Source organism: Flavobacterium sp. CG_23.5 (assembly GCF_017875765.1).
In the GTDB taxonomy this organism is placed as follows: Bacteria; Bacteroidota; Bacteroidia; order Flavobacteriales; family Flavobacteriaceae; genus Flavobacterium.
Genome location: NZ_JAGGNA010000001.1, coordinates 971,713 through 1,087,055, shown reverse-complemented (window position 1 = coordinate 1,087,055; position 115,343 = coordinate 971,713). Strand labels below are relative to the sequence as shown.

The window sequence follows — 115,343 nt, the reverse complement described above, 5'->3', positions numbered from 1 at the left end:
TAGATCTAGATGGTGAATAATTTTGGTTATTGGAACGGTTGTAGTTTTGTTGACCGTTTGTGTTTGATCTTCTGCTAGGATTGTTATAATTATTATTTTGTTGTTGTGTACCATTTCCTCTTGAAAAGGTAGGACTGGTTCTTGTACCGTTATAATAAGTTGAGTTTCTTCTAGAATCAGAATAATTTGATCCTCTGGTAGAATTGGACTGATTTTGAGAATAATTTCTTGAACTGTAATTTCTAGTACCTTTCACTGAATTTTGATAAGAAGAACCTCTTCTGCTTGGATTATTGGAATAATTATTATTGTTGTAATAACCATAATTTGAATAACCATAGTAAGGATAGTTCCATCCATAACTTGCGTATCCACCCCATCCGTAGTAGTACGGATTGTTCCAACCCCAATTGTTTCCATACCAATTGTTTCCATACCAGTTGTTCCAGCCCCAATTATTCCAGCCAAAACCAACATTCATTCCCCAGCCATATCCGCCATTCCAACCCCAATTGTTTCCGTACCAGTTATTCATTGCCCATCCGGTATCATAAACATTGATGCTTACGCTTTGAGGATTGCTGCCCCATCCAGGATAGTTTGCGCTATTGTTTTGCTGGTTGTCGTTATCTAAACTATAATTATTGTACTTATCTACATCGGTAAAAATTTCAGTAGATTGATTGTCGTCTTGTAAAGAACTAAAGTAATCCTTGTATCGATTATTTGAACTAACTTGGGACGCTCTTTCAATATTTCTATTGTCTTTGTTTCCATATATACCATCGCTATCATAATAGGAACTATTTTGATACGAGCCACATGAAGTTAACAAAATGCTCAAAAATGCAACAATATAAAATATTGGAGCATTTGAGAAAGAAAAAGTATTAGTTTTCATATCTAGGGTGTTTTTTATTGTTGCACATTACAAAAATAGTTAGTTTTGCGGAACTATTTAGTTAAAAATAATTAAAACAAAATTTATGCCAAACTATTCAATATGAGTAAGAACTTAACTACAAGATCAGAAGATTATTCAAAATGGTATAACGAACTGGTTGTCAAGGCTGATTTAGCCGAAAATTCAGGAGTTAGAGGCTGTATGGTTATCAAACCTTACGGCTATGCAATTTGGGAAAAAATGCAAGCGGAATTGGATCGAATGTTTAAAGAAACGGGACATCAAAACGCCTATTTTCCATTGTTTGTTCCAAAAAGTATGTTTGAAGCAGAAGAGAAAAATGCAGAAGGATTTGCAAAGGAATGTGCGATTGTAACACACTATAGATTAAAAAATGATCCCGATAGACCAGGGAAGCTTATGGTTGACCCAAATGCAAAACTAGAGGAAGAATTAATTGTTCGTCCAACAAGTGAAGCCATTATTTGGTCAACCTACAAAGGATGGGTTCAATCCTATAGAGATTTACCGTTGCTTATTAATCAATGGGCGAATGTTGTGAGATGGGAAATGAGAACAAGATTGTTTTTGCGTACCGCGGAATTTTTATGGCAAGAAGGACATACTGCTCATGCCACCAAAAAAGAAGCTATTGAAGAATCAGAGAAAATGATGCATGTATATGCTGAATTTGCTGAAAACTTTATGGCAATTCCAGTTATAAAAGGTTTCAAAACCGAAACGGAACGATTTGCTGGTGCAGAGGAAACCTATTGTATCGAAGCCTTGATGCAAGATGGGAAAGCATTGCAAGCAGGGACTTCGCACTTTTTAGGGCAAAATTTTGCCAAAGCTTTTGACGTTAAATTTGCCAATGCAGAAGGGAAGCAAGAACATGTTTGGGGAACTTCTTGGGGGGTTTCCACTCGATTGATGGGAGCGTTGGTAATGACACATTCTGATGATAAAGGATTGGTTCTGCCTCCTAATTTAGCACCGATTCAAGTTGTTATTGTTCCAATTCACAAAACAGATGAGCAATTAGAGGAAATCACTTCAGTTGTTAATGTGTTAGTGTCAGAATTGAAGAAATTGAAAATTGCTGTCAAATATGATGATCGAACGACTCAAAAACCAGGATTCAAGTTTGCTGAATGGGAATTGAAAGGTGTTCCGGTTCGAATTGCTGTAGGGCCAAAAGATTTAGAAAATGGAACTTTTGAAGTAGCAAGAAGAGATACATTGACAAAAGAAACTATTTCAAAAGACGGAATTGTAACTTATATCAATGATTTATTGGCTCAAATTCAAATTGATTTGTTCGAAAAGGCATTAAATTATCGTGATACACATATTACCGAAGTAAATAGTTTTGATGAATTTAAACAAGTTTTAGACAATAAAGGAGGCTTTGTATCAGCTCATTGGGATGGAACTGCAGCTACTGAAGAAAAGATTAAAGACCTCACTAAAGCGACCATTAGATGTATCCCTTTAGACCGAGTAGAAGAGGCGGGAAGCTGCGTTTTTACTGGGGAACCATCAGTTGGAAGAGTGTTATTTGCGAAGGCATATTAAAAAAAAATAATTTTTTTTGCATCAGCTATTGTGCGTCTCAAAAATAGTTGTATTTTTGCATCCGCATTAGAGAAGCAGGGCCCGTTCGTCTATCGGTTAGGACGCATGGTTTTCATCCATGTAAGAGCGGTTCGATTCCGCTACGGGCTACTATTTTTTTTGCAGATTAAAGTCATCCCGAACTTAGAGGGAAAATGGCCCGTTCGTCTATCGGTTAGGACGCATGGTTTTCATCCATGTAAGAGCGGTTCGATTCCGCTACGGGCTACAAGTTCAATTTAGATTGACAAATAACTTAGGAGGATAAGGTCCGTTCGTCTAGGGGTTAGGACGCCAAGATTTCGTCTTGGTAACAGGGGTTCGATTCCCTTACGGACTACAAAAAAAAATAGTAAAAGATAAAAAAGCAATAAAATGGCAAATCATAAATCAGCTCTAAAGAGAATTAGAAGTAACGAAAAGAGAAGAGTATTAAACAGATACCAACACAAAACTACTCGTAATGCAATCAAAGCATTAAGAATAGCTACTGATAAAGTTGATGCTACATCTAAATTGTCAAATGTAATATCTATGATTGATAAATTAGCTAAGAAGAATATCATTCATGATAACAAAGCTTCTAATTTGAAATCTAAGTTAACGAAACACGTTGCTAAATTGTAATTAATATAATTTACCTACTTATAAAAAAAGCTCCCAATCACATTGGGAGCTTTTTTTATATACGCTATTTTTATTAAATTTTATTTTTTAAGTATTCAAGCATAGCTAGGGTAATAGGTTTTGATAAAAAATCAATTACCATAGGATACTTTTTAGATTTTTCCAGATCTTCAGGGTCTATGGTTGAGGAAAGTACTATAATCTTTATATTCTTAAATTCAGAAAATGCTTCGGTATTAAATTGCTCTAAGAATTCCCAACCTCCCATTACGGGCATGTTTAAATCTAAAAAAATTAATTGCGGATGTTTTTTTAATTCACTTTCTGTGTTGGTGTATTTTAAAGTATTGAAGTAACAAAGTGCTTCTTCTCCGTTTTGCGATGTGATAATTTCATTTGAAAAAGATGCTTTGATAAGTACCTTTTTGCATAACATAAGTGTTATGGGGTCGTCATCAATACATAAAATCTGATCTAACATTATTCTTTGTTTTTGAATGTTAATGTAAAAGTTGTGCCTTTGTTTACTTCGCTTTCAATGCTAATAGTTCCTCCCATCGTTTCAACTTGTGATTTGACTAAATATAATCCCAGTCCTTTGCTGTCAGGATAATTATGAAATCTTTGATAGAGCCCAAAGACTTTGTCTCTATTTCTTTCTAAATCGATCCCTATTCCATTATCCTTGAATATTAAATAAACGGTATCATCGGTTTCGTTAGCTGTAATGGTTATTTTAAGTTTTCTATTTTCTGATTTATATTTTAGTGCATTAGTCAGTAGATTTAATAATATACTTTCGAAGTAGGCTTTGTTCGTATTTAAAACAGAAATTTTTTCGAAATTAAGTTTTATTATTGGTTTGAATAATTCAATTTGAAAGCTTAGCTGACTAAAAACATTTTCAAAGATTTCTTTTAGAAATACATCTTCTTTCTGGATAGAAGCATTGTCTTTTATAATAATAACTTTAACTAAATCATTTATGGTGTCATTTAATAAATGAGTGGATTTACTAAAACCGTTTAAAATTTCTTTTAATTCTTGGTCTTCAATAGGAATGTCTTCGATTAAGTTTAAAAGTCCGGTCAGATTGGATAATGGCGCTCTAAGGTTGTGCGATGTAATATAGGAAAACTGCTTTAAATCTTTGTTGTTTTGTGTTAATTCGCGGATCAATTGTTCTTTTTCTTTTTCTTGTTTTTTTTCCTCCGTGACATCTCTTTGGATTGATATCCAATGTGAATGCTCATTTTCTGTATCGTAAATTGGAATCATAGAGAAACGAACCCAATATTCCTCTTTATTTTTTTTATAGCTTATAGTTTCAATCAGACATTCTTGTTTCTTTTTTAAGGCAGTAATTAATTTTTTATATTCTTGTTTATCAGAATTGGGACCTTTAAAAATATTTGGTGTTTTTCCGATGATTTCATCAGTATGGTATCCTGACATAATGGAGAAAGCAGGATTTACATAGATTATTTTTGGAATCCGGGTGTTTTTAGAATCCGCTTCTGTGATAATTATTGAATCTCTGGATTGAGTAATAACTGTTTCTAATAATTTAAGCCGTTGCTCTTCCTCTTTTTGTTTTGTAATATCCTGGATTGCACCTATCATTCGTGTGGCTTTTCCTTCCTCATCTTTTAAAAGGAAACCTCTGTCTAAAACGTATTTATAGGAACCATCGGCACATTTAAAACGGTATTGATCTTGCCAGTTTTCCGTTTTTTGTTCTATAAAGGAATATAGTTTAATTGACATTTTGATACTGTCTTCTGGATGGATTTTTTCAAACCACCATTTGGAACTAGAGCCAACTTCATTTTGGGTGTATCCAAAAATCACTTCTATTCCTTTGTTCCAGGATAAGCTATCTTCCTGTATTTTCCAATCCCAAATAGTGTCGCTTGTTGCTTTTGCTACAATGTCATATTTTTCATTTGACTCTTTAATTTCATCATTTGTATTCTTGAGTTTTTCAAAAATTGCAGAGTTCCTATTGTCATTTTTTGATAAAATTAATTTGTAAGCAATCCCTGTAAAAGTTATAAACAACAAATCTTTAACGAAATTATAGTTTTGAAAGTTAGCAGTGTAGATAAATTTTTGGAATAATTTGTGGCAAAGGATTGCCACAAATAGAGAGATGAGGATATAGGTTATAATTATTTGATTGGTTTTGTTTTTCATTACTCAAATATAAATAAATAATGTTAAAATACTAAGTATCGTCTGAAACTTATTTTGCTCTTATTGCGTAATAGTTTTTTAGGTCTAATACGTTAACAATATGTAAACTATTGCATAAATATTTTTTATATCAAAATAAAGTGTACCTTTGCACCCATTAAAAATCACAGATGGAATCTATTAGAAACATTGCAATTATTGCCCACGTCGATCACGGTAAAACAACTTTGGTTGATAAAATTATGTATCACTGTCAGTTATTTCGTGACAACGAAAACACAGGTGACTTAATCCTTGATAACAACGACTTAGAGCGTGAAAGAGGTATTACTATTACTTCAAAAAATGTTTCTGTAGTATACAAAGGAACAAAAATCAACATTATTGATACTCCTGGTCACGCCGATTTTGGTGGTGAGGTAGAACGTGTATTGAACATGGCTGATGGAGTTTGTCTACTTGTAGATGCTTTTGAAGGACCAATGCCACAAACGCGTTTTGTATTACAAAAAGCACTAGACCTTGGTTTAAAACCATGCGTTGTAATCAATAAAGTTGATAAAGAAAACTGTACTCCTGAAGAAGTTCATGAAAAAGTTTTTGACTTAATGTTTGAATTAGGTGCAGAAGAGTGGCAGTTAGATTTCCCTACTGTTTACGGTTCAGCTAAAAATAACTGGATGTCTGACCATTGGGAAAACGTAACTGATAATGTTGAAGCATTGTTAGATATGGTTATAGAAAATGTACCAGCTCCTAAAGTATCGGAAGGAACTCCTCAAATGTTAATTACATCTTTAGATTTCTCCGCTTTTACAGGTCGTATCGCTATTGGTCGCTTGGAAAGAGGTATATTGAGAGAAGGTATGCCAATCTCATTAGTAAAAAGAGACGGTACAACAACTAAATCTAGAATTAAAGAACTTCATACTTTTGAAGGTCTTGGTCGTAAGAAAGTTCAAGAAGTAATTGCTGGAGATATTTGTGCGATTATTGGAGTAGAAGGTTTTGAAATTGGAGATACTATCGCTGATTTTGAAAATCCGGAAGCTTTGAAATCAATTGCTATTGATGAGCCTACAATGAGTATGTTGTTTACTATTAATGACTCTCCTTTCTTCGGTAAAGAAGGAAAATTTGTAACTTCTCGTCATATTAGAGATAGATTGACAAAAGAATTAGAGAAAAATTTAGCCATGAAAATGGGTGAAACTGATTCTGCTGATAAATTTATGGTTTTTGGTCGTGGAGTATTGCACTTATCTGTTCTTATTGAAACTATGAGAAGAGAAGGATATGAATTACAAATTGGTCAACCACAAGTTATTATCAAGGAAATTGATGGTAAAAAATGTGAGCCGATTGAAGAGCTAACAATCGACTTACCTGAGAATCTTTCTGGTAGAGCTGTAGAGTTTGTTACTATGCGTAAAGGTGAAATGTTAAGCATGGAAACGAAAGGGGAGCGTATGATTGTAAAATTTAATATTCCATCTCGTGGAATTATTGGATTGCGTAATCAATTACTTACTGCAACAGCTGGTGAAGCTATTATGGCACACCGTTTCATAGGATATGAGCCTTACAAAGGAGAGATAGCAGGACGTAACAAAGGGTCATTAATTTCTATGGAAAAAGGAAAAGCTATTCCTTATTCTATCGATAAATTACAAGATCGTGGTAAGTTTTTTGTTGAACCAAATACTGAAATCTATGAAGGTCAGGTAATTGGCGAAAACTCTCGTGCTGATGATATGTGTGTAAACGTAACTAAAGAGAAAAAACAATCTAATGTACGTTCATCAGGAAATGATGAGAAAGCAAGAATTATCCCTCCGATTATTTTCTCTCTTGAAGAAGCTTTAGAGTACATTCAAAAAGATGAATATGTAGAGGTAACTCCAAAATCTATTCGTTTGCGTAAAATTTATTTGACTGAAACAGATAGAAAAAGATTTAAAATCTAATTTTATATTTTTATTATAGGAAAGCCATTCGAAAGAATGGCTTTTTTTTGTGGTTGTTTTGTTGGTATTTCGTCGAATTTTTATAAAATATCTATGTGAATTATTCTCGAATATGGACTTACTTAATTTTTATAGGGAGAATGGTTATTCATTGTAAGTCTTTTTAACATTTTATCTTTTCAAACTAAAATGTCCCTTAGCTTCTCTTCCATCTTCAAGTTTAATGGTAAACCAGTAATCATCAGATGGTAATTGTTCTTTATTATAATTTCCATCCCAGCCTAGGCTTGAAGGGGACAATTGTTTAAGAAGTTTACCATAGCGATCAAAAATAAAAATAATGGCATTTTTATAAAAAGGAGAATTTATTCCTTTTAAGTTCCAATAATCGTTGTAGCCATCACTATTAGGCGTGAAGAATTTCGGTGCATCTAAAACAGCAATATTTTTCAGTATGCGACCACATCCATCATTGTTTTCAATAATTAATTCATGAAACCCGCCGGGTACATTTTCGAAAATCGGTGTACTTTGAAATGGGGTAGAAGTCCCATTTTGAAAATGAATCATGTACCTATAATCATTGGGATTGCTAAGCTCAATTATAACTTCATTTAATTGCTGTAAATCATGAATGATTATGTTGTTTACTTTTGCTAAATAGGATATACTTACACTGCATTTTCGAGATACTTCGCAATCTGATTTATTTTTTACAATAACCGTATAATCCCCCTCTCTATTTATTTTAATGGTGGGTGTTATTTCCCCTGTTGACCATTTGTAGGTATAATCAGTAAGAAGTGCTGGAAAGATAATACCAGCATCTAATACAATTGAAGTGCTATTGCCTTCACATAGTATTCTTTTTACTAAGGTATTTATTTTTGGGGTTGATACTACTATAATTTCAAAATTTCCTGTTCCATAACATCCCTCATTATTTTCAGCTCGAATGTATATTATTTTAGAAATCGATGTGTACTGATCTTCTAATTCATTTACACCTAATGAAGCATCATCTTCATTAGAATAGAAATACAAACGAACATCTGATGGTAAATTCAACTCAGTTTTTATTAATTCCTTCTTTTGTTTTAAATTAAAAAGTCCTTTACCATTACCAAGATCACATTCACGCATTGCCTGAGGTAAAATTAATATGTTTTTATTAGCATGTAAAATAACAGTAGCGATACTATAACAGGAAGAATTCGGTGGTGTAACTTTTGCATATAGAATTTCATCTGGGATGGTGTTGCGATAATTAGTGGGAATAGAGTTAGAATTATTAAGATCGTTTTCTGCTTCAAGGATACTGTGATAATAAAATACTTGAAAATCTTTTTTACCTAAGCTAATTGGTTCATTAGCCAGCGCTAAATTGAAAGAGGCTAATCCATCTGTCGGTAAATTATCTTGTGTATCACATTGGATTAATTTATATGGTGTTGAAATTATTTTGGGAATTTCATATATAGTTATTGTTTTTTCGAGTGGTTCTCTATTTTCTCCGTTGATGGTTTTTATCAAAGTTACTTTGTAATCACCTATGTTTTGATATGTATGATAAGCATTTATGTCTGTAGAGGTGGTTCCGTCTCCAAAATCCCAAAGCACAGAGTCTATTTTTTCAACAGAATTGATATAAAAATGTGTAGCTTGTCCCAAACAATTAAATTCATAGCTAAAGGCATATAAAAATAATGAAGTTATAAATGGCGGTAAACCCAATTTTGCAAAACCGCCCTTTAAATCGATTTCATTTTGTAAAAAATTACAAGAAGTACCATTTAATTCTGGATTGTTTATTACAGACAATTTATTTGAGCTATCGGTTAAAATAGGGTAACCAGACCGATATATTTTTTCGTCGAGACCTAATTGTAAAGCTCCGGCTACATAAGCGGAGGTTATTATTGTTGTATTTGAACCAATGATATTTGAACTTTTAAGATCAAATTGAATTAAGGAACTACCTAATGTAATTCCATCGGGATTAAAACGGTTTACAGTTACATAAAGTTTTTTTGATTTTGCGGAAAACTCTAATCCGTAGGGATTTGTTCCACTCATTATTGAAAATCCATTACTTACTTTTCCAGACCCTGTATCAAAATCATAGAGCCAGACATTTCCTGTATTTCTTATTACATTGCCTTTGGGGTCTAATTCGTCATTTAGTTTCATTGATGAATTAGCTATAGCAATTTTTTTACCATTTGGTGATGTTTTTAAATAGCCTATTGCATTGGAAATATAACCACCCAGCGGAACATTTAAATTTGTAGATGTAGGGATTGGTTTTTTATCCACTCCAAGTGTACTTATTTTAAAGGAATAAAATGTGTCTTTAAAATGAGTTATTATCCAAAACGAAACTCCATCAGCATGCTGTACAGCTGTTATTTTTTCAGAACATTTATATTTTACATCCTCCGTGTTATTTTTATCGTAAGTTATTAAGTGAATGTTTTTTTCGGATATAACAATATCACCCAAGCCATTATTTAATCTTAGATCCACTAAGGAATAATTTAATCCGTTATTTGGAGGGTCTTCATTATTATATGGATCATCATCTACATTTTTTGGATTGGGTTGGTCAACTATGAATATATAATACAAATTTGGATTGTTCGGTTTAGGAACAATAATGGCCGATTGCGTACTTGAGTTATGACCCAATAGACCAAATCCATTAGGCATAACCTGATGAGATTTGTCGTAAACTATTGAACCATCAGTGTAAAAAAGTAAATTTCCATCTTTATCGGCAATGCTGGTACAACCTTCAGCTGTATTTAATTGACCATTCGACAAAGTTATAGGGCTTCCTGAATTAAAATCAAGCCCGGCAGTATTTCCAAAGTACCATATAGCCGCTTCTTTTTGGGCAAAAGCAGGAGCTACATAAAAAAGTAGAAAAAAGACAAATAATATTTTAAAGTTCATTTTAATTTCAATAAAACAATAATTTTATCAGTTAAAATTAAAACAATAAATGACAGTAAGTAATTGTTTTGTTTAATATTTTTTATCTTTTCAAACTAAAATGTCCTTTCGTTTCTCTTCCATCTTCTAATTTAATGGTAAACCAATAATCATCCCCTGGCAATGGAGTTCCATTAAAAGTTCCATCCCAACCTTGACTTGTCGGAATTACTTGTTTGAGAAGCTTTCCATAACGATCATAGATGTAAATAGTTGAATTTGAATTAAAATTCGTATTTATGCCTTTTACATTCCAGTAATCATTATACCCGTCACCGTTTGGGGTAAAATATTTTGGAACACCAATTACCGAAATAGTTTTACTAACGGTACCACATCCATTGATATCATTAATAAATACTTCGTGAATTCCGGAAGGTACACTAGTAAAAAAATTGGATAGTTGGAAAGGCCCAGATGATTCGTCTAAACTATATTCATATTGTCCTTGCCCGGTTACGTTTACCGTTACTGTATTTGTTTCTGATAAATCAACAATTTCAATACTTGCAATTTTTGCAATATCTGATGCAGTAACTTTAATCTTTCGAGTTCTACTGCAACCTAAAAGTGTGGCTACTTCAACCGTATAATTACCTGCAGCATTTACATCTAATGTCGGACCAGATTCGCTAACCAAAACTTTATTGTCTTTTGTCCAAATATAAGTGTAATCACTTGTAAGGGAACCATCTTGTATTCCTGCATTCAGTTTCACGAAAAATGTTGGCTGATTAGAACAAACTAATTCGTCTTCATTTCCGTTTGAATTTAAATTTATTTTGGGTTGTGGATTGACAATAAAAGGTATAATCACGGAAGCACTACAATTTGGATTAATAGGGTTTTCTACTACGGCTGTAATGTTTTGTGTAGTGCTTATAAATGGATTGGGTAATGGACTTGGTAATAAAGTTCCTTTCTTGTCAAAATATTTGACTATCATTCCTGTTTGACCCGCCAAAATTGTATTTTCAAAAGTGCTGGTGTCAAAACCAAATTTCCCGTCTTGAAATAAAGGATCTGCTTCATCATCGCAAACGGTTGTCATAGATGTTGCTATTGGAAAAGCTTCTGGTAAATCATCTACGACAAAAACGATGGAAGTTTCATCAGAGCAGCTTAAAGATGTCGTGTTAGTTACAACCGCTTTTATGGTTTGAGATTTAGTAGAAAACGTAGCCGGAAATGGACTTGGCAACGGTTTATTACTCTGATCAAAATAAGTGACTTTCACATTTGTTTGCCCTTTTAATACATCTGATTCTAAGGTTGAAGTGTTAAAAGTAAATTTTCCATCTTGATCATCGTCGCACTGTCTAGGGATTATTACTGTATTTGCAAACGGTAGTTTTTCTACGGTTAAGGATACATATGGTCCCAGCCCATAGCAGGCGTTATCCACATCGCTATCCACACGTCCCCAAATTTGTTGCGTATTTGGATAACCAATATTTCTATAATTTGTTACATCAGTTATAACGTTTACTTGCGATAGTGCATCGGTTTTATTACGGTAATAGCTTACCGTATAATTTCCTGGTGGAAGCATCGCCTTTATATTTGCGGTAACGCTACTGAAATTGAATGTCGAAATCCCATCTCTTTTATTGTTATTTATGGTGTTATTTCCATCAATATCTAAGAAATCGTCACAGGCTTCAAATGATTTTTTGAAGGTTTTTGGAATTTGAGTAGCAAGTACTTTTAGGGTTATTTGGGCAACGCTATAACATCCGTTTGCATTTTGAACTCGAGTCCAAATCGTCATTGTGCTAGGTGTAGTATTTACAAAAGCTAATGGAGTTGTGATCAATTGCGATGCATCCGGATTATTTGCTCCTGCTAAAGTCTTATAATAAGTAAAAGATTCATTGTTGAAATTGCTGGAAATTTCATCGTTTTTTATAGTTAAATTAAAAGTTGTAATGGCATCTAAGTCATCATCACATTGAATAATTGTCACATTAGTAACGACAGGTAAAGCATAAACGGTTAATGTGGCGTCGGTTGAAAGTAAACCGCAGCTATTTCCAACTTTATTTAGTTGAACACGATATTTATATCCATTCATTGTGTTTTTTACACTTGTTATTGTTAGGTTATTTGTTAAAGCTCCAGAATAGGTGCTATTATTTGTAATGTTATTCCAAGTTGCGCCATTAGTTGAAAATTGCCATTGATAAGTGTTCCCTCCATTATCAGTTACTGAAATTGTGGCATTTTGTAATTCACAAGTAGGAGCAACTGCAGGTTGTTTTGAAATTATGATTGGCGCCGAAATTAAATAATTGGGATTTGGAACGCTGTAAGGCGCACCATTAACAAGTCCAGTCGAGTTGACTGTTAGGGGTGAATTTCCAAATTTTCCATCACCATCGCCATCAGTAAATCCAGCTTCGACAACATCTGAACACAAATCTTTATCGCTGTCTAAATCGCGATAATTTCTTATTCCATCAGCGTCAGTATCGATTCCTGTTTCTACTGAATCTAGAATTCCATCATTATCGCTATCTAAATCTAAATAATCTGGAACGCTATCATTGTCTGTGTCAATTGGAGTAAATCCGGGCTCAAAATTAGTATCAAGACCATTATTGTTAGTGTCAGAATTTGATAATATTACCGAAACGTTTTTTTGTGACTCGGTTGTATCAGGAATTCCATCATTATCACTATCAGAATCTAAATCATCTGTGATGCCGTCGCCATCAGAATCTTTTGGTACACAAACAGCAAAAAACTTCAAAGTTGATTTATTTGCATTGGCATCAGATAAATTTTTATGAGTAAAACTGATGGAGTTTGCCAAATTGAAATTTTATCCGTAACAATTTCCGGTTTAGTATCAAAACCAGAATAGTAACCTCCGTAAGTTGCAGCTCCACTGTTACCTGAATAGGAAACATAAACTTGTTTGGTGGATTTTACACTTACATTTCCTGACAATCCATTAACAGTATAATAAACAAAACCTGGGTTTGCATTTATGGTTGTCGGACTGGAGGTAATTGGATTATCATTAATTAAAACAGTGGCACCGGATTCAGTAACAACATTTATACTTCCAACATAAGATACATCCCCTATTGCATTTATCATGGGAATGTTATCAACTATACTTGGAGTAGAACAATTGATAGGTGGAACAAAAAATAAATTTTGATTTGCAGGTGAGTTGGTTCCGCCAATACTTTGATACGCAAAGACATTCTCTGAACTTGTAACGTAAAGATTATTATTGCTATAACTGCTTCCGTCTAGTATTAGATATTCACCTGCGTTTTTTGTAATTGGAGTCGGATTTCCATTTGTATAAATTTTGGTATTGTCCTTATGCGCAATTAGCAACACACGTTCCAAAACATCACTTCCTAATCCTTTGATGAAAATATATTCTTTTCCAGTTTTTTCAAAAGAAACTATTTGATCAAAGCCAAGATCTCTTCCAGAGGAATTGTTAGTGTTTGGGCCTTCATAGTTACTGCCTCCAAAAGAACCTGCATTCACAACAATATCTTTGTCAGAACTTATTAAACCACCTATGATATTTGTGCTTTTAAAATTACTTCCATTATTTTCTATTGCTAAAACGTAACTTTCATTTTTATTTAAAGAAATAGTTAGAGGACCGGTAATAGTAACTCCATTAGTTAATATTGTACCAACAGGAATATTGGAAATCGTTATATTAGTACCATTTTCAACAGACAGAATGGATGCAAAATTCATTAAGCCAGTAGTGTTAAATTTGTTTAACATCGCTCCAATTCTAAATTCCTTCCCCAAGGCGCTATTTCCCTTAGATACTAATCCTCCCGCTTGATTATGTAATCCTGCATTTGTTCGTAAGCTGGTATAAATTAAATCCTCGGCTTCTACAATATATCCTTTATTATTTAATATTCCAATACTTGTATTTGGTGTGAAAATTTGTGTGTTGTTACCGTTACCAATAAAGTAAATCCAAGGATTGTTTTTGTTGATTGTATTAGTAAATACGTTTCCGCCAATTTCAATTACTTTTACTTTCACATCACTAATGCTGGGGGTAGAAATGTATAAATAATGTTCCTCTGGAGTAACACCTCCTGTAGTTCCTGAGGTTAATGGCGGAATATAATGTGTTTTACTAAATTGGGCAAAGCAGCTTATTGATAAAAAAGTAAAGAAAATAAGTAAAGTTTTTTTCATGCGATAAAAATAGGAAAATAACTATCATCTTTTTAATGAAAAATGACCTTTTATTATTTTATTGTCTGCAAAAGTTACGTTAAACCAATAATCATCAGCGGGTAATGAATATCCATTGAACGTGCCATTCCATCCAGAGCCAGCTGATTGCAACTGCTGTAATAATTTACCATAGCGATTAAAAATGGTTAGTGTAGAATTTGGCAAAAGGTCTAAGTTTTGAATTTTCCAAAAATCATTGTATCCATCACCGTTTGGAGTGAAATAACGGGGATAATCCAACACGTATATTTTGAAAGGAATAGACAAACCACAACCATTTTTATCTCGGGCATAAACCAGATATTCTCCGGGAGCCACGCCATTAAATAACGGATTATCTTGAAAAAATGATCCATCAAGTGAAAATTCATAATTGCCTATTCCCGTATATTCAATTAAAACGGAGTTTTCGTTTCCTGCAAAATCATTTATAATTGCTCCTGTGATAATTGCAACTCCAGAAGCAGTAACCGTATAATTTTTAGTACCGCTACATCCATTTATATTGGTAACTTTTACAGAATAAGCGCCAGGCAAAGTAACATTAATTGTATTTGAAGTCTCTCCGGTATTCCATAAATAACTCGAAAATCCAGCGTTGACTATTAAGTTGATGGAAGCGCCAGAACACAAAGAAGCTGTTTCGTTTTGAAAATTTGGCGGATTAAATGGATTCACTTTAAGTGTTACGGGAGTAATCGCGTAACAATCTGGACCATTTACGATTCGGGCATAGATGATTTGTTGGTTTGGGATAGTATTATTGAAATTAGTGCCCAAAGGATTTTTTTGGGAAAGCGCATCATTCGAATTTAAATAATATTGGACAATTAATCCAGATGGCAACCCACTTATTAGCTGGGGTGTTACTTCAGATTGAAAATCAAATTGATATAGTCCATCTTGCACTGTATCTCCGTCACAAACTACAATTGGATTTTGCGGTGAAATACTGTTGTTTGCAATCAGTAGTTTAACTTCGGCATAATTAACACAACCAAACGAATTTGTAACTCTGGCAAAAACAATTTGGTTAGGTATTTTATTTTTATAAGTTATTGGATTTGTAATTGGATTCATCTGCCCTTTTGCTTCTATCAAAGATTCATAGTAGGTAACAGTACTTAAAGTTGTATCATTGTTTTTTACTACTGCATCAACTCGAGTTAAATCGAAAACAGTAATTCCATCCCCATTATCATCACATTGTGAAAGTACAGTATCTTTCAAATCGACTTTTGGCGCAAATTCAACCTTTATTTCATCGGTAGCTGTGCAAGTGGTAGGTGATAAAGTGACTTCAACTTTGTAATTTCCAGTATTAGTAACAGTAAGAGCTGGATTTGTTTCGCCTGCTAATTCATTACCATCTTTAAACCATTTATAAGTGTAAGTTGACGGTAATTTTGTGTCTATGATATAGCTTTCGCCAAAACAAATTGCATTGTTTGTTGTCAGTGAGCGATTGGCGCCTAAGTCTATTTTTGGTGAAAAACTACCCGCCTGCAGAAAAACGGCGGAGTCATAATATTGATTACTATCATCAGCAATTACCAATTTTATATGATAAGTTGTTCCTGCAATTACATTTGTTTGAGCATTCATTACTGCGGTTTGTGCACTGTAGTTTGTTGGACTATTAGTGGAGCTAAATCCTCCAAAATAGTTTTCGTTTTTTGCAGGACATCCACCAAATACGCCAAATGGTGCTATTAATGGATGGATGCTTGTTGACGAAACAGGAGTGGTGGTACCTGGAATTACTGCTAAATTTTTATAATTGCTTGTACTGCCTTTTTCTTTTATAAGAAATGCAAAACCATCTGAATAACGACAAGGAAAGTCATCTTGGTATTCATTAGAAGCGAATAGATAGTTAAAGCTAATAAAATTTGTTAAAGGAGTAAAATCAAATTCTAAAACCGTTGCATTTATAGTTTTTGTTACAGCTAACGCTTTTTCTAAATCTGTATCACCGAGCCAAGAAGTATCTCCTCCTCCCAAATTTCGTATAAAAGGTCCAACTGAATTTGTACTGCTCCACGTACTTAAAAGAACACCTTCTGTAAAAGGGAAACTACTTGTGCCAGAATTAAAATACGCATAACTATTTTTTCCCGGATTAAAATTATCTCCAGTTGCCATTGGATTAGAAGTGGAAGCACAAGAACTATTTACCAAAATATTTCCAACAAGTTGTTGTGCGGTGAAAGAATCGTTTACTGATATAGATTGTGCAGTTGCTATAAAACTAGAGCAACAGATGAAAATATAAAATAATTTATTTTTTATAGATTCCATAGCTCAGTAAAGATACTACAAATCTCTATTTTTCAATAATCTATAGGATAAGAAATTGAAAATCAAGGTCCAAGATAAAACAATTAAGATCGATATAAAATGTACGCTGTAATCTTTGCTGTTGTCCATTCCTATTTGAGTCCCAATAGATTTGATTACTGATAATCTGGAGAATGGTTCTACAATTAAATTAGACATGGATTCTAACGGAAAAAATTGCATAATATAGGAGGCTATTTTACTATCCGGAAAAATTTTAAAAGTCAATATTCCTTTTGCAATCCCTTCAATAATATTCCAAACTAAAAGAAATCCTAATGCGAATGCAGAACGTTTTACCAATATTCCTAAAAATAAACAGAAAGAGAAAAATCCAACCAGTTTTATAAAATAGGCTAAAAGATATTCTAAATCGGAGAAAACAATTCCAATTTCTGTGTATGAAGAAAAGCTAAATCCTAAGATTAACGATAAAATGAAAATAAAGACTGTTGATGCTACAGCAAATAATAGGATTGTCAAAAATTTAGAAAGAATAAATTCTTTTTTACTCATCCCGTCAATTAAATTCTGTTTTAAAGTGCCATAACTATATTCATTAGCCATCATGGAAACAATAACAATAGCGAGGAACAACTTTAATATGGCGGCAATATAAGTGTTGAAATGCCAAATAAATGGAAAGTTGAATATTCCCATTTCAGCGAGATGAAGTTTAAAAATCCCCAGATCAAATTTTATCGAAGCGATTAATGCTATAAAAGTTAAGAGAATAAAATAAGTGGAAGTCAAAACACGACTGGCTTTATTTTTCCATATTTTTTGTAATTCTATTGAGAGAAGTCGTTTCATTTTTGAAGGGTTTAGGAATTGTGATTTTAGATTTTAGAATTGAATTGTGTACTTGCTTTTGAAATTGAGTTGTATCACTGTTATTTTTTTCCTGTCAATTCCAAAAATTGTTCTTCCAAACTATTTTTGCGTTTTACAAGATGACTTAGGACAACATTTTTTTCAAAAAGAAATTGATTCAATTCCTTTGCCTCCAGTTTATCTTTTAAATAAACCAGTACTTTCCCTTCTTCATTTCTACTGTTTTTTACCGCGGGATGCGTTTCTAAAACAGCGATTAAATTTTCGACATCTTCAGCTTGAAGCTCAAAAAAACCTTCGTTTGTGGACATTCCATCAACCAATCCGGAGTACAAAACTTCTCCTTTTCTTAAAACTAACGCGTGTGTGCATACTTTTTCGACTTCGTCCAATAAATGGGAAGCCAGTAAAATGGTAGTCCCTAGAGCAGCGATTTGCTTGATTATATCACGAATTTGATGAATACCTTGTGGATCTAAACCATTTGTGGGTTCGTCCAGAATTAAAATTTCTGGATCATTTAGCAGCGCTGATGCAATGGCTAGTCGTTGTTTCATTCCAAGAGAAAAAGTGCTGAATTTGCTGTTCTGCCTGTCCACTAAACCTACTAATTCAAGCTTTTCGCTTACTTTAGCATAGTTAATGTCTTTGATTTTACAAACCAATTCTAAGTTTTCTTTTGCCGTCATGTAGGGATAGAAATTAGGTCTTTCTATAATGGCTCCTACTTTTTTAAGCGCTTCATGAGTTTGCATTGTACCGCCAAACCAGATGTATTCACCGGAGGTTTTATTGACTACATTTAAAATAATTCCTAAAGTAGTCGATTTACCGCTTCCATTTGGTCCAAGAATGCCGTAAACATTGCCTTTATGTATTTCGAAAGAAACGTTTTTCAAGGCCTGTAAATTGCCATAACGTTTGTTGAGATTTTTAATTGAGAGTATGATTTCCAAAGCGTTCGTTTTATATTTTCTATAGGACGAACAAAATAAGAATTTGTTACTAGTAAACTAAAATTAGTTTATTTACTAAATCAATTTGCAAAGTGCTGTTAATTTTTCGGCCGTAATGGGTTTGTTAATATAATTTTTTACTACAGTATAATTTTTTGCCATTTCAATATCGGCAGGGTCAATTGAGGACGTGATAATAAAAATTGGAATTTCTTTTTTTAGAGTCAAATGATTAAACTCATCCAGAAATTGCCATCCGTCCATGACAGGCATATTCAAATCGAGTAAAATCGCATCAGGTAGATTTTTGTTTTCGTTACAATTCTTTTTTAATTCGTCTAACGCAGCTTGAGGATTAAAAAAAGAGCGAATATCATCACAAAACTCATTTTTAGCGATGAGTATCGTCAATAATTTTAACGATAACTTATCATCATCGATTATGTAGGTTAACTTATTTTTCATTCAAATATATTTTAAATGTAGAACCGTGATCTACTTCACTTTCTACTTCAATTTTTCCATCCATTGCCTCAAGTTGATTTTTGGTCATATATAATCCAATTCCTTTTGCATCTTCGTTACCGTGAAATGTTTTGTACATGCCAAAAATTTTATGGCCATTTTTCACTAAATTTAATCCTAAACCGTTGTCTTTAAAGTTTAGAACGGTGTATGTTTCATTTATTTCATAACCAATTTCTAGAAAAGCCTTACGTTTTCGAGATTTATATTTTATGGCATTTGTAAAAAGATTAAGTAATATGCTATCTAAATAAGCAGGGATTACATATACAAATAAATCTTCCGGAATAGTGTGACTTATTGCTATTTGACTTTCTTTGATAACCAGACTTAGTGCACTTTTTGTTTTTTCAATTTCGTCTTTTAAATTAATTTTCTTTTTTGCAATATTCGTTTTTTTCTGAATAGTGATAATTTCATTTAAATACTCAATTGTTTCCGAAAGCTTTTCAGTTCCTTCTTTAAACAAATCAAAGTAGGATAGTTTTTCAGCAATGTCGTCAGTATTCTCGATAACATCAACAATCATAGCTAAATTGCTAGTATGCGAGCGAATGTTATGGGAAACTATATGAGTAAAATTATAGAGCTTATCGTTTTGCTGACTTGTTACTTCTAATAGCTGCTTCAGTTCAATCTCTTTTTCAATTCTTAAAGTCACATCCCGACCTACACCAATAAAATTGATTAAATTATTATCACTATCAAATGCTGTGGTAATATTTAATTCAAACCAATATTTTTCTTTTTGTTTGTTATAATTCAATATTGTAATTTTAATACTCTTTTTATCCTGTATTGCTTTTTTCATTAGCAATGTTGATTGCAAATCAGTTTCTGGACCTCTGGATAAATAACATGGCTTTTGGCCTATTACTTCTTCTATACTTAAACCTGTCAATTCTAAATAGGCATTATTCGCCCATATTGCCTCGCCTTGTGGGTTGGCTATTACAATCGTGTCAGTGGTTTCGGAGGCAGCAAGCGAGAGCAAATTTAATTTTTCTTCCACATTTTTTCTTTCGCTAATATCTCTAAAATAGCAAACCAAATAAGTTATACGGTTTACTTGAAATCTTTTTCCAGATGCTATTTCCACGGGAATTGATTCTCCGGATTTGGTCTTTATGCATGCTTCATTTACTGTGAATTCATCGTTTGTTCGATTTTGAGTAAGAAAATATCGAACTTGTTTTTGGTATTCGATTGGAAATAATGTCGAATTATGCAAACCTATTAGTTCGTCGCTATTATATTCTGTAAGTTCAGCAGCTCTGGGGTTATAATCTGTAATAATTCCATTAGAAGCATCAATAATAAAAATAGCATCGTTTGCGCTCGAAAAAACAGAGGAAAATTTTTCAACACTCAATTGAAGTTCATTTATAAGATTCTGCTCCTTTGTTATGTCTTGAAATGTTCCTAATAATTGAGTTGGAATTCCATCAACAATCTCTACCTGACAAATGCATTCAATATATCTAATGTTGTTTTTACCGGTTGTAATTTGGAATTTATCCTCAAATGAAATTCCGTCAGTAATAGCGCTGTTAATAAGCCTCATCATCTTATCTCTATTTTCACCTTCTGTGTAAAAATTAATTCCACTGCCATTAACGGGGTTAAAATCCTCGGGAACTTCAAGAATGTGTTTTGTAACGGCATCCCAAAAGACATCTTCGGTTTGAAGATTCATTTTCCAAATGCCAATTTTAGCTGATTGTGCAGCCTTGAAATAGAGTTCAAGCTTATCGATCATAGTAGGTTAAAATTATTTTAGATGTCTTGGGGACAACCAAAAGTAAAGTAAATACGACCGTTTTAATTTTTTTTAACATAAAAAGATAAGGTTCCTAATTAATCTATAGCCCCGTTTTTTTTAAATGTCTTCAAACTAGTTAATTACGTAATAATTTATTTTTTAAATTGAGATTTTATTTGAAAGATTTACTTTATTTAATAATTAAGTAGCTAAAAATCAAGCGGTTTTTTGAAAAAGTAGATTCGGTTTTTGTTTTTAAGAAAATGACGTAAAAAAATGTAAACAGCAGCATCTTTAATATGATAAGAGAAAGAAGATAAAGGGTTTATCATAATTTACTGTAATCGTGCCCCACGGGTTAATTTATTGTAATTTTGCATTAAATTATATTTGAAATGAGTGAGCCAGTAATGCTTTTTAAAAAACCAACTTATCCTATTAATAATTCGTTATTGGATTATTTGGAACGGTTTGATCGTATCTCTAAAGTTCCCATTTCCTATGATGATTTGATGCGTTTTTCTGGTTCCATAAATGTTTTTGATAAAAACAATCAGGATACATTATGGATTCGCGTATATTATAATGAATTTGAAAGAGCTGAAATTGATTTGACTTTAAAGAAAATCTATTCGCTTTTACATTCTGATGGTAACTTAGGGATTATTAAATTTTTGAACGTAGATTCAATTGACTATTGCACTTTTGGAAATTCGAAACCTTTTCGAATAAAAGTCAGAAATATTTTAAATGATAATTACACTCATTTTTATATCAAAAAAGCAGATGCTTCGCGCGTATATGGATTAGAATTGGAACATATTTTATCTCCGGACAAAATCAATTTTTTGGTTTATAAAGATACTTTAATCGAAGAACACATCATGGGAATTGCAGGTGATGTGTTTATAAAATCGCTTTTGGGAGAATGTTCTGAAACAGAAAAATCTCAAATAGCGAAAGAATTTGTGAAGTTTAATGAGCGTTGTATGATTCGATTGCTGGGTGATATGCGTTCTTATAATTATGTAATTATTCCCATTCATGATTTTGATCAGGTCGTTTATAGGATTCGAGCTATCGATTTTGATCAACAGTGTTTCGAAGGAAATTTTAAAGTATATCGTCCGCAGTTTTTTAAAGAAAATTATCCAATGGTAAAATTGGTTAAGGAAAAACTTCAGGATAGTTCGATTGAACAATATAAAGATGAAGAACGTTCCGTATTGGCCAAAAGAATCCATTCTGCCGAAAATAGGATTAAAAGATTACTCCAAATCATGGGCGATGACACCATTTCTACAGATGGACATTTGCAACAATTGAAATTAGAATTATACAGATATACCAATGATTTGAATTTTAAAAAAGCAAAATCGATGGGAAATATCATGAGCGCTGCCTTCGAATTTATAACCAGAAATTTTAAAAAAACTGATTTATTTAATACTGGATTTTAAACTTTATTTTATTGGAAGTCAAATTTTGAATCTTTAAACTTGGATAAGAATTGTAAATTATAAAAAAAATGTTTTGATTATGAGAAACTATTTATCACTGTTGCTTGTGTTTTTGTTATTGGCTTGCCAGCAAAATTCCGATTCATTAACAATACTTTATTCTTTGCCCCATAAGTTAAAAGAAGTTTCAGGCATTACGTATTCGGCTCAAACGAATTTAATTTGGACATTAGAAGATAGCGGTAATTCAAATACAATTTATGGTTTGAATTCTAATGGAACAATAGCAAAAGCAATTACTATCGAGAATACAGAAAATATCGACTGGGAGGACATTACACAAGATAAGGAAGGAAATTTATATATTGGTGATTTTGGCAACAATGACAATGCTAGAAAGGATTTGTGTATTTATAAAATTGATAAAAATGCATTAAGCAGCAATAGCGCAGTTCCTGCCATCAAAATCTCATTTGCTTATCCTGAACAGTTGGATTTCCCACCTAAGAAGAAAGATTTATTTTATGATGTAGAAGGTTTTTTCGAATTTAAAAACAATTTTTATTTGTTTACCAAAAATAGAAGTAAAGGATTTGACGGAACTGCTATTTTATATAAAATTCCCAATGCATCAGGCTTTCATCAAGCTATATTTATGGGCGAATTTAAAACTTGTGAGGATTATAATTTTTGCGCGATTACTAGCGCGTCCATAAGTCCTGATGAGTCTAAAATTGTTATTCTGAACCATGATAAAATTTGGCTACTTGAAAATTTTGAAGGCGATAATTTTTTCAATGGGACAAAAACAGAACTCGCTTTAAATCATTTTTCTCAGAAAGAAGCAGTTTGTTTCGGTGATAATGACAAGTTGTTCATTGCCGATGAAAGAAATAAAACAGAAGGAGGGAACATGTACAATGTTAGTCTTAAAAAACTAAAATCCAAATCCTAGACCAAAAGCAATTCTGGCTTGTTCTTCTACACTTTTGAAATAAGTGATTTTAGCAGTAATTACATTTAATCCATTGAGCCAAAAACCGCCACCAATTGATTTATGCCATTTGTTAGAATCTTCTCCCATAGCCCATACTCTGCCGTAATCAAATCCGCCTAAAATCCCGTAAGACATCGGAATTAAACTTCTTTTTATTTTTCCTAAATTCAAGCGCAAATCACTGCTTTGATAAAAAGATTTATTGCCTAAAAAACGTTCGTTTCTAAAACCTCGTAAATCGAAATCACCACCTAAAGTTGCGCCTTGATAAAATTCGTAATTGTTGTTTGAAATTATTTTAGCTTTTAAATTGGTAGCCAAAACTATTTTTCCATTAGAATCAATTCTGTGATTTAAATTGAGTTGACTTTCTAGGGTCGAAAAATTTCTTTTAATGTCATTTAAATTCATTTTCCAACTTCCAGCTATCGAAAAACCTATTCCCAAGGTGGGTAGCGAACGATTATCATAATTCTCAAAATTATATTTAAGTGTTGCTCCCGCAAATTGTTGACTTTGAAAAACCGTGTTGTCTACAATTCCTGGAATGTTTATGAAGCGATTATTAGTGACTTCTACTGTAATTTTCTCGATAGTGGTTAAGAAATTAATTTCACTTCCATATCTGCCAATTTTTTTTAGAGAAGGTGCAAACTTGAGCATTCTTAAGCGGACCCGATTGTAATTCATGGCAAATAAATCATCATTATTAACGGTTTCATTACCGGTACCAAAATAATTAATGGTAAAATTTGGACTGGTAATTTGGGCTTGCAAATCCAAATCCCATTTGCCTATAATTTTCGGAAAACTACCTTTATAATTTAATTCATACCCATTTGTTGCAAAATAATAATTGGTCTGAAAACTATGTTTTTGTGTGTAAGGATTTTGATTGAAATTATTAACTGTGTAAATGGAATTCAAAACTAATTTTATACCATCATCAGGATTATAACTTAAATGAGGTAGTTTTGAGAATGTATTGTACTTTGCTTTTTTAAAATCGTAAAGATTAGTTTCATAACTATCGGTTAAATTGATTTTAGTTTTTCGATCTATAACGAAAGTATTCTTTTTCGATTTAAAGTCATAGATTTTTATGTTTTTTCCGTTTTCTATAGCATAGGAATCATTATTTTGTCCTCCAATCAATAGAATTTTAGTTTTAGATTTTTCGTTTCCTTTTACTTCAAAAATATCGTCATCATCTAAGCCATAAATCCAAATGTTTTTGGTTTTAGATGCTAAATATTCTCTGGTATACAACAATTCATCACCTTCCTTTTTCACCCGATATACTTGGATTTCAAGTTTTTGATTTCCAGTATGATTAATCACAAATTTGTCTTTTTTAGAAGTTCCAACAATTATAATTGTTTTCTGCAGCACAGAATAATATTCCAAAGCATATTTTTGCAGTTGGTTTCTTCTAATCTTTAATTTTTGCTTAATACTTTCAATAGTTTCATCTTGTACTTCTTTTGGTAAACTTTTAAAAGCATTATCTATATCAGCGTCGGTAAGGTTTTCCTGAATATATTTGGCTTGTGCAATCCATTCTTTTTCGGTTGCAGTTTTAAGTAGGGCAAGATCTAATGGATAGGGTTCTCTATTCAGCCATTTTACATTTTTTATTTCTTCCTTGAAAGTTTGCATATGACGCAAGGCGGGATTTGTCATTAATATTGCAAGCAATACTCCGTCATATTTCGGAAATGCCTGATCTCTGTCTCGTGGAATCGGCTTATAGGTGGTTTTGTTACCTATTTTGTATTCCCCCCAGCGCCACTGGTCTTGATGTCTGTCCCAATCGCCAATAAGCATATCAAATAATCGGGCTTTGATATAAGAATTTTCATCAACAGAATATTTTTCGTCTTTGTGCAGATTTTTTAGTAAATCATCTGTACTTAGTATTGCATTTGGTTTGCCAAAACTTTTTAAGTCTTTTTGGCTGTCATCTGATCGCTCTTCAATAAAGTATAATTCATCACCAAAAAAGGCGTTGAATTTTTTCAATGCCTTATGTTTTGGAATATAATAAAGCAAAGAATTTGGATGTGAAATACCAATTTTTTCCGCTAAATTCCCAACTGCAAGAGGCGTATAAGGATGCGCGGTAGTATAAAAATCATATAAAAAATCTTCGGCATACGTGTTTTCAAATTCGGTTGCTAAAAACTGATTTTTGAATGCTACCGATTGAATAAAATTTGAAGTACTTTTTTTTAAGGAACGCAAAACGTACACTTTTCCATTTTTATCTTCGATTTGTGAGGATTTTGTTTGATGTCCGCCGCCGGCACGTTTTGGCTTTAAACCACCAAAAAGCGTGTCAATCGTCGCGTTTTTTACTTCTATAGATGTGCCGTAATATTTTCTGTAATGCTTTCCAAAGATAAATTTATAAAACCTGCTTTTTTTGGTTTGTTTTTTTGAATAAATACTTGTGGTTGTCGTTTCAGGAAATGAAATCGCTAAATTTTGTATTTCTTTTTCTTTTACCTCCAATATAATTTTTTCATAAATCAGTTTTTCTCTATTATTTTCAGTTGAATAATAAGAAATTTTCGAATTTCCATTTTCATAAATTGATAATTCAGAGTAACCATTTCCACCATATGAAAAGTCCTCGGGAAATACCGCTCTCGCAGCTTCTGATTTTGAACCGGCCCCGCTAATGATTTGTTTGATATTGTCTCGTTCAATGTATTGCAAATTATGATCATGTCCTGAAACTACAATAACATTATTTTGACTTTGTAAGAGTGTTTTTACCCTCTTTATGAAAATTGTATATTGCTTGTTCTGAATGTCTGCTGGACTTAAGCCGGAAGTTTTCCGAAATAAGTTGATGAGCGAACCTAGTACTGGAAGTGGTATTTTGTTTTCAAATGGGAAAATTTGTTTTTCTAATGAAAATTGTCCTCCAGTTGCGCCATTACTCATCAACGGATGATGTAGGGCTACAACCACTGTTTTGTCGTGGTTTTTATTAAGAAGAGACATTAATTCCGCAAAAAAATCTTCCCGATTTTTGATATCACAATCATTATTCATTGTTGGATAATTATCCCAATCTTCCATGAACCATTGACTGTCGATGGTAATTAAAGTCACATTTTTATTGATTTTTACATCGTCGATAGCACAGCTTTTTCTAGGTAAAAATGATTTTTTGTCTTTGAGATATTCAGTAACAAATTTTGCTTGGCGTTCTAAACCTTGGATTCCACTGTCCCAATCATGATTGCCAGGAATAAAAACGGTTCTTCCGTTAAAACCGTCGGACAATTTTAATTGATTAGTTAACTTTTTTTCGGCTACAATTCGTTTACTTGGATCATCATTATTTGGTAGTCCTTTTGGATAAATATTATCACCAAGAAACAAAAGGGTAGAATTCTCATCTGATTTTTTTATTCTGTCGTGAAACAAACTAAGAGTTTCTTGAGTTTTACTTTCATATGTATTTCCGGCATCACCAATCAAATAAAAAGTATGAGAAATTTTAGAAGTGTCCGCTGTGTTAATAGATGTTTTCTTTGCGATGTTTTTCCCGTATTGTGCATGATTTGTTGCGCAAGAATGAAAAACAATTCCCAAAAAAATTAAAATTAATGAGGTTTTATTTGTACTTATAAAACGATTTTCCCAAAACAATTTCATAATTTAGTAGTATAAAAATAGTATATGACTATAATTGAACAAACCGAAGATTTTGTTAGTAGGTTATTCAAAGATAAACTTTCTGCGATATATACCTATCATAATTTTAATCATACAATTGATGTCGTTTTTGCTGCCAAAAAATTAGCAGAATCTGAAAATTTAACTCCTTCCGACAAAGAAATTTTGTTAATTGCCGCTTGGTTTCACGATGCGGGATATATTAACGGCAGTATTAATCACGAAGATTCCAGTATTATTATTGCATCTACTTTCTTAAAAGAACAATCTGCTGATTTTATTGCAAAAGTTTCAAATTTAATTAAAGCAACAAAATATGATTATGAACCCCAAACTATTTTGGAAAAAATAATTAAAGATGCTGATTTTTTTCATCTTACTAGCATCAACTATATTTCATCCCTTGATGACTTAAGAATGGAGTGGCAAAATGCTGATCATAAATTTTGTACAAATGAGCAATGGATTAAAGAAAATAAAAATTTTTTAGCCAATAGGCATCGATTTTACACCGATTTTGCTTTAGAGAATTGGCAACCTTTAAAAGAAAAGAATATAAAAATCATTCAAAAAGAAGTCGATAGAATCGAATTAAAAAATAAAAAAAAGAAAAAGAAAACAAACAAAGCCGAAAAGCCAGATCGCGGGATAGACACTTTATTTAAAATAACATTAGTAAATCATACCCGGTTAAGCGGGATTGCAGACAATAAAGCGAACATACTACTTTCTGTTAATGCGATTATAATTTCAATTGCGCTTTCCTCATTAATTCCTAAATTAATTAGCCCCAAAAATGCTAATCTGATTATTCCAACTTTTATCTTGATCATGTTTAGTGTAATCACAATTATTTTTGCAATTCTTTCCACTCGGCCAAAAGTGACGAAAAGTTTTTTTACGAAACAAGATATTGCTGATAGAAAAGTTAATTTACTTTTCTTTGGAAATTTTTATAAAATGCCTTTAGAAGAGTATCAAGAAGCGGTTAATAAGATGTTTAAAGACAGAGATTATCTATATAATTCAATGATTAAAGATTTGTATTTTTTAGGATTGGTTTTAGAGAAAAAATATAGATTATTACGAATTGCATATAATTTTTTTATGTTAGGAATTATAATGTCAGTAATTTCGTTTGTAATTGCCTTCAAAATTATAGGAGTCTAGCTTAATTTAATTCGTCTTGTAAATCTTGATATTTAGAGCTGTTTGTCTCCACTTGTTTGTTGTCATTAATAATTTTCACTCTAATAGCTCTTAAGCCGGAAACTCCCTGTAATTCTTCGACCTCAAATTGCTCTACAGTTGGCTCTAATACCTTTTTGAATTGCAAGAACTTGATATAATTCAAATATTCGGTTTCTTCACTATCATGAGAATATACGATAGTAATTTTTTCTTTTTCGGTAATTCGTTCTTTAGTTCCTTTTATGTTGGCTTTGTCGATGCGTTTTTTAATCACTTCATAACGGGCATTATACGTTCCATCTACATCAAATCGTTTTTCATCCATTCTAAATCGAATCGAAATAGGAGAGCTAAATACTAAAATTAAAGAAGTCACCTCGAGTTCATAAGGCAATGATGACTTGAGTTGATGGTGTTTCATTTCCATAGCGCACAAAGTTTGTAATTGCCATAACCTCAAATTATTTAGATACATGGTATCAAAAGTTTGGGTAGGATCTATTGATGCGCCAATATACAGATAGTGTTCGACGCCATCTGTTTTAAATCTTTCGTAATAATGCGGATAAATAATTTGAGCTTCTATTTGTTTTTTATCGAGAATGGCAGCTAATTTTTTATTAATAATAGACAATGCATTATCGAATTTTTTTCTGGACTGATAGAACATTCCTGTTTTTTCATCTAAACTCTCAAAGTAATTATGAAGTAATAATTCGCCCTTTTCATCCATTTCAATATTTTTTAAAATAGGATGAATTTCATTCTCAATATAAAACTGGATTTGTTGTTCTGTATCGGCTTTTAGCTGATCTTCCAGTTGATCAAACAAAGACTGCAATTCAAATTTTCGTTGTTCTAATAAAATAAGATTGGAATTTAATTTTTGATTTTCAAAGATTTCCAGTAGACTGTTTAATTGATTTTTTAAATCGTCTTTTACCGTTTCATTTCTATTTTCCGATGAACCTTTAATATCGATTTGTCCATACAATGGATAGACTTCCTTAAATACAATTTCCTTAAAAATATAGTCTTTATTAAGCTTGCTAGTTTGAAAGTATTTCAACGCTTCTTTTTGGAATTTCCAGTAAACACTTGGATGAATTGCGGTATATTCTCTTTGAATAATCGCCTCCAGTTGATTTTGCATGTCCTTGTTGTATCGTTGAATAGTGTTAACCAAATAAGGTAAAATTAAATCAAGTTTACTTATATTAATGCTACTCAGCACTCTTTTGCTTGCAGAAACCAATTCTACAATACCTAAAAGTGTATTGTTTTTTAAAATGGGAACAAAAATGCAACTTCTAATATCTTGCTTTAATAAATGTTGTCCCAATGTTTCATTTCCATATTGCAATGCATATTTTTCAACATTTGAAATCGCAAGTAATTTATTGTTTTTCAATAAGTTATTAAATGAATCTCCTAACAGTATATTTTTGCAATCTACTTCTTGTTCAGAAATACTAAGAATAAAACTACCTAAACTTTCGTCGTTGAAAATCGGTTTTAAAAGTTTATCTTCTTCAGAATTGTAAAAAGTCAAACCAACTCTTAAATCAGCTATTTTGAAAATGGACCGAAAAATAGCCTCAAAATTTTCATTCGATATTATTTGTTCCTTTTCTGGTTTTAAAAGATTGCTTTTTAAGTTAGAAACCGCACTCTCAGTAGTGACATCAAAAAGCGTAATAATTCCAAAACCTTTTAATATCCAACTTTCAAAGGGAATTTTTTCTTTCCATAAATTAATGTTGTCATAATTATCCATTAATAAATCAATGTCATCTTGCGTAATTTCGGGCGCTTTATTGGTTGGTGTTATTTCAAGAAAATCGACATTATACAAAATACGATATTTATTCATTATACCATTAGCGTAGGGTATATCGTAAAATAAAGGGATGTCAAAATCAATTTTTTGATTATAAAAGGTATTCAGAATCAAGATACAACTCATGATGTAAAATTGATTTTCATCCAAATCAGGAATGTCCAAATCAAAATTTTGACCGGCATTTTCAACTATTTTTTTGAATCGCACACTATAATTAAACGTAAAATTCTGAAAAGGAATTGTAACCGCTTTTATTTCGTTATTTGTTAACGCAATAGGAAATAAATCGGTAAATAATTGTTTAATTAATACCTCATTTTTTTCTATTAAACTCAAATCTTCAATTCCAGTTCTAAATTCTGGAAAAGGCACTAACTGCTCAAGTAAATTTTTAGCATAAGTAGAGCGTAAGTCTACATTTGTTTCTACCATTTCTTCCAAGCTTTCAATCAGCTTATGAAACGAGATCAAAATTTTGAAGGGACTGTATTTAAAATAAGTATTGTTCATTTTCGTTTACTTAGCTTGAAATACAAATTTACTAAATAGCTGATTGTGAGATACTTATTTTTAATGTTATTTTAAAAAATCTAATCAATGGCATTTGCCTTTTTTTGATTTATTTTTTGTTTCAACATGATAATAGATTGGATTAATAGTAGAATAAGCATCTTTTGAAGGTTTTTAATAGATTGGGAATAAAGTGAATGTAATTTTGGAACTCTTAATTAAAAAAAATTAAATGAGATGAAGCTTTTTATTATGAAAACCAATCAAGGTTTCATTTATTTCTTTTAATTCTGGTGTGAGAAATGTTTTTTCACCTTTATCATCGTTAGTTAATTCTAATTGACAAACCGTACATTTAAATTCCTTGAAGTGGTTCGTTATAATTCTAGTTACAATATATTTATGTCCAAATAACGAACACATAATTTTTTTGGTTAGAAATTTTTCTTTGATTTCAGTTAGGTTCATAATAGGTTGTTAAGGTTGAGGAAATTAAATGTAATCAAATAGCAGTCTAAGTGACTAATAAATCCGATTAAGTACATCATTTTATTAATAAAATATAAAAAATATTACAAAATTAGTTTTTAACCAAACAATTTCTGTTTCGTTTTCTAAATGAAAAATCCCCAATCACATACGTAATTGGGGATTGAAAGAATATTTGAATAGATCTTTGTACTGACAAGTCGCGACTTGTCTTTACTCTATGATTTTTCTTCTTTATTGAAATAAACTAAATAATAATACATCTGTTTTTCTTCGTCCCAACCTTTTTCTACGTATTTCTCGGCACTTTCAGGGTTAATGAAATCCATTTTTATTTGGATATGTGTATCTAAATTAATTACGTTTTTTATGGATTTTCGGGCATCGGAAACTGCAGCATTTGCGATAGGAAATGAAGTAACATCTTCAATACTATATTTTTCTCCTTTGTCTATTTTGTAATTTTTAAATTCAGGTATCAAATCAGGATTGTCTAATACTTCGTTCAAGAAATTAGTTTCTTCAAATTGGTCGTTTTTAGCAAAATAATTTACGGAACGATTCATAAACATAACTTCTTCCTTCTTGTCTTCTGCCGGAAATACCACGTCTTTGGCAAAATTCTGGCAAAATTTTAAGTACTTTTTTGTTATGAAATTTTCATCCTCAAATGCATCAACTGAAAGAAAATGTTCTAGCCAATATCTGGCATCATATCGGTTGCTGTCAACGGTAAGTATTTTATAACCTTCTTCTTTTTTATAGTTAAAAATCAAACACCCCTTGTCAAGTTTGCTTAAGTTTATTCCTTGTTGCAAAATCATTTCCAAGTTGGTCCCTTTTTCTTCAAATTGTAAAAAATCCGATTGCAATTCGCTTTTGAAAATCCCAATAGCATCAACAACATTATTATCAATATTAACATTCGTTAAGTACGTAACATAAACTTCACCATTTTTAATATGCGGATGGTTTGACTGCTCGAATAAGTGCGTCGTTATTTGTTTAGAAACTTCATGTAAACTACTTGGGTTTTCAAAAATTTGAGTTGCAAATTTAAACATGTCATTGTAATCCAAATCAATTTCATGAGCAAACTGAAAATAGTTTTCTTCTTTTTCTCTAAAAGGTCTAAAGAAATATTCTTTCATCAGCGGTACAATTTCATCATTTAATGAAAAGGATTGGTCTGATAAAAATAAGGCTTCATTGCGGCTTTTATTTCCTACACGATGTATAGAAAGAGTTTCAATGTGTGTGTTATATAAGTTGATCATTTTTTTATGTTTAGTTGCTCTCCCCTCCCGAAGCCTCGGGACTCTCCAAAGGAGAGGGAGACCAGGTAAAACACTTTTAAAACTTTGAAAAGTAAAATTTTAGTCTTTTTTTAAAACCGTTAAGAAATTAAGTTTCATTAAGCCTTAATTCTCTTAATTTCTTAATGGTTTAATTTTTTTTAAGTCTAAAAATGTCAAAAGCGTTTGCCCTGAGAGGGAGACGAGACGTGAATATTATTGTGTGCTATTTTTTATGTGATTTTATCGCCCTTTCCTTTGGAGAGTTTCGATGGTTCGTGAGTGGAGAGGATTAATTCCAATTTTCTTCAAATCCATAATCTTCAAAACTATCGTCTCCTTCAAACATGTCCAGGTCATCTTGATCTAAATCATCTTCAAATTCACTGGCAAAGTCATCCGCATTATCCGCTTCAAAGTTTTTTTCCATTGCTTCATCTGGCATTTCGCCATGAGAAAAGAGTGTAGCAGGATAAGTAGCACCTAATTCAATTTCTTCAACAGCAGCAAGTTCAATAAGAAAGGTCCACATGTTTATGAAATCATAAACATAAATGATTTTCGTGTTTTGTTTATCTAAAATATCCGATAATTGATAATCACTCATGATTTTTTGCTCGCCAAGTACATCTCCTGTATCAAACATAGAAATCTCCTCTTCTTGATTCCAAGTTTCATCACAAGTATAGAATGAAGCCACTTCCATTCCGTCAAACCCAAAGGAGTTGAAGATGGCATTATGGAAATCTTCCAGCGTGTCATCTTCCAGTATTGCAATATCTCTAAAAATATCTTCTTCGGTATCTAATATTACTCTGAATTTGTAAACCATAATCTTTGTTTTTATTGAAAGGTCAAAGGTAAAATATAATTTTAGATTTCGTCCCGAAGTTTTGCGACAGATTTCAGATTTGTTGATAATATTTTTGCGTATGCATTTTTAAAGAAAAGAATCAATTGACGGTCAAGCGAGGCATTATAGTAATATAAAATAGGATGAGATTATTAAAGTAAAAAGGAATTATTTTGCTTAAAGACCTTTAGGAATTGCGATTACTAATTTTGAATTTACCAGCAATTCGAGTCCTAAACTGATGGTATTTTTTATGATTTGGATAAGATCTGTTTGGAGTTAAATTGTTAAAAATTAATGCCACAGCAAGTAGAATTAGAACACCACTCAAGACCGGATAAAGTACATACCAATAGCCAAGATTTTTAATCTCTGAAGAACCAGTTACCGCAATAAGCGCAGTTGCACCTCCTGGGGGATGCAATGTTTTAGTCACTTGCATTAAAACTATGGAAAGAGAAACGGCAAGTGGGGCGGTTATCCAGAGAATATCAGGAGCAAATTGTTGAACTGTTACACCGATAATTGCCGAAACAACATGACCGCCAATGAGATTTCTAGGTTGTGCCAGTGGACTTTGAATTACGCCATAAACTAAAACACTCGATGCTCCAAATGAGCCAATAAGATAAACAACATCAGAATGAGGCAGTTCTTTAGATTGCAAATAAGCAATTATTCCAATACCTATAATTGAACCTAAAAAAGCCCAGAAATGTTCCTTATAATCGACCAAAGTTTCTTTGTAAAGAATGTATTTGGTTTTGCGGTAATTCCGTTTAATTTTTTGAATAGGCATGGGAAACTATTTTGATAAACTTGGGGAATAAGTGTACACTGTAAATGGATATATCATTTTCGCAGTATATTTTGATATAAGACAAACCACTAAAATGGGAAGAAATAAAGTATAATCATTCGTTAATCCACAAACTAGGAAAATTGCTGTAAATGGCGCGTGAATACTGGCACTTAAAACTGCAGCCATACCAATAACCATGAAATTTAACGGAATCACATTTACATTAAAAAAAGTATTTAAAGTGGAAGCAACAAGTAATCCTAAAAAAGCTCCAATGAAAAGACTCGGTGCAAAAACACCTCCGTCACCTCCAGAAGCCAAAGTCGCTGAAGTTACAATAGGTTTTAATATCAATATTCCAAGAAATGTAAGGGCTAATGAAAATGTCATTGGCATATCATTCGAATGAATAAAAATAGTTTTGATCGCATGATAGCCTTCACCATAAAGTTGCGGGAACACTAATAAGGAAACACTTAAAATGACAGAACCCAAAATAATTTTGAAATAATGAACTTTTATTTTTAAAAATTGAGACTTGAAAAACAATACACATCGTGTGAGATAAACCGAATTTAATCCTGCTAAAATTCCTAAAAGTATAAAATAGGGAATAGCTTTTAAATGCCAAGTGGTAATGGTTAAGGCAAATAAAGGTTTTTCATCCAACAAAAACAGCAGTCCAAATGCAACAGCTACCGAAATCAAATTGCTTATTAAAAATGCTCGGGTTACTTTTCTAGATATAACTTCTAATGCAAAAAGGATTCCGGCAACAGGACTGCTAAATAAAGCGGTAATTCCAGCCGCAACTCCGGCACAGATTAATTCGGTTTTGTATTGTCTAAATACGTTTTGTTTTCTTTGGGCAACAGCGCCAATCGTTGCCGAAGCGACTACAGTAGACACTTCAATTCCGGTTGATCCACCAAAAACGACCGTCAGTAATCCATTAATGAAATGGGATGGAATTTTATAATTGGGTAAGTTTTTTGATTTGGAATTTGTACTCTCAAAAATTTCTTTAATCCCTTTATTTTCTTTTTTTCTAAAAAGATATTCTCGAAGAAAATAGATGATAGACAAACCGAAAATTGGAAAGAAAACAAAGAATATTGGATTGATTGAAGCTTGATGAAAAAAGATTTCCTCGTAATATTCGGTTATTTTTTTAAGCGAAATTCCTAAAAAGGCCGAAAGAAAGCCGATTAAAATGGAAACAATAACTAATTTTTGAAATTTGATTAATTGGTAATTTTTTTTAATTCGAGCGGTAGAATTCATCTAAAAATTATTTTGCAGTCATTGATTTTCAAGTAAAAAAAATATTTATTTTGAAAAAAAAACATTTATTAACGAATTACAAATTTAAAAAAAGAAAATTAGACTTGAATTAAAATATAAATATAATTGTTGTTTTTTATGATTCCTTTATGAATTTCACTTTTTTGATAAGTGAAAAGGTCCTTATTTTTCATAAAACTCAATGGGAAGATTATCTGGATCCGCGATGAAAGTAAAACGCTTATTAGTGTTGGCATCAATTCTGATTGGTTCAGATAAAATATTTTTCAAAGATAAAAAATGGATGGTTTGTTCTAAATCATTTACTTCAAATGCTAAATGTCGCAATCCTGCCGCCTCTGGTCTCGATGTGCGTTGCGGTGGATTAGGAAAGGAAAAAAGTTCAATTACATAAGTGCCATTTAGTGCCAAATCGAGTTTGTAGGATTGTCTTTCCGCACGATATATTTCCCGAATAACCGTCAGACCTAAAACATCGGTATAGAACTTTTTTGATTGATCATAATCGGAGCAAATAATAGCGGTGTGATGTACTTTGTGAATTAAAGCTTTTGTGTGGTCAATATCATTTATTCGGAAAAGAAAAAGCACTTATTTTTGATCATCACTGTTTTGCCAAATTTGTTCCAAATACATTCCTTGCGAGGCATGAAACGCTTTGTCTTTTTCTAAAATTCCTTTGATGATTTCCAAAGGAACATTTTTGAGTGTTGCTAAAACGTGTGGCATAATTTGAATTTATTGATTTAATTTCCGAATTACTTTCGCTGGATTTCCCACCGCCAATGAATTATCAGGAATGTCTTTTGTAACCACAGAACCTGCACCAATAACACAACCATTTCCTATTGTAATTCCGGGACATATTACGGAATTCCCGCCAATCCAGCAATCATCACCAATAGTTATGGGCAAAGCACTTTCAAGTGTTTTTCTCAATTCCGCATCAAGGGGATGTGTTGCGGTGTACAATTGAACTCCTGGTGCAAAAAAAACATTGGATCCAATAGTTACTTTGGCACAGTCCAAAACAACACAATTTACATTAAAATAAACATTTTCACCGCAAGTAATATTGTATCCATAATCACAAAAAAATGGAGGCTCAATATATAGATTTGCTCCAGCATTGGGAATCAACTCTTTTATAATTTCTCGTGCTTTTTTGGTTATTCTATATTCGGTAACATTTAATCTGTGAAGCAAATTTTTAGATTTTCGTCTGTCTTTTACTAAAACAGAATCACCGGCCAAATAATATTCTCCGGCAATCATTTTTTCTTTTTCAGTTTTCATAAATGCATTTGGGTTTTACTGTAAATGTATAAGAAAATCGACAGTGATGCAACATGTTACTGGAAATATGAATTTTTCCATGGATACCATTTCTTTAAATTTCGTTAGTAATTACCTACAAATAATTCTTGCCAAATAACTTTTGTAAATTCTAAAATGAAGTCCAAAGAAATGATGACTTTTAAAAAAAAAGATAAGTATTCAATTGCAAACGAGGCTATCAATAATTATTAGATAGCCTCGTCCCATTTTTTATCACCGTCAAAGTTGCTGCGTTTTGTGAGTAGTTTATTTCTTCATTATTTTAATCGATTGTTTGGGTTGCTCATTCATTCGAAAAAAATACATTCCCGAACATAATTTGCTGAGATTAACAATTGTAGTTGCAGAATTTAATGTTCCGGTTTGAATTATTTTGCCATTTTGATCAGATATCAAATAAGATTTCTCATAAAGGTCACTATTTGATTTTACAGTTATGATATCGACTGCGGGATTTGGATACAAAGTCAAGTTTATTCCTTTTGCCAAATCAGATAGCCCTAAAGTATAATTAAAAGTTATTCGGTGTGAATTATTCCAATTGTTTGTTCGAGTATCCCAAGATTGCATTATAATTTGGATTAGATTACCATTACCATCATTGGAATAATCTGATTTGAAATTGTTTATCCATGAACTTGAAGCGGCATCCCAGATTTGCGACAACGAATTTGTAATATGATTACTTCCATCATAAGAAGTGGATACTCTTATGTTATTGTGCCAAATGTCATCATAATCCCATGGTTGTTGGATAAGGGTAATGGTTTGATGTAATGTTCCGTTTGCATTATAAATGAAATTGGTTTGGCTTGAGTTTTCCCAGATGTCTAAATATCGATTTTGGGTAATGCTTTGGTTTATTGTTCCGTCTGCATTATTAATGAAATTGGTCTGGACATAGTTTTTCCATCTGCTGTTGGTTAGGTCCCAAGTTTGGGAAAGGGTGTGAATGAGGAAGTTATTACTGTCATAAGTATTTGTTTCTAGTTGGGAGTTTTGCCAAGTTCCAGCCCATATTTCTGAAAGAAAAGTAAGTATTTTCATTGCTGGATTATAGATATAACTTGACCTTACGGTATCATTCCATAAACTTGTCCCCATATCCCAAGTTTGCCCTGTAGCCTGGTTTAGAGATCCATCAGAATTGTTATTGAGTTTCTGTTGGTAAGCATTTATCCATGTTCCTGAGGAAGCGGACCAGGACTGGCTAAGGGAATTGATTAAAAAATTGTTGCCATCATAAGTATTAGATGTACTAAGAGCATTCTGCCAGTTTCCGTTTATCCAGTTTTCATTAAGAACGGACTCGACTTTTTGAGCTGAGGAAATTACGGCGAATAGGAAACAAATCCACACTATTACGGATTTGAAGAGATTAATTTTCCTCCCTTGTAAAGTAGTTTGTGTTTTCATTTTGATAATTTTAATTTTTCACGATTTAGGCTTTTGAAGTAACCATGTGTATATTAATTATCTAGCATCAATTTTTAATGACACCATCTCTACAGTTGCGGTGAGAAATCGTACTGTACCATCTTTTGTTGATCGATATCGCGAAATTTGCGTTTTATTGACCAAAAATCTAACTAAAGCTCTGATGTGTTGGGGTTACATGTAAACACTTTTTTAGATTACACAAATTTAACAAAATTGATTCATAAGTAATTGATTTATAGACTTTTATTTAATTTATTTTTTTTATTTTCCAGTTTATAAAGGTTGTCCGCTACTAGGGGAATTTAAATACAACTCATCCTCTAATTTTGACAGTTCAGTTAACTAATATTTTATAATTTCGATCTCCGAAATATATTTGTATCATCAAAATTAAATAACATGAAAGCCATAATTACTCTTACCCTCTTTTTATTTGCAACTACCCTTTTCTCACAAACGATACTTTCAGGAAAAGTGGTAGATGAAAAAGGAAATCCAGTTTCTGGTGCCAATATTTTTATCGAAGGGACCTATGATGGTACTTCCAGTTCTGATACAGGAGATTTTACTTTTGAAACAAGTACGAAAGGAAATCAGACTTTGGTTGTGAGTTTTCTTGTTTTCGAAACTTCAAAAACACTGATTGACGTTTCAAATTTTAAAAACAAAACAATAAAATTGAGAGATAACGTTAATGCGCTGGATGCAGTAGTTATTACCGCAGGAAATCTGGAAGCTGGCGACAAAGCGAGAGTTTCCGTATTGAAACCACTTGATATTGTAACCACAGCTGGCTCTGCAGGAAATATTATTGCGGCTTTGCAAACGTTACCGGGTACACAAAATGTAGGCGAGGATGGAAGATTGTTTGTTCGCGGTGGCGAGGCTAATGAAACCCAAACTTTTGTAGATGGAATTCGGGTGGCACAGCCTTACGGAGCTTCAGCTCAAAATTTACCAACGAGAGGCCGGTTTTCTCCATTTTTGTTTAGTGGAATAGCCTTTTCAACAGGCGGTTATTCTGCTGAATATGGAGAAGCATTGTCCAGTGTGTTACTATTGAATACGCAAGACGAACCAGATCAAAACAAAACTGAAATTGCTCTGATGACCGTTGGTTTAGGTCTTGGGAATACTCAGAAATGGAAAAAAAGTTCGCTAAGTGTAAATACTTCGTATATTAATTTGGCGCCATATCAAGCTGCCATTAGACAAAATGTAGATTGGAACAGTCCTTTCCAGTCTTTAGCTGGCGAAACGGTATATCGTTATAATTTCAATAACGGAATTCTGAAATTATATGCTGCTTTTGATGGCTCGAAATTCGATATTAATCAAGAAAATATCAACGCTCCACAAAAAATTAGAGTCGATTTAAACAATAATAATTTCTATTTTAATAGTTCATATAAAGGAGGATTTGGTAATAACTGGCAAATAACATCGGGTTTAAGTTATGGTTATAGTAAAAATAAAATAAATCTGGATTTAGATAAAGTTGCGAATGACGAGAATGCCGCACATTTGAAATTAAAATTAAAAAAGAGTTTTTCGGATCGAGTGAAATTGTCTTTTGGAGCGGATTATTTCATCACCAAATTTAATGAAGATTTCAGGCAAGATTCTGGAACGACAAATAATAATGGTTACAATTCTAATATAGCTGCTGTATTCACCGAAGCGGATATATTCTTCTCTACAAAGTTTGCTGCCAAAGTTGGTTTGAGAGTTTCCAGTAATGATTTGTTAAATGAAACCGCCGTTTCTCCTAGAGTTTCTTTGGCTTACAAAATGGCTAAAAATAGTCAGCTTTCTATGGCTTACGGGGATTTTACTCAGACTCCAAACGTAGATTATATCAAGTACTCTAACTTTCATCAATTCGAAAGTGAGAAAGCGTCTCACTATATTTTGAATTATCAATATAATAAAGAAGGGAAGACCTTCAGAGCAGAAGCCTATTATAAAGACTACAGTAATTTGGTGAAATACGATACTCCATCGATACAATACAATTCGGTTTTTAGTAATAATGGTTCGGGTTATGCCAAAGGATTGGATTTGTTTTGGAGAGACGGAAAATCATTCAAAAATTTAGAATATTGGGTTTCCTATTCTTACATCGATACAGAACGGGACTATAAAAACTTTCCAACTCAGGTCACGCCTAATTTTGTTGCAGATCATAGTTTGTCCATTGTTGCCAAATATTGGATTAATGATTGGAAATCGCAAATAGGTTTCACCAATTTATACAGTTCTGGAAGACCATATAATAATCCAAATGAAACACAATTCATGAATGGAAAAACAAAATCATACAACAGTTTGAGTTTCAATTGGGCGTATTTATTGACTACTCAGAAGATTTTATACTTCTCCGTTTCCAATATTTTAGGAAGCCAAAATGTTTTTGGCTACGATTATGCAAAAAATCCGGATACAAATGGTATTTATAATCGAAAAGAAGTCACGCCTACAGCAGATCGATTTTTCTTTGTTGGATTCTTTTGGACCATTAGTAATGACAAAAAGGACAATCAGTTGAAGAATCTATAAGTAAGGTTAGAATGGTTATTGTGTTTTGCCTATTAATTTTGGCTTAAAAAAGTAAATTTTCAGGATTTTGGCGAGTATCGTATAATCTCAAAATTTCAATTCTTGTTTCAGTTTCTCTATAATAAAGTGAATTTTGTTTCGTAACAACGCACTTTCTTATTTGAAGTTCGTTATTAATAATGGGGAATAGTTTAGGGTTTTGTTGGATAAAAGACGAACAAGAATCTAATTTGCCTATGAATTTTAAACAAACTGACGTATTCCATTTTGAATCAAGATATTCCAAAAGTTTTGATAGATCTTCATCTGCTAAAGAAGACCACCTCATTGGTTTAAGCATATTTTTGCTTGTATTTTTCAAGTATAGATTTGTGGTCAATGCCTTCTGACGAATTCATTTCTTCAATAGCATCAATTAATCCTTTTTGTTGCGCTTTAGGAAGAGAATGCCATTCTTCAGTATTATTTTCGTTATTGATAAAATTTGTTAAAATTCCATAGACTTGCTCTAATTTGGATTTATCAAGAGTATCAATTTCACGAAATAATTTTAATTTTAATTCAGCAGTACTCATAATTAAATGTTTTTATCAAAATTACAAAAAAATAGATTCACATAACAACTCATCCTCAAAAATCAACAATTCAGTAAGTTAAAGTTTTAAAAAGCCTAAAACTGAAATACTTTTGAATAATAATTAAACAAGTTTCAATCATCAATAAAATCATTAACAACTAAAATTTACTATCATGATCAAAATTATCACAATTACCGCTTTATTTGTTTGTAGCTTATTATCAGCACAAGGACAATTTGAACAAGGAATGGGAAAAGCTTTTGGGCTTTGGGCAGCAGGAAAAAATACGGAAGCCTCAGATCAATTTGAAAGAATTGCATCGGCAGAAAAAACAAGCTGGTTGCCAAATTATTACGTAGCTTTAGTAAATACCACAGCAGCTTTTGGAACACAGGATAAAGACAAAATGAATTTGTTACTTGCCAAAGCACAAAATGCATTGGATATTGAAATGATAAAAGATCAAAATAATGCTGAATTATATGTAATGCAAGCCATGATAAATACTGCCTGGATTGTTTTTGATCCAATGACGAACGGAATGAAATTATCCGGAAAAACGATGGAAATGTATGCCAAAGCGGAAGCATTGGCACCAAATAATCCGAGAGTGGTATTTGGTAAAGCGGAGTTTGAAATAGGAGGGGCGAAATGGACGGGAGTCGATACTAAACCATTATGCGGGCAAATTGAAAAAGCTATTGGACTTTTTGCTACTTTTAAACCTGAAACACCTTTTTCTCCAAAATGGGGATTAGACAGAGCTACAGAAGCATTAAAAAATTGCAAATAATATAGAATAACAATGGAAAATCAAAGGATAAAAATGTTGGCAGAGTTTAAGAAAAGTTCAATACTTTGTTTGAAAATAACTTTGATTTTCACATTGGTATTTTCCTTTGTGCAACGAAATTTTGAATTGAAAAGTGTGTTAATTACTTTTCTCATAAGCGCCATGTATTCTTTCGGAATTGGTTTTGGAAATGGATTCATTAATGCTTTTTTAGATAAAAAATGGGATTGGCTGGAACAAACTAATTTAAGAGTGTATTTTGGTATAATTGCCACTATTTTATACACGATACCAGTTGTTTTAGGAATTGATTATCTCACTTTTGTGGTTTTTCAAAAGCTGGATCCTTCGGAATTTTTTAATGAAAGAATGTTGTGGGTGCATCTTTTTTATATCATTTTATCTCTGGGTGTCTCCACCTTCATGCATGCCAGAAGTTTTATGGCTAAATGGAAAAATGCATCCAAAAAGGAAGTAACACAGCAAAAAATAATTGCAGGAACGGCTTCGGCAAAGTTTGAAAGTTTAAAAAACCAAATTGATCCTCATTTCCTTTTTAATAGTTTGAATGTGTTAAGTTCTCTAATCGAAGAAAATCCTGAAAATGCACAACGTTTTACGACTTCATTGTCAAAAATCTATCGTTATGTTTTGGAACAAAAAGATAAAGAATTAGTTTCAGTTGAAGAAGAGCTGGCTTTCGCCAAAACCTATATGAACCTGCTTAAGATGAGGTTTGAAAACAGTTTGTTTTACGAATTGCCGTCGCAAGAGGATTGGATTGCTTCGTCCCTCGCAATGACGGAAGCCAAAGTGGTGCCACTTTCCTTGCAGCTTTTATTGGAGAATACAGTAAAACACAATGTAGTTAGTGAACAGCGACCGTTGCATATTCGAATTTTTATCGAAGGAGATTATCTGGTTGTTGAAAACGATTATCAAAAAAAAGAAGTATTGCAAGATCGTCAAGGTGTAGGATTGCAAAACATCATCGATCGATATGGAATTATTACCAATAGAAAGGTATTGATTGCCCAAAATGAGAAAACGTTTTCAGTCAAAATACCAATTTTAACGAAACAAATTGCCGTCATGGAAACAACTGATTATAGCGAAAACACCGCTTATTATAGAGCTAAAAAGAGAGTGGAACAGCTCAAAGGATTCTACGGAAGTTTAATTTCGTACTGTATCGTAATTCCAATATTAGTATTTATTAATTTAAGATATTCTCCACAATTTCATTGGTTTTGGTTTTCAGCTGGAGGATGGGGATTTGGATTAGTGATGCATGCTTTAAAAGTTTATGGATATAGTTCTAATTGGGAGGAGCGCAAAATTCAAGAAATCCTAAGAAAAGAAGAAAACAAACAAGCATGGAAGTGATTTTAGTTTCCGGTTGCCATTTTTGGTGATTTAGCGAAATGTTAAACGTGAAATAAATTTTTAAACAAAATTACAATGGAAAATAATAATAAAGACGAAGAACGCTATTTTAAAGCTAAAAAAAGGATGGAAGAGATTAAAGGGTTTTATGGAAACCTGGCTGCCTACCTAGTTGTAAATACGGGCTTACTAGTGATTAATTTGCTAACGTCGCCTAATCATTTATGGTTTTTCTGGCCTATGATTTTTTGGGGAATTGGAATCGTAATTCACGGAATGAAAGTCTTTAATTATATGCCATTTCTTGGTCAAGATTGGGAAGAGAAAAAGATTAAGGAATTTATGGATAAGGAAAAGGAAAATAATAGTAATTGGGAGTAATTTAAAAATAGTATCATGGGACGATTAAAAAGACAATTGCAAAACGAATATCAAACGGATGATTTTAATCCTGATTTGCGTTATGATTTAGCTTATAAAAGAGTAAAAAGGATTAAAGGATTCTATGTTCATGCATTAGTATATGTTCTTGTAAACTTATTTATTATTATTTCTTTTGTGAATGGAAACTCAGATGAGGAAGGAGATTTAAGGAATTGGGAGACCTATTCAACTGCTTTGTTCTGGGGAATAGGACTTCTTGCACATGGATTATCTGTTTTTGGAAGAAATATATTTTTTGGACCAAACTGGGAAGAAAATAAAATAAAAGAATTGATGGAAAAAGAGAAAAAAGAGAAATGGCAATAGCGTTTCTACTCATTTTTTCAAAAGCTATTTATAATAATTTAAACACACTTAAAATCTTAGTCTCGATAACTATCGGGATTGTATAAATAAAACAACAACTTTGAGAAAATACTACCCTATCATTGCATTTCTTTCAATAATAAAATTAATAATTCATCTCATTGGAAATCAAAATTATGGTTTTCAGCGGGATGAATTACTGCATTTATCTGTAAGTGAGCACTTAGATTGGGGCTATTTTGAGTTTCCGCCTTTTATTGCGTTTGTGGGTAAAGTTGCTCATTTTATTTTTGGATACTCGTTATCTGGTATTCGTCTTTTCTCCACATTGGCTGGTGTTGGAATTCTTATAATTTGTTGTTTAATTGCCAAGGAATTGGGTGGAAAAAAGAAAGCGGTTTTGTTAGCTGGAGTTTCTGTTTTGGCATTCTTGCCTTTTTATCGCAATCAGACTCTTTTTCAGCCGGTAGCTTTCGATCAGTTATTTTGGACACTAGGTTTCTACTTTTTGATCAAATATTTTAATACTAAAAACGTAAAATTCCTGGTTTTGCTTGGTATTGCCGCAGGAATGGGCTTGATGAATAAATATACCATTTTGGTCTGGGGATTGGGAGTTGTAGTTGGTTTGTTATTTTATGATAATGGCGCGCTTTTCAAAAATAAGTGGCTTTATACTTCAGGATGCATCACTTTTCTACTTTTTCTACCAAATATTATTTGGCAATTTCAGCACGATTTGCCGGTTCTTATGCATTTGCAAAAATTAAAAGAAAGCCAGCTGGACGAAATCGGCCCTTTTGATTTTACATTGGAGCAATTAAAACATCCATTTACGTTGGCAATTAGTTTGATGGGGCTTTTTGCTTACTTTTTTGACAAGGATTTAAAGAAATATAAAGCTATAGGGATTACTGCTTTATTCATATTTGCAACAATGTGGTTGATGCAATCTAAGGCGTACTATTTCTTCGCCATTTACCCTGTATTATTCGCTAGTGGAGCTGTAAAAATCGAAAAGTTACTTCACAAAAAACCAAATTGGAATTATGCTGTGGCTGCCGTTTTATTGCTTCCAATGATTCCTTTCTTGCCACTCGCAATACCAGTTTTACCAATTGATACTTATGTTAATTATTTAAATTTAAAACCCGAAAAAGATGGACGTATAATAATAACAGATGATTATGCTGATATGTTTGGCTGGGAAGAACAAGTGAAATTAGTCGATAGTACCTATCAATCGTTGCCACCGCAAGAGAAAATAAACTGTGTTATTTGGGCTGAAAATTACGGAGAAGCCGGTGCAATTGAAATCATTGGAAAAAAATACCAGCTGCCAAATCCAATTTGTAGCAACGGAAGTTTTTGGCTTTGGGGAAGCGGTACAACCAGCGGGGAAGTTTGTATCAGTATTGGAAATGAAAAAAAAGTTGTAGAAAGCATATTTAAAGATTGCACATTAATAAAAATGGTAAAACACAAATATGCAATTGACGAGGAAAATAATATTCCAGTGTATCTTTGTCGAAATCCAAAAATAAATAGGAAACAAAATTGGGCGTCATTAGAAAAACATGTGTTCGATTAACGAATTAAATTGAGATTTTCCAAAACCAAAAGTTTTAACTTTAAATTAAACCATGACCACAATAATTATTGAAGACGAAAAACCTGCTGCTAGATTGCTGCAAAGAAAACTCGAAAAATTAAATATCGAAGTGGGAGTGATGCTACATTCCGTGGAAGAATCAATTGAGTGGTTTGCTAAAAACGAACAACCTGATTTGATCTTTCTAGATATTCAATTATCCGATGGTTTATCATTTGAAATATTCGAACATTTCGTCTCCGAGCAGCGTGCCATAAAAAGCGCTATAATTTTCACGACCGCTTATGATGAATATGCGTTGCGAGCATTTAAATTGAATAGCATTGATTATCTTTTAAAACCTATTGATGAAGATGATTTAGAGATTGCGGTTTCCAAATTTAAGGCGCGTTTGCCAAAACAAGAATCGTTGCAACTCGACTTTGAGCAAATCAAAAAAATGCTTTCTAATCCATTTGATAAAAATTACAAAAAAAGGTTTACCGTAAAAATAGGACAACATCTAAAAGTGATAGCTACCGATGAAATTGAGTGTTTTTTTAGTGAAAATAAAGGAACATACATTCATACTTTCGACAATAGAAATTATTTAATCGAAACTACTCTGGAATTTTTAGAACAGGAATTGGATCCTGCTGATTTCTTTCGTGTAAGCAGAAAATTTATAATTCCATTGAAAGCAATCAAAGAAATTGTCGTTTACAGTAACTCTCGTTTGAAGGTGATTTTGCCATCTTATAAAGAGGATGAGGTTATTGTAAGCAGAGAAAAAGTATCTGATTTTAGAACCTGGATTGGTTAATTATTTACATAAAAAAACTGTTTCAATGTTATATCTAGAAGCCCTTAAAAAAGGAAATTTTGATAGTTGACAATGAAACAGTTTTAGTACTATTATAACGTTGAAATTATTCAAATAATGATTTAATCTCTTTTTCAGTTTTACCTAATTTCTGTTGTAATTTACCCCAAGTTTCATCTTCTTTTCCTTCTTCAAATAATACATCGTCATCTGTTAGCTCAGCAAATTTTTGTTTAAGCTTACCTTTTAACTCATTATAATTTCCTTTAATCTCTGTTGAATTCGGCATAATGTTATAGTTTTAAATTGTTACTTATTGTTTAACAAAGTTGAGAATTTAAAGCTAAAAAAGTGTTATATAATTAGACTGAATTGTTGTATAATTCATAGTTGCCGATAATGGATTCAAGTGAAATTAGTATTAAACTAAAAAAGAATATGATGTTACGTAAATAATTAGTTTTTAAATAATTGAATGTTGTGTATAGATTATTTCTATAGTGGTTTTATACCTTGAAAAGTGCTTTTCTTATTCCAATTAAAACAAAAACAAACAAAGTATAACCGATAAAAAACGGGACGATGTAGTCGATTAAATTCATAGGTAACATGATGGCAATAATCAGTAATTGAAAGCCTAAACCATAAACACTAACTAGCGTCATAAACCAATTTGGAAAAGTTTTTACCTTGTAAGCATCCTTGTCCCAGGTGTGAATAATCTTGTCAAAAACGCCGTAAACTATAGTGTAAATTTGGAACAAAATATCAACTGATTTTTGACTTTCGCCTGGTAATGCTCTAGGAGATTTATATTCAAAAATTTTACTTGTTGTATCTCCACCCACCGATTTGTTTCTCAAAATCACATAATAGTAATTGTATAATGTTCCTTGCAATTGAATACAAAAAAAAGCAATCACCGTTAACCAAAAAGAGGTATTGGAAACATAACAAATGGACATTAAAAATAAAAAATTAAGGATGATGTCAAACACACTATCGAGATATCTTCCGGTGTAAGAAGGTGTGTTTTTTATCCGTGCCAATTCGCCGTCAGCGGCATCGATAATCGATTTTAGAATGATAAAAAAAGCCGCTAAAAAATAATGATTTTCCAGAATGCAGTAAATTGCAATCAGACCGGAAACTCCAAAAAGGAGCGTCACGTGAATGGGAGTAAACCGCGTATTTTTTAATTGAGTGGCAAAGAATGTTCCAATTGGTCTTCCGTAATCGGATAAATCAAGAAATTTATCTTGAGCTGCAAGTTTAGACATTTAAGTTGATGAACAAAGAAATACGACAATATAGTCAGATATAAAAGGTATGAAAATTATTTGGATAATCGATGCAAAGTATAAGTCATAGCTGTAAGCAAGAAAAATGCACTTACCTGATGCGTTAATCCTAACCACAGTGGAACTCCATACAATAGGGTTAGTACCCCTAATCCAAACTGAACAAAAACCAATAGTAGAAGTGATTTTATTCCGTTTGTTTGCCTTTTATCTAAAGTGAAATTTTTGCTTTTGAAATATAGTAAAACAATTATCCCAACGACAAAATACGCAAGAGTTCTGTGTACAAATTGTACGCCGCTTTTACCTTCCGTAAAACTCAAAAATACATTTTTTTGTTCTAAGAAAACACTGTCGTGAATAAATTGACCGTCACTCATCAATGGCCAATGATTGTGGATTAAACCGGCGTTTAAGCCCGCAACAAATCCTCCATAAATAATTTGCAACAATAAGAAAACTAGAGCGACACGGGCAATGGTGCGCAAGGATTTCTCTATGTTTTTCTTTTCAGGATAAATTAAATCCAATGCTACCCAAAACGTATATGCAAAAGTGATAAAGGCTGTTGTAAGATGAAGCGCCAATCTAAAATGGCTTACATCTGGATCGTTAATCAATCCGCTTCGTACCATAAACCATCCAAAAAAACCTTGTAATCCACCTAATCCTAAAAGAATTATACTTTTTTTAATAGTGCTTTTATCTAATTTTTTTCTGATTAGAAAATAGATAAAAGGAATAATAAAAACCATTCCGATGGCACGTCCTATAAAACGGTGAAACCATTCCCAGAAATAGATGAATTTATAATCAGCTAATGTAAAATCATTGTGAATATTGATTTTCTGGTATTCAGGAAATTGCTTGTATTGTTCGAAAGCTTCCTGCCATTTTGCCTCAGAAAGAGGCGGTAAAGTATCCGTGATTAAATGCCAGTCGGTCATGGAAAGACCAGAATTAGTTAATCGTGTAATTCCGCCTACGACAACCATTATAAAAATTAAAATACAACCCGATAACAACCAAACAATAACCGATTTATTCCCTTTTTTCATGTTATGAAACTAATTTTTTAGTAGGATTATGTATTTCTTTTTAAAGAAATAATTAGCACAAAGTTATTTTAAAAAAAGTTAAATTTTAATTCAACAAGCGTTAATTTTTAAGCCTAATTTTTCGGCTCTTTTTAACATAAGTCCATAGGCAGCTTGATATTCGTTCGGGATTTCCCCTTCCAGAATGGCTTCTTTTATGGCTTCTTTAAGCATTCCAATTTCTTTAGATGGCTGTAAATTGAAGATTTCCATAATTTCTTCTCCTGAAATAGGAGGCTGGAAATTCCGAACATGGTCGCGTTCCTCTACTTCCACAATTTTCTTTCGAACAATTTCAAAATTGTTGTGGTATTTTTTGAATTTACTTGCGTTTTTGGTGGTGATATCCGCTTCACATAAAGTCATTAGATTTTCCACATCTTCACCCGCATCGAAAACTAATCGGCGAACTGCCGAATCAGTAACGGTGTCTTGTGACAAAACAATAGGTCGTGAACTCATCATGACCATTTTTTGTACAAACTTCATCTTTTGGTTCAAAGGCATGTGTAAACGTTCGAAGATTTTTTTCGCCATTTTCCCACCTAAAAATTCGTGTCCATGAAATGTCCAACCTTGTTTTTTGTTAAAACGTTTGGTTGGTGCTTTGCCGATATCATGTAATAAAGCGGCCCATCGCAGCCATACATCGTCTGTATTGGGGCATATATTATCAACAACTTCCAGTGTATGATAAAAATTATTTTTGTGGGTATGGCCTTCAATTTCTTCTACCTGATTTAAAGCAGTCAATTCCGGAAGAATGATATCTAAAAGTCCAGTTTTGAATAATAACAAAAAGCCAATAGAAGGTTTATCAGTCGAAAGAATTTTATTAAGCTCATCAACGATGCGCTCTCCTGAAATAATTTTAATTCTTTCCTTGTTTTTTTCGATTGATTCCAAAGAAGCTTCATCGATTTCAAATCCCAATTGATTCGCAAAACGAATACCTCTCAGCATACGCAAAGGATCATCTGAAAAAGTAATATCTGGGTCTAAGGGAGTTTTTATTATTTTATTTTCTAAATCAACTAAACCATTAAAAGGATCCGATAATTCTCCGAAATTTTCAGCATTCAATGATAAGGCTAATGCATTTATCGTAAAATCACGTCGGTTTTGATCGTCTTCAAGCGTTCCGTTTTCTACAACTGGATTCCTGCTTTCAAAGTGATACGATTCTTTTCTGGCGCCTACAAACTCGATTTCCGTATCTTCAAAACGCAACATGGCGGTGCCATACGTTTTGAAAACTTGTACTTTTGGTTTTTTTGGAAGTAATTGAGAAACTTTTAAAGCTAATTCTATTCCGCTGCCCACAGCAACAATATCGATATCTTTTTTGAAGTCTCTTTTTAAAATCAAATCCCTGACGAAACCGCCAATTACATAACTTTTTATGTTAAGTTCTTGGGAAGCTTGAGAAATGACTTCGAATATTTTATTGTTTAAGGCTTGTTTGTATTTCATTATTTTAGTTCCATTTTGTCATTCCGAGAAACGAGGAATCTCTTTAGTTGCTCTAGCATTGAGATTCCTCGTTCCTGGGAATGACAAACGATAGTGATAAACTTTATTTTCGAATAATTTTAACCTGACTATCAGCACTCAATTTTATAATTGTAGACGGTTTTCCTGCTATTTTTTCGCGATGCAAATTTACAACATAGTCCACGCCTTTTATAATTTCGGGGCTAATTTCTTTGAAACTTTTTGGAGTTGGTTGTCCTGATATATTCGCCGATGTTGAAACTAATGGTTTTTTCAACTTTTCCAATAATTTAAAACAGAAAGGCTCTTTTACGATTCTGATGCCCAATGTGTTATCTGTAGCAATTAGATTTGGTGCCACATTTCTTGGTTTGTCGAGAACTAATGTAGTTGGATTTTCGGATAAATCCATGATCTGCCACGCTACTTCAGGGATATCCTTGAAAACGTTGTACATCATTTTTTCACCATTCATTAAAACAATCATGCTTTGTGTTTCAGCTCTTTTCTTGAGTTTGTAGATTTTGGCAACTGCTTCTGGGTTTGTAGCATCACAGCCAATTCCCCAAACGGTGTCCGTAGGATAAAGGATGATGCCGCCTTGTTGTATAATTTCGAATGCATTATGTACCTCTTGATTGATGTCCATTTTTTTTAGGTTTATTGGTGTAAAGATATTTAAAAATAATTTGAGGTAATTTCAAAGGTTTGCTTGATTTTATAGAAAATTTAAATCATTTAAATATTAAAAAGAGTTTAGATTTCTTTTAAATTTTATTTTTACAAATGAATCAGGATTCAATTTTTCCCATTTTGTTGTTTTTAAAATCACTCTTGGCCTTAAATATAAATTTATAAAGAGCAAATGGATTTTTTGAATACAACAAATTTGAATTTATTTGGCTTGAATAGCGTTTTTTCATTTTTAGGATTAATTCAGGAAACAACGCAGCATATTTTTTTTCTAAATATAACAAGTTTCTTGTTATATAATATATTCTTATAGGAGAATGTAATTGCTTCTCTTTCTTAATTAAATAGAGCGTTTTTATGGAAGCGTTTTTTGTTTTTTCACCAATTGAATGATTGAAAAAATTATTCTTAAAAAGAATGCATTTAAAACCCATTTTTAATGTGGCAAAACAAAAATCATAATCAACGCCATCAATAAATAGATTTTCATCAAATCCTCCTATCTTTTTATAATTACTTAAATTTAGTACTGAACCTGAAGTTATTAAGAATTCAACTTCTTTATGGAAAATATTTTTTGGAATAGCAATTTTAGAATCGCTACTATATTCTAAACCAAAAATACCAACTTTGTCGTTATTGGAATAATTTTTAATATCATCAAAATATTGGATTAAGTTTTCATTCAGAAAGTAAGAATCCTGATCCATTGTCAATAGAAATTCAAAGCCATCAGCAATAGCTAAGATGCAAGCTTGATTTAATTGGAACGATAATCCTTTGTTTTCAGAGTCAGAAATATAAATGATTTTATCATGATCTTCAAAAGGAATATTTGTTTTTATGTTTTCAGAATTATCATAGATATACAATTTATCGACCAAAGGTAAATAACTCAATATGTTATTTAAGTCCTTTTTTTTAGGATGGTATAATACGACACATGCTGCAATTTTCATTTATTATTTTTGGTTTTAATTTATGTTTTTGGTGTTTTGCAAAATTATATGTTTTTTATTTAATGTTTAGAAAAAAGAATCTAACAGTGGAAAATGAATTTAAAAAAGATTAGATGTTTACTCCTAATATTAATTAAGATTCTATTTTTGTGACAAATAACTTAAGCAAATGATTTAAATATGACAAAAATTAAAAAAATCGCAATCATAAGTACACATTCTTTTGGCTATGTTGATTTTATAGTAGAAAAATTGAATTTGATGGAAAGTGTTGATTTGACCTATGTTAATATTGATTCCATTTCGTTTTCTTATAAAAATATTTTTTCAAGAGTTAATAATTTTTTTTCTAAATTATTTTTGTCCCAAGGCTTAAAAGAGAAAAACAGAACAAATTTCATTAAAAAATTATTAGAAGACAAAGGTATATTTGATCAAGTATTGATTATTCGGCCAGACAAACTTCAAAAGGAAGCGCTGATTTGTTTAAGAGAGAATTCTATCGAGATGACTAGTTATTTATTTGACGGAATTGAAAATTATAAAGAACAGAAAAAAACATTGCATTTTTTTGACACCGTTTACAGCTATGACAAGAAAGATGTTGAGAAGTATAATTTCCAGTTTTTACCCAATTATATATATGACGATGAAATTTTAGAAGTAAAACCTAGCCAAACCGTATTTAATATTTCTTCCTTCGATAAAAGGTTTCTATTTTTAGAAAAAATCGCAAATTATTTAGAAGCCAAAAATATTTCTTTCCATTTTATAGTTAGAAAGAGCAAAAAATTCGACCATCACAATATAGAAATTATTGAGGACTATTTATCATTACAAGAAGTGAAAAAATTAATAGCGAAAAGTAAGATTTTGGTTGATATTCAAAGGGAAAATCAATATGGTTTGAGTTTTCGTGTGTTTGAAGCTTTGGGATACCGAAGAAAATTAATCACAAACAATCATGATATTGTAAATTATGATTTTTATGATAAAAATAACATTTGGGTTATTTCAGAAACGAATTATGAAATACCAACTGCCTTTTTTGAAACGGATTACAATGAGATTAAACTTGAAATTTTAAATAAATACATGTTAAGTAATTGGATATCAGTGGTTTTTAATGTGGATTAAATAGCAGTTTTAGCTTGGGTTTTTAAGTGCTTTTTAAGTTGCTTTGTATTCCTAAAAGTGTATTTTTACAGCGAAAATAAAAGGTAATAAAAAGCAAATGAGACTAATACATTTTACTGCTTCAAAAGTTTGGAGAGGTCACGAACAAATGATAATTGACATTTGCGAATCGTTTAGAGATAATAATTTTGCTGAAAGTCAATTAATTGTTTGTCCGAATGATTCTGAAATATTCAAAATTGCCACGGAAAGGAATTTAAGCGTTCAAGGATTTGATTATAAATCAGAATATGACCTTAAATTTGCTAAAAAATTCAAACAAATTGCCATAGAGTTTCAAGCTAATGCTATACTACTGCATAATAGTAAATCACATACAATAGCAGTTTTATCCTCTATTTTTTTTAGTTTAGATATCCCTTTAGTGTTGTTTCGAACTTTAATTAAAAACGTAGGAACCAACTTTTTCAGGAAATATAAATACAATTATAAGGGCATAAAAAGGATTATTTGTATTTCTGAACCAGTGGTTGAAATTCTTAAATTATCCATTAAAGACCATTCTAGATTAACAATTATAGGAAGTGTAGTTGATACCGCTAATTTTAGTCATAATGTAAAAACAGGTTATCTTCACAAAGAATTTAATATCCCTTCAGATTTTAAAATAGTAGGAAATGTGTCGGCATTTTGCAAAGTAAAAGATCATTATACTTGGGTTAATACTGCCGAAGAACTTTTTAAAAGAGGATTGAAAGCAAAATATTTTTTGATTGGCGATGGTTCTATGGAGCCAGAAATTAAAGAATATGTAAAGTCAAAAGGTCTAGAAAATGAAGTTATATTTGCCGGTTTTAGAAATGATATAAACAGATGTCTCCCGGAATTTGATTTGTTTTTATTCACGTCAAATAATGAAGCAACTGGAGGAGTTATTCTCGAAAGTTACGCCTGTAATGTGCCGGTTGTCGCTTCCAGAGCTGGTGGTATTCCTACGGTATTAATTGATAATGAAACAGGTTTATTAGCAGAAGTTGGAAATTCAATGGATTTTGCTAATAAATCAGAAGCTTTAATTCATGATAAAGTAATGCAAGAAAGATTTGTCAAAGCTGGTTCTGAATTTTTATTGTCCACTTCTACAAGGCTAATTATCGGGACAAAAATATTGAATGTATTGAATGAAGTTTTAGTAAATTAATAAATACATTTCGCTCAAATAAAATAAATTATGATTTACGTTATTTCCATATTGGTTTTAATTGGATTAGCCTTTTTGGCTTTTTTGAACTTTCAATTTAAATTACTTTCTCCTGCCTCAAAAAAATTAAGAATTCTAGAATATCATTCCGTTTCCGTAAATGGTTTTGAAGATCAGATTACGATTAGCAAAGAGAAAATAAAAGAACAATTTGAATATTTAAAAAATAACAATTACAAGACACTTTCATTATCTGAAGTGGAAGAATTAAAGAATAAAAAACAGCCATTGCCACCTAAATCGGTTGTTCTTACTTTTGACGATGGTTTTTTAGATAATCATACGGAGTTATATCCTTTGCTACAGCAATATAATTTCAAGGCAGTTTGTTTTATTGTTCTAGGAAGAATAGGGCAAAAAGCAGATTGGAATGGAGAATTCGTCAGTGATAATATGATTATGATGAATAAGCAGCAGTTATTTGAAGTAAGTTCTCATATTGAATTGGGATATCATACTTTTAAACATGACAATTATGCTGGATTATCGCTGGATGAAATAGAAAAAGATCTTCAATTGTGCCAAGAAGTGATTAAAAAGGAGGCATTAAATGTTTACCCAGCATTGGCATACACTTATGGCGGATATTATAGAAAGAAGGGAGTTAAACAAGATGAGTTCTTTAAATTACTCGAGAAATACGGCATAAAATATGGTCTTAGAATAGGCAATAGGATAAATGTTTTCCCTTTTAAAAATAATTACCTAATTCAGCGCATAGACATAAGAGGTAGAGATACAATGGAAGATTTTAAAAAGAAAGTAGTTTTTGGAAGGAAGAAAGTTTTTTAATTGACGTCTAAATTTCAAAACAGATGCTTTTCATACACTTTCAAATATTCAGCAGCCGCAACTTTCCAATCGAAACTTGCGGCTCTTTTTTTCATTAGCATTTCCATTTCATTTTGATGATTATAGAAATGATTTAAACCATTTATCAATGTGTTTTTCATGTATTCAGGATCAAAATTATCCCAATAGTAAGCATGTTCTCCGCCTATTTCCGGCAATGAAGTTTTATTGGATAAAAAGATAGGTTTGCCAAAATGCATTGCTTCGATAGGAGGAAGGCCAAACCCTTCGCGAATAGATGGAAATACAAAAGCATGGCACTTCGATAAATAAAATTGTTTAGCAACTTCATCCACTTTACCAGTCAAAAAAATACGGTTTTGTAAATTATTTGACTGTATAAAATCTTCTATTTCTTTGCCATAAGCTTTGTTTTTATTTCCAGATAATATTAGATTATAATCCGTAATATGAAGCATCATTTTCACTAGAGAAAGGAAATTTTTTCGTTCTAGAAAATCACCTATGGAATATAAAAAAGGTTTGTCAAGCGGGATTGGTGAAATAAAACTGGAAGTATCTAATATGGTCGAAATAGGGTTTCCATTATGAATTACATATTCCGGTATATTAGGAACTTTAAAGTACTGATGGGTTTGTTTTTTTGCAAATTCCGAGACATAAGTTATCGCATTAGCTTTCTCCAGCTTTTTAAGAAAGAGTTTATTTACTTTGTGATTCATATCGGATGAAATTTCCTTTACAAAATTTACATCATGGATGGTTAGTAAATATTTATTGACGTGATAAGGTTCAACTTTAGAATTCTGATTCATGGAATGCCATAAATCATATTTTTTTCGGGTTCTAAAAATACTATATCGGGATAAATCAGTATATTTTTTATATTTAAATTTGTCGCCAAATTCAGATTTTAGTAGTTCCGGATTTTTAGCGTTTAGTAATAAGTCTAAATTATTAAATTCTAATTGTGACAATCCCTTTATCAACTCATAATTAAAAGTCCCTAATCCAGTTGCTTTATTTTTAAGATTATGTGATTCTAGAAATACAGTTTTTGTCATATTTAATAGTGTAATTCGCTAGTAATTGCCATTTTTTAGCTTCATTCATACTCAAATGAAAAATGCATATTTAAAATTTAGACTAAGAAAAATTAAGAAGGTTTAATGTCTGAAACGTTTTTTTATACATTTTATTTAAAAACTTTAATTAAATATAATATTCCGTCATCATTATAAAATAGGACGGTTTATTTGGAGACTCAAAAATCATTTCGTTATTTTTGTAGATTAACAACTTAGTTTGCAATCCATGTTAATAACGGTCAATACAGTTTTCATTTCTAAAGAAAAAGAGATCAAAAAGAATATTACGGATTTTAGTTCCACTGGTGTTCTCTTTGGTGATGGTAAAAGGAATACGATCAAACTCTTTGATTTAGACGGTAAGACGATTAACATCAAATCGTTTAAAATTCCTAACATTATTAATCAGGTAGCGTATAAATATTTTCGGAAATCAAAAGCTAGACGATCTTATGAATATGCAAATAAGTTGTTACAAAAGGGAATTGGTACGCCACAGCCTATTGCTTACGCTGAAAATTTTAAAGTTACAGGATTAGAAAAGAGTTTTTATATCAGTGAACATTTACAAGCAGATTTGACTTTCCGGGAATTAGTTGAAAACCCGGATTATCCAGATCATGAAAATATACTAAGACAGTTTGCGAAATTTACTTATGATTTGCATGAAAAAGGAATTGAATTTCTAGATCATTCACCAGGAAATACGTTGATTAAAAAAGTTTCCGAAAACCATTATGAGTTCTACTTGGTTGATTTAAACAGAATGAATTTTCACGAAGCCATGGATTTTGACATGCGAATGAAAAATTTTAGCAGGCTTACGCCAAAAATTGAAATGCTTGCCGTAATGAGTGACGAATATGCAAAACATTACAGTAAGGAATATGAGAAAATTTTTAGTAAAATGTGCTTTTACACTAATGATTTTCAGGCAAAACACCACAGAAAAATGGTAAGAAAAAAGAAATTGCTTTTTTGGAGATAGTCGCTATTTTTTATCCCAAAGATTTCGAAGTTCTTGGTATCTAATATGGATACAATAAGCATTTAGGTAGCAAATAGTCATGCCTTTTCTTCCGTCGAGAAAACCCAGTCGGACAATATAATTATACAGGAAATTATAAATAGGATGCAATATGTGACGCACATAAGAAGTTTTTTGTTTCTTAATGAACTTCTCTTGAGCTTTAAATTTCCCGTAGCTTATTATTTTTGATTTAAAAGATTCATAATCAGAAAACGAATAATGAGTAAGTTTGTTTTTGAGTACACCAATTTTTCCGTTCACTTCTAATTTTTCATGAACCAATCTATCTGTTTTGTATGTAGCGTAATTTTTATTGAATAATCTGAAAATTTTGTCGTTTTGACAACCACTAAAACGCAAAATGGTATTTTCATATATAAAAGTTCTATAAAATAAAAAAGCAGAATATGTTTCGTTGTTTTTTAGCATGACTAAAATTTCATTTTTTAATGCGGGAGTAAGTCTTTCATCAGCGTCTAGAAATAAAATCCAATCATTTTTTGCTTGAGCAATAGCAAAATTTCTTTGCGAAGAGTAATCCTCAAACTTATGCTGAATAAATTTTACTTTGCTGAATGATTTACAGATACTTTCAGTTCCATCACTGCTAAACGAATCGACAACAATAATTTCATCAGCAAAATCTAAATCTGACAGAAGCGCATTCATATGCACCTCTTCATTTAAAGTTATGATTAAAACCGATAATTTTTTGTTTAGATTGCAATTCATTTGCTTCCTCTTATTTTTTTAAATGAGTTGTCAAAAAAGCATTTAACGAAGGAAACAATAACGCTGGAACAAATTCTTTGTAAAATAAATCACTCTCCTTTTTTATTGTTTTGTCCGTTTTGTTCTCAAATAATTCGGGTTTGTATTCTTTTAGATGAAGCGAAACATGATTAATTCCGTCTTCAAAAGTTGCCCAGCCTTTTTTATCAATCCACGGCGAGAAAATAATAAATGAAGGTTTGCCTAATGCTTTTGCCATATTTATCGCACCGCCATCATTACCTATTATCATGTCGCAAGAATCCATTATGGCAATGTACTCCCGGATATTTTTTCCAGTAATAGTAAAGTCAATTTTAGTTTTAGTTTCCTCTTTACAGCCATTGTAAATTGTTTTTGCTTCTTGAATTTGCTTTGGCATATAATTAAAAAGCAAATTTACATCGCCTTTATCAGCAATAAAATCAATCAGTTTTGACATATATTCTAATGGATACGTTTTTTCTAAACTGCTCCCCATGATACTTAACATAATCGTTTTTTTGGAACGGTCTATTCCATGAGAATTTAAAAGTGAAGTTGCAAAATCCCTTTCTTTTTGAGTTATTTTAATTGTAGGGAAAGTTTCGAGTTCAATATCTAGTTTTAACGGATCTAGTAATGCTAGTCGCTGTTCGATTATTAAACCTAAATTTGAATTTGATGTTTTTTTTCTTTCTATGTTATCCGTATAAAGAAAAGTTCTTCCTTTTTTCCAATACGATATTTTTTGTTTTGCTCCCGAAAATAATACGACAAGCCAGCTTTCTAGTTTGGAGTAAGCATCAATAATTATGTCATACTTTTCATTGCGAATGGATTTCAATAATTTGAAATATTCCCATTTGTTTTTTTGATGTTTCTCCTTAAAAAGGATGAGATTGTCAAAGCTTGTATTTCCCTTCAATACTTCAATTGTTGATTCATAAACCATGTAATCAATTTGAGCATTTGGATAAGCGATGCGTAAATTGTCACAAAGTAAGGAGCTTACTAAAACATCGCCAATCATTTTTTGTTGAATTACAAGTATTTTCATTTAAAGTAAAGTTGAAAAATTAAGCTTTTATTTTCATGTAATTCATGGCACGAGGACTAATCCAAGTTTGTTTTTTTAGAGCATTAAAATAATAGACAGTAATATTTTTAAGGATTAATGCATTCACTTTCAATTTTGGAATAAAAAATAAAAAAAGACTTAAAAATGACAACACTATTTTCTCAGAAATAACCCCTAAAATCAACAAGCTCTGTAAAAATAGTCTTGTTCCTCCATAGAATTGATTATCAATGTAAACATGTTTAGAAATAATCACTTCTGTTTTTGTCAGTGCTTTTGTCTTCACATTCAATCTTGAAGCACCACCATGTTGATGAAAAATAGTCGCTTTTCTGGTAACGGCTACTTTTCCTCCAGAATCAGAAGTCTTTTTACAAAGATCAACGTCTTCAAAATATAACCAGTAATCTTCGTTCCATCCTTTTATTTTGTGGAACCAGTCCCGACTTATAAAAATAACGGCTCCAGTAACCCAATCAGGATAAAAAAGATCATAAGTATTGTTGAAACGTTCTTCGAGTTTTGTTTTATTCACTTTTCGGTAAATAGATCTTGAGATTCCAAAAAACCGTCCCAAAGCTGGAAATAAATTCCTCTGATTGTAAAAAACATTGTTTTCGTTTATTTGCAAACAGGATAAAATTCCAATTTCAGGGTTTAAAATTGCAGTTTGTAAAAGAGTTTCTAAAGCTTCAAGAGTAACTTTTGTATCTGGATTTAAAAAAAGAAAATAGTTACCCGTTGCTTTTGATGCTCCCACATTACATCCATTGGAAAAACCATTATTACCGGAATTTTCGGTAAATGTAAATTTGGAATACTTTTCACTAAAAGCAGTTAATTGACCGTCATTAGAAAAATTATCGACAACAATAACTTCAAAAGAAAAAGTTTTAGAATTGATTGTATCAATAGATTCTAAACATTCATCTAAGGCTTTCCAACCACGGTAATTAACTATAATTATTGAAATATCCAATAGGTCTTTTTTATAAAGATTTTTAAACAAAAACGGTTTATACCGCTACGTCATATTCACGCAATGCATTATTTAACGATGTTTTCAAATCCGTAGAAGGCTTACGTGTTCCAATGATTAGTGCACAAGGAACTTGAAAATCGCCTGCTGGAAATTTCTTAGTGTAACTTCCCGGAATTACTACTGAACGCGCTGGAACAAAACCTTTCATTTCAATCGGAGTTTCACCAGTTACATCAATAATTTTTGTGGAGGCAGTCAAACAAACATTGGCACCAAGAACTGCTTCTTTACCTACATGAACTCCTTCAACTACAATACAACGCGAACCAATAAACGCACCATCTTCAATGATTACAGGAGCTGCTTGCAAAGGTTCAAGCACTCCGCCAATTCCTACACCACCACTTAAATGTACATTTTTACCAATTTGGGCACAACTTCCTACGGTTGCCCAAGTGTCCACCATGGTACCTTCATCAACATAAGCACCAATATTTACATAACTTGGCATCAAAATAACTCCGCTAGAAATGTAAGCACCGTAACGCGCTACCGCATTAGGAACAACGCGAATTCCTTTTTCGGCAAAGTCTTTTTTTAACAACATTTTGTCGTGATATTCGAAAATACCAGAATGTAAAGTTTCCATTTTTTGAATAGGGAAATACATCACTACTGCTTTCTTTACCCATTCGTTTACTTGCCATCCTCCCGAAACTTCGGGATCTACAGGTTCAGCAACGCGTAATTTTCCCGTGTCCAGTAACTCAATAACTTCTCTGATAGCGTCAGTTGTCGTTTTATCTTGTAACAAGGCGCGGTTTTCCCAAGCTTGTTCTATAATAGTTTGTAATGGATTCATTTTTGATAGATTTTTGACAAAGATATGTTTTTTAACCAATAGCAAAAAGCCGAATTAGTTTGAAATTGTTGCAAATTTAACTTGTCGATGTTACTTTTTTATTAATGGTTAAAAGGGAAGGGACTAAAAATTTGCAATTGGCATAAAAAGTGAAGCATTTTTTTTCAACTCTAAAATGTTTTATCTTTGTATGAGTAATAAATTAGTTATGGAAACAATTAGATTAGAATTTCAACCAAAAATAAAAGCCAAAATTCTAGAGTTATTGAGTTCGTTTTCATCAGATGAATTGAAAATAGTTCAGGAAGATACTGATTTTGATGAAAATAAGAAAAAATTGGACCTTTCTTTGGCTAAGATAAAAAACGGTACAGCCGAATGTTGCTCTTTGGACGAGCTAGATGAATTTCTTGAAAAGACTATTTCTGAATATGAAAATTAAAATCACTAAAGATTTTAGGTTTGATTTAGATAGCCAAATTAGATATATTTCGAAAGACAAACCGTTAGCGGCTAGAAAGTTCAAAGTTGATTTAATAAAAAAAATAAGGAAAGATTTAAAGAATCCTTTTTATTTTAAGAAGTCTAGTTATTACAACGATGAAAATATTAGAGATTATGTTTTTAAAGGTTACACAATTGTTTATTACATTGATATAGAACAAGAAATAATTTTCGTCTTCGGTTTCATAAAATATAAAGATTCCATATAAATGCCAAGAATTCTCGCTATAGATTACGGACAAAAACGAACTGGAATAGCTGTTACGGATGAAATGCAAATCATTGCTTCCGGATTAACAACGGTTCCAAGTGCAACAGCAATCGCTTTTTTAAAGGATTATTTCTCTAAAGAAAAAGTCGAAGCAGTACTTATTGGTGAACCCAAACAAATGAATGGTGAACCTTCAGAAAGTGCTTCTATAATAAAAGGATTCGTAACTCATTTTACGAACCACTTTCCGGAGATGAAAGTCATTCGGGTTGATGAACGTTTTACCTCAAAAATGGCCTTTCAATCTATGATTGACAGCGGACTCAAAAAGAAACAACGTCAAAATAAAGCACTGATTGATGAAATTTCGGCAACTATAATGTTACAGGATTATTTGACTCGAAAAATGTTTTAAATTTCTAAAACGTTTTCGTAATTATGTAACTTTTCACACAAAATTTAAGGTTTTTTTTGCAATCATATGAAGTATCTTTGCATTTTAAATTTTTGTTATGCCTGATACAACCATTCGTTCAAATAGTGATGTAGTTCTTATAGGAGCTGGAATAATGAGTGCCACTCTTGGTTTAATTCTTAAAGAATTACAACCAGATTTAAAAATTGACATTTACGAGAGATTAGATATTGCAGCTGCTGAAAGTTCTGATGCCTGGAATAATGCCGGAACCGGACATTCTGCCTTTTGTGAACTTAATTACACACCTGAAAGTGTTGATGGAACTATTGATCCAAAAAAAGCAATTAGTATCGCTGAATCTTTCGAAGTTTCTCGCCAATTTTGGGCCTATTTAGTCCAAGAAAAAAAGATTACTTCCCCTGAAAATTTTATAAAAAGTATTCCTCATGTAAGTTTTGTTTGGGGTGAAAAAAATGTAGCATATCTAAAGAAAAGATTTGAAGCTTTACAATCTAATCCACTTTTTAAACAAATGATTTTTAGTACTGATTTTTCAGAATTAAAAAAGTGGATGCCTTTGGTTATGGAGGGTAGAGACAAAAATGAAAAAGTTGCAGCTACTTCTATGGCAATTGGTACGGATGTGAATTTTGGAGAATTGACCAGAAGTATGTTTAATTATTTGGCTAAATTAGATGGTGTTACGATGCATTTTCATCACGAAGTTCAAAAATTGAAACAGCGTGAGGATAAATCTTGGAGAATAAAAATTACTGATTTGGCTACCGGCCAAAAAAGAAAAGCATATACCAAGTTTGTTTTTATCGGTGCTGGAGGCGGGTCATTGCCATTACTAGAAAAAGCAGACGTTCCAGAAGGAAAGGGTTTCGGAGGTTTCCCGGTTAGTGGACAATGGTTAAAATGTACCAATCCTGAAGTAATTGCAAAACATCAGGCTAAAGTTTATGGTAAAGCATCCGTGGGAGCGCCACCCATGTCTGTACCACATATTGATTCCCGAATGATAGATGGAGAAAAAGCACTTCTTTTTGGTCCTTTTGCTGGCTTTTCTACTCGGTTTTTAAAGAATGGTTCTTATTCTGATTTGCCTTTGTCTATTAAAACGGATAATATAATTCCGATGATAGCAGCAGGGATTAAAAATATACCACTTACAAAATATTTGATTGAGCAAGTACGTCAATCCCCTAAAGATAGGATTAATGCTCTTAGAGAATATGTTCCGACAGCCAGATCTAAAGACTGGAAAATAGAAAGAGCGGGGCAGCGGGTACAAGTTATAAAGAAAGATGAAAAAGAAGGTGGAATACTTGAATTTGGCACCGAGGTAATTACAACTGCGGATGGTAGTTTAGCTGTATTACTTGGGGCTTCTCCCGGTGCTTCCACAGCAGTTTCTATCATGACAGATTTGGTTGGAAAATGTTTCAAAAATGAAATTGTTTATCCGGAATGGCAAGAAAAACTGAAAACAATGATACCATCATTTGGACAAACATTAAATGATAAACCTTCTTTATTGGAAGAAATCAGAAAAAATACCGCTGAAATTCTAAAATTGAATAATTAGAAATTTCACAATATAATCGATAAAGCTGGATTTAGATTTGAAGTTCTAAATCCAGCTTTTTTGTTTTAAGTAGCGATTAATTCTTTAGTCGTTTTTACAATATTTTCGGATAAATTAGTAAGCCAGATTAGTTGTTCTATTACTAATTGTGCTTCCTGCATTTTCAATTGAAATGCTTCTTCATCAATGGGGTTTCCCTCTTTCAATTCCTTGGCTCGGATATTTTTTAACTCCGTAAACCGCATTGCTAATTCCTCTTTAGGAGTATTTTCGTTAAAATCTAAATCATTTTCTTTTAAAATTGCGATGGCATGATCTAAATTTTTATACACCGTATCAACCACAATATTAAAAGCCTCAGAAGCCGATGTCGTCTTGTGTGATTGAATATAAGTTCCTAAGGAAGCTAATGAAGAAAGAAGCGAATGATTCAGCACGGCTAATTTATATACTTGCGGTAATTGTTTTTGTTTTGATTTAGGTTCTTGTGACATTCTTTGAAAAGAAGCCATGAGATTACCAATTTCGATGAAAGCGTTCTTTCTTGCCAATCGATAAGAAGTAGAAATAGCCCCTTTTTTGTTATAAAAAACAGAGATTTCCTTTAAGTAGGTTTGATTCGCTTTAATCGATTTTTTCAAATGAATTGGAATATTTAAAAACTCCCAAGAAGGCCATAAAAAATGGTTGGCAAGAAATGCAAGAGCTGCGCCGACAACAGTATCTAAGATTCTATATTGAATTACATCAGCAATATTAGGCGTAAGTATTCCGTAAATAAAAACTATATACATGGTCACAAAGGTTGCGCTGACCTTATAATTTGTTTGCGTAAACGAGAAACCCAATAGCATACAAAGAATGGACAGAATACTAATTACAATGCTATTGTGTACCAATGAAAGAATTCCGAAAGCAATTAATCCGCCTAAAATAGTTCCGAAAATTCGTTGAAAGGAGCGTTGTTTTGTCAAGCCATAACCTGGCCTCATAATCACAATGATAGTCAGCAAGATCCAATAGACATTGTGAAAAGGAAGTATTGTGCCAATAATAAAACCAATGAGAATAGTGATGGTTAACCGAAGCGAATGCCTGAAAATAGTTGAGGAAAAACTCATATTTCCTGTCAAAGTGCTTAAAGGATAATATTGTGGGGTTAAAAACTTTTCTAAATCTTTATCTTTTTCCTTAAAATCTTTTGAATTGAAAGCTAAGGTGAAAGCCCGTTCTACAATTTTTATTTTTTCTACCTGTTTTTCTGCGTATTGTAACATTGTAGTTAGCATAAAAACGCCTTCAGAAGCCGGAATTTTACCCAATTCATTTTCGTAATCAACAATGGCAAGTTGCAGAGCATTCAAATCTTTAATCAATGTATGTTTCGAAACGTATTTAGTCTTATTCTGTACACTTTTGGATAATTGTTTTAAACTTGCCGCAAGATTATAAGCTAAGTTTTGATAGGTTTGTAGCACCTTTGGATGGTCGTCAAATTTTTGATGTAGTTTGTCATGATCGAATGACGTTGACAACGCCAGTTCCAGAATTTCGACTAATGTAATAAAAACGATTAGCATCTTTCGGTTTTGATTCGAAGAACCAGAACTGGTGTGATTGCTAATTAAAACTTCTCTTATATTTTGACGAATGGTGTTCAGCTCTACCTGAAGATGCAATTGTTTCTCTATAATTGCTTTTTTATCTGCGTTGACGGTCCATAAATCGCCTCTTAGCTTCAAATATTTTGCTGTAAGTTTGATACATTCTGCAATTTGTAATTCGATATAACGATGCGGTCTGATGTAATGAAAAATCAGTGAAATCATAAGGTAAAAAATTCCACCTGCAAGAATTAATCCCGAGTGTTTCACCATATCCCAACCGGTATTTATATGTGCAAAGGCCAATGAAATCGAAAGTAATGCCGAAAATGAAACTACGGTAGCCCTTTGTCCATATACAGAAATCATCGAAAACAAGAAAATTAGAAGAGCTAAAAAAGGATAAAAAATCCAGTTATAAGGATAGATAATATTCACTAATAAATTGACACTCGAAACGATTACAGCCGCAACTAGCACTCCGTTTATTTTATGTTTAAGATTACTCGGAATATCACTTGGATAAGTAAAAAAAGCACCCAGTGCAATAGTAAAACCCATTTCGAAATTACCCAAGAGTGAAAAAAGTATAAAAGGGATTACCGCTGCAATAGTCACTTTTAAAGCATTGGTAAAATAGGTACTGTCAGTAAATTTTCGAATTTTATAAATCATAGAAATTAGATTACTTGCAAAGTTAAGAATTGTAGGATTTATTCAAGAATAATTAGGCGTGTTTTAATTTAAATTCTAAAATAACGCTAATTATCATTAGAGGTTTATTGATTGTCTATTTTTTTACTATTTTTGCCAACTGAATTAAAAGGAAATTGATTCCCATTTACAGTAGATAATACTTAATACAACACTAATGATTTTACCAATTATAGGATATGGTGATCCAGTTTTAAGAAAAGTAGGAGAGAATCTTACCGAAGAACATCCCAACTTGAAGGAAACAATTGCCAATATGTATGAGACGATGTATAATGCCTATGGCGTGGGACTTGCAGCTCCGCAAGTAGGATTGGCAGTGCGCTTATTTGTAATAGACACTACTCCTTTTAGCGATGATGAAGATTTAGAAGATGCTGAACAAAAAGAGTTAAAGGGATTCAAAAAAACTTTTATCAATGCAAAAATGATAAAAGAAGAGGGTGAAGAATGGAGTTTTAATGAAGGCTGCTTGAGTATTCCTGATGTTAGAGAAGATGTATATCGTAATCCAACCATAACAATCGAATATTGTGAAGAGGATTTTGTGATGAAAACGGAAGTTTTTGAAGGTTTAATTGCAAGAGTAATTCAACATGAATACGACCATATTGAAGGAATTTTGTTTACAGATAAAATCTCATCACTTAAAAAACGTTTGATTCAAAAGAAACTAAAGAACATTCTCGAAGGAAAAACATTTCAAGATTATCGCATGAAATTTTTCGCTAAAAAAGGAAGATAAACTAGTATTATTACTTAATATTGGTACGGTTTTAGAGCCTAAATGAAAAAGTAAAATAAATTGAATTCTTAATAATAATTAAAAAAACATGAATTTAGAAAAAATATTAGCCATTTCTGGGAAACCAGGTTTATATGTATTAAAAGTACAAACGCGTACAGGGTTTGTTGCAGAATCATTATTAGACGGAAAAAAAATCACAGTAAATTTAAAAAGCAATGTGAGTTTGTTGTCGGAGATTTCAATTTATACGTATGAAGGCGAAAAACCATTGTCTGAAATCATGCAAAAAATTGCTGATAAAGAGAATAAAGGTCCAGCACTGTCTCATAAAGAAGACAACGCAAAACTAGCGGCTTATTTCAAAGAAATTTTACCTGATTATGATGAAGAAAGAGTGTATCCATCTGATATCAAAAAAATATTAAATTGGTACAGTATGCTTCAAGCAAAAGGACTTATCGTTGATGACGTTCCTGCACCAGAAGAAACTCCAACAGCTGTTGAAGAAGTTGTAACCGATAGTAAAGAAACGATAGAAAAAGAAGTGAAAGCTCCAGCAAAAAAAGTTGCTGCTAAAAAAGCTGCAGAAAAAAAATAATAAATTATATTTTAATAAATTATATTTAGTCCTGTTAAGATGTTTTCTTGACAGGATTTTTTTATTTTTACCAAAACTAATAATGCAATGAACTCAAGAACACTTCAACTTCAGGCTTTCGAAAGGCTACTAGACATCATGGACGATCTACGCGAGAAATGTCCTTGGGATAAGAAACAAACCATGCAGAGTTTACGCCATCTTACCATAGAAGAAACGTATGAATTGGGCGATGCAATTTTAGATAATGATTTGACCGAAATAAAGAAAGAATTGGGGGATTTGTTATTGCATCTGGTTTTCTATGCCAAAATAGGAAGTGAAACCAATGATTTTGACATAGCAGATGTTTGTAATGAAATTTGCGAGAAACTCATTCATCGTCATCCACATATTTATAGTGATGTTGTTGTGAAAGATGAAGAAGAAGTTAAACAAAACTGGGAAAAATTAAAACTTAAAGAAGGTAAGACTTCCGTTTTGGAAGGTGTTCCAAAGAGTTTGCCGGCATTAGTTAAAGCAAGTAGAATCCAGGATAAAGTAAAAGGAGTGGGATTTGATTGGGAAGAGTCCCATCAGGTTTGGGACAAAGTACAAGAAGAATTAGAAGAATTGCAAGTGGAGGTCAAGGCTGGGGATCAGGATAAAATTGAAGCTGAATTTGGCGATGTTTTATTTTCGATGATTAACTATGCCCGATTTCTGAACGTGAATCCCGAAGACGCCTTGGAACGAACCAATAAAAAATTCATTAAACGCTTTCAATATCTAGAAAGTAAAGCAGGTCAATTAGGGAAACCACTAATGGATATGACCCTTGCTGAAATGGATATTTTTTGGGAGGAAGCGAAGCGTCTTCCAAATAAATAGGAATTGGAAATCTATGATTTCCAAATAACTCAATTTGGAACGAAGCAAAGAAATTATAAATTATTTTAGACAGATAAATGCCAGAAAATAAAACCGAATTAAAACGTTCTTTAGGATTAATTGATGCTACAAGTTTAGTTGCAGGTTCCATGATAGGATCAGGAATTTTTATTGTGACATCATCAATGGCTCGCGATATTGGTTCTGCAGCTTGGCTATTGGTAATTTGGTTGGTAACGGGAATTATAACCGTTGCTGCAGCATTGAGTTATGGCGAATTGGCCGGAATGATGCCTAATGCGGGCGGACAATTTGTTTATATTCAACGCGCTTACGGGAGATTAATTTCCTTTCTCTATGGATGGACTGTTTTTACGGTAATTCAAACGGGAGTTATTGCTGCAATTGCCGTTACTTTTGCTAATTATACTGCTATTTTCTTTCCCGTTTTAGACCAGCCGCTTTTTAAAGTGGGAGCTGGATTTATTTTTTCCTACCAAAAAGTTTTAGCTATCTCAAGCATAATATTGCTAACATATATCAATACTAAAGGAGTAGAAAGCGGAAAAACGGTGCAGTTAGTATTTACTTCTGCAAAGTTATTTGCTCTTTTTGCATTGATTATCTTGGGATTGTACGTGGGTTTACAAACCAATGTTTTGTCTGATAATTTTGCAAATATGTGGGATGCCAGTAAAACGGTCGTTAATCCAGATGGAACTATTACCGTTACCAAACTCGCTGGAATGGCACTTTTAGGAGCTGCGGGAGCTACAATAATCAATTCATTATTTTCTAGTGATGCTTGGAATAATGTAACTTTTATTGCCGGAGAAATAAAGGAACCGAAAAAGAATATTCCACGTAGTTTGTTTCTTGGAACTTTGATTGTTACGGTTATTTACGTTTTGGCAAATCTGGCTTACTTGGCTTTGTTGCCAATACAAGGAACACCTAACGCATCAGATATTGCCAGTAATGGAATCATGTTTACCAGTAATGATAGAGTAGGAGCGGCTGCAGCGAGTATGATTATGGGGAATATTGGTGTTTTTGTTATGGCAGCATTGATAATGGTTTCCACTTTTGGTTGTAATAGTGGATTAATTTTGTCTGGAGGAAGGTTGTTTTTTGCAATGGCGAAAGACGGACTGTTTTTTAAACAAGCAACCGAGCTCAATAAAAACCAAGTTCCTGCCAAAGCTTTATGGGTGCAATGTGTCTGGGCTTGTGTATTATGTATTTCGGGAAAATTTGGGGATTTGTTGACCTATGCCACTTTTGCATCGTTGTTGTTTTATATTTTAACGATTTTGGGTGTTTTTATACTTAGAAAAAAAGAACCAAATACAGAAAGGCCTTATAAAGCTTTTGGCTATCCGTTTGTTCCTGCAATTTATATTATAGTGACAACGGCAATTTGTGTAACGTTGCTGGTTTATGATACATTCAACACGGGATTGGGATTGTGTATTGTAGCTTTGGGAATTCCAGTTTATTATTTTGTAATGAATAAGAAAGATTAGATTATTCTGCTAATCTTTTTAGTTTATTGATATCTTTTAAAAGAATTTTTTTACCTGTCAATTCGATCAGGCCTAACTTATTAAAATCAGATAACAAACGAATACAACTTTCGGTGGCTGTACCAATCATACTGGCTAATTCATCTCTTGAAAGCTGAACTTTTAAAGTATTATCTTCATTTTGACCAAAAGTATCATGCAAATAAAGAAGTGTTTCTGCTAATCGTTCTTTGACTGTTTTTTGAGCTAAATTGACCACGTGATGATCGGCATCTTTTAGATCGCCACATATCGTTTTCATCACATTCATCGAAAACTGATTGTTTTTGTTAAAGAAACCCATCACTTCAGTTTTTGGAATGAAACAAACTTGCATATCTTCTAGTGCAACAGCGCTCAAATTCACTGGTTCGTCACTAATCATGGAACGTTGACCTAATAATTCTCCTTTTGTAACAAGTTTAACAATATTGTCTTTACCATTTGGAGTCAATTTTGTGAGTTTGCAAACTCCATCTTTTATACAATAGATTCCGTTTACGTTTTCGCCTTCTTCAAAAATAACTTCTCCCTTTTTTATCGTTCGTGATGTTTTGCAATCAGAAAGATGAACCAGTTCATTTTTAGTAAGTGCTTTCAATGAGCTGAATTCTCTAACGATACATTGTTCACATTTACTCATAATAGAAAGGGGATTTATAACTGCACAAATTTAGGCTTTTATATGACAAATGTCATATTTTTAACTTAATCTATTTGTCACCTTTGTTGTAGGTAAAATGAGCAAAGATTTATGGACAGACAAAACTGTTTCCATTGTGGTTTAGATATTATAAAAGCAGAAGAAATTATTTTTGATGAAAAAGAATTTTGTTGCAACGGTTGTAAGACTGTGTACGAAATTTTCAGTCTTAATGATATGACTTGCTATTATGATTTTGAAAAATCTCCTGGAGCAACCCCTCAAGACATTAATGGTAAATATGATTTTTTAGATAATGAAAGTATCGTTTCAAAACTTTTGGAATTCCAAGAGAATTCAACTGCTATTATTTCGCTTAACATTCCACATATTCATTGCAGCTCGTGTATTTGGATTCTGGAAAATTTACAGCGTCTTCAAAAAGGAATAAGTTCTTCTCAGGTTAATTTTCCTGAAAAGAAAGTCCGAATAACCTATAATCCCGTAACGGTTTCAATAAAAACTATTGTTTATTTGTTGAGTTCCATTGGATACGAACCCTACATTAGTTTGGAAAATTATGAAACGGGCAAGAACAATGTAGACAGAAGTTTGACTTATAAACTAGGTGTCGCTTTCTTTTGTTTTGGAAACATCATGTTGCTTTCTTTTCCGGAGTATTTTGAAGTGAAAGAATTCTGGTTGGATCAATACCGTGGCTTTTTCCGTTGGTTGATTTTTGCATTATCGCTTCCAAGTTTTTTCTATTCAGCGAGTGGATATTATGTTTCGGCTTATAAAAGCATTAAATCCAAAATGCTAAATATCGATATTCCAATCGCGTTAGGGATTGTAATATTTTTTATCCGAAGTACGGTAGATATTGTAATGGATTACGGTTCCGGATTTTTTGATAGCTTGACTGGTTTGATTTTCTTCATGCTTTTGGGTAAAATGTTCCAAATAAAAACCTATAGTTTTTTGAGTTTCGAAAGAGATTTTAAATCATATTTTCCAATTGCCATTACCAAAATTAATTCGGATGCTTCTGAAGAAAGTGTTCCGGTTTATGAGGTGGAAAAAGGAGATAGGCTGCTAATAAGAAACCAAGAACTGATTCCTGTTGATGGTATTTTAATATCTGAAAAAGCCGAAATTGATTATAGTTTTGTTACCGGGGAAGCCATTCCAATTACGAAACAATCAGGTGATAAAGTATTTGCTGGCGGAAAACAAATGGGTAAAGTGATCGAAATGGAAGTACTACATTCTGTTTCACAAAGTTACTTGACGCAGTTATGGAGCAATGATGTTTTTCAAAAAAATGTCGAACAAAAACACAAAACCATTACCGATCGAATTTCTCGTTATTTTACTCCTATTCTTTTATTAATTGCCTTCTCAGGATTTGGATATTGGATTTTTATAGATGCCAATATTGCTTTTAATGTTTTCACGGCAGTGCTTATTGTGGCGTGTCCTTGTGCATTGGCATTGACTGCTCCATTCACTTTTGGCAACATTTTGCGAATTTTAGGAAAACAGAAATTTTATCTCAAAAATGCATTGGTTATTGAGCAATTGGCCAAAGTAGATACGATTGTTTTTGATAAAACTGGAACTATTACCACGAATAAAAAATCGAATATCTCTTATGAAGGAGAATTGCTTTCTGATGAAAATTTGCTGTTGATTAAAAATGTGCTTCGGGCGTCAAATCATCCTTTAAGTAGAATGTTATATGATTATTTGCCTTTACCAATTTTGCATAATAAATCAGCATTGGAAACAAAAAAAATAAAAGTTGATGCTTTTGAGGAGATTACAGGAAAAGGGATTCACGCTCAAATTTTTGGATACCAAATTCAAATAGGTTCTGCTTCTTTTGTAGAAAAAATAGAAGAAAATAACATTCAGCAAACATCAGTTCATATTAAAATTAATGGAGATTATTATGGTAAATATATTTTCAATAATCAATACAGAGACGGATTAGAGGAACTTTTTAAGAATTTAAGTAAACAGTATCAAATCAAAGTCTTGTCTGGCGATAATGAAGGAGAAAGATCCACTCTGGAAAAACTTTTGCCGAAGGGCACTGAATTAATTTTTAATCAAAAACCAGAACAAAAATTAGAATTCATCAAGAATTTACAAGAAGAAGGCAAAAATGTGATGATGGTGGGGGATGGATTGAATGACGCGGGAGCTTTGGCACAAAGTAATGTTGGGATTTCGATTTCAGAAAATGTCAATGTTTTTTCACCGGCTTGTGATGCTATTTTGGATGCCAATGAATTTCCCAAATTGGATTATTTTTTGAAACTCTCGAAGAATTCCATTACGACTATCAAAATGAGTTTCGCTTTGTCCTTGTTGTATAACTTGGTAGGACTATCATTTGCTATTACGGGAAATTTATTGCCTTTGGTTGCGGCGATTATAATGCCTTTAAGTACGATAACGATTGTAAGTTTTGTAACCGTAATGAGTAGCTATTATGCAAATAAAAAATAAAATTACATAAGTTTTCACCGTGTTGTTTCACATAATTTTAACATAATTCAATAGATATGACAAATGTCATATTTTACTAAAGAACCTCAAAGTAACTTTGCTAACATAAATTAAGGTATGAGTGTCATTTATTTATTAATCTCCATCAGTATAGTAGTAGCTATTGGTTTTTTTATTGCTTTTATAAGAGCAGTAAAGACGGGCCAATATGACGACGATTATACGCCATCAGTCAGAATGCTTTTTGACGATGAGCTCAAAATTGAAAATCCAAAACCAATACAAACAATAGAAGAAAAACAAATTTAATTATGGAAATGCAGCAGTTTTATTATGACAACAAAATTGTAAAGAAATTCATTTACGCGACCATCCTTTTTGGTGTAGTGGGAATGTTGGTTGGCCTTACATTGGCCATCATGTTTCTTTTTCCTAACATAACCGACGGAATTTCGTGGTTAAGTTACGGTAGATTGAGACCTTTACATACGAACGCCGTTATTTTTGCTTTCGTGGGAAATGCTTTTTTTGCAGGAATGTATTATTCGATGCAACGATTGCTTAAGGCAAGAATGTTCAGTGATGTTTTAAGTAATATTCATTTTTGGGGTTGGCAGTTAATTATTGTAGCGGCGGCTATTTCTCTTCCATTAGGTTTTAGCACCTCTAAGGAATATGCTGAATTAGAATGGCCAATTGATATTGCGATTACCATAATTTGGGTTGTTATGGGAATCAATATGATTGGAACCTTGATAAAAAGAAGAGAGAGACACTTGTATGTAGCAATCTGGTTTTACTTGGCAACTTTCGTAACGATTGCCGTTTTACATATTTTCAACAGTTTAGAATTGCCTGTTTCTGCAATGAAAAGTTATTCTGTATATGCAGGAGTTCAAGATGCTTTAGTTCAATGGTGGTACGGTCATAATGCGGTTGCATTTTTCTTAACCACGCCTTTTTTAGGATTGATGTATTATTTTGTTCCAAAAGCGGCAAATCGTCCTGTGTATTCTTATCGATTGTCAATTGTTCACTTTTGGTCGTTGATTTTTATTTATATCTGGGCTGGACCACACCATTTATTATATTCTGCTTTACCTAACTGGGCACAAAATTTAGGTGTTGCCTTTTCAATAATGTTGATTGCACCTTCTTGGGGTGGTATGATAAATGGATTGTTAACGTTGCGTGGAGTTTGGGATAAAGTACGAGTGGATCCAGTTTTGAAATTCTTCGTTGTAGCGATTACTGGTTACGGAATGGCGACTTTTGAAGGTCCAATGTTGTCTCTTAAAAATGTAAACGCCATTGCGCATTATACGGATTGGATTATTGCTCACGTTCACGTAGGGGCATTAGCATGGAATGGATTTATGGCTTTTGGTATGATTTATTGGTTGATTCCTAGAATGACGAAAAGTACTTTGTACTCTCTTAAACTAGCTAATTTTCACTTCTGGATTGGTACTTTAGGTATTATATTATACACAATTCCAATGTATGTTGCTGGGTTTTTACAAGCGTCTATGTGGAAACAGTTTAACCCAGACGGAACATTAACTTATGGTAACTTCCTTGAAACGGTAACTCAAATCATGCCAATGTATTGGATGAGAGCTATTGGAGGTTCATTGTATTTAATCGGAATGTTGACATTGGTTTATAACATTGTTCAAACATTAAGAGCAGGTTCACCAATCGAAGATGAATTAGCGCAAGCTCCAGCATTATTGAAAATTAGTTCTGGAAGAGTACAAGGGGAAAAATTTCATCCGTGGTTAGAAAGAAAACCTATTCAATTAACGATTTTGGCAACAGTAGCAATTTTAATTGGAGGAGTTATTCAAATCGTGCCTACGATTATGGTAAAATCTAATATCCCTACAATTGCAAGTGTAAAACCATATTCCCCTTTAGAACTGGAAGGGCGTGATTTATATATTCGTGAAGGTTGCGTGGGTTGTCACTCACAATCTGTTCGTCCTTTTAGAAGCGAAGTGGAACGTTATGGGCCACAATCTAAAGCTGGGGAGTTTGTTTATGACCATCCATTTCTTTGGGGATCAAAACGTACCGGTCCGGATTTATTAAGAGAAGGAGGAAAATACAATGATAATTGGCATTTTAACCACTTTTGGAGTCCGCAAAGTATATCTGCCGGATCGATTATGCCAGGTTACAAATGGTTGTTCGATAATAAACCTATGGATATTTCTTTAACTCAAAAGAAAATGAAAGCGATGGTAACTCTTGGAGTTCCTTATTCTGATGCTCAAGTGGCAAATGGACTTAAAGATTTAAGAACACAAGCCTTGAAAATTGAAGAAAACTTGAAAAATGATCCTGACTTTGTGAAAAGTTACAACGAAAGCAAGAAAAAAGCGGAAGCTAGAGGAGAAAAATTTGTTCCAATGAATGAAAGAGAAATTGTTGCTCTGATTGCTTACATACAAAGACTTGGGACGGATATTAAAGTAAAAGATATAGCTAAAAAATAACAGTCATGTTCGAACAAATTAAACACAATATGGAAACTATCGACGGAGTTGCGATATATCCAATTCTTTCACTATTGATTTTCTTTGTCTTTTTTATAGGACTTGGTTTATGGGTTTTTTCATATAAAAAAGAAAAGATTACTGAAATGAGCCAAATTCCATTAAACGATAATTAAACAACATAATTTTTTAAAATTTAGAAAATGAAAAAATTAATTCCAGCATATATTAGAGTCCTAGTTATTTTCTTTGCTGTTTTTGCAGCAATGGAATATTTTATAGACTCTGGTGACAGACCTGCTTTTATAAAATTCCCCATGGTTGCTGTCTTTTTATTTGTTTTTCTTTTCCTTTTGATAGCGATAGAAATTACATTGAAAGCTGTTGATAATATTACGTATCAATTGTTAACAGAAGAGCAGAAAGTCCAATCAAATGAAATAAATACGTTGAGTTTCAAGGATAGTGAATGGTTTAAAAAACTGATGAAACGTTTGACTAAATCGGAGCCATTAGAAAATGAAGCAAGCCTTTTATTAGATCATGATTACGACGGAATTAGGGAATTAGATAATAATTTACCGCCATGGTGGGTGTATTTATTTTATGCAGGTATTGTTTTTGGAGTAATATATATGGTCCGATATGAAATATTAGGAGCTGATAATCAAGAAACAGAACTTAAGAATGAAATGGCTCAAGCCAAAATTGAAGTGGCAGAATACATGAAAACTGCTCCTGACATGATGGATGAGAAAACAGTTACATTGTTGACAGAACCCGCAGATTTAGCTATTGGAAAATCGATTTTCACTGCTAATTGTATTCCATGTCATAGAGCCGATGCTGGTGGACAAATAGGACCAAACTTAACAGATGATCATTGGATTTTAGGTGGAGGAATAAAAAATGTATTCCATACTTTAGTTAATGGAGGTCGTGACGGAAAAGGAATGATTTCTTGGAAAGGAACATTAAAACCAAAAGAGATGCAGCACGTTGCTAGTTATGTTTTGTCTTTAAGAGGAAGTAATCCTAAAGATCCAAAAGCGCCGGATGGTGAAATTTGGGTCGACGAAACTGCACCAAAAAAATAATAGGTTTTCTAGTACTTATGCCAAAGCTCAAAACTTTGGCATAAGTACTTTATAATTTAATATTGAAAAAAAAAAAATGTCACAATCACCAGACGAAGCTTTTAGAGATACCATCGGAACAATCGATGAGGAAGGAAATCGAAAATTTATTTTCCCTAAAAAGCCTTCCGGTAAATTTTATGAATATAGAAAGTGGGTCAGTTACTTTTTGCTGATTGTTTTGGTTGCGAATCCTTTTATAAAGATTAATGGCAATCAGTTCATGATGTTCAATGTTCTAGAACGTAGATTTAATATTTTTGGATTTCCATTTTGGCCTCAAGATTTTTATCTGTTTGTTATTTTTATGCTTGTAGGCGTTGTTTTCGTCATCCTTTTTACGGTTATTTTTGGCCGAATTTTTTGCGGTTGGGTTTGTCCGCAAACCATATTTTTAGAAATGGTTTTCCGAAGAATAGAATACTGGATAGAAGGAGATCGTGGTGCTCAAATCCGTTTAGAAAAACAAGAGTGGAATGCGGAGAAAATTAGAAAGAAAGCCTTAAAATGGAGCTTGTTTCTAATCATTTCGTTTTTTATTGCCAATGTTTTTCTGGCTTATCTTATCAGTAGTGATGAATTGTTTAAAATGATTGAAGAAGGTCCTGAAAATCATGTTAGTACCTTAGTTTCATTGTTGATTTTCACCGGAGTATTTTATTTTATTTTTGCTTGGTTTAGAGAGCAAGTTTGTATTATCGCCTGTCCTTACGGAAGATTACAAGGTGTTTTATTAGATGATAAATCGATTAATGTAGCCTATGATTTTGTTCGTGGCGAAAAAGAAGTAGGAAGAGCCAAATTCAACAAACAAGAAGACAGAGCATCAACAGGGAAAGGAGATTGCATTGATTGTAAACAATGTGTCAATGTTTGTCCAACGGGAATCGATATTCGTAACGGCGTCCAACTGGAATGTGTGAATTGCACTGCCTGTATTGATGAATGTGATACTATTATGGATAGTGTTGGGTTGCCAAAAGGATTAATTCGTTACGCTTCCGAAGAGGAAATTGAGAAAAAAAGCAAGTTTAAATTTACCCCCAGAATGAAAGGGTATTCCGCTGTGTTGTTTATTCTAACAGGGATTTTAATAGGATTGTTGTTTTTAAGAAATGATGTTGAAGCAAGTATTTTGCGTTTGCCAGGTCAATTGTTTCAGCACAAAGGCGAGAACATTAGTAATATCTACACCTTCAAGATTATCAATAAAACCAATAATGATTTTAATGATATTCATTTCAAATTAATTGGTATAAAAGGGAAATTGGAAATGGTAGGAAAACAAGATCTTAAAGTACCCAAACAGGGTATGAATGGCGGAACTTTGTTTGTAGAAATTAATCAAAATTTACTGGATAGTGATAAAACCAAACTTAATATTGAAGTTTTTAACGGAAATAAAAAAATTGAAACTGCTACAACTAGTTTTTTAAGTCCAAGAAGCTTTGACTAATACGAACGGTTTTAAGGTTTAAACATATAAATAAAAAAGCATGAAAATTAATTGGGGAACAGGAATTGTAATTGCATTTGCATTATTTATGACCTTTATTTTATATTTTGTTTTCAAAGTGCAGTCAGATTCAAAATATGATAATGAGTTGGTTGTAGAAGAATATTACAAACATGACGTTCATTTTGGTGACGAAATGGTGCGTATTCAAAACGCTCATGATTTGGCTCAAAAGCCTATAATTACAAAAACGGCAGAGGGAATTACAATTGTATTTCCAGATGTATTTGTTCCGAAAAAAATAAAAGGAAATGTGTCCTTATATCGACCGTCTAACAAAAAATTAGATTTTGAAATTCCTATTTCATTATCTAATCCTACTTTGCTCATACCTAAAAAAAGTCTGGTAGGCGGTCGTTGGGACATTAATATGGAATGGCAATATGATGGGAAATCATACTTAACCAAGGAAACGATTTATATTAATTAGTCTTAAAATCACCAGCTTAAGTCTCTCGTTTGACTTTATAACTTTTGACTTTATGACATTAGGCTAAAAACAATGTTTTACACGGCTTTTATTTTTGGTTTAATTAGTAGTTTACACTGCATAGGAATGTGTGGTCCAATCGCTATGATGTTACCTGTAGACAGAAGTAATCCTGCGAAAAAAGTGACACAAATTTTTATGTATCATTTAGGAAGATTATCAGCTTATGCTACGATTGGTTTAGTTTTTGGACTATTGGGTAAAGGATTTTTCTTAGCTGGATTACAACAAAAACTATCAATTTTTATTGGAATTGCAATGATTTTCGTAATTTTAATACCGGAGAAATTTTTTGCTAAGTATAATTTTTCGAAACCAGTTTTTAAATTGATATCTAAAATCAAATCGGCTTTAGGAAGTCAGTTTAAAAATAAGAGTTACAAATCATTATTCACAATAGGTTTACTCAATGGGTTTTTACCTTGCGGAATGGTTTATGTAGCTTTATTTGGCGCAATAGCTATGCAAAGCGCTGGTTTTGGAGTTTTATACATGGTTTTATTTGGATTAGGAACGGTTCCACTGATGAGTAGCATAGTATATTTAAATTCATTTTTGACAATCCCCATCCGAAATAAAATTCAAAAAGCGATTCCTTATGTTGCCGTTATTATCGGAGTATTATTTATTTTGAGAGGTTTAGGATTAGGAATTCCTTATGTTTCTCCTTCAAATATTAGTTTATTTGTACAGCAGAACCCCAATTGTCATTAAATTAGATTTCCTATATTTTAACTTAAATTAATAAGTGAGCATGGAAAGACACGATTTATTACACGAATTTCCTGAATACCAGGAAAAAATCCATCAATTAAAAACTGACAATTCTCATTTTCGAGAATTATTCGATGAATATCATGAATTAGAACATGAAATCCATCGCATTAATAGTGGGGAAGAAATAGTTATAGATGAATATATGCATACATTGAAAGCCAAATTGCTTTTCATTAAAGACGAATTATTTTCCATGTTGCAAAACAATATGAAATAACGAAAGGCTCTTTTATTGGTCACAAAAATAGTTAAAACTATGCAATTCAGTGCATTTAGCTTTAGCTTCTAAAAATATGTTCTACCACAAATTACACAACTTAGCATGAATTAATTTGTGTAATTCGTGTTAAAATATTAACAGTATAGACTTTCAGTCCGCCATACCAAATCTATGGACTTTCTGTCCATAGTGGTTTAGTTAAATTAAATTGGCTTTTAAATCTTGATAAATCTAAATATCAATCTTTGTCAGATTTTACATTTTGACAAAGATTATTTAAAATCTGCGAATGTAGTAGTGGCCATTATATCGTCATAGAAAACAATTCGGTTTCTGGTGCTTTTCTTTTTAAACGAAGATCAAACGCCATGCAAATATTTCGTACATGGGGTTTTCCAGCATCTGTGACCTGAATACTATTTTCTTTAATGATTACCAGTCCATCATTTTCAATTTCCTTTAATTGAATTAAAACTTCCGGAATCTCATCAAAATAAGCTTCATTATTGTTCCAAGAAGTTTCAAATTGACACATTAAATTCAGAATGTGTTTTCTAATGATTAGGTCTTCATCAGTTAATAAATGTCCTCTATAAACTGGTATTTTATCCCATTCTAAAATCTGATAATAATCTTCCAAATTCTTTACATTTTGGGCAAAACTAAGCCAGCTGTCGCTTATTGAAGAAACACCCAAACCAATCATCAACTGAGTTTTTGAAGAGCTGTAACCCATAAAATTACGATGTAGATTTCCATTTTGAAACGCTTTGTATAAGCTGTCAGTTTCCAATGCAAAATGATCCATTCCTATTTCATGATATCCATTTTCAAACAATAATTTTTTTCCTGTTTCATATAACATTCGTTTTTTATCATCTTTTGGAATATCTTCATCATTAAATCCGCGTTGTCCATTTCCTTTAATCCAAGGGACATGCGCATAACTATAAAATGCTAATCTATCGGGTTGTAATGATTTTGTTTTTTCAATGGTATCTATAACATCTTCAATTTCCTGAAACGGCAATCCGAAAATGATATCATGACCAATGGAAGTATAACCAATTTCCCTTGCCCAAAAAGTGACTTTGGCTACATTGTGAAATGGTTGCAACCTATGAATTGCTTTTTGTACTTTTTCGGAGTAGTCCTGTACGCCAAAACTGACTCTTCTAAAACCTAAATCATAAAGTTTTTGTAAATGTTCATGTGAAGTATTGTTGGGATGACCTTCAAAACTAAATTCGTAATCTTTTGCTTTATTGGCATGACTTAAAATCCCATTAATCAAATCTTCTAAATTCTTTGGAGAAAAAAAAGTGGGTGTTCCTCCTCCTAAATGTATTTCTTTAATTGTTGGTTTTTCCTCAAGAACTTTACAATAGATAGACCATTCTTTCAAAACGGCATCTATATATGGATTTTCTAATGTATGGTTTTTAGTAATTCGTTTATTGCAACCGCAAAAAGTACACAAACTTTCACAAAAAGGTAAGTGAATATATAGACTTATTCCTTCTGAAGTATTGCTTGCTTCAAATGATTTTTTTAAAGTAGCTGTCCAAAGGTCATACGAAAAATCACTTTCATCCCAGTAAGGGACAGTTGGATAGCTGGTATATCTAGGACCCGGAACATTGTACTTTTGAATTAGAGAATTTTTCATGGGAAGAACATTTATCATGAATCAAAAGTACCTTTACTTGTAAATACTTAAAATGATATTTATCATATCATTAATTTTAAGTAAAAAAAACCTCGAAATATAATTTATATCGAGGTTCAATTTTTTAGCTTTCTTGAAATTTTATTCTTGCTTTAAATTTCTCAATTGTTTTAGTTTTTCTTTCCAAACATCTAAACTTTCTTTATGCACAGCAATGTTTTTACGAACCTCTAAAACTATTGAATTTTCTTTTTTGGCATTTCTGGTATTGGTGAAAAATTGAATGTTGTTCTCCAATTGGAAAATTTCGTTCTTAACTTCTTCAATTTTACGCATTAAGAAAATCTTTTCGTTATCTAATTTTCGGGTGTCGTTACTATCTGATAAATGATCCATTCTATTCGCAAAACGCAGCATTTCAGTGTCTTTTTTACTCAAGCTTAATTTTTCAAAAAGTGCATCTAGAATTTTATTAAATTTTCCTTCTATATGTCTTCTAGGGAAAGGAACTTTACCGAAATTTTTCCAAGTTTCAATATGTAATTTGATCGCATCCAAATCAGTTTTATGATCTCCTGTCAATTCATATTCGCGCAAGGTTTCCAAGTAGGCTTTCTTATTATTGAAAGCTTCCACTTCTTCCACGTTTTCCTCGTTTTTTTGCTCTTTTAATTTTTCAAAATAGTGATTACAGGCATCTTTAAACTCTTTCCAGATTTTATCAGAATATTTTCTTGGGACATGACCTATTTGTTTCCACTCCTCTTGAATTTGCTTCATTATTGGAGTAGTTGCTGCAAAATCAAGACTTTCTTGTAATTCTTTGGCTTTGGTTACAAGAGCATTTTTTTTACTTAAATTGTCACTTTGGTCTTTCTTGATGTCTTTATAAAAAGCATTTTTGAAAGTATTAAAATTTCTGACAGCAGTTTTAAAACTGGCCCAAGTTTCTTCATTTACATCAGAAGGTACTTTTCCAGCAGAGAAAAAAGCAGTACGTAAGGCCTCAACTTTTTCAATTTGAGCTAACCATTGAGAATGTGCATTTACTTTTTCTGTTGCTAAAACTTCAATTTTAGCTACAATTTCCTTTTTCTTTTCTAAATTCTCTAGTTCGGTTCCTCTTAATTTTTCGAAAAGAACTTCGCGTTTATCATGCATTTGTTTAGTTAAATCGCTAAACTTGTTCCAGATTTCATCGCGATTTTCTCTAGAAACAGGACCTATATCTTCTTTCCAAATTCTGTGTAAATCTTGTAATTCACGAAAAGCTTTGTTGATGTCAGCTTCGTTGATTAGTTCTTCAACTCGAGCAATAATTTTTTGCTTTTGTTCTAAATTATGTTTGAAATCTAAATCGCGTGCTTCTCTGTCAAGATGTAAATAATCATAAAAATTTTCAACATGAAAGTGAAAATTATTCCAAACGTGATTGTATTTATCTTTCGGGATTGGTCCTGCATTTTTCCATCTTTCTCTTAAATCATTAAAATGTTTTAGAGTGTCTTTTATGTTTTCTTGCGGATTGATTAATTCTTTTAATTCCTCAACAATTGCCAAACGATTTTCTAAATTAGTTTTGAGATTCGTTTGTAAACTTTTGAAATGAGTATTTTTTGCATCCCTAAAAATGGAATAGTATTTATCGAAATTGGTCTTTAATGGAGAATGATATTGAAATTCTTCATTTGGATCTTGATTTTCCGCAAGAAACTCTTCTTTTTTCTCTTCTAAAAGATGGTTGTATTTTGCGACAAATGATTTTTTGATTTCTTCAATATGGTCTTTAGCCGACATCACTTTCTCATTGGAAACCAAATTTTTCAATTCTTCTACCAGTTCTTCCAATGATAACGCATCATAATCTTGCATAGGAATGTCATGGCGATCTTTAAGAGTCTCGTCTTCGCTTTCCTCTGCGTTTGTATCAGCAATGGCGTTAAGAGCTGTTTGGTTGTCTGTTTCCGAAGTAGACTCAGTAGTTATCAATTCTTCAGTAGGAGGAACAACAACATTGTCTTCTGCAGGAACATCAATTGGTTCAGCCAACGGTTCTGTCTCCAATACTTCTGTTTTGGATTGATTTGATTCAGTTGAATCCTGTGCTAATTTTCCATCTATCTCATTTTCATTTTGGGACAGGTTATCATTCATTTCTTCTAACATTTTTTCAATGTATAAGGTTTCTATTTTTTTTTCCGAATTCGAAAGGTAGTGAAAGCAGTACTAATTTACAAAATAAATTATTTGAATACAGAATATTTTTGTAAAAAAATTTCCATTTTGCTTCGTTTGGAATTACTTTAAATATTTTTCATAAGCTTATTTTGACAAATTTTAGCCGAAACATATTTTATAAAAATAATTCATAAAATGATTCAATAATTTGGAACTAACATATATTTTAAAAAAAAAACTACAACATTTGAGGTTGTAGTTTTATAATTTAGCGAGGGAGCTTATTTACCTGTATTTGTGGTCTACTTATTCCAAATCGCCCAAGCTTTCTCCGCTTGAAAAATAAGCATGTCTAAACCGTTTTTGATTTGTGCTCCGTGTTCTTTAGCTTTTTTAAGAAATTGCGTTTCTGCTGGATTGTAAATTAAGTCAAAAGCAATATGATTTTCCGTAAAGTATTCATAAGGAATTAATGGGAATGCATCCGTATCGGGACTTGTTCCTAACGGTGTTGAATTGATAATTATTTGGTAATTATCAAAAGTTGTAGCATTGATTCTATTGTAGTCAATAGCATTCTCTTTGGCTTCTCTGGAGACAAAAGTGTAAAAGATACCCAATTCATCCAAAGCATATGCGACTCCTTTTGAAGCGCCGCCTGTTCCTAAAATCAAAGCTTTTTTATGGTGGGGTTGCAATAGAGGTTCTAATGATTTTTTGAAACCAAAATAATCGGTATTATAGCCTTTCAGTTTTCCTTTTTTGGTAATTTTGATTGTATTTACGGCACCAATTAGCATTGCTTTTTTTGAAAGTTTATCCAAAAAAGGAAGTATTGTTTCTTTATATGGAATAGTAACATTTAAACCTTTTAAGTCTGAAGTATTTTTTATTATCTCAGGAAATGTAGCGATTTCCTGAATATCAAAATTCTCGTAGGTACAACCTTCAAAGTTTTCGCTATTGAATTTATCTGTAAAATACCCTTTCGAAAAGGAATAATGGATATTTCTTCCCAGTAAACCAAAACGCTTTCTTACTACTTCAATCATTACAATTTTTTATGTTTTGCAATATAATTTTGCACCATTTTTCTAGTCCAAACTACTGGAAATAAATCCTCAATAATAATATAGTTATCAAAGTTTAATCTCATGGCATTACTCAAATGGAATTTTGCCTTGGTATTGTCTTGTATCATAAAATACAATCCAGCTAAACGATATTCGATTTCATTTTCCTCCGGAAAATATTCTGAAGCTTGGAGTAAGGTTTGAATGGCGCTTTCGAATTCACCTAAAAACTGAAGAATGTCAACCCAGTACAACCAAGTGTCTAATTGATAATCACCAAATTCTACCGCTTTTCTATAACCAAATTCAGCTTCCTCAAAGAAATTCATTTGTTTGTTTATAGATGCAAAACGTTTCCAATACAAACGATTTTGATTGTCAATCGCTAAGGCTTTGTTGACATAAAAAAGTGCTTTCTGATAGTTTTTTTGGCGAACATAGAAATCAGTAATCGCAATCCAACCTTTGTCCAAAAGGGGATCTTCATGAACTGTTTTATTGAAATATTTCAATGCTAAGGCTTTGTTGCCCAATTTCTCATGACATTTTCCTATTCGGAGTAAAGCATACGAAGTGGCATCATCTAATTCGATAGTTCTTTCATAACTTTCGATTGCTTCGGCGTATTTTTTTAGTCGTTCAAAGGCTTTCGCTTTTTCCATGAATGCGCCTAGAAATTCATCATCGATTAAAGTAGCGTAATCGAAGGCTCGAATGGCATTTTCATATTCTTTTACACCATAATGCAAACGACCTAACTGATGCCAGGCGATTTCGCTGTACGGGTTTTTATCTATATATTTATTCAAGTAGGCTATGGCCTCTTGATTTTGATCTAAGAATTCAAAACAATACACTACATTATATAATGCTGATTGGTCTTCCAGATCTTCTTCTAAACATTTAATGAAGCTTTCTTTTGCCAATTCGAGATTGTCCATAAAAAGATATTCCATCCCGATTAAATTATAAACATCGGCATAATCATCAGTATATTTTAAAGCAATTCTTAATAATTCAACTGCTTTTTCGTGTTGGTCTCTTTTAGAATAGATATTGGCTTTTTGAATGTAAATTTCTTCATTAGTTGGCTCAATAGCATATAACTCATTCAATAGTTTTTCGGCTATTTCTAGTTTATCATCATAGACTAACATCTCCACTTGGACTAATTTTAGTCCTGTTGATTTTGGGTGTTGATCCAGTGCTAGTTTTAGTGCTTTTTTTGCCAAAGCGGCCTTACCCATATCGAGATAATGAAGTATAATTTCTTCAAATTCTTCGGAGTCAAAAAAGAGGACTTTGTTGGTTTTCAACATCGACTCAAATTTAGACAGGGATAAGTTATAGTCTTCTTCTTCGTTGCTTAATTGCATCTTTGTTTTTTTAGAATTTGGCCTACTTAAAAGTAGGCATCCTTGCTGTTAATGTGAGGAAGAGCAGGAATTGTTTTGAACAATTTAATTAACAAAATTAGTGCTGGTTTATTACTGATGCCATAGCCCTGATGGAAGTGTAAATCCTCTCTAGTTTCGTTTTTAAAACGAGACTAGAGAGATTGTAACGGACAGCAGGAATAGCTTCTAAAAAAATTAATTTTTATTCAAAATTGCATCCATTACTTCTAGCATTATAGCGCAGCCTTCACGAATTTCTTCATTAGAAATGGTAAGCGGCGGCGTGATTCGGATTGCGCATCCTTCAAACAGTAACCAGAATAATATGAGTCCCTTGTCTTGACATTTGAGAATTACTTCATTTGTAATATCGGCACTTTTGGTCATTGCGGCAAGCATTAATCCTTTTCCTCTTATTTCTACTATCAAAGGATGTACCAAAATCGATCTGAATAGGTTTTCTTTCTCCAACGCTTCAGCCATTAAATTGGTCTCAGTAATTTCCTGCAAAGTCGCCAAACAGGCTGACGCAATGACAGGGTGGCCTCCAAAAGTCGTGATATGCCCCAGTTTTGGGTTATCACTCAATAAATCCATCATGGCAGATGAAGCGGTAAAAGCGCCTACGGGCATGCCGCCGCCCATTCCTTTTCCCATAACAAGAATATCAGGAACGACGTCATAATTTTGGAATCCAAAGAGTTTTCCGGTTCTTCCAAAACCCGGTTGGATTTCGTCGAGAATCATGATCGCACCAACTTCATCACAACGCTGACGCACTTTTTTAAGGAAATCATTATGAGGCTGAATAAATCCGGCACCACCTTGAATGGTTTCCAGAATTATTCCTGCAGTTTTGGTTGTTATTTTTTGTAAATCTTCTTCATTATTGAAGGTTATAAAATCCACATCAGGAATCAGCGGTCGAAAAATGCGTTTGCGTTCTTCAAATCCCATTACGCTCAGGGAACCCATAGTATTTCCGTGATAGGCATTATGACATGAAATTAATTGACTTCTTCCTGTGGTTCTTCGCGCGAGTTTTAAGGCGCCTTCTATGGCTTCTGTACCCGAATTTACCAAATAGGTTTTGTCTAAAGGTGCGGGCAGGAGTGAAGCTAATAATTTGCAATATTGGACTGCGGGACTTTGTGAATATTCGCCATAGACCATCACGTGCGAATATTTATCCAATTGATCTTTGATGGCTTGGTTAACTCTGGGATGTTGATGTCCTAGCGCACAAGCTGAAACACCGGCCACAAAATCCAAATATTTTTTATTATTGGTATCGTAAATATAGGAGCCCACAGCATGAGAAACTTCCATACCCAACGGATAAGGAGAAGTTTGTGCTTGGTATTTTAAGAAATCGGTATTCACTTTTTTAGAAATTTAACCGCAAAGGTTGCAAAAGTTTTTCGCAAAGTTCACGAAGTTTTTAAAGAGGCTTATTTACTTGTGTGTCGCAGATTGAATACTGCTCCCGAAGCTTCGGGATGAACACTGATTACTTTTACTTCACTTTCTTTTTATCGTAATTCAAAGTTTCTTTTCGGATTTTCATAGGAGCATTTGCTTTAGCATCCTCTACTTTTCCTTGTTTGACTAATTTATCATTTAGTTCATTTTCTTCTGGTGGAAAGATATCGTCTTTCGATTTTATTCTTTCATCCCCGCGCCAGACTAGACCTCTTAATTTTCGTGCGTTTTCTGGCAGATCTTTTTCAGGGTAAATGTCTCCATCCACTTGTTTAAAAAAAGTGATACTTTCAATGGCATTTTTTTCTAAAATAAGATTGATTTTACTGCTCACATTTTTATTGATACCAATGAGTTCCTTGGCGTCATTGCGCATATAATAAATGACCTCGGTATTTTTTACAATGTCCACATCATGGAGTTTCCCTTCTTCGAATTTCCCATAGAGATTTTGCCCTTTTACCTGATTATAGCCCGTTCCCAATGTGTCTTTAGAGACCAGAAAGGTATTGTTGAGTACTTTGAGGGAATCGAGTTTTTGTGTGTTGTTATTTCCAATAAGATGCATGACATCCCCTGTAATTTGGCTTTCTCCATTCCAAAGTATTGGGTTTCCTATCATTTTTGTTAGGGCTGTTTTAGAACTTGAATGTATCGAATCGCATTTGCCACTCATATCCGTTTTATAAAAACGTACATTATTAAAAGCACGAATGACACGATTGGCTTCTTTACCGGTTACCATCAATTTTTTTCCATGAATATAAACGGAGTCATTTTCGACAAAGTTTATAGCCACGGCTCTTTTGGTTACAAAAACAGAATCCTTTTTTTTATATAATTCGGCATAATGTCCTTTGATAATTGCTCTGTTGATAGAGTCCGTTATTTTTACATTTCGCGTTGCCGATGCAAATTCCCTGTTTCGGTCATAATACAAACTATCTCCCCTAATTATCCGATCGTCGTACTTGATATAGGATTTTTTTACAAAATGCGCCAGGTTTTTCTTGGTGTCATAAAACCCTTTTTCTGTGTAAATATAATTAGCTTTACTCGTAATCGTTGATGGTCCAAAAAGATAGGAGTGACCTGAATTACTATAATAATCTAAATGATTGGATTTTATTACATACGTTGGATTGGTAATCGTAACCGCTGTCAGGAACTGAAACTTTTTTTGGGCGACATAATATTTCCCCGATTTACTTTGCAAAGTATTCTCCTTGTTGGTAATTGTGCCTTGCGAATTGTAAAATACTTCTTGAGTGTTTCTGTCAAAGCTTATTGTGTCTGTAGCTAAAGTCGCATCAGGGGAGCTCATCACAGCATTTCCAGTAGCAAAAGCTTTTTTTACATTACCGTTGTATTCAGCATATTTACTGTTTAAAAATAAAGTGTCACCTTGAACTATTTGTACATTCCCAAATGCTTTTATGTAATTCTCTTTTTGAAAGTAATAGGCTTTATTGCAGGTCAAAACTACGCCGTCATGGTTAACACGCACATTTCCTGTAAGCAAAAATGCATCCGGGATTTCTACTTGATTTACATCGGCAAAATCAGAATGTTCAACAATAATTTTTTTAGGAGCCTGAGCCAAAACTAAATTTGTACCAAGCAGTATTAAACAACAACGAAATAGGAATTTCTTCAATGGATTTATTTTTTGTCAAATTTATGAAAAAGGTTACAATCCTAATCGATATTAGGATTTATTTATAATAGTTGAAAAATAAGCAAAAAATGGTGGGATTCCGTTTTTAAAGTTATCAACAAATAAAGCTACTCTTTCGTTGTAGTAGTTCTTTTGAAAAGTGTATTTGTTTTAATTGATATCAATCTTCTCTTCTTTCTATAAATTATATTAATTTTAAAAATTGAATAAATAAATAGGACGATTTATCTAAAAAAATACGAATTGAAACCAGCATAAATAATTTTATATGATAAAAAAGACAATTATAGTTGCAGGGATTAGCGTGGTGCTTTTAGCAACTGCTTGCAAAACAAAAGATTTAAAAATGAATGCAGAAAAGAAAGAGATAGTCTCTGAGAAGAAAATTGTAGTATATCAAGTTTTTACCCGATTATTCGGAAATAAAAATACCACTAATAAACTTTGGGGAACTATTGAAGAAAATGGAGTTGGGAAGTTTAATGATTTTACGGATAAAGCACTTCATGAAATAAAAGATTTAGGTGTAACTTATATTTGGTATACTGGAGTTCCACATCATGCTTTGGTTCGGGATTACACTGCTATAGGAATTTCGAATGATGATCCGGAAGTAGTAAAAGGAAGAGCCGGATCACCTTATGCCGTAAAAGATTATTATAATGTAAACCCTGATTTAGCTGTAAATCCAGCTAATCGTTTGCAAGAATTTGAGTCCTTAATTGCCAGAACCCATAAAGCGGGATTAAAAGTGATTATTGATATTGTTCCTAATCATATTGCACGCAAATACGAAGGAAAGAGTAACCCGGTCGGGATTAAAGATTTTGGTGCTGATGATGATGTTTCTGTTGAATATAAAAGAGACAATAATTTCTATTATATTCCAAATACCCATTTTGAAATTCCAGATAATGTAAAACCATTAAATGGAGAAAGTAATCCATTAATTGACGGGAAATTTGAAGAAAATCCAGCTAAATGGACTGGTAATGGTTCACGAATGGCAAAACCAGATAAGAATGATTGGTACGAAACCGTAAAAGTAAATTATGGAATTCGTCCTGACGGTTCGAAAGATTTTCCAGAACTTCCCGCTGGTTTTGATACCAAATCATATGAAGAACATTTCGCATTTTGGAAAGGAAAAGTGGTTCCAAATTCATGGACTAAATTTAGAGATATCGCATTGTATTGGACTGCTAAAGGAGTAGATGGTTTCCGATATGATATGGCTGAAATGGTTCCGTATGAATTTTGGAGTTATATGAATTCAGCAATAAAGACAAAAAATCCAGATGCTTTTTTACTAGCCGAAGTGTATAATCCTAAAGAATATAGGAATTACATTCATCTGGGTAAAATGGATTATTTATATGATAAAGTCGAAACGTACGATAAATTGAAAGATGTCATTAAAGGTAAATCGTTACCTGACGGGTTATCTGATATCCAAAAAGGGATGGCTGATATCGAACATCATATGTTGCATTTTTTAGACAATCATGATGAACAGCGCTTGGCAAGTCCAGAATTTGCAGGAACACCACAAAAAGGAAAACCGCTAATGGTTGTTTCCACAACAATAAGTACGTCGCCAACCATGATTTATTTTGGGCAAGATGTAGGAGAGGCGGGAAATGAAAATGCAGGTTTCGGGACACACTCCAGAACTTCAATTTTTGATTATGTTGGTGTGCCGAATCATCAACGCTGGATGAACGGTGGTAAATTTGACGGAGGTCAATTGACTCAAGATGAAAAAGACTTACGTGATTTTTACAAACGTTTGCTTAATTTTTCTATCAATAGTTCTGCATTGATGGGGAAATATCAAGAAATTCAAACCGTTAATCGTCAAGTGACAAAGGGTTACTCTCCGGGAATCTATTCATTTGTTCGTTGGTCTGATTCTCAAAAGTTACTTGTGGTGACCAATTTTTCTTGGCTTACAACCAGTAATTTCGAACTGAAAATCCCTTCGGATATTATTAAAAAGTGGAATTTGAAAGATGGAAATTATATTTTAACAGATCAATTGTATAAAAAGAGTTCTATACGATTACAAGTTCAGAACGGAGAAGGAAAAGCCCAAATCACTATTGCTCCATCAGAATCGTTTATTTATCAGTTATAAAATAAATCAATTATATAAATTTTATTGATTTCCATTTAAAAAAAAATGCTGTTACAATTTTTTGTAACAGCATTTTTTTAGCTTAAAAGCGAAACGACTATTTCTTTATGGCAGCTTCATAATTTTCAGCCACTTTTTTCCAATTGATGACATTAAAAAAAGCGTCTATATAATTTTTTCTTTTATATTGATAATCAAGGTAATAAGCATGTTCCCAAACGTCCAGAGCCAAAATAGGTTTTCCTTGGATTAATGCATCTGCCATTAAAGGATTGTCCTGATTTTGAGTACTAGTAAGTTGTAATTGACCTGCTTTATCAACGACTAACCAAACCCAACCGGAACCAAATATTTTTTCTGATTCATTTTTGAACAGTGAAGTGAAATTTGCAAATGTTCCAAATCTTTTGGTGATTGCGTCTGCCAGAGTATCTTTGGGTTCTCCTCCAGCTTTAGGACCCATACATTGCCAGTACAAGGTGTGATTATAGTAACCGCCTGCATTATTTCTGATATTGGCATTATTCAAATCTAATTTTGATAATAATTCTTCAATAGTCAGATTTTCTAAGTCTGTTCCTGCAATCGCCTTATTCAAATTATTAGTGTACGTCAGATAATGTTTCGAATAATGCATCTCTAATGCTATCGCCGAAATGTTTGGGGCTAAAGCATCGTACGCATAAGATAATTTTTCCATTTGAAAAGCACCTTCATTCGCTTTCACATCTTCAGGGAGTCCAATAGCTATTTTTTCTTGGGCGGTAGGAAGTGGAACTTCAACAACTTCAGTAAGCTTTTTGTTATTACAAGAAAATAATATTGTAACTAACAGTAAATTAGATATTAAAAAAATATTTTGTTTCATTTGGAAGTTATTTTTTTAAAAGAGTTTCAATGATTTCTATATAGTGCTCTTTGGCTTCCTCCGAAGTAAGATGGCTAATTTGCATCCAAGCATTGGTTTTGAAAGCATCTCTTAAATGATAATTAGTCGTTTGTTTTAGGTCCAAAGTTCCTAAAGTAGCCTGCTTATAGAACGCGTAAAGCCTTAATTGCACATCTTGGGGTAAAGATGCCTGAGTCATATCAGAAGCAATTTCAACTGCCTCTTGAAATCGTGTATCTAAATCTTTTTCGATCATTACCCTTTGGTTGCAATAATAGTTTTTCCGCCAATGGCTTTTTGGTTAAGTACTACATTTATAGGTGTGCCAAGAGGTAAAAAGATATCTACTCTTGAACCAAATTTTATAAAACCAGCATCAGTTCCTTGAATCACCTGCATGCCTTCTTCAGCATAATTTACAATTCTTCGCGCCAAAGCACCGGCAATTTGACGATATAATATTTCACCAAATGTGTTATTTTCAATTACAACTGTAGTTCGTTCATTTTCTTCACTTGACTTAGGATGCCAAGCTACCAAAAATTTTCCGGGATGATATTTACTGAACTTTACAATTCCGCTAAGGGCATAACGAGTTACATGCACGTTTATAGGTGACATGAAAATCGAAACTTGAATGCGTTTGTCTTTGAAGTATTCAGCCTCAAAAACTTCTTCAATAACGACTACTTTTCCATCCACGGGAGCAAGAATTTGATTCTCGTCAAGAAGTACAGTTCTTTTTGGATTTCTGAAAAATTGTAAAATGATAATTAACACTAAGAAAGCACTTAGTTGAATTAACATTTTAATCCAGTTTGTGTCTATAAATTTATCAGACAATAAAAGCACCGAAGTACTGAAAATGATGCCTATTAATATAGACGGGGTTCCTTCTTTATGAAACATAATTTAAAATTTGGTAAAATAAATATACAAATGGTGCTACAAATATAACACTATCTAATCGATCTAAAATGCCACCGTGTCCTGGCATTATTTTTCCGCTGTCTTTTACACCAGCAATTCTTTTAAATTTGGACTCAATTAAATCTCCAATTGTTCCAATAAAGCCAACAATAATAGCGATTGTTGTCCAAATGATAATTGACTTCTCTAAATGATTCGGGCTAGCTTGAATATAATATTTTGATATTAAAAAACCTGCAAAAACTGCAAAAACAACACCCCCTATTAAACCTTCGATGGTTTTTTTTGGAGAAATACGCTCTAATAATTTATGTTTTCCAATAGATTTGCCAACAATGTAAGCAAAAGTGTCGTTCGTCCAGATAAGAATGAAAAGACCTATTATTATTTTAGGGTTGTAATCTTTTATACCAAAGGATATTTTTGTAATAAAAACGAAAGGCAGTATGATGTATCCCAGTAAATAAATATATTTAGAAGTAGGTGTAATCGATTGGATTTTGTCATTAAACAGAAAATAAATACATTTTAAAGACACTAAGATGGTAATGAGCAATAATACTTTATATATAATGTCCATATCCAAAAGGATAATATAATTTTCTCCAACAATGGAATATATTATTTCTTCGGTAAGAGGTTTGTAGAAAGAGATTAGATTGATTCCGCCATAAAATATTAGTGCAAATAGTATTGGAATTACTTTGTTAATTTGAACTAAATTGCAAAATTCATATACAGCGATAAGTAAGAAAACTCCAAATAAAAGGAAAAAGCTTTCAGTTGAATATAATATTGAAACTAATAATAAAATTACGTAGATAGCACCAGATATGGCTCTCTTGAGTGTTTCATTCATCTTATTGGTCTTCTAAAAGCAATAAATAAAGATTTTTAGCTGAACTTCCGTATTGTGTAAAATCTTCCTCTTTTGCTTTTTCGAAATATTTTATTGTAGTAATATTGGTAGGGTAGTCTCTTTCGTATTTCTTTTTTATGGCACTCAGTCCATCGCTTTTTGCCGCTAGAATTTGGCTTGTATTAGCTAAAATTACAATATTGGTAGGTAATTCGTGTGGTTTATTTTGCTTTATTTGTTTTGAAGAAAATAAAATAGACCCTTCTTCAGCGATTAAATTTTCACAACTTGCAAGTAGAAATTTAGGATTAGCTGATTTATTATAAGTCAGTTTATTGTCATCAAGAATTTTGAAAAGAGTAGGATCATAACATAGAACGTCACTTTCGAACCAGTCGTTCTCTGCGAGTATGTTTTCAAAATGTTCGCTTACTTCTTCTGAGTTTTCACAGTATAAAAATTTACCACCATTTTTCTTAAAATTATAGATGAATTTCTCATCTATAGATGTAGCGTTTTCAGTAAAGTATTTACTACTCTCACTTTCTTTATCTTCATCAGAAGCTAGATTACTAGAACCAAAAAATTTTCTAAAAAGACTCATATACTTTTAAACTACTTAATTTATTACTTGAAAACGTTCAAAGATAAAAAAATCTTAATTCAAAAGCTGTTTTTGAATTAAGATTTTAAAAATAATTAAATAATTTGTGTTTTATTAAGACACTACTTCCTCAAGATTTTTATCAAATGTTCGTTTTCCGAAAATAGCTTCTAAGTCATCTTTGAAAATAACTTCCTTTTCAATTAAAATATTAGCCAGCTGATTAAGCTTGTCTTTATTTTCTTCTAAAATTTGGATGGCTCTTTGGTATTGACTTTCAATGAGTAATGAGATTTCTTCGTCAATTATTCTAGCTGTTTCTTCAGAATAAGGTTTTGCAAAACTATATTCACTTTGTCCCGTCGAATCATAATAAGTTACATTACCTATTTTTTCATTCAAACCATATACCGTAACCATGGCACGAGCTTGTTTAGTTACTTTTTCTAAATCACTCAATGCGCCAGTTGAAATTCTGTTGAAAGTTACTTTTTCGGCAGCTCTTCCTCCCATAGTTGCACACATTTCATCTAGCATTTGGTCAGGACGAACGATTAAGCGCTCTTCTGGTAAATACCATGCCGCTCCAAGACTTTGTCCTCTTGGAACAATCGTTACTTTTATAAGAGGGGCAGCGTGTTCTAACATCCAACTTACAGTTGCGTGACCAGCTTCGTGAATAGCAATTGCTTTCTTTTCTTCTGGAGTTACAATTTTATTTTTCTTTTCAAGACCACCTACAATTCTATCAACAGCATCTAAAAAATCTTGTTTATCAACCGCTGTTTTGTTATTTCTGGCAGCAATAAGTGCTGCTTCATTACATACATTAGCAATATCCGCTCCGGAGAAACCAGGAGTTTGTTTCGCTAAAAAGTCGGTATCAAGTCCTTCTACTTTTTTCAAAGGCGCAAGATGCACTTTAAAAATCTCAGCACGTTCGCGAATATCTGGAAGATCTACAAAAATTTGTCTGTCAAAACGACCTGCACGCATTAATGCTTTGTCAAGTACATCAGCTCTATTCGTTGCAGCTAAAACAATTACATTTGAATTGGTACCAAAACCATCCATTTCAGTTAATAGTTGATTTAATGTGTTTTCACGTTCATCATTTCCACCTGACATGTTGCTTTTTCCTCTAGCTCTACCTACTGCGTCAATTTCATCAATAAAAATGATAGCAGGAGATTTTTCCTTAGCTTGTTTGAATAAATCACGTACACGTGATGCACCTACACCAACAAACATTTCCACAAAATCAGAACCTGATAAAGAGAAGAATGGCACTTGTGCTTCACCAGCTACGGCTTTCGCCAATAAAGTTTTTCCTGTTCCAGGAGGTCCTACAAGTAGTGCTCCTTTTGGAATTTTACCACCAAGGTTAGTATATTTTTCAGGATTTTTTAAGAATTCTACAATTTCTTGTATCTCTTCTTTTGCACCTTCTAGTCCAGCAACATCTTTAAATGTAGTTTTAATATCTGTTTTTTCGTCAAAAAGTTTAGCTTTCGATTTTCCAATATTGAAAATCTGTCCGCCACCAGCTCCGCCGCCGCCTGACATTTTTCTCATTATAAAAATCCAAACTCCAATTATAATAATAATAGGCAATAAACTAATTAGGATATCTGTCCAATTGTTTTTTGGTAAGAAATTAAAATCTTTCAATTTTCCTTCACTAACCGCTTTTTCCAGTTTATTTTGGAATATTTGATCATTACCAATATCAAAAGAGTAATGAGGACCTTTGTTTGGTCTGTCAAAAACATCTTTAGCTACGTTTTTGTGCACCGCATCCTTTAATGCAGCAGCATTTAGGTATACTTCTGCTTCCGTTTTGTTGTAAACTATTACTTTTTCAATTTGTCCTTTTTCTAAAAAATTATTAAATTTAGAAGAGGTCAGTTGTGCAGGTTCATTTAAACTCGAGCCACCAGTTATAAAACTTATAAACAAGAAAATTAATAAGATTGCAGTGTAAATTAACCAAGGACTTACTTTAAATTTATTCGAATTTGGATTATTATCTTTAGCCATTAGAAGTTTTTTCTTTAGTATTTGTTTTGGATAGTAGTGATTTTTGCATCACCCCAAAGACTTTCTATATTGTAGTATTCTCGGATGTGTTTTTGGAAAACATGGACAACTATATTTACATAATCCATAAGAACCCATTCTGCATTATCAGTTCCCTCAACATGCCAAGGCTTATCTTTCAATTCTTTTGAAACTGTTTTTTGAATTGAGTTAACAATAGCGTTAACTTGTGTATTTGAATTACCATTGCAAATGATAAAATAATCACAAACTGCGGTGTCTATTTCTCTTAAATCAAGAATATCGATATCATTTCCTTTTACTTCTTCTATTCCCTTAATGATGTTCGCCAATAGGTCATCATTATTTATAGTCTTTTTCGCCATGAATTATTTTTATATAAGTTTGTAAAGTTACCATTTTTTGTGATTATTTTTGAACCTTAACATAATATTAAATTCTGTTTCACAAAATACGTTATATGAAACTAATCAAACTCGATGCCATAGATTCAACAAATGAATTCCTGAAAGGATTATCGAACAAACAAGAACTAGAAAACTTTACGGTTGTCACTGCCGAAAATCAAACTAAAGGAAAAGGACAAATGGGAGCCGTTTGGGCATCTGAGGTGGGTAAAAACTTAATATTGAGTGTTTTGGTAAAGGATTTTTTATCAGATATTTGTCAGATATATGATCTCAATATTATAGCTTCACTTGCAGTAATTGATGCTCTTGAATGGTATAATATACCAAATCTTAGTATCAAATGGCCAAACGACATAATGTCAGACAATAAAAAAATAGGTGGCATTTTAATTGAAAACAGTATTAAAAGTGACGGAACTATTGTTTCTATTGTAGGTTTAGGTTTAAATGTCAATCAAACCAAATTCGAAAATTTACCTAAAGCATCTTCATTGTCGGTTATTTGTAACTTAAAATTTAATAAAGAGGATTTGCTTTTTTCGATAATTGACAACATAGAAAGAAAGGTATCGGTAGGTAAACAAAATTCGGATACTTTTTGGACGGACTACTCCAATAAATTATTTAAGAAAGGAGTTCCAATGCCTTTTTCAGACCAAAATAATCAAAATTTTATGGGGATTATCCAAGGAATAACAGCAATTGGTAAACTTGAAATTCTGCTTGAAGACGACAGTGTTGTTGAGTTTGATATCAAGGAAATTCAAATGCTGTATTAGGGAAGAAAATAGGCAGAAGGCAAAAGAGAAAAAGAGAAAAAGAAAAAAGAATATAGAATAGTATATCTACTTCTCTATATTCTTTTCTCTCGTTACCAAAGTTTTCCAATTCCCCCTTCGGGGGTTAGGGGGCTTATAATTTCACCATATTAGTGGCTAAAGTTTCAATAAATTTCCCAATAGGGCCTTTTATCATCATAGCCATCATGGGATTGAAATCTCCTTCAAAATCAAGTTTAACATCACTTGAATTATCTGTTACAGCATTAATGTTAGCAACCAATGTAAATGGAAGTTTGTCGCTGGCAGCACCCAAAACTATTTTATTTGGCGCTACTTTTTCTTTCATTTTTAATTTTATTTCCGGCATGCCTTTCAATCCAAAAATAAACGCATCATCACCGATAACTTCAAATTTCGCAATGTTTTCAGGCATTAATTTTTCGAAATTTTGAACATTGCTTAATAATTCAAATAATTCTTGTGCTGATTTTTCGACGGTAACTTTTGGACTTTCTAAGTTCATAGATTTGTTTTTGTTTATTTTAAAAAAAAATATATTATTAATTTTTACACTTGAACATTCCAAGTTGATGGACTTCCGTTCCATTCTCTCAGAGTTTGTTCTTCTTCTTCAGTTATATATTTTTTGGCTACAGCCAAATTTAACAGATTCTGATAATTACTTAATGTCAATAAATCGATATTGGCATTTTTAAAATTTTGTTCCGCAACATCAAATCCATATGTGAATATTGCCGCCATTCCCTTAATGTTGGCCCCAGCTGCTCGTAATGCTTCTACGGCAAGTAAACTGCTGTTTCCAGTACTTATCAAATCTTCTACAACGACAACGTTTTGTCCTTTTTGTAAAAATCCTTCCACTTGGTTTAACCTTCCATGTTTTTTTGCTTCTGGACGAACATACACAAATGGTAATCCTAAACTTTCTGCAACTAGCATACCAATTCCTATCGCTCCAGTGGCTACACCGGCAATAACATCTGGTTTTCCAAATTGTTTTTCAATATTTTTGGAAAACTCATCTCGCACATAATTTCTTATGGCTGGAAATGAGAGGATTAAACGGTTATCGCAATAAATAGGCGATTTCCATCCCGAAGCCCACGTAAAAGGATTTCTTGGATTCAATTTAATTGCATTTATTTGCAAAAGCAATTCGGCTGTTTTCTCGGCTGTTTCTTTATTAAAAATCATAATACAAATGTATAAAGTTTTTGTTAACGACAAACCACTTTTTTTGACAAATCACATCTCTAAAGAGACAGATTTTCAATTGTTCCTGTTAGAGAGCATTGACATCGAGCAACTTATAGTAAAAATATTTCAAAATAAAATTCAAAAAGCCTACTTGTATCATCCTGATGAAAAGGAAATCATGAAGACTTTGAAGGCTAAAATTCCGGTTACCAAAGCTGGTGGAGGACTAGTCTACAATAAAAAAGGGGAGGTTTTATTTATTTTTAGAAACGGAAAATGGGATTTACCTAAAGGCGGAATCGAAAAAGGAGAAGAAATTGAAGATACCGCCATGCGAGAAGTAGAGGAAGAAACAGGTGTTAATTTACTATCCATTTCTCATAAACTTCAAAAAACATATCACGTTTTTAGACGTAATGGAAAATACAAACTAAAAATTACGCATTGGTTCGAAATGCAATCTGATTTTGAAGGCACGCCAGAAGGTCAATTAGAAGAAGGAATAGAAAAAGTGGCCTGGATGAACCCAGAACAAATTAAGGAAGCGCTAAAAAATTCCTATGAAAATATAAAATTATTATTCGAAGAAGAAGAACTCCTGAAATAGAAGTTTTTTTATTTTAAAATTCTATACACCGGATATTGTAAATGCGCTTTTTCATAATAAACGGAATGCTTGTAAATCCAGTCTAATTGTGCTTCCGGATTTTTAAGAAAACTTGAGTCATTCTGCTTTTTTAACTCAAATTCTGCTTTTATTTTTGGATTATCTTTTAAAATTCGTGTTGCAGTATCTTCAAAAACATAATCAGAATATCCCTCTTTTTGCTGTAGCATTGTGTCGAAAAAATTCCAATTGAAAAAAGAATCAATTCCTTCGGGTTCTAATGTTTCCAATAAATATTTTATGCCCTTTTGTTGCGTTGGAATAATGTAGTCTCCTTTGGCGAAAGCCAATTTTTCAATTTTTGAATTTATAGTAGTATTTCTATGCAAATAATGCCCCTCATAAGCCGATGTTGTCGTTTTGAAATCAGCGATTTTGTAACTTTCAACTTCAATTATTGTATCTTTTTTTAATTGAGTGTAGGTAATGGTATTGCTTATCAATAAGTCAATAACTGGCCAAAATCCTTTCGGAATAATATACGCTGTTGGGATAATAATCTCTTTTACAGATTTGAATTCTTTAATGTAGGGAACGTCTTTTTTATATGGTTTTGTTCTGTCGTAAAATAAACGGTTTCCTGCGGTAACATCACTGTTTTTATAAATGGCTTCATACCCTAAAAAGGGGAAAGTTGTCTTTTTTGTACTGTCGATTTCCCATTTTATGGTGTACGATTTTTTGGGTTGGTATTGTTCTTCATTTTTCAAACGGAGCCGCTTAATTTTTTCAAAATTAGCATCGGTGTAATCAATTGCAGATCTCATATATTCATACGTTACTTTCACGCGATCCGCATATTTTTTCAGCATGTGTGTTTCTACCACAAACCCAATGGTGTTAAACAATGAAGTGTAACCCGTTGCAAATCTTGGGCTTTCAAAAAACTGCCCAAAACCTTTGTCTGGCGTATCTGCAAATGAGTTGACATACGGCGTCATTTCTATTTTCTTCTTTTGTAAATCCTTAACTAAAGCAGGCATCATTTCGGTATTTAAAAAACCACCTAAAATAGTCCCTAGTTTGTTGTGTTGCGTTATGATATACGTTAGTTTGTATTGATAATCAGAGCCATTACTGACATGGTTATCAATAAAAACATCAGCATTTATTTTATGAAAAATTTCCACAAAACTCTTCGTGTTTCTTGTATCTGATTTGATGAAATCTCGGTTCAAATCATAGTTTCTTGCGTTTCCACGAAAGCCATAAGATTCAGGACCGTTTTGATTCGCTCTTGTCGTAGAATTTCTATTTAAAGCACCGCCAATATTATATACCGGAATACAAACAATGACAGTATTTTTTGGAATTTTTATTTTACCTAAAGCCAAATCCCGAAACAATTGCATGGTTGCATCAATGCCGTCCGGTTCGCCAGCGTGAATGCCGTTATTAATAAGAAGGACTGCTTTATTTTTTTGAATTTCTTCAAAATCAAAGTGTTTTTCAGAGTCGAAAGTTACGATGTGTAAAGGCTCTCCACTATCTGTCAGGCCCATTTCCTGCATTTTTATGGTGGGAAAATCACGAGCTAAAAGTTTGTAATATGCGATGGTTTCTTGATAGGTAGCGGATTGATTTCCGTTTCCTTTTTCGAAAAAAGTGTCGTATTTATTGCCTTTTTGAGCAAATGTACTGAAGGAAAATAGTAAAAAAAGGAATGTGAAAAATCTCATATTTCGGTTTTTAATTTGAATTTCAAATGTAGCTTTTTTTAGACAAGTACAGAAATGATAATAAGAAAAGGAAGGTTGTCATTTAAAAATATGAAAATTCATAATTCAAAATTCATAACTCAAAATTAAAAATTACCTTTGCCGAAATAGAAAAAATGAATAAGAAACACCATTCCAACAATATACTTTTGAATTTAGGCATCGAAAGTCTGAACGAAATGCAAGAAGTAGCCCAAGATGCAATCTTGAATGATAACAATGTTTTATTGCTTTCGCCAACAGGATCAGGGAAAACTTTAGCTTTTTTATTGCCTATTTTGGAGATGTTGCAACCTGAATTCCAGTCGGTTCAATGTTTAATTCTAGTTCCATCTCGTGAATTAGGATTGCAAATTGAGCAGGTTTGGAAAAAAATGGGAACTGATTATAAAGTAAATGTTTGCTACGGTGGACATTCCATCGATACAGAAATCAAGAATTTAAGCAATCCTCCGGCAGTTTTAATAGGAACTCCTGGAAGAATTGCAGACCATATCGACAGAGGAACTTTCCGCGTGGATAAAATTCAAACCTTGATTTTGGATGAATTTGATAAATCGTTGCAATTGGGTTTCCATGAACAAATGTCGTTTATCATTGGAAAATTGACGAAACTGAACAAACGTGTTTTGGTTTCTGCAACTTCCGATATTGAGATTCCAAGATATACCAGAGTGGTAAATCCAACGATTTTGGACTTTATTCCAGAAAATTTAGAAGAGACGAATCTTTCCATGAAAATGGTGGTTTCGAAAGAGAAGGATAAAATAGGAAGTTTATTCAACCTGATTTGTTCGTTGAAATCGCAATCGGCCATTGTTTTTTGTAATCATCGTGATGCTGCAGAACGCATCAGCGATACATTGAATGAAAAAGGGATTTATTCTACTTATTATCATGGTGGAATGGATCAGGATGAACGCGAACGCGCATTAATCCAGTTTCGTAATGGAAGTGCGAGTTACTTAATCACTACAGATTTAGCCGCTCGTGGACTTGATATCCCTGAAATGAATCACGTAATTCATTATCATTTACCATCCAAAGAAGACGAATTTACCCATAGAAACGGTAGAACGGCTCGTATGCTTGCATCCGGAACCGCTTATATTATTGCTCATGAAAGTGAAAAAAAAATGGATTATATTGATTATGGAATGAGTGTTTTCAATATAGAAAACGCTACTTCATTGCCAAAACCACCTGAATTTCAAACGATTTACATCAGTGGTGGAAAGAAAAACAAACTAAATAAAATTGATATTGTGGGTTTCTTTTCCCAAAAAGGAAAACTTGAAAAAGGAGACTTAGGATTGATAGAAGTAAAAGATTTTATTTCGTTTGCTGCTGTCAAATTCAATAAAGTAAAAGATTTGCTGCACAATGTAAGAGATGAAAAAATGAAGGGTAAGAAATTCAAAATTGAAGTTGCCCGAAAAGTGATAAAGAAAGAAGAGGAGAATTAGTGTTCAGTTTTTAGTGTTCACTGTTCAGTTTTAATAGAGTGAACAATGAAAATAGTAATCAGTTTTCAGCTTTTAGTGATCAGTAAAATTAGTCTAATAAAAAAATCGTTAACAGTAAATCAAATTTACTGTTAACGATTTTTTTAGTTAGATCAATTGAAAATAGTGCATCGCAACCGATTACTTTTTTCAACTTCAGGCACTGAAAACTGTGACTGGGACTGAAAACTGTAAACTATATTTTCTTCACGTATTGTGTAATAATTACAATAGTCTGACCGTCTACTTTACCTTCAATGTATTCAGCATTTTCGTGGTCTAAACGGATGTTACGAACTGCAGTTCCTTGTTTAGCAACCATGCTCGATCCTTTCACTTTTAAATCTTTAATTAAAACTACGGAATCTCCAATTTCAAGAATTACGCCATTACTGTCGCGGTGAATCACCTTGTTTTCTTCTTCTTCCCCTTCACCAGTTGCTTGAGCCCAAGCCAAAGTATCTTCGTCTAAATACATTTGATCCAATAATTCTTGCGGCCACCCAGAAGAGCGTAAGCGACTTAACATTCTCCATGCAACAACTTGTACTGCTGGATTTTCATTCCACATGCTATCATTCAAACATCTCCAATGATTTAAATCTACATTATCCGGATTTTCTATTTGGTCGATACACGTACTGCAAGCCATAATAATTTCGTCTATTCCGCCTTTTTTTGTTGGTAGCACTTCATACACTTTTAGGTTTTCAGTTGCTCCACAAAGTTCACATTTAGATCCGCTGCGTTTATTTAATTCTCTTTCTATACTCATGTCTAATGGCTTTTATTTTTGGCGAAAATACGGCTAAATAGCGCTTTCTACAAATTTATATTGAAGTTAGGAACAGGGTTGATCTTGTATTTCTATAAATATACATCTTTCACTCTTACGGCATCGGGAACTAACATTTCGTATTGGCCGCCATTGCGAATTACATCTCTTACAATACTGGAACTGATATAGGAAGTTCTGGCTGCAGTCAACAAAAACACGGTTTCTATTTTTGACAAACGGCGGTTGGTGTGTGCTATGGCTTTTTCGAATTCAAAATCGGCGGGATTGCGTAAGCCACGGAGAATAAAGTCCGCTTTTATTCTATGACACAAATCTATTGTCAAACCTTCGTACGTAATCACCGAAACTTTGGGTTCATTTTTGAATGTCTCTTCGATAAAGCGTTTTCTTTCCTCAAGGGAAAACATGTATTTTTTTTCGGCATTGATACCAATAGCAATTACGATTTCATCAAATAACGAAATGCTTCTTTTGATGATGTCTTCATGGCCTAAGGTAATGGGATCAAACGATCCGGGAAATATAGCTTTTTTCATTTTGCAGATATAAGTACAACAAACAGATGTTTTATTTAGGGCTAAGTTAGGTTTTTCGGACTGTATTTATAGCTTCTACCCATTCCAGTTTTTCACAAATTGTGCATTCCGCATTTCCAGGTTTATGACTTTCTGTATTTCCGCAAAAAGTGCAGGAATAAATACCTTCAGCAGGAATAATTTTACTTTTTAGATCGAATAAAAAGGGCAGGATTGGTAATCCTGGTTGCACTTCATTATCTTCATAATAGAAAACACTGATTTCACCGCTGGTTTCCATGAAAGCATTTTTTACCTGACCCAAATGTTCCACTGATTTCAATCGAAGTTCCGAAAAGAATTCATCTTGTGCCAGACTTTCTTTTTTAAAAGTAGCAATTGAAAATTTTCCTTCGCTGATTAAACATTCCGTTTTACCTTCTATAAACTCTTCAAATCGTTTGCTTTTTCCGGTCAGCCATGTAACTAAACGGTATAAAAGAATGATGACTAAAAAAACTGTAATCGGTGGTATTATTCCAACTTCTTCATAAAACATGGGATCTCCAGCTGCAGAACCCAACGCGATAATGATCACTGTTTCAAAAACAGACAACTGCTTCACTCCACGTTTACCGGCCACTTTTAAGGTCAGAAGTAAAACCGTAAACATTATCGTTGATCGGAAAATAACTTCTAAAAGGAAGGATTCGGGTAAATCATTGTACAATAAGCGGTTCCATTCAAATATTTCTGTCATATTGGAAATTTAGTTATTTAAAGCCAATTATATCGCATTACAAAACAAATCTTCCAAAGAAATTCCGGTTGCTTTAGTTTGTTGTGGAATTAAACTTTCGGTGATTTGTGAAATTAGAAATTTTAACGACGGTCTATTTGGTATATTATATTTTTGGTATATAAATCTCTCAAATTTTGTTTTGTGAAAAACTGAGTTTTATTGTAATTTTTGTCAATATTAATCTCATCAATCCCTGAATAGGTATTTGTTTCCATATCGTTAATATAGATAGAAATAGTATCGTTTGAAACTTTTTTTACTTTTAAAGTTGAATAATGACCATCATTATTTACACGATAGATATCGCCAATTAAAGGATTTATTATATATTGTTTTTCAGCTTTTTTCATTTGAATTCCGGTATAAATTGCAAATGATAGTGTAACTGCTAATATAATAGAACCAGTATATTGCCATAAAGGATTTTTTACAGGATTTTTTTTATATTGTTCTTTAAAATTGGTGTTGATTTCGGGTGTTAACTCTTTCAGTTTATAGGTCTTCTTACAATTACTACATTCTACTAAAATTGTACGTTTTATTGGTGCACTTGGAATTATAATAACATTAATATATCCACCGTAAATTGAAAAATTTAATGTGTTTATTTTATTGCAATTTGGACAGGATGCGTTTTCGATTATTCCTGTCTTTAATATTTTTATATTACGGCCTAAATTTATTAGCATATATTTTAAATTAATTTATTAATTTGTATGGTTGTTAAAATTTAGAACGCCAATTCTATGGCGTTAGTAAATAAATCTTCTAATGAAATTCCGGCAGCTTTGGCTTGTTGCGGAATCAAACTTTCGGTGGTCAGACCGGGAATAGTGTTCATTTCCAGCATGTGCGGTTCATCGTTTACAATGATAAATTCGCTACGGGAGAAGCCTTTCATTTTAAGGACTTCGTAGGCACGTTTTGCTATTTCGCTTACTTTTTGTGTCATTTCATCTGAGATTCTCGCTGGTGTAATTTCCTGCGATTTACCTAGATATTTGGCTTCGTAATCGAAGAAGTCATTGTCAGAAACTATTTCGGTTATGGGTAAAACGGTTACAGTTCCTTTGTAATTGATGACGCCAACAGAAACTTCGGTTCCATCAAGGAAACTTTCTATGATGATTTCGTTGTCTTCTTTATAAGCCACTTCGATAGCGATTGGCAATTCGGCGGCCATTTTTACTTTTGAAATTCCAAAACTGGAACCCGCTTTATTTGGTTTTACAAAACAAGGCAATCCTACTTTAGTTACAATTTCTTCGGTGTTGATGATGTCACCTTTATTTAAATAATAGGAAATAGCTGTTTTAATTCCGTATGGTTTTAATACTGACAGTAAATCGCGTTTATTGAAGGTTAATGCGGCTTGGTAATAATCACAAGATGTTTGTGGAATATTTAGCAATTCGAAATACGCCTGCATCAATCCGTCTTCGCCAGGAGTACCATGAATCGCATTAAAAACACAGTCGAAAGTAATTTTAGCTCCATCCACTGTTACTGAAAAATCATTTTTATCTATAGGGAATTCAACATTATTAACATCAACATACACCCATTTTTCTTTGAAAATATGAATTTGGAATCCGTTGAATTTATTTCTGTCCAGAAATTGATATACGACGTTTCCGCTAATGAGTGAGATTTTGTACTCGCTGGAATAGCCGCCCATGATAATAGCAATGTTTTTCATTTTATAAATTATGTGTTGTGAAAACGATTTGTTTTTAGCCCCGATAGCAGTGAAAATCCTTTTTGTCAGCCTTTTCGGCGGATAAAAAGATTGTAACGAATAGCGGGAAATAGCTCCTCCCTTCGACTAAGCTCAGGATGACGATAAGCATTAAACAAAATTATCATTTTTTTTGAAACGAAATAGCTTTATCTTTGCCGCATATAAAAATAAATTTATGAGTTTACGTAAGTATCTTACTAGCCGTGTCTTTTTTGGTCAAATATTAATTGCTATTGCTATTATTGCCGTTTTAGGTTATTTGTTTATCCATTGGTTGACTTTTACCACTGATCATGGGCATGAAATTACGGTTCCAGATTTGAGAAAATTGACTGTCGAGCAGGTGGAGGATAAGTTAAACGAGTTGGATTTAGATTATGTGCTTTTGGACAGCGTAGATTTTAGAAGTGAATTCCCTAAATTTAGTGTAGTTGAGCAAGATCCTTTGCCTGGCGAAAAAGTAAAAGTAGGTAGAAAAGTATATATTAAAATAAATGCTTCGGGGTTTTCGTCCGTGAAAATACCTGATTTAATTGAAAAAACATACCGTGAGGCGGTTCCAACGTTGAAAGCTTTGGGACTTGAAGAAGGGACGATTACTTATATTCCAAATCTTGGAAAGGATATGGTTCTGGAAATGCGTTATAAGGGAAGAAACCTAAAAGTAGGGGACAGGGTCTTGAAATCTTCTAAAATTGATTTGGTTTTAGGAGACGGAAAAGCGAGTTATGTAGATGAAAGCACAGTAGACAGTACGGCGGTACCAGTACCAGAACAAGCACCAGAAAATGAACAATAATATAGAAACAATAGATTTAGAAGAGGAGTTATTTGAACATTTTAGATTTGAAGTTCCTAAAGGCCAAGCGTCTTTAAGAATAGACAAATACTTGATGAGTCTGATACAAAATGCAACACGGAATAAAATACAGATTGCAGCAACAGAAGGGAATATTTTTGTAAACGACGTCACAGTGAGGTCGAATTACAAAGTGAAAGCAAATGATGTGGTTCGCGTCATGTTGTCGCATCCACCGTTTGAAAATCACATTATTCCCGAGAATATCCCGTTGAATATTGTTTATGAGGACGATGCGTTGTTATTGATAAACAAAGAGCCAGGAATGGTAGTTCATCCCGGTCATGGGAATTATACAGGGACTTTGGTTCATGCTTTGGCGTATCACTTTGATAATTTGCCAATGAACAGCAGCGAACGTCCAGGACTCGTTCATAGAATTGACAAAGACACTTCGGGTTTACTGGTGATTGCCAAAACCGAAGCGGCAATGACGCATCTTGCCAAACAGTTTGAAGCCAAAACCTCTGAAAGGGAATATATAGCTTTGGTTTGGGGGAACGTAATTGCTGATCAAGGTACGATTGAAGGGAATGTGGCGCGCCACGTCAAAGACCGCATGCAAATGGCAGTTTTTGCTGATCCGGAAATAGGAAAACCTGCTGTAACGCATTATAAAGTGTTGGAGCGTTTTGGTTATGTTACTTTGATTTCATGCCAACTGGAAACAGGCAGAACACACCAAATACGTGTTCACTTAAAACATATAGGGCACACTTTGTTTAATGACGAGCGTTATGGTGGTCATTTGATTTTGAAGGGAACTACGTTTACCAAATACAAACAGTTTATAGAAAATTGTTTTAAAGCGTTGCCTCGCCAAGCGTTACATGCCAAAACTTTGGGCTTTGTGCATCCAACAACGGGAGAAATGATGCGTTTTGATACAGAACTCCCTCAAGATTTTCAGGATTGTATAGAGAAATGGAGAAATTACTCGAAATCACATAGCACTGAAGAAGAAGAAAATTAAAATATATAAAGCCCCGGATTGGGGCTTTTTTTATGGAGATTCACTTTTATGTTACAGAAAACCCCAATCCTTAGCAGATGAGACTTTTACTGGAATAATTTATTTATACAGGAGCAAGGGATAGATTATTAACATTTATACTTCGGAAACTCATAGGCATAACTGTTGCCACTAAGAAAAACAATACCATGAATAATTGACTCTGGAAACATGGTTAGTTTGTTTAGGTAATAGTCATACGTTTTGTTGCAGTAATTAGTGATTACGAAAGGAGACGAGTCAGAACTAAGATAAAGGTCATCAATGTTTTGTTCATCGGAAATCAATTTTTTATTGAAAATTGAGTAATAGATTTCTTTATTTTGTTTTTTTAAATCAATTAGCTCCAAAACTGACAAGGGTAATTTTGGACTGATATGATAAAAAAATATTGATTTGGACACATCGATTATAATCCATTTTTGAAATTCTTTGCAATACACTTCATTAAAGGAATGTCCGCCTAAAACGGAAGAGTTTCCCTTTGAAATTTTCAGTCCCCATTCCTTTACTTTCAAATCATTAATGACACAAAAATTATTAAAAATCTGCGAGAAATCACTGCAAACGCCTCCTTCGCCTTTAATCATTTTTAATAGCGCATTTTCAGAAGATTTACCTAATCCGGGTCCTCCTTTTATGTGATTTCTGAGCCATTTTGCTATTTTTTTGACTTTTTCTATATCGGTTAAGTCAGTTTTTTTACGGGTGAAAATCATATTATTTAGCTGAAAATAAATAACTGGCATATCCGTTTTTTTGTTCAAGCCATTATAACAAAAACGTTCAATTTTATCGATAGAAGTCTTCTTAGAAACTAATCTAAATCTTATTTTATACAGTAAAGGATGTCTTCTTAAATACCAAAGGAAAGTTCTACTCATCTTCACTAATTTAGATAGTTAGCAAACAATTAAAATTTCAAAATTAAAAATAATTGGGATTTATTGTAAAGTGTAACTATCATGTAGTTAAGTAGGTACTATAAAAGTATAAAAAAATATTTGTAAAAAAAAACTAAATTTTAGGGAGAGGGAAATTATAAAACAGAAAAAGTCCCGAATAGGAACTTTTCTTGTTTTAGATGCTTTATTTTATTCGATTATAGAATAATTTATTTTGTTGAAATTATTTATTTTGCGGAAAATGAGATTCAAAAGTTTTAAATCTCGTGTTCAAATTTTTCAGTAAATCTTTTTTTACCGAAGCATCTTTTATGAAACTGTAATTAATGCTATTGTAAACAAATTGCTTAATATCGGCATAAGTGATGTCCTTGTATCTTTTTGCTAATAGAACATATTGCTCGGTCATATTAGTTCGCAGAATCCCTGCATCATCGGTACTGATAACTATTGGAACGCCAAATTCTTTATATAAAGTTAATGGATGGCGGTTTTCTTTGACCTTTAAAATGAACTCATTACTCACTAAATTGATCTCTACAGGGATGTCCTTTTTAGCCATATATTGCAATAAATCATATGAATTCTGTTCATAAGCCATGTCAACGCCGTGTCCTATTCTATTTGCGCCAGCAGTGTAAACAGCGGCACTAATATGCCAAGTAAGGTCTTCTGGTTGAACTAATCCTAAGGTTAGTTCCCCCGCATGCATCGAGTATTTTACATTTGGAAAACGGGAATGACAATATTTAAACATAACCATGTGCAACCAGTAATCCTTCATGGAAGTTTCGCCATCTTCGGGAGAAACGATATTTACACCAGCCATAAGAGTGCTGCTATCTGCGGAGATAAATGCAATGACCAGATTTTTGAATAAATCAACCGGTTCCATAAAACGCAATACAAAATTTTGATAACGCATCGTGAAACGGGCGTCATCAATCTTAAGCTCATTGTGCATCTTAGTAACAAAATTAGTATTGAAATCTTTGGCGTAAGCCGGAGCATCTTTTTTTAGCAAGGAATTGTACAAGGAATCTAATGAAGTCAATATCGCTTTTTCATCTTGGCGAATCGCCAATTGTCGTAATCGAGCATTAAACTTAACCAAATCATCTGTATTCATAGAACAGGGAATTGTAGATAATTGGGTTTCTATATAACTTAGATTTTCTTTTAGGGCTCTATTTTTCAATTCCAATAATCCTTGTTCAAAATTTCCTTTGATTGCTGGCTCAAACTTCATAAAGGATTCAAAAAACAACTTGTCCGAAGGGTAATCGACATGATTATAGTCTTTCACAGACCATTTTTGCATTATTTTTTGTTTGTATGCATCTAATTCTCCTCGACTTTTCAATGTTGTAAATTGTTCCCAATTACCGCTTGATGGTTTTTCTTTTTGCACCTGCATCGTTTCGATGTTGAGGTAAAAATTTTCACTAATCGCATGTGCTAATAAAGGCTCAGCATAAATTGAACCGGAATAGTGGTGGTGCAAATCGCCTCCTTTGGGCATCTGAGAAAAGAAAGCGGTTAAAGCGGCTTCATTGTCTCTAATCTTTTCAAAATAGGTATTGATTGATTGTGAATAACCAAAATTTAATAAAATGGAAAGAAAAAAGGTGAGAAATAATTTCATAGAATATTTTTTATTGAAGTATCTGTTTTTTTATTGTTTCAAACGTTGTGCTTTAGTTTTGTTGCAAAGTTAATTTGAAAGAAATTTAATTAGTCAAAGGTGGATATTTTTGCTTGAAATTAAAAATTTAGACCATAAACTCTTATTTTTTTAAAAATTAGAAGCTATATTTTCATTGCTTCGGCGGCTAATCGTCCCGTTTTTAATGCGGCATTGATAGAACCATTCAGCAAGTTGTCTCCACAAATATATAATGTATCAGAAATTTTTATTTCAGAAGCAGCAATTTCATTCCGCACACTTTCCTGAGTGGGCAAAGCATATTCAATGCGATACGCCTTGAGCATTTTCCAAGAATTTACTTTTTCCCCGTACCATTGTTTCAATTCTTCTTTCATGTTTTCGGCCAAAGTAGCATCATCAACAGTTGGGATTCCATTGTAGGAAACAGAAATAAGTACTTTTCCTTTTGGAGCATAGGCTTCAGAAACATTGGACATGACGGTCAAATTATTGACCCATTTTTTATGGGTTGAAGCATTTAGTACAACCACCGCTTTTTTTGTAGGCGCTTCACTTGCTTCAAAATAAACGTTAGTTACTTGATGCGAAGTCATTTTTTGTTTCGTGAAGAATTTCTGGGTAAGGTTATTTGCGGTCGTAGCCAAAAGGATTTGGTTGGCTTCAAAAACGGTTCCGTCTGCAGTGGTTACTTTATTTCCATCAACGGCAGTTACTTTTGTATGGCATTGAATATTGCCTTCGGGAAGCATGGCGACTAATTGTTTTGGAATTTCTTCCATTCCCAAAGCTGGAACCGCCACATCACCATCGGAAAACATTTTCATCACAAAATCGAACATTCTTCTGGAAGTTTGCAATTCATTTTCCAAAAAAATCCCAGAAAGGAAGGGGGCATAAAAACGCTGAATCATTTTTGGACTAAAACCATAATCAGCCAGTTGCTTGCGGGTAGTTTGTTCCGGTTGTTCGAAAATGGCTTCGATGGTTAATTTTTGCAATCTATTTTTTAACCAAAGGGTATTAATTTTATCTTTAAATGTGCCAACGGGAGCAAAAAGGGTCGCCAATGCTGCCGAAGGTCTTCGGAATGGATCTGCGATTTCAAAACTGCCTCCGTCATAGAGCACAGTTGCTCCGGGTAACATTTTTCTTAATTTTAAGTCTTTATAATTGAGTAAAGTTTTTGTTTCCGGATAGGCGGTCAAAAGTACTTGGAAACCTCTGTCTAATAGAAACCCTTCATGAGAATCGGTTTTTATTCTTCCTCCCGCACGGTCACTTGCTTCTAGAACGAGTACTTTTCGCCCTTGACGGTGCAAATGAACAGCTGCAGATAATCCCGCTAGTCCCGCTCCAACAATAATTACATCTTGTTTCATGTTTTTTGAAAATGTTTTATACAAAAATAAGCCAAATACGGTTTTCAAGTGGCTCAAATAAGTGACAATTTAAAATTTAAAATTATTTTTTTTCTACGTCGAATTACATTTTATTTAGGTTACTTAATTACCGAATTTTAATCGAGTACTGATTTTTGATATTAATTTTTTTTTTCTAAAGTAAATTCTGTTGTCTTGTTCCGAATAATTCAAATCAGTGTGAAAAGTTTCTTTTAATTTCCAAAGCGCCAATAATGCGATTATAGAAAGTATAGAACCTACAATCATTGCGGATTGAAGAATGTTTCCGTCGAAGATTTTATCTCTGAAAAAACCATAAATTATAATAATGAGCGGAAGTGAACCTCGCACAAAATTAGGGACTGTCGTTGTTACCGTTGCACGAATGTTGGTTCCAAATTGTTCTGCTGCAATTGTTACAAATAATACCCAATATCCCACGGAGAATCCCATGATAAAACAAATAGTGTAGAAAGTGCTAGCTGTAATGCCAAACGCATTCAGATAAATAAAAATCATTAAAAGATTGAAAACCAAAAATAAATACATGATTTTTTTTCTGCTTTTCAGCCACTGACTCAATAGTCCGCTGACAATATCTCCTAGAACCAAGCCTCCATAACACCAAGCGATAGCTTTTCCAGCGGCAATAGTTTCAAATCCCTGCACGCCTAATGCTTTGGCAAATTCAGGTGAAAATGTAATCAAAACTCCTACTAAAAACCACAGCGGAACTCCAATAAGTATGCATTGAATGTATTTTGAAAATCTTTTTTTATCTCTAAATAAGGACAAGAAATCACCTTTAGTTTCTTTGCTTTGCTGAACTTGTTTGAACATTCCCGACTCTGAAATGCTGATTCTTAGAAAGAGTAATAAAATTCCCAAAACACCACCAGCATAATAACACAAACGCCAATCCTGAAAAATCTGATAGACAAAATAAGCGACAACCGCACCGGAAACGCCCACCGAAGCGACAATCATAGTTCCATATCCTCGTTTTTCTTTTGGTAAGGATTCAGTAACAAGGGTAATTCCCGCTCCTAATTCTCCTGCAAGTCCTATTCCTGCAATCAGTCGCCAAAAAGCATAACCATCCACTGTAGTTACCATTCCATTGGCGATATTAGCCACAGAATAAATCAAAATAGAACCAAATAAAACGGAAATTCTACCTTTTTTGTCACCCAAAATTCCCCAAAGAATGCCGCCAAAAAGCATCCCAAACATTTGCATACTTATGAGATATTCTCCTTGATTCCGGATGGCATCGCCAGTGATTCCTAAGTCTTTTAAACTATCGGTACGTACGATTCCAAAAAGTAGTAAATCATAAATGTCTACAAAATAGCCAAGTGCAGCTACAATTACTGCCGCATTGAGAATAGCAGGTTTTTTTAAATCTAGAGAATTATTATTCATTATGATTTTTTATTTAGGTCCAATTTCATTAATAAATCGGTTTGTTTATCTTCTCCAAGAATAAAAACATGAGTGTCAAATGCAACAAAACCATTTTTTGTATAAAAGCGTAATGCTCTATGATTTTCTTCCCAGACTCCAAGCCAAATATAATCTACCGCACTTTGTTGCGCAATTTCGATTACTTTGTCCAGCAATAATTGGCCTACTTTTTTTCCGTGAAAAGATTGTGAAACATAGATTCTATGAATTTCTAAAGCATGATCATTTATAACTTCAGTTTGTGCCTTACCAGAATTTATTTTTAAATAACCAATGGGTTCTGAATCCGAATAAGCAATAAAAAACTGGGAATTTGGATTGTTTAGTTCCGTAGTTAATTGTGCCTCGCTAAAACTTTCCCGATTATAATTTTCAATATTTTCGGGTGTGTTCACTTCTGCAAAAGTTTCAGAAAAGGTTTGTATGCTTATTATTTTTAGTGCCTTAAGGTCAGATAGTGATGCTTTTTTAATTTCAATTTTGGACATAATAGAATAATGGTAGTATGGTTTGATTCAATCAAAAATAGTAAAAATATAGTTGTAACGATTTTTATTATCTATTGTATCATTAAACAAAACAATTCAGAGGCACTCATTTCTTACTTTCAATTTGTACTTTTGAATCTATTATTAAAATGAACTGAAACAGCCTCTGCAAATGAAAATTGTTATATCGCCAGCCAAATCTTTAAACTTTGAAAAAGAGTTACCAACAGCACTGCATACAGCGCCTTCCTTCCTAAAAGAAGCGCGACAAGTTCATACCGTTTTAAAACAAAAATCGCCTGCAGCATTATCTAATTTGATGGATATTTCGGATAAATTATCCGATTTGAATTGGCAACGCAACCAAAAATGGAAAACGCCTTTCACTACAGAAAATGCCCGTCCCGCCATTTTTACTTTTGATGGTGATGTATATACTGGATTAGACGCTTATTCAATTCCAATCGAAAAATTAGAAACTTTACAAGACAGTTTGAGAATAATATCAGGATTGTATGGATTACTGAAACCATTGGATTTGATGCAAGCGTACCGACTGGAAATGGGAACAAAACTTCCTATTGGCGAAAGCAAAAATCTC

104 protein-coding genes and 3 tRNA genes (2 of these 107 only partly in view) are annotated in these 115,343 nt (G+C 32.7%); 44 read left to right on the top strand and 63 right to left on the bottom strand.

The window, feature by feature from the left end; all coding sequences use genetic code 11:
- Window positions 1-901: the 5' portion of a hypothetical protein gene (locus H4V97_RS04565; protein ID WP_209549070.1), read on the bottom strand. 134 nt of this gene lie to the left of the window's left edge; 901 of the gene's 1,035 nt are visible here — the first part of the coding sequence; it begins with the start codon at window positions 899-901; its stop codon lies beyond the left edge, outside the window.
- 102 nt (window positions 902-1,003) lie between these two features.
- Here H4V97_RS04565 and proS point away from each other — a divergent pair, with 102 nt between their 5' ends.
- The 5 genes from proS to rpsT all read left to right on the top strand — a co-directional run bounded on the left by proS (window position 1,004) and on the right by rpsT (window position 3,148).
- Window positions 1,004-2,482 (top strand): proline--tRNA ligase, encoded by a 1,479-nt coding sequence (gene proS / locus H4V97_RS04560; RefSeq protein WP_196851538.1) that lies wholly within the window; start codon window positions 1,004-1,006, stop codon window positions 2,480-2,482.
- 78 nt (window positions 2,483-2,560) lie between these two features.
- Window positions 2,561-2,632, top strand: a tRNA-Glu gene (locus H4V97_RS04555).
- 46 nt (window positions 2,633-2,678) lie between these two features.
- Window positions 2,679-2,750: transfer RNA gene (locus H4V97_RS04550), tRNA-Glu, on the top strand.
- A gap of 39 nt (window positions 2,751-2,789) precedes the next feature.
- Window positions 2,790-2,861 (top strand) — tRNA-Glu (locus H4V97_RS04545).
- A 35-nt stretch (window positions 2,862-2,896) separates the two neighbouring features.
- Complete coding sequence (gene rpsT, locus H4V97_RS04540; RefSeq protein WP_073207384.1) at window positions 2,897-3,148, top strand: 30S ribosomal protein S20; 252 nt, start codon at window positions 2,897-2,899, stop codon at window positions 3,146-3,148.
- Window positions 3,149-3,221: 73 nt separating this feature from the next.
- Here rpsT and H4V97_RS04535 read toward each other — a convergent pair whose 3' ends face one another.
- Window positions 3,222-3,629 carry a response regulator gene (locus H4V97_RS04535; protein WP_209549069.1) on the bottom strand — a complete coding sequence of 136 codons (408 nt, stop codon included), beginning with the start codon at window positions 3,627-3,629 and terminating at the stop codon, window positions 3,222-3,224.
- The gene (locus H4V97_RS04530) at window positions 3,629-5,344 is read right to left on the bottom strand and encodes a PAS domain S-box protein (protein ID WP_196851536.1); all 1,716 of its coding nucleotides are present in this window, start codon (window positions 5,342-5,344) and stop codon (window positions 3,629-3,631) included. Before H4V97_RS04530 ends, H4V97_RS04535 begins: the two co-directional genes overlap by 1 nt.
- Before the next feature lie 170 nt (window positions 5,345-5,514).
- Here H4V97_RS04530 and typA point away from each other — a divergent pair, with 170 nt between their 5' ends.
- On the top strand, window positions 5,515-7,311 hold the full coding sequence (gene typA / locus H4V97_RS04525; RefSeq protein WP_196851535.1) for a translational GTPase TypA: 1,797 nt from the start codon (window positions 5,515-5,517) through the stop codon (window positions 7,309-7,311).
- 171 nt (window positions 7,312-7,482) lie between these two features.
- On the opposite strand, the gene H4V97_RS15970 is transcribed toward typA, so the two are convergent.
- The 8 genes from H4V97_RS15970 to H4V97_RS04485 all read right to left on the bottom strand — a co-directional run bounded on the left by H4V97_RS15970 (window position 7,483) and on the right by H4V97_RS04485 (window position 20,958).
- Window positions 7,483-10,266 carry a T9SS type B sorting domain-containing protein gene (locus H4V97_RS15970; protein ID WP_209549068.1) on the bottom strand — a complete coding sequence of 928 codons (2,784 nt, stop codon included), beginning with the start codon at window positions 10,264-10,266 and terminating at the stop codon, window positions 7,483-7,485.
- A gap of 82 nt (window positions 10,267-10,348) precedes the next feature.
- The gene (locus H4V97_RS04515; RefSeq protein ID WP_209549067.1) at window positions 10,349-13,120 is read right to left on the bottom strand and encodes a T9SS type B sorting domain-containing protein; all 2,772 of its coding nucleotides are present in this window, start codon (window positions 13,118-13,120) and stop codon (window positions 10,349-10,351) included.
- Window positions 13,054-14,502 (bottom strand): IgGFc-binding protein, encoded by a 1,449-nt coding sequence (locus H4V97_RS04510; protein WP_209549066.1) that lies wholly within the window; start codon window positions 14,500-14,502, stop codon window positions 13,054-13,056. Before H4V97_RS04510 ends, H4V97_RS04515 begins: the two co-directional genes overlap by 67 nt.
- Before the next feature lie 24 nt (window positions 14,503-14,526).
- Entirely contained in the window at window positions 14,527-16,845 is a 2,319-nt protein-coding gene (locus tag H4V97_RS04505; RefSeq protein WP_209549065.1) for a T9SS type B sorting domain-containing protein, read from the bottom strand.
- A gap of 15 nt (window positions 16,846-16,860) precedes the next feature.
- Window positions 16,861-17,697 carry an ABC transporter permease gene (locus H4V97_RS04500; protein ID WP_209549064.1) on the bottom strand — a complete coding sequence of 279 codons (837 nt, stop codon included), beginning with the start codon at window positions 17,695-17,697 and terminating at the stop codon, window positions 16,861-16,863.
- Between the two features lie 80 nt (window positions 17,698-17,777).
- Complete coding sequence (locus tag H4V97_RS04495; protein ID WP_209549063.1) at window positions 17,778-18,674, bottom strand: ABC transporter ATP-binding protein; 897 nt, start codon at window positions 18,672-18,674, stop codon at window positions 17,778-17,780.
- A 75-nt stretch (window positions 18,675-18,749) separates the two neighbouring features.
- The gene (locus H4V97_RS04490) at window positions 18,750-19,139 is read right to left on the bottom strand and encodes a response regulator (RefSeq protein ID WP_196850576.1); all 390 of its coding nucleotides are present in this window, start codon (window positions 19,137-19,139) and stop codon (window positions 18,750-18,752) included.
- Window positions 19,129-20,958: a sensor histidine kinase gene (locus H4V97_RS04485; protein ID WP_209549062.1), complete on the bottom strand. Its 1,830-nt coding sequence runs from the start codon at window positions 20,956-20,958 to the stop codon at window positions 19,129-19,131. The genes H4V97_RS04490 and H4V97_RS04485 overlap by 11 nt, the downstream gene beginning before the upstream one ends.
- Window positions 20,959-21,356: 398 nt before the next feature.
- Here H4V97_RS04485 and H4V97_RS04480 point away from each other — a divergent pair, with 398 nt between their 5' ends.
- Window positions 21,357-22,421 (top strand): hypothetical protein, encoded by a 1,065-nt coding sequence (locus H4V97_RS04480; protein ID WP_209549061.1) that lies wholly within the window; start codon window positions 21,357-21,359, stop codon window positions 22,419-22,421.
- A gap of 79 nt (window positions 22,422-22,500) precedes the next feature.
- A complete protein-coding gene (locus tag H4V97_RS04475) occupies window positions 22,501-23,376 on the top strand; it encodes an SdiA-regulated domain-containing protein (protein ID WP_209549060.1) in 876 nt (291 codons plus the stop codon).
- Here H4V97_RS04475 and H4V97_RS04470 read toward each other — a convergent pair.
- A complete protein-coding gene (locus tag H4V97_RS04470; protein ID WP_209549059.1) occupies window positions 23,359-27,090 on the bottom strand; it encodes a metallophosphoesterase in 3,732 nt (1,243 codons plus the stop codon). The two genes, H4V97_RS04475 and H4V97_RS04470, sit on opposite strands and share 18 nt — an antisense overlap.
- A 24-nt stretch (window positions 27,091-27,114) precedes the next feature.
- Between H4V97_RS04470 and H4V97_RS04465 the strand changes: the two genes are divergently transcribed.
- Entirely contained in the window at window positions 27,115-28,281 is a 1,167-nt protein-coding gene (locus tag H4V97_RS04465) for a Pycsar system effector family protein (RefSeq protein ID WP_209549058.1), read from the top strand.
- Window position 28,282: 1 nt separating this feature from the next.
- On the opposite strand, the gene H4V97_RS04460 is transcribed toward H4V97_RS04465, so the two are convergent.
- The 10 genes from H4V97_RS04460 to H4V97_RS04415 all read right to left on the bottom strand — a co-directional run bounded on the left by H4V97_RS04460 (window position 28,283) and on the right by H4V97_RS04415 (window position 38,153).
- Window positions 28,283-30,655, bottom strand: a complete 2,373-nt coding sequence (locus H4V97_RS04460; RefSeq protein WP_209549057.1) for a GAF domain-containing protein — start codon at window positions 30,653-30,655, stop codon at window positions 28,283-28,285.
- A gap of 228 nt (window positions 30,656-30,883) precedes the next feature.
- Window positions 30,884-31,123, bottom strand: coding sequence for a hypothetical protein (locus H4V97_RS04455; RefSeq protein ID WP_196850570.1), 240 nt, complete (start codon window positions 31,121-31,123; stop codon window positions 30,884-30,886).
- A 239-nt stretch (window positions 31,124-31,362) separates the two neighbouring features.
- Window positions 31,363-32,421: a nucleoid-associated protein gene (locus H4V97_RS04450; RefSeq protein WP_196850569.1), complete on the bottom strand. Its 1,059-nt coding sequence runs from the start codon at window positions 32,419-32,421 to the stop codon at window positions 31,363-31,365.
- A 310-nt stretch (window positions 32,422-32,731) separates the two neighbouring features.
- Window positions 32,732-33,271: an IS1096 element passenger TnpR family protein gene (locus H4V97_RS04445; RefSeq protein WP_196850587.1), complete on the bottom strand. Its 540-nt coding sequence runs from the start codon at window positions 33,269-33,271 to the stop codon at window positions 32,732-32,734.
- A gap of 208 nt (window positions 33,272-33,479) precedes the next feature.
- The gene (locus H4V97_RS04440; protein WP_209549056.1) at window positions 33,480-34,091 is read right to left on the bottom strand and encodes an HPP family protein; all 612 of its coding nucleotides are present in this window, start codon (window positions 34,089-34,091) and stop codon (window positions 33,480-33,482) included.
- A gap of 6 nt (window positions 34,092-34,097) precedes the next feature.
- Window positions 34,098-35,378 carry a chloride channel protein gene (locus H4V97_RS04435; RefSeq protein WP_209549055.1) on the bottom strand — a complete coding sequence of 427 codons (1,281 nt, stop codon included), beginning with the start codon at window positions 35,376-35,378 and terminating at the stop codon, window positions 34,098-34,100.
- Between the two features lie 183 nt (window positions 35,379-35,561).
- A complete protein-coding gene (locus H4V97_RS04430; RefSeq protein ID WP_317196490.1) occupies window positions 35,562-35,990 on the bottom strand; it encodes a VOC family protein in 429 nt (142 codons plus the stop codon).
- On the bottom strand, window positions 35,991-36,128 hold the full coding sequence (locus H4V97_RS04425; protein ID WP_209549054.1) for a hypothetical protein: 138 nt from the start codon (window positions 36,126-36,128) through the stop codon (window positions 35,991-35,993).
- A 9-nt stretch (window positions 36,129-36,137) separates the two neighbouring features.
- Complete coding sequence (locus tag H4V97_RS04420) at window positions 36,138-36,695, bottom strand: sugar O-acetyltransferase (protein WP_209549053.1); 558 nt, start codon at window positions 36,693-36,695, stop codon at window positions 36,138-36,140.
- A gap of 288 nt (window positions 36,696-36,983) precedes the next feature.
- Complete coding sequence (locus tag H4V97_RS04415; RefSeq protein ID WP_209549052.1) at window positions 36,984-38,153, bottom strand: T9SS type A sorting domain-containing protein; 1,170 nt, start codon at window positions 38,151-38,153, stop codon at window positions 36,984-36,986.
- Window positions 38,154-38,576: 423 nt separating this feature from the next.
- Between H4V97_RS04415 and H4V97_RS04410 the strand changes: the two genes are divergently transcribed.
- The gene (locus H4V97_RS04410) at window positions 38,577-40,736 is read left to right on the top strand and encodes a TonB-dependent receptor (protein ID WP_209549051.1); all 2,160 of its coding nucleotides are present in this window, start codon (window positions 38,577-38,579) and stop codon (window positions 40,734-40,736) included.
- Between the two features lie 43 nt (window positions 40,737-40,779).
- Here H4V97_RS04410 and H4V97_RS16010 read toward each other — a convergent pair whose 3' ends face one another.
- Together H4V97_RS16010 and H4V97_RS04400 are read right to left on the bottom strand one after the other, a co-directional pair.
- The gene (locus H4V97_RS16010; RefSeq protein ID WP_410505218.1) at window positions 40,780-41,064 is read right to left on the bottom strand and encodes a type II toxin-antitoxin system RelE/ParE family toxin; all 285 of its coding nucleotides are present in this window, start codon (window positions 41,062-41,064) and stop codon (window positions 40,780-40,782) included.
- Window positions 41,065-41,068: 4 nt separating this feature from the next.
- Window positions 41,069-41,311 carry a hypothetical protein gene (locus H4V97_RS04400; RefSeq protein ID WP_209549049.1) on the bottom strand — a complete coding sequence of 81 codons (243 nt, stop codon included), beginning with the start codon at window positions 41,309-41,311 and terminating at the stop codon, window positions 41,069-41,071.
- 175 nt (window positions 41,312-41,486) lie between these two features.
- On the opposite strand from H4V97_RS04400, the gene H4V97_RS04395 reads away from it, so the two are divergent.
- The 6 genes from H4V97_RS04395 (at window position 41,487) to H4V97_RS04370 (ending at window position 46,657) form a co-directional block, all read left to right on the top strand.
- Complete coding sequence (locus H4V97_RS04395) at window positions 41,487-42,107, top strand: hypothetical protein (RefSeq protein ID WP_209549048.1); 621 nt, start codon at window positions 41,487-41,489, stop codon at window positions 42,105-42,107.
- A 12-nt stretch (window positions 42,108-42,119) separates the two neighbouring features.
- Window positions 42,120-43,493, top strand: a complete 1,374-nt coding sequence (locus H4V97_RS04390) for a histidine kinase (protein WP_209549047.1) — start codon at window positions 42,120-42,122, stop codon at window positions 43,491-43,493.
- 75 nt (window positions 43,494-43,568) lie between these two features.
- Window positions 43,569-43,874, top strand: coding sequence for a 2TM domain-containing protein (locus H4V97_RS04385; RefSeq protein WP_209549046.1), 306 nt, complete (start codon window positions 43,569-43,571; stop codon window positions 43,872-43,874).
- Window positions 43,875-43,889: 15 nt separating this feature from the next.
- On the top strand, window positions 43,890-44,243 hold the full coding sequence (locus H4V97_RS04380) for a 2TM domain-containing protein (RefSeq protein ID WP_209549045.1): 354 nt from the start codon (window positions 43,890-43,892) through the stop codon (window positions 44,241-44,243).
- A gap of 100 nt (window positions 44,244-44,343) precedes the next feature.
- Entirely contained in the window at window positions 44,344-45,834 is a 1,491-nt protein-coding gene (locus tag H4V97_RS04375) for an ArnT family glycosyltransferase (RefSeq protein WP_209549044.1), read from the top strand.
- Between the two features lie 52 nt (window positions 45,835-45,886).
- On the top strand, window positions 45,887-46,657 hold the full coding sequence (locus tag H4V97_RS04370; protein ID WP_209549043.1) for a LytR/AlgR family response regulator transcription factor: 771 nt from the start codon (window positions 45,887-45,889) through the stop codon (window positions 46,655-46,657).
- Between the two features lie 106 nt (window positions 46,658-46,763).
- Here H4V97_RS04370 and H4V97_RS04365 read toward each other — a convergent pair whose 3' ends face one another.
- From H4V97_RS04365 to H4V97_RS04340, 6 genes are all read right to left on the bottom strand, one after another.
- Window positions 46,764-46,946, bottom strand: coding sequence for a CsbD family protein (locus H4V97_RS04365; RefSeq protein ID WP_073207301.1), 183 nt, complete (start codon window positions 46,944-46,946; stop codon window positions 46,764-46,766).
- A 217-nt stretch (window positions 46,947-47,163) separates the two neighbouring features.
- A complete protein-coding gene (locus H4V97_RS04360) occupies window positions 47,164-47,937 on the bottom strand; it encodes a CDP-alcohol phosphatidyltransferase family protein (RefSeq protein ID WP_209549042.1) in 774 nt (257 codons plus the stop codon).
- Between the two features lie 56 nt (window positions 47,938-47,993).
- On the bottom strand, window positions 47,994-49,016 hold the full coding sequence (locus tag H4V97_RS04355) for a COX15/CtaA family protein (RefSeq protein ID WP_209549041.1): 1,023 nt from the start codon (window positions 49,014-49,016) through the stop codon (window positions 47,994-47,996).
- A 90-nt stretch (window positions 49,017-49,106) separates the two neighbouring features.
- Window positions 49,107-50,528 (bottom strand): CCA tRNA nucleotidyltransferase, encoded by a 1,422-nt coding sequence (locus tag H4V97_RS04350; protein ID WP_209549040.1) that lies wholly within the window; start codon window positions 50,526-50,528, stop codon window positions 49,107-49,109.
- A gap of 103 nt (window positions 50,529-50,631) precedes the next feature.
- On the bottom strand, window positions 50,632-51,198 hold the full coding sequence (locus H4V97_RS04345) for an L-threonylcarbamoyladenylate synthase (RefSeq protein WP_196850552.1): 567 nt from the start codon (window positions 51,196-51,198) through the stop codon (window positions 50,632-50,634).
- 142 nt (window positions 51,199-51,340) lie between these two features.
- Window positions 51,341-52,201, bottom strand: coding sequence for a hypothetical protein (locus H4V97_RS04340; RefSeq protein WP_196850551.1), 861 nt, complete (start codon window positions 52,199-52,201; stop codon window positions 51,341-51,343).
- 180 nt (window positions 52,202-52,381) lie between these two features.
- Between H4V97_RS04340 and H4V97_RS04335 the strand changes: the two genes are divergently transcribed.
- The 3 genes from H4V97_RS04335 (at window position 52,382) to H4V97_RS04325 (ending at window position 55,391) form a co-directional block, all read left to right on the top strand.
- Window positions 52,382-53,338, top strand: a complete 957-nt coding sequence (locus H4V97_RS04335; protein WP_196850550.1) for a hypothetical protein — start codon at window positions 52,382-52,384, stop codon at window positions 53,336-53,338.
- A gap of 97 nt (window positions 53,339-53,435) precedes the next feature.
- On the top strand, window positions 53,436-54,539 hold the full coding sequence (locus tag H4V97_RS04330; protein ID WP_196850549.1) for a glycosyltransferase: 1,104 nt from the start codon (window positions 53,436-53,438) through the stop codon (window positions 54,537-54,539).
- Between the two features lie 30 nt (window positions 54,540-54,569).
- On the top strand, window positions 54,570-55,391 hold the full coding sequence (locus H4V97_RS04325) for a polysaccharide deacetylase family protein (protein WP_196850548.1): 822 nt from the start codon (window positions 54,570-54,572) through the stop codon (window positions 55,389-55,391).
- Between the two features lie 14 nt (window positions 55,392-55,405).
- Here the strand turns inward: H4V97_RS04325 and H4V97_RS04320 are convergent, their stop codons facing one another.
- Entirely contained in the window at window positions 55,406-56,476 is a 1,071-nt protein-coding gene (locus H4V97_RS04320; RefSeq protein WP_196850547.1) for a glycosyltransferase family 4 protein, read from the bottom strand.
- Window positions 56,477-56,726: 250 nt separating this feature from the next.
- On the opposite strand from H4V97_RS04320, the gene H4V97_RS04315 reads away from it, so the two are divergent.
- Window positions 56,727-57,488, top strand: a complete 762-nt coding sequence (locus H4V97_RS04315) for a lipopolysaccharide kinase InaA family protein (RefSeq protein ID WP_209550269.1) — start codon at window positions 56,727-56,729, stop codon at window positions 57,486-57,488.
- A gap of 3 nt (window positions 57,489-57,491) precedes the next feature.
- Here the strand turns inward: H4V97_RS04315 and H4V97_RS04310 are convergent, their stop codons facing one another.
- From H4V97_RS04310 to H4V97_RS04295, 4 genes are read right to left on the bottom strand one after another with little or no spacing between them, the layout of a single operon-like run.
- Window positions 57,492-58,262 (bottom strand): glycosyltransferase family 2 protein, encoded by a 771-nt coding sequence (locus H4V97_RS04310; RefSeq protein WP_209549039.1) that lies wholly within the window; start codon window positions 58,260-58,262, stop codon window positions 57,492-57,494.
- Window positions 58,263-58,272: 10 nt separating this feature from the next.
- Window positions 58,273-59,340: a glycosyltransferase family 9 protein gene (locus tag H4V97_RS04305; protein ID WP_245345188.1), complete on the bottom strand. Its 1,068-nt coding sequence runs from the start codon at window positions 59,338-59,340 to the stop codon at window positions 58,273-58,275.
- A 19-nt stretch (window positions 59,341-59,359) separates the two neighbouring features.
- Window positions 59,360-60,340: a glycosyltransferase family 2 protein gene (locus tag H4V97_RS04300; protein WP_209549038.1), complete on the bottom strand. Its 981-nt coding sequence runs from the start codon at window positions 60,338-60,340 to the stop codon at window positions 59,360-59,362.
- A gap of 37 nt (window positions 60,341-60,377) precedes the next feature.
- Window positions 60,378-61,205, bottom strand: a complete 828-nt coding sequence (locus H4V97_RS04295) for a 2,3,4,5-tetrahydropyridine-2,6-dicarboxylate N-succinyltransferase (protein ID WP_209549037.1) — start codon at window positions 61,203-61,205, stop codon at window positions 60,378-60,380.
- Between the two features lie 190 nt (window positions 61,206-61,395).
- Between H4V97_RS04295 and H4V97_RS04290 the strand changes: the two genes are divergently transcribed.
- The 4 genes from H4V97_RS04290 to H4V97_RS04275 all read left to right on the top strand — a co-directional run bounded on the left by H4V97_RS04290 (window position 61,396) and on the right by H4V97_RS04275 (window position 63,929).
- On the top strand, window positions 61,396-61,647 hold the full coding sequence (locus H4V97_RS04290) for a hypothetical protein (RefSeq protein WP_245345187.1): 252 nt from the start codon (window positions 61,396-61,398) through the stop codon (window positions 61,645-61,647).
- On the top strand, window positions 61,637-61,918 hold the full coding sequence (locus H4V97_RS04285) for a type II toxin-antitoxin system RelE/ParE family toxin (protein ID WP_209549036.1): 282 nt from the start codon (window positions 61,637-61,639) through the stop codon (window positions 61,916-61,918). The genes H4V97_RS04290 and H4V97_RS04285 overlap by 11 nt, the downstream gene beginning before the upstream one ends.
- A complete protein-coding gene (ruvX, locus tag H4V97_RS04280) occupies window positions 61,919-62,335 on the top strand; it encodes a Holliday junction resolvase RuvX (protein WP_209549035.1) in 417 nt (138 codons plus the stop codon).
- A gap of 97 nt (window positions 62,336-62,432) precedes the next feature.
- Window positions 62,433-63,929 carry a malate:quinone oxidoreductase gene (locus H4V97_RS04275; RefSeq protein ID WP_196850541.1) on the top strand — a complete coding sequence of 499 codons (1,497 nt, stop codon included), beginning with the start codon at window positions 62,433-62,435 and terminating at the stop codon, window positions 63,927-63,929.
- Between the two features lie 65 nt (window positions 63,930-63,994).
- Here H4V97_RS04275 and H4V97_RS04270 read toward each other — a convergent pair whose 3' ends face one another.
- Window positions 63,995-66,208 carry an FUSC family protein gene (locus H4V97_RS04270; protein ID WP_196850540.1) on the bottom strand — a complete coding sequence of 738 codons (2,214 nt, stop codon included), beginning with the start codon at window positions 66,206-66,208 and terminating at the stop codon, window positions 63,995-63,997.
- A 196-nt stretch (window positions 66,209-66,404) separates the two neighbouring features.
- Between H4V97_RS04270 and def the strand changes: the two genes are divergently transcribed.
- From def to H4V97_RS04250, 4 genes are all read left to right on the top strand, one after another.
- Window positions 66,405-66,992 (top strand): peptide deformylase, encoded by a 588-nt coding sequence (gene def, locus H4V97_RS04265; RefSeq protein ID WP_209549034.1) that lies wholly within the window; start codon window positions 66,405-66,407, stop codon window positions 66,990-66,992.
- Between the two features lie 88 nt (window positions 66,993-67,080).
- Window positions 67,081-67,593 carry a DUF5606 domain-containing protein gene (locus H4V97_RS04260; protein ID WP_209549033.1) on the top strand — a complete coding sequence of 171 codons (513 nt, stop codon included), beginning with the start codon at window positions 67,081-67,083 and terminating at the stop codon, window positions 67,591-67,593.
- 87 nt (window positions 67,594-67,680) lie between these two features.
- Entirely contained in the window at window positions 67,681-68,463 is a 783-nt protein-coding gene (gene mazG / locus H4V97_RS04255; protein WP_209549032.1) for a nucleoside triphosphate pyrophosphohydrolase, read from the top strand.
- A 77-nt stretch (window positions 68,464-68,540) separates the two neighbouring features.
- On the top strand, window positions 68,541-69,989 hold the full coding sequence (locus H4V97_RS04250; protein ID WP_209549031.1) for an APC family permease: 1,449 nt from the start codon (window positions 68,541-68,543) through the stop codon (window positions 69,987-69,989).
- 1 nt (window position 69,990) lies between these two features.
- Here H4V97_RS04250 and H4V97_RS04245 read toward each other — a convergent pair whose 3' ends face one another.
- Window positions 69,991-70,671 carry a Crp/Fnr family transcriptional regulator gene (locus tag H4V97_RS04245; protein WP_209549030.1) on the bottom strand — a complete coding sequence of 227 codons (681 nt, stop codon included), beginning with the start codon at window positions 70,669-70,671 and terminating at the stop codon, window positions 69,991-69,993.
- 111 nt (window positions 70,672-70,782) lie between these two features.
- Here H4V97_RS04245 and H4V97_RS04240 point away from each other — a divergent pair, with 111 nt between their 5' ends.
- From H4V97_RS04240 to H4V97_RS04200, 9 genes are all read left to right on the top strand, one after another.
- Window positions 70,783-73,188 carry a heavy metal translocating P-type ATPase gene (locus tag H4V97_RS04240; protein ID WP_209549029.1) on the top strand — a complete coding sequence of 802 codons (2,406 nt, stop codon included), beginning with the start codon at window positions 70,783-70,785 and terminating at the stop codon, window positions 73,186-73,188.
- 117 nt (window positions 73,189-73,305) lie between these two features.
- Window positions 73,306-73,497, top strand: coding sequence for a cbb3-type cytochrome oxidase assembly protein CcoS (gene ccoS / locus H4V97_RS04235; protein ID WP_196850533.1), 192 nt, complete (start codon window positions 73,306-73,308; stop codon window positions 73,495-73,497).
- A 2-nt stretch (window positions 73,498-73,499) separates the two neighbouring features.
- Entirely contained in the window at window positions 73,500-75,689 is a 2,190-nt protein-coding gene (gene ccoN, locus H4V97_RS04230; RefSeq protein ID WP_209549028.1) for a cytochrome-c oxidase, cbb3-type subunit I, read from the top strand.
- Between the two features lie 5 nt (window positions 75,690-75,694).
- Window positions 75,695-75,865, top strand: coding sequence for a CcoQ/FixQ family Cbb3-type cytochrome c oxidase assembly chaperone (locus tag H4V97_RS04225; RefSeq protein ID WP_209549027.1), 171 nt, complete (start codon window positions 75,695-75,697; stop codon window positions 75,863-75,865).
- A gap of 27 nt (window positions 75,866-75,892) precedes the next feature.
- Window positions 75,893-76,786 carry a cbb3-type cytochrome c oxidase N-terminal domain-containing protein gene (locus H4V97_RS04220; RefSeq protein ID WP_209549026.1) on the top strand — a complete coding sequence of 298 codons (894 nt, stop codon included), beginning with the start codon at window positions 75,893-75,895 and terminating at the stop codon, window positions 76,784-76,786.
- 76 nt (window positions 76,787-76,862) lie between these two features.
- Window positions 76,863-78,281, top strand: a complete 1,419-nt coding sequence (ccoG, locus tag H4V97_RS04215; RefSeq protein ID WP_209549025.1) for a cytochrome c oxidase accessory protein CcoG — start codon at window positions 76,863-76,865, stop codon at window positions 78,279-78,281.
- 40 nt (window positions 78,282-78,321) lie between these two features.
- Window positions 78,322-78,771 (top strand): FixH family protein, encoded by a 450-nt coding sequence (locus H4V97_RS04210; RefSeq protein WP_209549024.1) that lies wholly within the window; start codon window positions 78,322-78,324, stop codon window positions 78,769-78,771.
- Between the two features lie 72 nt (window positions 78,772-78,843).
- Complete coding sequence (locus tag H4V97_RS04205; protein WP_209549023.1) at window positions 78,844-79,545, top strand: sulfite exporter TauE/SafE family protein; 702 nt, start codon at window positions 78,844-78,846, stop codon at window positions 79,543-79,545.
- Between the two features lie 40 nt (window positions 79,546-79,585).
- Window positions 79,586-79,825 (top strand): YdcH family protein, encoded by a 240-nt coding sequence (locus tag H4V97_RS04200; protein WP_209549022.1) that lies wholly within the window; start codon window positions 79,586-79,588, stop codon window positions 79,823-79,825.
- Between the two features lie 307 nt (window positions 79,826-80,132).
- On the opposite strand, the gene hemN is transcribed toward H4V97_RS04200, so the two are convergent.
- The 6 genes from hemN to H4V97_RS04170 all read right to left on the bottom strand — a co-directional run bounded on the left by hemN (window position 80,133) and on the right by H4V97_RS04170 (window position 89,284).
- A complete protein-coding gene (hemN, locus tag H4V97_RS04195) occupies window positions 80,133-81,497 on the bottom strand; it encodes an oxygen-independent coproporphyrinogen III oxidase (RefSeq protein ID WP_209549021.1) in 1,365 nt (454 codons plus the stop codon).
- Window positions 81,498-81,638: 141 nt separating this feature from the next.
- Complete coding sequence (locus H4V97_RS04190; RefSeq protein ID WP_209549020.1) at window positions 81,639-83,663, bottom strand: DUF349 domain-containing protein; 2,025 nt, start codon at window positions 83,661-83,663, stop codon at window positions 81,639-81,641.
- A 314-nt stretch (window positions 83,664-83,977) separates the two neighbouring features.
- A complete protein-coding gene (locus H4V97_RS04185; RefSeq protein WP_209549019.1) occupies window positions 83,978-84,727 on the bottom strand; it encodes a shikimate dehydrogenase family protein in 750 nt (249 codons plus the stop codon).
- The gene (locus tag H4V97_RS04180) at window positions 84,727-86,124 is read right to left on the bottom strand and encodes a tetratricopeptide repeat protein (protein WP_209549018.1); all 1,398 of its coding nucleotides are present in this window, start codon (window positions 86,122-86,124) and stop codon (window positions 84,727-84,729) included. The genes H4V97_RS04185 and H4V97_RS04180 overlap by 1 nt, the downstream gene beginning before the upstream one ends.
- Window positions 86,125-86,340: 216 nt before the next feature.
- Window positions 86,341-87,528: an aspartate aminotransferase family protein gene (locus H4V97_RS04175; protein ID WP_209549017.1), complete on the bottom strand. Its 1,188-nt coding sequence runs from the start codon at window positions 87,526-87,528 to the stop codon at window positions 86,341-86,343.
- A 133-nt stretch (window positions 87,529-87,661) separates the two neighbouring features.
- Window positions 87,662-89,284 (bottom strand): OstA-like protein, encoded by a 1,623-nt coding sequence (locus tag H4V97_RS04170; protein ID WP_209549016.1) that lies wholly within the window; start codon window positions 89,282-89,284, stop codon window positions 87,662-87,664.
- A gap of 289 nt (window positions 89,285-89,573) precedes the next feature.
- On the opposite strand from H4V97_RS04170, the gene H4V97_RS04165 reads away from it, so the two are divergent.
- Entirely contained in the window at window positions 89,574-91,442 is a 1,869-nt protein-coding gene (locus H4V97_RS04165) for an alpha-amylase family protein (RefSeq protein WP_209549015.1), read from the top strand.
- A 97-nt stretch (window positions 91,443-91,539) separates the two neighbouring features.
- Here H4V97_RS04165 and H4V97_RS04160 read toward each other — a convergent pair whose 3' ends face one another.
- The 7 genes from H4V97_RS04160 to rsfS form a co-directional block, all read right to left on the bottom strand.
- A complete protein-coding gene (locus tag H4V97_RS04160) occupies window positions 91,540-92,310 on the bottom strand; it encodes a superoxide dismutase (RefSeq protein WP_196850517.1) in 771 nt (256 codons plus the stop codon).
- A gap of 7 nt (window positions 92,311-92,317) precedes the next feature.
- Window positions 92,318-92,587: an acyl-CoA-binding protein gene (locus H4V97_RS04155; RefSeq protein ID WP_196850516.1), complete on the bottom strand. Its 270-nt coding sequence runs from the start codon at window positions 92,585-92,587 to the stop codon at window positions 92,318-92,320.
- Window positions 92,587-93,240 carry a phosphatidylserine decarboxylase family protein gene (locus tag H4V97_RS04150; RefSeq protein WP_196850515.1) on the bottom strand — a complete coding sequence of 218 codons (654 nt, stop codon included), beginning with the start codon at window positions 93,238-93,240 and terminating at the stop codon, window positions 92,587-92,589. The genes H4V97_RS04155 and H4V97_RS04150 overlap by 1 nt, the downstream gene beginning before the upstream one ends.
- Window positions 93,230-94,120: a phosphatidate cytidylyltransferase gene (locus tag H4V97_RS04145; RefSeq protein ID WP_196850514.1), complete on the bottom strand. Its 891-nt coding sequence runs from the start codon at window positions 94,118-94,120 to the stop codon at window positions 93,230-93,232. The genes H4V97_RS04150 and H4V97_RS04145 overlap by 11 nt, the downstream gene beginning before the upstream one ends.
- A 1-nt stretch (window position 94,121) precedes the next feature.
- Complete coding sequence (locus H4V97_RS04140; protein WP_196850513.1) at window positions 94,122-94,724, bottom strand: LUD domain-containing protein; 603 nt, start codon at window positions 94,722-94,724, stop codon at window positions 94,122-94,124.
- Between the two features lie 114 nt (window positions 94,725-94,838).
- On the bottom strand, window positions 94,839-96,764 hold the full coding sequence (ftsH, locus tag H4V97_RS04135) for an ATP-dependent zinc metalloprotease FtsH (protein ID WP_196850512.1): 1,926 nt from the start codon (window positions 96,762-96,764) through the stop codon (window positions 94,839-94,841).
- 14 nt (window positions 96,765-96,778) lie between these two features.
- The gene (gene rsfS / locus H4V97_RS04130) at window positions 96,779-97,150 is read right to left on the bottom strand and encodes a ribosome silencing factor (protein WP_073207166.1); all 372 of its coding nucleotides are present in this window, start codon (window positions 97,148-97,150) and stop codon (window positions 96,779-96,781) included.
- A 95-nt stretch (window positions 97,151-97,245) separates the two neighbouring features.
- Here rsfS and H4V97_RS04125 point away from each other — a divergent pair, with 95 nt between their 5' ends.
- Window positions 97,246-97,974, top strand: coding sequence for a biotin--[acetyl-CoA-carboxylase] ligase (locus tag H4V97_RS04125; RefSeq protein ID WP_196850511.1), 729 nt, complete (start codon window positions 97,246-97,248; stop codon window positions 97,972-97,974).
- Between the two features lie 133 nt (window positions 97,975-98,107).
- On the opposite strand, the gene H4V97_RS04120 is transcribed toward H4V97_RS04125, so the two are convergent.
- Window positions 98,108-98,500 carry an SRPBCC family protein gene (locus H4V97_RS04120; RefSeq protein WP_196850510.1) on the bottom strand — a complete coding sequence of 131 codons (393 nt, stop codon included), beginning with the start codon at window positions 98,498-98,500 and terminating at the stop codon, window positions 98,108-98,110.
- Window positions 98,501-98,544: 44 nt separating this feature from the next.
- On the bottom strand, window positions 98,545-99,192 hold the full coding sequence (gene pyrE / locus H4V97_RS04115; protein WP_196850509.1) for an orotate phosphoribosyltransferase: 648 nt from the start codon (window positions 99,190-99,192) through the stop codon (window positions 98,545-98,547).
- A 7-nt stretch (window positions 99,193-99,199) separates the two neighbouring features.
- Here pyrE and H4V97_RS04110 point away from each other — a divergent pair, with 7 nt between their 5' ends.
- Window positions 99,200-99,802: an NUDIX hydrolase gene (locus tag H4V97_RS04110; RefSeq protein ID WP_196850508.1), complete on the top strand. Its 603-nt coding sequence runs from the start codon at window positions 99,200-99,202 to the stop codon at window positions 99,800-99,802.
- 8 nt (window positions 99,803-99,810) lie between these two features.
- Here the strand turns inward: H4V97_RS04110 and H4V97_RS04105 are convergent, their stop codons facing one another.
- On the bottom strand, window positions 99,811-101,541 hold the full coding sequence (locus H4V97_RS04105; protein ID WP_209549014.1) for a M14 family metallopeptidase: 1,731 nt from the start codon (window positions 101,539-101,541) through the stop codon (window positions 99,811-99,813).
- Between the two features lie 155 nt (window positions 101,542-101,696).
- On the opposite strand from H4V97_RS04105, the gene H4V97_RS04100 reads away from it, so the two are divergent.
- Window positions 101,697-103,046, top strand: a complete 1,350-nt coding sequence (locus H4V97_RS04100) for a DEAD/DEAH box helicase (RefSeq protein ID WP_209549013.1) — start codon at window positions 101,697-101,699, stop codon at window positions 103,044-103,046.
- A gap of 235 nt (window positions 103,047-103,281) precedes the next feature.
- Here H4V97_RS04100 and H4V97_RS04095 read toward each other — a convergent pair whose 3' ends face one another.
- From H4V97_RS04095 to H4V97_RS04075, 5 genes are all read right to left on the bottom strand, one after another.
- Window positions 103,282-103,860, bottom strand: coding sequence for a PhnA domain-containing protein (locus H4V97_RS04095; RefSeq protein WP_209549012.1), 579 nt, complete (start codon window positions 103,858-103,860; stop codon window positions 103,282-103,284).
- A 92-nt stretch (window positions 103,861-103,952) separates the two neighbouring features.
- Window positions 103,953-104,420, bottom strand: a complete 468-nt coding sequence (gene coaD, locus H4V97_RS04090; RefSeq protein WP_196850504.1) for a pantetheine-phosphate adenylyltransferase — start codon at window positions 104,418-104,420, stop codon at window positions 103,953-103,955.
- A gap of 46 nt (window positions 104,421-104,466) precedes the next feature.
- Entirely contained in the window at window positions 104,467-105,159 is a 693-nt protein-coding gene (locus H4V97_RS04085; protein ID WP_209549011.1) for a DUF421 domain-containing protein, read from the bottom strand.
- Between the two features lie 122 nt (window positions 105,160-105,281).
- Complete coding sequence (locus tag H4V97_RS04080) at window positions 105,282-105,890, bottom strand: hypothetical protein (protein WP_209549010.1); 609 nt, start codon at window positions 105,888-105,890, stop codon at window positions 105,282-105,284.
- Between the two features lie 41 nt (window positions 105,891-105,931).
- Complete coding sequence (locus H4V97_RS04075; RefSeq protein ID WP_209549009.1) at window positions 105,932-106,900, bottom strand: D-alanine--D-alanine ligase; 969 nt, start codon at window positions 106,898-106,900, stop codon at window positions 105,932-105,934.
- A 217-nt stretch (window positions 106,901-107,117) separates the two neighbouring features.
- Here H4V97_RS04075 and H4V97_RS04070 point away from each other — a divergent pair, with 217 nt between their 5' ends.
- Window positions 107,118-107,741 (top strand): PASTA domain-containing protein, encoded by a 624-nt coding sequence (locus tag H4V97_RS04070; protein WP_196850501.1) that lies wholly within the window; start codon window positions 107,118-107,120, stop codon window positions 107,739-107,741.
- A complete protein-coding gene (locus tag H4V97_RS04065; RefSeq protein WP_196850500.1) occupies window positions 107,731-108,774 on the top strand; it encodes an RluA family pseudouridine synthase in 1,044 nt (347 codons plus the stop codon). The genes H4V97_RS04070 and H4V97_RS04065 overlap by 11 nt, the downstream gene beginning before the upstream one ends.
- Before the next feature lie 128 nt (window positions 108,775-108,902).
- Here the strand turns inward: H4V97_RS04065 and H4V97_RS04060 are convergent, their stop codons facing one another.
- From H4V97_RS04060 to H4V97_RS04040, 5 genes are all read right to left on the bottom strand, one after another.
- On the bottom strand, window positions 108,903-109,697 hold the full coding sequence (locus tag H4V97_RS04060) for a transglutaminase domain-containing protein (RefSeq protein WP_196850499.1): 795 nt from the start codon (window positions 109,695-109,697) through the stop codon (window positions 108,903-108,905).
- 244 nt (window positions 109,698-109,941) lie between these two features.
- Window positions 109,942-111,363: an adenosine deaminase gene (locus H4V97_RS04055; RefSeq protein WP_209549008.1), complete on the bottom strand. Its 1,422-nt coding sequence runs from the start codon at window positions 111,361-111,363 to the stop codon at window positions 109,942-109,944.
- A 164-nt stretch (window positions 111,364-111,527) separates the two neighbouring features.
- A complete protein-coding gene (locus H4V97_RS04050; RefSeq protein WP_262897382.1) occupies window positions 111,528-112,790 on the bottom strand; it encodes an NAD(P)/FAD-dependent oxidoreductase in 1,263 nt (420 codons plus the stop codon).
- A 99-nt stretch (window positions 112,791-112,889) separates the two neighbouring features.
- Entirely contained in the window at window positions 112,890-114,212 is a 1,323-nt protein-coding gene (locus tag H4V97_RS04045; RefSeq protein ID WP_209549006.1) for an MFS transporter, read from the bottom strand.
- The gene (locus H4V97_RS04040; protein ID WP_209549005.1) at window positions 114,212-114,742 is read right to left on the bottom strand and encodes a GNAT family N-acetyltransferase; all 531 of its coding nucleotides are present in this window, start codon (window positions 114,740-114,742) and stop codon (window positions 114,212-114,214) included. Before H4V97_RS04040 ends, H4V97_RS04045 begins: the two co-directional genes overlap by 1 nt.
- 172 nt (window positions 114,743-114,914) lie before the next feature.
- Here H4V97_RS04040 and yaaA point away from each other — a divergent pair, with 172 nt between their 5' ends.
- Window positions 114,915-115,343, top strand: partial view of a peroxide stress protein YaaA gene (gene yaaA / locus H4V97_RS04035; protein ID WP_196850494.1) — the 5' portion only. It continues 330 nt past the right edge of the window; only the first 429 of its 759 coding nucleotides appear in the window; it begins with the start codon at window positions 114,915-114,917; the stop codon falls past the right edge of the window.

What these genes read in the sequence shown, in the direction of transcription:
- proS (WP_196851538.1), top strand. Translation starts at nt 1,004, where the DNA reads ATGAGTAAGAACTTAACTACAAGATCAGAAGATTATTCAAAATGGTAT.
- rpsT (WP_073207384.1), top strand. Translation starts at nt 2,897, where the DNA reads ATGGCAAATCATAAATCAGCTCTAAAGAGAATTAGAAGTAACGAAAAG.
- H4V97_RS04535 (WP_209549069.1), bottom strand. Translation starts at nt 3,629, where the DNA reads ATGTTAGATCAGATTTTATGTATTGATGACGACCCCATAACACTTATG.
- H4V97_RS04530 (WP_196851536.1), bottom strand. Translation starts at nt 5,344, where the DNA reads ATGAAAAACAAAACCAATCAAATAATTATAACCTATATCCTCATCTCT.
- typA (WP_196851535.1), top strand. Translation starts at nt 5,515, where the DNA reads ATGGAATCTATTAGAAACATTGCAATTATTGCCCACGTCGATCACGGT.
- H4V97_RS15970 (WP_209549068.1), bottom strand. Translation starts at nt 10,266, where the DNA reads ATGAACTTTAAAATATTATTTGTCTTTTTTCTACTTTTTTATGTAGCT.
- H4V97_RS04510 (WP_209549066.1), bottom strand. Translation starts at nt 14,502, where the DNA reads ATGAAAAAAACTTTACTTATTTTCTTTACTTTTTTATCAATAAGCTGC.
- H4V97_RS04505 (WP_209549065.1), bottom strand. Translation starts at nt 16,845, where the DNA reads ATGGAATCTATAAAAAATAAATTATTTTATATTTTCATCTGTTGCTCT.
- H4V97_RS04500 (WP_209549064.1), bottom strand. Translation starts at nt 17,697, where the DNA reads ATGAAACGACTTCTCTCAATAGAATTACAAAAAATATGGAAAAATAAA.
- H4V97_RS04490 (WP_196850576.1), bottom strand. Translation starts at nt 19,139, where the DNA reads ATGAAAAATAAGTTAACCTACATAATCGATGATGATAAGTTATCGTTA.
- H4V97_RS04485 (WP_209549062.1), bottom strand. Translation starts at nt 20,958, where the DNA reads ATGATCGATAAGCTTGAACTCTATTTCAAGGCTGCACAATCAGCTAAA.
- H4V97_RS04480 (WP_209549061.1), top strand. Translation starts at nt 21,357, where the DNA reads ATGAGTGAGCCAGTAATGCTTTTTAAAAAACCAACTTATCCTATTAAT.
- H4V97_RS04475 (WP_209549060.1), top strand. Translation starts at nt 22,501, where the DNA reads ATGAGAAACTATTTATCACTGTTGCTTGTGTTTTTGTTATTGGCTTGC.
- H4V97_RS04470 (WP_209549059.1), bottom strand. Translation starts at nt 27,090, where the DNA reads ATGAAATTGTTTTGGGAAAATCGTTTTATAAGTACAAATAAAACCTCA.
- H4V97_RS04465 (WP_209549058.1), top strand. Translation starts at nt 27,115, where the DNA reads ATGACTATAATTGAACAAACCGAAGATTTTGTTAGTAGGTTATTCAAA.
- H4V97_RS04460 (WP_209549057.1), bottom strand. Translation starts at nt 30,655, where the DNA reads ATGAACAATACTTATTTTAAATACAGTCCCTTCAAAATTTTGATCTCG.
- H4V97_RS04455 (WP_196850570.1), bottom strand. Translation starts at nt 31,123, where the DNA reads ATGAACCTAACTGAAATCAAAGAAAAATTTCTAACCAAAAAAATTATG.
- H4V97_RS04450 (WP_196850569.1), bottom strand. Translation starts at nt 32,421, where the DNA reads ATGATCAACTTATATAACACACACATTGAAACTCTTTCTATACATCGT.
- H4V97_RS04445 (WP_196850587.1), bottom strand. Translation starts at nt 33,271, where the DNA reads ATGGTTTACAAATTCAGAGTAATATTAGATACCGAAGAAGATATTTTT.
- H4V97_RS04440 (WP_209549056.1), bottom strand. Translation starts at nt 34,091, where the DNA reads ATGCCTATTCAAAAAATTAAACGGAATTACCGCAAAACCAAATACATT.
- H4V97_RS04435 (WP_209549055.1), bottom strand. Translation starts at nt 35,378, where the DNA reads ATGAATTCTACCGCTCGAATTAAAAAAAATTACCAATTAATCAAATTT.
- H4V97_RS04425 (WP_209549054.1), bottom strand. Translation starts at nt 36,128, where the DNA reads ATGCCACACGTTTTAGCAACACTCAAAAATGTTCCTTTGGAAATCATC.
- H4V97_RS04420 (WP_209549053.1), bottom strand. Translation starts at nt 36,695, where the DNA reads ATGAAAACTGAAAAAGAAAAAATGATTGCCGGAGAATATTATTTGGCC.
- H4V97_RS04415 (WP_209549052.1), bottom strand. Translation starts at nt 38,153, where the DNA reads ATGAAAACACAAACTACTTTACAAGGGAGGAAAATTAATCTCTTCAAA.
- H4V97_RS04410 (WP_209549051.1), top strand. Translation starts at nt 38,577, where the DNA reads ATGAAAGCCATAATTACTCTTACCCTCTTTTTATTTGCAACTACCCTT.
- H4V97_RS16010 (WP_410505218.1), bottom strand. Translation starts at nt 41,064, where the DNA reads ATGAGGTGGTCTTCTTTAGCAGATGAAGATCTATCAAAACTTTTGGAA.
- H4V97_RS04400 (WP_209549049.1), bottom strand. Translation starts at nt 41,311, where the DNA reads ATGAGTACTGCTGAATTAAAATTAAAATTATTTCGTGAAATTGATACT.
- H4V97_RS04395 (WP_209549048.1), top strand. Translation starts at nt 41,487, where the DNA reads ATGATCAAAATTATCACAATTACCGCTTTATTTGTTTGTAGCTTATTA.
- H4V97_RS04390 (WP_209549047.1), top strand. Translation starts at nt 42,120, where the DNA reads ATGGAAAATCAAAGGATAAAAATGTTGGCAGAGTTTAAGAAAAGTTCA.
- H4V97_RS04385 (WP_209549046.1), top strand. Translation starts at nt 43,569, where the DNA reads ATGGAAAATAATAATAAAGACGAAGAACGCTATTTTAAAGCTAAAAAA.
- H4V97_RS04380 (WP_209549045.1), top strand. Translation starts at nt 43,890, where the DNA reads ATGGGACGATTAAAAAGACAATTGCAAAACGAATATCAAACGGATGAT.
- H4V97_RS04370 (WP_209549043.1), top strand. Translation starts at nt 45,887, where the DNA reads ATGACCACAATAATTATTGAAGACGAAAAACCTGCTGCTAGATTGCTG.
- H4V97_RS04365 (WP_073207301.1), bottom strand. Translation starts at nt 46,946, where the DNA reads ATGCCGAATTCAACAGAGATTAAAGGAAATTATAATGAGTTAAAAGGT.
- H4V97_RS04360 (WP_209549042.1), bottom strand. Translation starts at nt 47,937, where the DNA reads ATGTCTAAACTTGCAGCTCAAGATAAATTTCTTGATTTATCCGATTAC.
- H4V97_RS04355 (WP_209549041.1), bottom strand. Translation starts at nt 49,016, where the DNA reads ATGAAAAAAGGGAATAAATCGGTTATTGTTTGGTTGTTATCGGGTTGT.
- H4V97_RS04350 (WP_209549040.1), bottom strand. Translation starts at nt 50,528, where the DNA reads ATGAAATACAAACAAGCCTTAAACAATAAAATATTCGAAGTCATTTCT.
- H4V97_RS04345 (WP_196850552.1), bottom strand. Translation starts at nt 51,198, where the DNA reads ATGGACATCAATCAAGAGGTACATAATGCATTCGAAATTATACAACAA.
- H4V97_RS04340 (WP_196850551.1), bottom strand. Translation starts at nt 52,201, where the DNA reads ATGAAAATTGCAGCATGTGTCGTATTATACCATCCTAAAAAAAAGGAC.
- H4V97_RS04335 (WP_196850550.1), top strand. Translation starts at nt 52,382, where the DNA reads ATGACAAAAATTAAAAAAATCGCAATCATAAGTACACATTCTTTTGGC.
- H4V97_RS04330 (WP_196850549.1), top strand. Translation starts at nt 53,436, where the DNA reads ATGAGACTAATACATTTTACTGCTTCAAAAGTTTGGAGAGGTCACGAA.
- H4V97_RS04325 (WP_196850548.1), top strand. Translation starts at nt 54,570, where the DNA reads ATGATTTACGTTATTTCCATATTGGTTTTAATTGGATTAGCCTTTTTG.
- H4V97_RS04320 (WP_196850547.1), bottom strand. Translation starts at nt 56,476, where the DNA reads ATGACAAAAACTGTATTTCTAGAATCACATAATCTTAAAAATAAAGCA.
- H4V97_RS04315 (WP_209550269.1), top strand. Translation starts at nt 56,727, where the DNA reads ATGTTAATAACGGTCAATACAGTTTTCATTTCTAAAGAAAAAGAGATC.
- H4V97_RS04310 (WP_209549039.1), bottom strand. Translation starts at nt 58,262, where the DNA reads ATGAATTGCAATCTAAACAAAAAATTATCGGTTTTAATCATAACTTTA.
- H4V97_RS04305 (WP_245345188.1), bottom strand. Translation starts at nt 59,340, where the DNA reads ATGAAAATACTTGTAATTCAACAAAAAATGATTGGCGATGTTTTAGTA.
- H4V97_RS04295 (WP_209549037.1), bottom strand. Translation starts at nt 61,205, where the DNA reads ATGAATCCATTACAAACTATTATAGAACAAGCTTGGGAAAACCGCGCC.
- H4V97_RS04290 (WP_245345187.1), top strand. Translation starts at nt 61,396, where the DNA reads ATGAGTAATAAATTAGTTATGGAAACAATTAGATTAGAATTTCAACCA.
- H4V97_RS04285 (WP_209549036.1), top strand. Translation starts at nt 61,637, where the DNA reads ATGAAAATTAAAATCACTAAAGATTTTAGGTTTGATTTAGATAGCCAA.
- ruvX (WP_209549035.1), top strand. Translation starts at nt 61,919, where the DNA reads ATGCCAAGAATTCTCGCTATAGATTACGGACAAAAACGAACTGGAATA.
- H4V97_RS04275 (WP_196850541.1), top strand. Translation starts at nt 62,433, where the DNA reads ATGCCTGATACAACCATTCGTTCAAATAGTGATGTAGTTCTTATAGGA.
- H4V97_RS04270 (WP_196850540.1), bottom strand. Translation starts at nt 66,208, where the DNA reads ATGATTTATAAAATTCGAAAATTTACTGACAGTACCTATTTTACCAAT.
- def (WP_209549034.1), top strand. Translation starts at nt 66,405, where the DNA reads ATGATTTTACCAATTATAGGATATGGTGATCCAGTTTTAAGAAAAGTA.
- H4V97_RS04260 (WP_209549033.1), top strand. Translation starts at nt 67,081, where the DNA reads ATGAATTTAGAAAAAATATTAGCCATTTCTGGGAAACCAGGTTTATAT.
- mazG (WP_209549032.1), top strand. Translation starts at nt 67,681, where the DNA reads ATGAACTCAAGAACACTTCAACTTCAGGCTTTCGAAAGGCTACTAGAC.
- H4V97_RS04250 (WP_209549031.1), top strand. Translation starts at nt 68,541, where the DNA reads ATGCCAGAAAATAAAACCGAATTAAAACGTTCTTTAGGATTAATTGAT.
- H4V97_RS04245 (WP_209549030.1), bottom strand. Translation starts at nt 70,671, where the DNA reads ATGAGTAAATGTGAACAATGTATCGTTAGAGAATTCAGCTCATTGAAA.
- H4V97_RS04240 (WP_209549029.1), top strand. Translation starts at nt 70,783, where the DNA reads ATGGACAGACAAAACTGTTTCCATTGTGGTTTAGATATTATAAAAGCA.
- ccoS (WP_196850533.1), top strand. Translation starts at nt 73,306, where the DNA reads ATGAGTGTCATTTATTTATTAATCTCCATCAGTATAGTAGTAGCTATT.
- ccoN (WP_209549028.1), top strand. Translation starts at nt 73,500, where the DNA reads ATGGAAATGCAGCAGTTTTATTATGACAACAAAATTGTAAAGAAATTC.
- H4V97_RS04225 (WP_209549027.1), top strand. Translation starts at nt 75,695, where the DNA reads ATGTTCGAACAAATTAAACACAATATGGAAACTATCGACGGAGTTGCG.
- H4V97_RS04220 (WP_209549026.1), top strand. Translation starts at nt 75,893, where the DNA reads ATGAAAAAATTAATTCCAGCATATATTAGAGTCCTAGTTATTTTCTTT.
- ccoG (WP_209549025.1), top strand. Translation starts at nt 76,863, where the DNA reads ATGTCACAATCACCAGACGAAGCTTTTAGAGATACCATCGGAACAATC.
- H4V97_RS04210 (WP_209549024.1), top strand. Translation starts at nt 78,322, where the DNA reads ATGAAAATTAATTGGGGAACAGGAATTGTAATTGCATTTGCATTATTT.
- H4V97_RS04205 (WP_209549023.1), top strand. Translation starts at nt 78,844, where the DNA reads ATGTTTTACACGGCTTTTATTTTTGGTTTAATTAGTAGTTTACACTGC.
- H4V97_RS04200 (WP_209549022.1), top strand. Translation starts at nt 79,586, where the DNA reads ATGGAAAGACACGATTTATTACACGAATTTCCTGAATACCAGGAAAAA.
- hemN (WP_209549021.1), bottom strand. Translation starts at nt 81,497, where the DNA reads ATGAAAAATTCTCTAATTCAAAAGTACAATGTTCCGGGTCCTAGATAT.
- H4V97_RS04190 (WP_209549020.1), bottom strand. Translation starts at nt 83,663, where the DNA reads ATGTTAGAAGAAATGAATGATAACCTGTCCCAAAATGAAAATGAGATA.
- H4V97_RS04185 (WP_209549019.1), bottom strand. Translation starts at nt 84,727, where the DNA reads ATGATTGAAGTAGTAAGAAAGCGTTTTGGTTTACTGGGAAGAAATATC.
- H4V97_RS04180 (WP_209549018.1), bottom strand. Translation starts at nt 86,124, where the DNA reads ATGCAATTAAGCAACGAAGAAGAAGACTATAACTTATCCCTGTCTAAA.
- H4V97_RS04165 (WP_209549015.1), top strand. Translation starts at nt 89,574, where the DNA reads ATGATAAAAAAGACAATTATAGTTGCAGGGATTAGCGTGGTGCTTTTA.
- H4V97_RS04160 (WP_196850517.1), bottom strand. Translation starts at nt 92,310, where the DNA reads ATGAAACAAAATATTTTTTTAATATCTAATTTACTGTTAGTTACAATA.
- H4V97_RS04155 (WP_196850516.1), bottom strand. Translation starts at nt 92,587, where the DNA reads ATGATCGAAAAAGATTTAGATACACGATTTCAAGAGGCAGTTGAAATT.
- H4V97_RS04150 (WP_196850515.1), bottom strand. Translation starts at nt 93,240, where the DNA reads ATGTTTCATAAAGAAGGAACCCCGTCTATATTAATAGGCATCATTTTC.
- H4V97_RS04145 (WP_196850514.1), bottom strand. Translation starts at nt 94,120, where the DNA reads ATGAATGAAACACTCAAGAGAGCCATATCTGGTGCTATCTACGTAATT.
- H4V97_RS04140 (WP_196850513.1), bottom strand. Translation starts at nt 94,724, where the DNA reads ATGAGTCTTTTTAGAAAATTTTTTGGTTCTAGTAATCTAGCTTCTGAT.
- ftsH (WP_196850512.1), bottom strand. Translation starts at nt 96,764, where the DNA reads ATGGCTAAAGATAATAATCCAAATTCGAATAAATTTAAAGTAAGTCCT.
- rsfS (WP_073207166.1), bottom strand. Translation starts at nt 97,150, where the DNA reads ATGGCGAAAAAGACTATAAATAATGATGACCTATTGGCGAACATCATT.
- H4V97_RS04125 (WP_196850511.1), top strand. Translation starts at nt 97,246, where the DNA reads ATGAAACTAATCAAACTCGATGCCATAGATTCAACAAATGAATTCCTG.
- H4V97_RS04120 (WP_196850510.1), bottom strand. Translation starts at nt 98,500, where the DNA reads ATGAACTTAGAAAGTCCAAAAGTTACCGTCGAAAAATCAGCACAAGAA.
- pyrE (WP_196850509.1), bottom strand. Translation starts at nt 99,192, where the DNA reads ATGATTTTTAATAAAGAAACAGCCGAGAAAACAGCCGAATTGCTTTTG.
- H4V97_RS04110 (WP_196850508.1), top strand. Translation starts at nt 99,200, where the DNA reads ATGTATAAAGTTTTTGTTAACGACAAACCACTTTTTTTGACAAATCAC.
- H4V97_RS04105 (WP_209549014.1), bottom strand. Translation starts at nt 101,541, where the DNA reads ATGAGATTTTTCACATTCCTTTTTTTACTATTTTCCTTCAGTACATTT.
- H4V97_RS04100 (WP_209549013.1), top strand. Translation starts at nt 101,697, where the DNA reads ATGAATAAGAAACACCATTCCAACAATATACTTTTGAATTTAGGCATC.
- H4V97_RS04095 (WP_209549012.1), bottom strand. Translation starts at nt 103,860, where the DNA reads ATGAGTATAGAAAGAGAATTAAATAAACGCAGCGGATCTAAATGTGAA.
- coaD (WP_196850504.1), bottom strand. Translation starts at nt 104,420, where the DNA reads ATGAAAAAAGCTATATTTCCCGGATCGTTTGATCCCATTACCTTAGGC.
- H4V97_RS04085 (WP_209549011.1), bottom strand. Translation starts at nt 105,159, where the DNA reads ATGACAGAAATATTTGAATGGAACCGCTTATTGTACAATGATTTACCC.
- H4V97_RS04080 (WP_209549010.1), bottom strand. Translation starts at nt 105,890, where the DNA reads ATGCTAATAAATTTAGGCCGTAATATAAAAATATTAAAGACAGGAATA.
- H4V97_RS04075 (WP_209549009.1), bottom strand. Translation starts at nt 106,900, where the DNA reads ATGAAAAACATTGCTATTATCATGGGCGGCTATTCCAGCGAGTACAAA.
- H4V97_RS04070 (WP_196850501.1), top strand. Translation starts at nt 107,118, where the DNA reads ATGAGTTTACGTAAGTATCTTACTAGCCGTGTCTTTTTTGGTCAAATA.
- H4V97_RS04065 (WP_196850500.1), top strand. Translation starts at nt 107,731, where the DNA reads ATGAACAATAATATAGAAACAATAGATTTAGAAGAGGAGTTATTTGAA.
- H4V97_RS04060 (WP_196850499.1), bottom strand. Translation starts at nt 109,697, where the DNA reads ATGAGTAGAACTTTCCTTTGGTATTTAAGAAGACATCCTTTACTGTAT.
- H4V97_RS04055 (WP_209549008.1), bottom strand. Translation starts at nt 111,363, where the DNA reads ATGAAATTATTTCTCACCTTTTTTCTTTCCATTTTATTAAATTTTGGT.
- H4V97_RS04045 (WP_209549006.1), bottom strand. Translation starts at nt 114,212, where the DNA reads ATGAATAATAATTCTCTAGATTTAAAAAAACCTGCTATTCTCAATGCG.
- H4V97_RS04040 (WP_209549005.1), bottom strand. Translation starts at nt 114,742, where the DNA reads ATGTCCAAAATTGAAATTAAAAAAGCATCACTATCTGACCTTAAGGCA.